Source organism: Sphingomonas sp. Leaf33, from assembly GCF_001421785.1.
Taxonomy (GTDB): Bacteria; Pseudomonadota; Alphaproteobacteria; order Sphingomonadales; family Sphingomonadaceae; genus Sphingomonas.
The window spans coordinates 1,159,962-1,263,617 of record NZ_LMLB01000001.1 but is presented as its reverse complement, the minus strand read 5'-3'; the positions used below and the strand labels follow the sequence as shown (position 1 = coordinate 1,263,617).

The following is a 103,656-nucleotide window of genomic DNA, read 5'->3' as shown; positions in this document are numbered from 1 at the left end:
GGGGGGGGGGGGGGGGCGGGCCGCGACGGATGTCGCAAGAGGAGAGCCCCCTCCGTCAGCGCTTCGCGCTGCCACCTCCCCGTGCCGGGGAGGATGTTGAGACCGCTCATCAGAAATACCCCTCCGCCTTCTTCTTCTCCATGCTCGCCGCCTGATCGTGGTCGATCGCGCGCCCCTGCCGCTCGGAGGTCGTCGTCAGCAGCATTTCCTGGATGACCTCAAACAATGTCGTCGCTTCGCTCTCGACCGCGCCGGTCAGCGGATAGCAGCCGAGCGTGCGGAAGCGGATCGAGCGGTCGACCGGCACCTCGCCCGGCGCCAGCCGGAAGCGATCGTCGTCGACCATCAGCAGCATCCCGTCACGCTCCACGGTCAGGCGCGGAGCGGCGAAATAGAGGGGCACGATCTCGATCCCCTCGCGCAGGATGTACTGCCAGATGTCGAGTTCGGTCCAGTTGCTGATCGGGAAGACGCGGATGCTTTCCCCCTTGGCCTTGCGCGCATTGTACAGCCGCCAGAGCTCCGGCCGCTGCGCCTTGGGGTCCCAGCGGTGCGCGGCCGAGCGGAAGCTGAACACGCGTTCCTTCGCGCGGCTCTTCTCCTCGTCGCGCCGCGCGCCGCCGAATGCCGCGTCGAACCCGTGGAGCGTCAGCGCCTGCTTCAGCCCCTCGGTCTTCCACAGGTCGGTGTGCACGCTGCCGTGGTCGAACGGATTGATCCCGCGCGCCTCCGCCTCCGGATTGCGGTGGACCAGCAGTCGCATTCCCGCCGCAGCGGCCGCGCGATCGCGCAGTTCGTACATCGCGCGGAATTTCCAGGTCGTATCGACATGGAGCAGCGGAAACGGCGGCGGCGCGGGGTAAAAGGCCTTGCGCGCCAGATGCAGCATCACCGCCGAATCCTTGCCGATCGAATAGAGCATCACCGGATTTTCGGCCTCGGCGACGACTTCGCGCAGGATGTGGATCGATTCGGCTTCGAGCGCGTCGAGATGGGTCAGGCGGGACATGGTGGCGCCTATCTAGCCACGGCGAGCGGCCTTGCCGCAAACAATTGCTTGGGGGCGGCGAACGTCACCCGCGAGAAGTCGCTTGTCCGGTGGCCCGCCATGAGGGATCAAGCGTGCCCAAGGGTGACGGGCAGGACGGACATGAAAGCGGCTTTCGAACGGGCGCGGGCGGCACTCGATTTCCTGGAGCGACACCAGATCGATCCGTCGCCGGTGCATTTCGACCTGGCGCTGCGTTATCGCACCGATCCCGGTGGAGCGCTCGGGCGGCAGATCGCCGTACTGACCGATGGCGGCCTGCGGCTGACCAGCGAACAGGTCGCAGGGCTGGTCGAGCGGCATCTGGACGGGGATGCCGATGCGTCGATCGGCGCGCGGGCGCTCGCGGTATCCGAACAGAGCGCGCAGCTCAGCACGCTTGCTTCCGATGCGCATGACCTGACCGCGGCGCTCGGCCGCGACGTCGGCGATTTCGCGGCTGACCGGGCCGGCTGGCCGGACACCGCCGATATCTTTTCCAGCCGTCTGACCCAGGCCGAGCGCGACCTGGCCGACATGCGCGGCGAAATCTCGGCTCTGCGCCAGCGGGTCGCGGCGGCACGCGACGACGCCGATGGCTCGCACGGCGGCGCGTCCGACCGGCTGGCCGACCCGGTTATCGACACGATGACCGATGCGCTGACCCGTCGCGGCGCGGAAGCGATGCTGGCGCAGTTGGCCGACGACGACCGCGGCGTCGCGCTGGTCCTGATCCAGCTCGACGACCTGATCGCGATCAACGACCGTTATGGACAGTCGGTCGGCAACAATGTGCTGAGCGCGCTCGTCTCGACACTTCGCCAGACCTTTGCCGGGCAAGAGCTGATCCGGTGGAGCGGCAACGAATTCGTGATCGTCGTGCGCGACACCGCGGTGTCGGTCGTCCGCGACCGGGTGCGCGAGGCCCTCGATGCGCTGTCCGCCCGGCGCCTGCGGTTGCGCGACAGCGGCGAATTCATCGGCACGGTGACCGCTTCGGCCGCAGTGCTGGCGGGCCGCGCCGAATCGGGCGTCACCCTGCTCGGCCGCGCGCGCCAGTGCCTGGCCGAAACGGCGGACCTCGGCGGCAACCGCATCGAAGGCTGAGCGGGGGCGCCGGTCTGTAGCCTGACAATGTAATTCTCCGCCACTCCCTCTCGTCGGGGTGGGTGCCGACCGGGGTTGAATGACATCTAAGTTTTCCGGCAAACCTGCCCCCTGAATGCGCATCCGCGATCCGCACCGCAGAAGGTTAGCGCCTGCGACAATAGAGACTTCCGTGGGAAGCTCGTCAACGCCGCCCATACCGTGCGGAGAGCAGGCCCTCCAGCAGGAGATGGTGGAGCGGCGGACTGACATGCTCGCCGGTGAGCAGCGTCGCGAGCCATCCCTGCTCGCATCGACCGTCGCGCCTCAGTCGCGGCCATAGGTCGAGCGATTCACCCCAGCGTCCGTCCATTGCCTTGGCGATGCCGGGCAGGTTCGCCTCACCGATCCTGTTCAGCAGCCCCAGCCCGTCCAAGCCCTGAAGGTAGGCCTCCCGCCTGTCGTCGGGATGCGTCTCCCCGCAATCGTTCAGCACCGACTCGCTCTGCCGCGCGAGATCGAGAAGGGTTGCCATGACCCATGGCTCCCGGCCCTCGACCACCTGCGCGCCGTCGGGTGGGCAAGTGCCGGGTATGGCCGCCACGTAGCGCTTGCGACGGTCCGCTGGTTCGACCGTGGAGAAGCGCAGCGGCACCGCATGGTCCGGGCACACCATCACGGATGGCAGCTGATGGACGCGGCGCCACCACAAATCATCATGACGACCCAGCATCGCGGCGCAACAGGCGGAGCAGAAGCGCAGCCGACCAGGCGGTGGAGCCGCCGACCACCGGCTGCCCAACACCGCGTGCGGACGACGACCCTCCCCCGCCATGGCGCGGGCAGCGACACGCGCGAGGGCGGGCTCCGTATAGTGCGCGTAGTATTGGATCAGCGTCCACTCGCGGCCCGCGCCGCCGTCGTCGCACGGGCCGAACACGCCGGATGCCATCACGCGATCAAGGCCTGCCGGCAGGTCGTCGAACAACGCGAGATCAGCACCGAAGAGCGCCTCATGCAGCAGGCGCGGACGCGGCGTGCCCAGATAGCGGGAAGCGCGGGCCATCGCCGAGTAGAGCGTCTCGTCGGCACGCGGCCTAGTGATCACCTCTGCCGGTATCACGCGGCAACCCTGCCACGGTCCCGCAGCGACGAGATCGCATCACGCACCGCCGGCAACCAACCCATCGGCAGACCTGCCGCCCGCAGCACCTCGCAGGCACGCAGGTCACCCGTCCTCACCGCCTCGGCCACCTGCCAGTCGAGCCGTCGACGCCGGAAAGCGTCGGTCCCTTCCACCGCACCGCGGAGAACCTCGACCGTCTGGGGCAGCTTCGCCCTGCGCTTGGCCACCCAGTCGCGCTTCGAGATGCGCCGTTCCATCTCGGCGAAGGTGACACGCACGGGCGGCATCTCGGCGGCGACCACGTGCGCCGCCTGACGGGCCGACCGCGCCAGACGCGTGTCGATCGAGAACCAGTTCCGCTTCGCGCGCGCCCGCCCCCTGACGCGTCGCGCTTTGACCGTCACGGCGGCGACATTCTTCTGAGCCGGCACGACGCCGGACGGCATGGCGTTCCACGGCACCACGACACCAGCCATCGCCGCTTCCCGCATCAAGGTCTTCGGGTCGAGCCCCAAGGCACGCGCCGTGCCACGCAACGTGCCGCCCCGCTTGAGGGCACCGCACAGGGCGGGCGCGAGCAGCGGACCGAAGCGGCGAAACCTGGGTTCGCCGACCGTTCCGTCCGGTCGTCGGGCGATCGTGTAGAGGTAGCCGCACGCGCATGCGAAGTCGCCGTAGAGGGTTCCCCGGTCGCTGCGGACGACGACGTCGCGGATCACCTCGCAGCCATGGTGGTCGGCGGCAGGGTTGCGGCACGGCCACGGGCCGGTGCCGAAGGGACGATCCGCACGCCTGGATCCCTGCCCGTCCAACATCGCCGACAGCATCAGGTGCTGGTGCGGATGTGCCGCGCGACGGCCGGTCCGAACCATCGCGGCGAGCCAGGAGCGCTCGCGGTCTTCGCCCAGCTCCAGACCCGGGATCAGATCCGGCACCCCGCCCCAGCGGGCCATGAAAGCGTCGAACAGCGCAGGGTGGTCGACCTTTCGCGCGGAGCGCATCAGGCCGGCTTCGGTGAGGCGGGCACGAAACGCCTTGGCGCGATCGGCATGGTCCAACGCAGCGGGCGGTGCGTCCAGCAGCGCCGACGCAAGCGTAGCCAGCTCGAGGAGCCGAGACAGATCCGCATCGGAAGCCGAACCGATGGCGAGGTCGGCATCGCCACGACAGACCACCCGCGACGCGGCCACGAACGAATGCCGGTTGCCATCGCCTGGATCGACATCGCTGATCCGCAGCACCGTGCCATGAACGGAGCAGACCGGGACGCCGGGGAGCTGATGGTCACGCCGCCACCACGCATCGCCGAAGTCGGCCTCCATCGCGTCCAGGCAGTCAGGACAAAACCGCAACCGCTGCGGCGGCCGGACCTTGAACGCGGCGAGACCCAGCTTGGTGTAGATCCCGCTTACATCGCCCCGCATCGCTTCACGGACCTGCGACCTAACCTCGATGGGCATGAACGCCGTGTGGAAGGAGAACAGGGTCGCATCGTCGATCAGCCGGTCGACGGCAGCGTCACGGGCATGGTCGGGCTGGTCGCGCACGAGCGTGGCGAGGTGGCCGGGAAGACCCACCCCCGCGATCGCCCAGCGCCGACCCAGCAGCTCGCGCATGAATGGACCCGCTTCGGGCGCCTGCAGGTAGCGTCCGCATCGCGCCACCACGCTGTAGAGCAGTTCCTGCTCGCGGCGGTCAGGCAGGTGGCACAGCATGGCGCGTCAGGCGGCGGCCGCGATGCCGCTACCGGAGTCAGAGATCGCGCCGGGCACGTTCTCGCGGGCGGCATGCGCCCGTGCCGCCACCTGCCGAAGGTCGCCGTCGACATAGGTGGCCGCGACCTCATCGGGCGTCAGCGGCCTGGACCTCTTCTTCGCGCCGGCCGCCTGCATGCCGGTCAGGATGTCATCGACCTTGGCGAAATAGGCGGGCATGTTGCGGTTGTCCGGCGGCCCCAACGCCTCCGAGGCCTGACGCATGACCTCCGCGATCGTGGCCTCGTCGAGCTTGCGCCACTCGAGGTTCTCGCGGACGATCGCGGCGTTCTGGCCGACGTGCGCCGGACCGCTCCTGCCCGGCGCGTCAGCGTCCGCATCGATCCCGGCCAGCGGACCGTCGGCCTCGCGCAGCGACTTCCAGAACGCGCGCTGCATCGGCACGATGTCCTCGAACTTGGCGATCTCGCCGGGCTTGCCGCCCTTCAGCGCGTCGAGCAGCTTGCGCATGGGGGCCAGGTGCTTCGCCGCCGCCTCGCGGATCACCTTCTCGGTGATGATCTCGGGCTCATCTCCTCCGCTCGCCTTGTTGTCGTCGATGACGCGGACCTGCACCGCGATCCACAGCTTCACGACCAGGTCGACCACACCCTGAGTCTCGTCATGAAGGGCGTCGATCATAGCATCGTCGAGCGGGGTCGGCACGGCCGTCCACTGGTAACCCCACAGCTCGCGCACGAACTTGCGCCACTGGCCGTCTGTCCGTTCGAACCGCGGCCACTCGGCCGACGCCAGGCCGATCGCCCGGCGGCCCATGCGACCGGTCCGCTCGAACCGCTCCGCCGCCGACATGGTGCCCACGAAAAGCACCGGCACGCCGATCTTGTTGATCAGCGTGGTGAGGAACGTCATCAGCAGGTGCTCCTCGTCGCCGGCCTTGCCCAAGTGCTGGATCTCATCAACCACCAGAAGGCCGATCGAGTGGCGGTTCGCCACCACGACCATGTGGCTCATCATCGATTCCTCCGACGCGTTCTCGCCGCCGAAGAGGGTCTTGTAGGTCGTCTGGCCCAGCAGCGCGTCGACCTCCATGAAGAAGTCGGCGCACAACGCCCGAATCGAGCCGCGCGGCGGGCACGCCAGCTTCAGCCAGACGATCTGGACCTCGCCGTCGTCGTGCCGCACGACCTGCGGGTATCGGCCAAGGACGCGGTCCAGCGTCAGCGTCTTGCCCATGCCGGGCAGACCGATCAGGCACGAGCTGTCCGCCTTCCTGATGACGACCGGCGATCCGGGGGAGAGCAGGTCCCCGGCCTCAAGGGCCGCGGCGACATCGTGCTGCCTCGCCTCGTGCGACCGGTTCGACCCGTCGCGTCCGAAATACCCCTCGCGCAGGACGGCGTCCACGCCGCGCGCGAACTCGGCCTGCCTCGCGCCAGCCCGGAAGAACCGGGTCAGGCGGAGGATCTTCAGGTATCGATCCTCATGCGGCAGGGCGCGCTCGTCCTCGTCGCGGCTCGGGAGCGAGTTGAGCGCCAGCACCCAGTCGTGCAGCGACAACGGGCGAGGCAGTGCCTCGATGTAGCGGTTGCCGGCATAGTCGTCGGTCATCGGCTGATCCTCACGGCAGATAGTCGTTCATGCGGTTATCGCGGTCGTTCGACGAGGGTGCCGCGCCGCCGTCCAGCGCCTTGCCCAAGGGCTCGACGTCGTTCGCGGCCACCGACGTCGTCGGCAGCCCGGTGCCGCGGCGGCTCCGCTCGCGATCGCGCTCGTCCACCTTGTTGGGCCTGTGGCCCTGAGCCTGGCTGGCCGTCAGGGGGCGCTTACGCTCGGCCTTAGCGGAGGCGTTGATCCCGCCGATGGTGCTCGACAGGCGTGCCAGCCCGACGAACCGGTCCTGCTGTCGATTGGCCGTGTCGACGTCATCCGCCTTCTTGAGCGCCGTCGCGTCGTCGAACGATACGTCGGCATAGGCGACGGACCTGTCGGTCAGTTCGAGCACGACGAAGTCGGACCCGTCGTCACCGGCCTCGTGCAGGTAGATGTTGGTCGTGCGCAGCGGGTGGTAGGAGACGCGGGCCGCCTTCACGCCATCCTGGCGCGCCCGATCGAAGACCTTCCACTGCTCGCGGCCGGCCGGCTTGTAGTAGAGGTTGCGATACCGGTAGCCCATCGGCGTGACCGTTGCGTTCGCGACGGGCAGCAGCGCGAACTCCACCTTGGACACCGACGCGCGGGTCAGTTCGTCCATGCCCCGGTCGATGCACCAGTCCCACAGCATGACCGGGATGGCGGGAACGCCCTCGGCGATCATCTCGCGCGTGCGCGGATAGTCCACCAGCTTGTTGTGGTTGTTGAGGAAGATCGCGACCTCGATCACGCAGGCCGTGACCTCGTTGAGGTTGAGGATGGCGTCGCGGCGGTAGTCGGCGTCACCCCGCTCCCGCACCTGCTTCTCGATCATGCCGTCGAGCTTCGTGCGCAGCAGCCGGTGGAACTGGTCGAACTTCTTCTCGGTCGAACCCTTCTGGTCACCGCGGTAGGGGGCCGCCACCTCGACGGTGACGGTCGACTTCGACACGAACTCGGTGGCGTCGAAGCCCTCGAATTCGCCCCGATCCGCCATGTACCGCGCGGGGTTCAGACCCTGCACCGGCCATTGGCCCGCCTCGATGTCGACGCCGTAGCGGGCGCAGAACTCGACCTTGTCCTCGACGACGTTGCGAACCGCCAGCCCCGCCGCCAGCCACGAGGCGTTCTCGAAGCCGACGTAGATCCCGCAGATCATCTTCGATAGGACGTCGGTGACCTGGTAGAAAGTCGGCCGGCTGACCGGCACCGTTCGGTTGATCTCCGACACGCAGCCGATGTCGAGCGGCGTCGAGTCGATCTCGAACCTGCTGCCGACGCCCATCAGGCCCGCCACGGCGGTGCCGACGATGCCGCGCATGTCCTTGTCGTATTTCGATCCGCCCGCGCGCTTCCGGCGGATGCCAAGGATGTCGGGATGCTTGTCATACCAGTAGCGGAACTGGCGGAACGAGGGATAGCCCGACTGCGCGAACTCGATCCTGGGGAACCACTGCTTCTTGCCCGTGACGGGATCGACCACCTCGTCGACGAAGAAGTCGGTCATGGTCAGTTCGTATGCGCCCTTCAGGCTGTTCTTCCGGTTGCCGACGTAGAACCGGTCGAGACCCTTCTGGAAAATCTTCTCCATCTGCCTGGTGACGTTCACGCCCAGCGGCTTGCCCTCGCCGGGACGCCGCCCGAGCTTCGTCTCGCCAGGCGTCCGGTCGCCGCGACCGCACCGGGAGAAGGAGGGCGTAAGCGCGTTCTCGCTCATGCCGAACCGCCAATACCGGTCGAACGCGCTGTGCACCGTCTTGGCGGATGCGACGCCCTCGCGTTCCAGATCCGCGATGGCACGGCCCCGGACCCGATCGTCGAAGATGTCCGGCACCCGTTCCAGCAACGGCTGCAGCAAGCCGAACAGCTTGCGACGGCGCTTGATCTGAGCCTCCGTCAGCTTGGCGGGGTTCGGATGGCGGTCGAAGGCATGGTCGAGAAGCAGCTCGGCGCCCGCCCTGATCTCATCCACCACCTCGGCCCGCGGCCTGCGGACGAGCCGCGTGTCGGGCGCGTCCAGGTCGAACAGCACGACGTCGTCGCCCTCGGCCCAGACCACGCGGAAGTGACGGGGCTCCTCACCGCCGTATCGGATCACGTCCCGGCCGACCAACATCACGCTGCCTCCGAATTCGTAGCGGCAACGACGAAGTCCGACGCCGGCCGTGACAGCTCAAACTTGCGATCCATGTCGAACGCCAGCGCGCGACGGGCGCACAGCAGACGCACGCAGGTGGGAAAGTCGCGGCGGGCAAGCGTGCCGTCGGCATCCAACCCGCGTGCGATGGCGTCGAGTGTCCGGCGGCCGCCGCCGGCGATCGCCTCGTGCACGATCCCACACGCCGTGCGCCAGTGGCCGGTCGGTCGATCAGGATCGGGCCGAACGCCGAGCATGAATTCGATGTTGACCTTGCGCACCTTCGACAGATGCTGGTCGGTCAGCAGGAACCAGTCGACGCCCCGCTCGGCCCAGTAGCGACGCTCCAGCTCCAGCTTCTGCAACGTGCGACCGATCTTCACCCGCTCGCGGCGATTGCGCGCTGCGCCCAGGTCGATCGCCGACTTCTCCTTGATGGCACGCGCAAGCCTGACGGCCTTGCCGTCCTCACGCCGGGTCACGACCAGGTCGCTGGTCACGACGATCGGCTCGCGCGGCCTGCCGTCGGCAGGATGGCTGATCCGCATCTCCGCGGCGATCCGCAGCGTGTCCTCGATAGGCAGCGGGTATTGCTCCTGGATGTCCTCGACCGCCGGATCCCACTGGAAATCTCGATACGCGGCGGTCTCCCAGTCGGAGAGCGTGTGGATCACCCGGCCGCCGCTGGCGATACGGCTCGAGCGACCTCGCGACGCGACGTCATGGACGAACAGCCAGGGCGTGTAGCCGACGCCCTCGCCGCGACCACGGCCCTGCCGGGCGCGGTTCTCCATCACGGCACGCGTCTGCGTGCGGTTCCTCTTCTGCATGTCAGGGCCTTCGAATCGGTGGCGACGGGTGCGCGAGTCGCGGACCATCATCGCCGAACGGCGTTAAGGTCCGGTTTTCCACCGGACCCCGCGAGCGATCAGCCGCGTATCGCCGCAGCCGAGCGATGCCACCTTGGTGGCTCGCGCATCGATCTCTCTTCGAAGGACATCCGAACCGCATCGCATAAACCTTGACATTGTGTCAAGGTTTAATGTCGGGGCTAATCGGCGGTGGTCAAGTCCCGCTCTCGCACCACACGCCGGGCAGCTGCCGCGCCTGGGCGCCGACCGTCCCGCTCCGGGCCGACCGTCACGATGGTTGGCCCACGCAGCGGTCCCTCTTCGAGGTTCGCCGTCGGCGCTCCCCAATCCATGTCAGGCCCGTGGGCGTCCAGCCTGGACCGGGCCCTGTCGACGACGGTCCGTATTCGTCCGCGCAGCTCCTGCAACGCCTCGGTCTTTCGGTCGAGCTCGGCCATAGCCTCGGCCTCCGCGTCGGGGTTATCCCGCTGAGCCTGGTCCATCATGGTGACGAGCTGCGCGATGACCGGCGTGGGGAATCCGACGTCCTGGGCCAGCGCGATCGTCCGCATGCGGCGGACATCGGCATCGCCATACGAGCGATAGCCGCTGTCGCGCCGCTCCGGCACGGGGATGAGGCCCTGCTTCTCGAAATACCGGATCATCCGTTCCGAGAGGCCGCTCGCCTTGGCTGCCTGACCGATGTTCACCCGCCTAACATAGTGAAGAAGGTGCAACAGATCAAAGCGGTGTCAGTCGAATGAAGGTGGCCTTGAGGAAAAGGTCGCCATCGCGACGGAGACGAACATGGGCAAGGCGATCACCGAGGCATCCTGGATCGGCAAGGCGGCATACGAGATCATCCAGATCCAGGGCTGGAACGGCCGCCAGGCCAACGCTACCGCACGCGACCTCGCCGACGGCCTGCTCGACTACGGCATCGACATCGGCCGCATCGACCCGCGCGACTACGCGCGGCAGCACTTCGGCGCCGGCAGGGGCACCGCCGCGCTCGACGCCACGCTCGGCGAAGGCAAGGCCGTCGCCACGAGGATCCACGTCAGCCACTACGACGACGATGGCCTCGAACTGCACGTCGACGGCGCGAACGGGTTGTTCGGCGACCGCTCCATCTCGTGGGACTTCGCCAACGGCATCGTCGAGGCCCATAACGGTCGCCACTGGGACAACGGGCGCGGCTACACCGTCCGGCCGGTGCACGGCCACATCGTCGTGACGATGCCCGCGACCGTCGTCCGCCACGCTGTGACCTTCGTCCTGACCCGTGCCCAGGTCGTCGCATTCGGCAACGCCTGCCTGAAGGCCGCGACGGACAAGACGGGTGTCGACGTCGGCAACGTCGACGCCCGCTGGGGCGTCGGGCCGACCAGCCCAGTCGTGCGCGCGCGCATCGCGGAGCGGCTGCGCATGGCCGCATAAGGCGCGGCATACTCACGCCGCCTCGAAGGCGGTCAGTATCGGACACGGTCCGGCAGATCCGGACCCGCACTCATCGGCCAACCGCGCCAACGCCCGACGCGCCGACCTCATCTCCGTAATTCGCGCGTCCAGAGCGGCGATGCGCGAACGCGCCAGATCACGCGCACGGGTCCGATCCTCGGTCGCGTCCAGCGCCAGCAGCTCGCCGATCTCCTCCAACGTGAAGCCGGCCGCCTGCGCCTGACGGATGAACCGCAGACGGTTCACGTCGACGGCACCGTAGCTGCGGAACCCGCTGCCACCGGGGCGCTCCGGCTCGGTCATCAATCCACGCTTCTGATAGTAGCGGACGGTCTCCACTCCCACCCCACCGGCATCCGCCAGCCTCGCGATCGTCATCTTCGACATCGGCCCTTGACTCCGGACTATGCTACGGACCCTATATGGGTCGGGTGCCGGCATCGGCAATTAGGAGCGCACCCGTGTCGAACAGTCCCACCGCCGTCCTCCACCGCATGGTCATGGCCGACCACACCTGTCCCTACGGGCTCAAGGCGCTCGACCTGCTCAAGCGGCGAGGCTTCGACGTCGAGGACCACCACCTCACCACGCGCACCGAGACAGACGCGTTCAAGTCGGAGCACGGCGTCAAGACGACGCCGCAGGTGTCCATCGCGGGCGAGCGGATCGGCGGCTACGACGAACTGCGCCGCCACTTCGGCCTGCGCGTCGCAGAGCCCGGCGCAACCAGCTACCGGCCGGTCGCCGCCCTGTTCGCCATGACCGCGCTGCTGGCGATGGCTGCCAGCCACGCCGTGCTTGGCTCGCCGTTCACCGCCCAGGCGCTCCAGTGGTTCGGTGGCTTCAGCATGGCGACGCTGGCACTGCTCAAGCTGCAGGACGTCGAGAAGTTCTCGACGATGTTTCTCAACTACGACCTGCTGGCGAAGCGATGGGTTCCTTACGGCTACATCTACCCGTTCGCCGAGGGGATCGCCGGCATCCTGATGACCGCCGGCGCGCTGAACTGGCTGTCGATCCCGATCGCGCTATTCATCGGCACGGTCGGTGCCGTCTCCGTCTTCAAGGCCGTCTACGTCGATCGGCGCGAGCTGAAGTGCGCCTGCGTCGGTGGCTCGTCGAACGTGCCACTCGGCTTCGTCTCCCTGACCGAGAATGTCGGGATGGTTGCGATGGCCATTTGGATGCTGGCCGGCACGGGTGCGATGTGACCGGCGCGGTTGTCGATCCAGGGTCGCGGTCCTAGAACGTGGACATGGCGCGCGTCCTGCCCCGATACCTTGCCGACATCCGGCACCTGCTGCTCGCGCTGCTCGCGGTCGGGCTCGTCCTGCGCATGGGCGCGGGCTGCGAGGCGATGGCGGCAACCCCGGCGATGCCGATGGCGATGCAATCGCACTGCGCCGAGATGCCGGCCAAGCCCGGCAAGCCCATCAAGGCCGACGCAGCCGCGTGCGCGCTGTGCATCGCCCTACCCGACGCCGCCGTGACCAAGGCCAACGTGCCCTTGCTGGTGGCGATCGCGCCGATAGCCGGGCTGTACGACGGCCTAGCCGGCCTGTCCGGCGGACCCGCACCGCCCCCTCCGAAGATCGCGTGACGTCGAACACATCCGAACGGCAACGCATCCAAGGAACCCCGAAATGAAGAAGCTCTCGATCCTCGTCGGCGCGCTCGCGCTCGCCATCCCGGCCACCGCCTACGCGGCCGCCGACTGCTGCAAGGGCATGGAGTGCTGCAAGGACGGCGCCGACTGTTGCAAAGACGGCAAGGGCGACTGCTGCAAGGACATGAAGAAGGGCGGCGACCACGCCGGCCACGACATGCCGGCGGCCCCCGCCAAGTAACGACCCCGGGGGAGCGCCTGCGCGTTCCCCCGGCGATCACCCGATCCAGGACGAAGCCGACCGCGCGCGTGCACCGACACGCGATAGCGGTCGCGCGTCCCGATCGCACGCGACTGGAACACGAGATGCTGATCAGAACACTGCTGGCGGCGACGGCGCTATCCGCGCCCGTCGTCGTCCACGCCCAGTCCATGCCGGGCATGGACATGGGACAACACGGGCATCACGCGCCCGCACCCGCCAAGGCCAAGCCGGCCAAGGCGAGAACCGCCAGGCCGACACAGGCACCCGCCACCCGGCCACAGCGCCGTGCCCCTGCGGCGACGATTGGGGCCGCCCGACCGAACACTGCACCAGCGGACCACAGCTCGATGGATCATGGCGCGATGGATCACGGCACGGTGGCACCCACCGCGCCGATCGCATCCGCCGCGCCGCAGAACGAGCCGGCCCCAAGCACGACACCCATGGACCGCAGCACCATGGACCACGGTTCGATGGCGGGCATGGCCCACGCCGGCATGGACATGCACGGCATGAAGGGCATGCTCGGCGGCTACAGCATGATGCGCGACGCCTCGGGCACCGCGTGGCAGCCGGACAGCTCGCCGATGTGGGCGATCATGGGGAAACGCGGCGACTGGTCGACCATGATCCACGGCTACGCGACGCTGGTCTACGACAAGCAGGGCGGCCCGCGCGGCGACGACAAGACGTTCGTCGCATCGATGTTCATGGGCATGGGTCAGCGCCAGCTCGGCGACGGCACCCTGACGCTGAAGGCGATGGGCAGCCTTGATCCACTCATGGGCAAGTCCGGCTATCCGCTGCTGCTCGCCACCGGCGAAACCGCCGACGGCCGCACCGAGCTCGTCGACCGCCAGCATCCGCACGACGCCTTCATGGAGCTGTCGGCCACCTACAGCCACCCGCTGGGGCGCGACCTGTCGGGCTTCATCTACCTCGGCCTTCCGGGCGAGCCGGCGCTCGGGCCCGCCACCTACATGCACCGCTTCTCGGGCGTGGCGAACCCCGAGGCGCCGATCTCGCACCACTGGCTGGACAGCACGCACGTGACGTTCGGCGTTGCCACCGCGGGCCTCGTCTACAAGGGCCTGAAGCTCGAAGGCTCCATCTTCACCGGCCGCGAGCCTGACGAGAACCGCTGGAACATCGAGCGGCCGCGAATGGACAGCTGGTCGGTCCGGGCGACCGTCAACCCGACCGCCAACCTGTCGGCGCAAGTGAGCCATGGTTTCCTGAAGAGCCCCGAGGGGCTGCACCCCGATGAGAATGTGCGCCGGACGTCCGCATCCGTGACATGGAACCTGCCGCTCGGCGACGACCGCAACTGGCAGTCCACGTTCGCCTGGGGTCGGAACGACCCATCGGGCGGCGACCACGGTCACACGACAGACGCCTTCCTGCTCGACAGCGCGGTGCAGCTCGGCCGCTGGACGGTGTTCGGCCGCGCGGAGAACGTGGACAAGGACGAGCTGTTCGGTGACGAGGGCGGCGATCCGCTGGCGGGCCGCGTCTTCAACGTCGGCAAGATCAGCCTGGGCGGCTATCACTCGATCCCGATCGGAAAGGTGGCGCTCGATCTGGGCGGACTGGCGAGCAAGTACGACCTGCCCCGAGACATCCAGCCGCGCTACGGTTCGGACCCGACCAGCTTCATGCTGTTCACCCGTCTGCGAATCGTGGGCTAGCGGCAACCGGCCCGGGGGCGGCGTCCAGCGCGCCGGTGCCAGCCCCCGGCACGGTTGCTGATCGAACATGAATATGGTGAGCTGCGGGAAAAGCGGGAGCCGAAGATGACCGATCATGCGACGCCGAACCTGCCATCCCGCGACCTCGATGCGACGTCGCGCTTCTATGCCGGCCTCGGCTTCGTCGAGGGTTGGCGGGACGACGGCTGGATGATCCTGACCCGCGGCACACTCACGCTCGAGTTCTTCCCGCACCCCGATCTCGATCCGGTGACGTCGTGGTTCAGCTGCTGCCTGCGGCTCGACGACGTTCACGCCTTCTACGCGGCGTGCCTGTCAGCCGGCGTGCCCGAGGCCTGCCACGGCGCACCGCGCGTGCACGCGCCCAAGACCGAGGATTGGGGCGGGCGCGTCGGTGCCCTCGTCGATCCCGACGGCACGCTCCTGCGGATCATCCAGAACGAGTCATAGGCCCGTCGGACCGGCGGAAAGCGCGTCGAGGATCGGGCAGCCCGGACCCACGCCGCCTGCCTCGCACTGGCCTGAGATGGTCACCAGCGTCCTCTCCAATCTGGCCAGGTCGCGCAGCTTCGCACGGACGTCGGCAAGATGCCGCTGGGTGAGCGCGTTGGCCTCGCCGCAGGCCGCCGGGTCGGAACCGCCAAGGCTAAGCAGTCCGCGCAGTTCCTCGACCGAGAAGCCGAGCTGGCGGCCCCGCAGGATGAACGCGAGCCGCGCCTCGTCATCGGCCGAGTAGAGCCGGTGGCCCGACGCCGTCCGTCCGGGGGCCTCGAGCAGGCCGATGTTCTCGTAGTGCCGCACCGTCTCGATGTTGCACCCGAACCGCCGAGCCACGTCACCGCGCTTCCTCGATCGCCCCGTCGTCATGAAAATAGCCCTTGAACCTGTAGTGACTACAGGTCCTATACCGATCCCATGCCCGCATCGGAACCAGCAATGATCCAGCCAACGACGCCCAGCGACCGCCGCGCCGGATGGCTGGCCGCAGGCGGCATCGCCGGCGCACTGTTGGCCTCGTCGTGCTGCGTCCTTCCACTCGCCCTAGTCCTGCTCGGCGTGAGTGGCGCATGGATCGGCCAGCTGACCGCGCTCGAGCCCTACACCCCGGTATTCGCGGTCCTGACGCTGGGGCTAATCGCTGGGGGCCTGTGGCACGCCTATCGGCAGCCGATCGAGTGTGCCGACGGCACCTGCGCCGATCCCCGCCGCCGAACGGCCACGCGAATCGCGCTCTGGGTCGGCGCCGCGCTCGTCGTCGTCGCTCTCACCACCCGGTGGTGGGCACCCCTCTTCTATTAGGATTCGCCATGAACCGACACCTCATCTCAGCCCTGGCGCTCCTGACGCTGCCGACCGCCGCAGTCGCCGCGCCCGAGCGCAGCACCAGCTTCAAGGTCGGCAATCTCACCTGCCCGACCTGCCCGATCGCCGTGAAGACGGCGATGAGCCGCGTGCCCGGCGTCAGCCGCGTCACCGTCGACTTCACCACCAAGGTCGCGACTGTCACCTACGATCCGGCACGAGCCACCCCGACCGCGATCGCGGCGGCCTCGACCAAGGTCGGCTACCCGGCGCGGATCGCCGCGCGATGAGCGATGCCGCCATCGCCACGACGGCGATCGAGCCGAGGTCGACGATCACCTGCCCGGAGTGTGGGCACGTCGAGACCGAGACGATGCCAACCAACGCGTGCCAGTTCTTCTACGACTGCAAGGGCTGCAGCGCAGTGCTGCGGCCGAATGCCGGCGACTGCTGCGTCTACTGCTCGTTCGCCGACGTGCCGTGCCCGCCGATCCAGGAGGCGCGGGCGACGGGCGGCACGGCGAGCTGCTGCACCGGCTAGCGGATCAAAGCACCGACGGGCCCATCATCGAAGTCGGACCCGGGCAAGGCTTCATGCTTGTTCACACGACTTCGGATCGCGGGCTGACACCGCCGCGCAGGTGCCCAACTGAACGGAAGTCTTCGTTGTCACTCTCTCACGGCGACGGAGATTTCTAATGCCTCACGGAAAAGTCGATTGTTCGCCCACACGGTCGAGCACCCCCGCCCCGCCTCTCATTCGACGGTGACGGACTTCGCCAGGTTGCGCGGCTGGTCAACGTCGGTGCCCTTGGCGACCGCGACATGGTACGCCAGCAACTGCACCGGCACCGCATAGACGATCGGCGCGATCAGCGGGTGGACCTCGGGCATCTCGATCGTCGCGATGGTGTTTTCGCCGGCCTGGGCGATGCCGGCGGCGTCACTGATCAGCACGACCTGCGCACCGCGCGCCTGCGCCTCCTGCATGTTGCTGACGGTCTTGTCGAACAGCGAGCCCGAGGGGGCAAGCACGATCAGCGGCACCGAATCGTCGATCAGCGCGATCGGCCCATGCTTCATCTCGCCCGACGCATAACCCTCGGCGTGGATGTAGCTGATTTCCTTCAGCTTCAGCGCACCTTCCAGTGCCAGCGGATAGTCGGGACCGCGGCCTAGGTACAGCACGTCGCGGGCCACCGCGATCTTGCCCGCCATCGCCTTGATCTCGTCGTCATGCGCCAGCGCCGCGTTAATCGCCGCAGGGCTCTCGGTCAGGTGGGTGACGATGTCGGCTTCTTCCTCGCGGGTCAGCTTGCCCTTGGCGCGGGCAAGGTTGACGCTCAAGGCGGCCATCACCGCCAGCTGGCACGTGAACGCCTTGGTCGAGGCGACGCCGATTTCAGGGCCGGCATGGGTCGACAGCAGCAGATCGACTTCGCGCGCCATGCTCGACGTCGGCACGTTGATGATGCCCGCAGTGGTGACGCCGTTCGCCTTCATGTGGCGCAGCGCGGCCAGCGTGTCGGCCGTCTCGCCCGACTGGCTGACGACCACGCCCAGCGTGTTCGGCGGCAGCACGGGGTCGCGGTAACGATATTCGGACGCGACATCGACCTCCACGGGCAAGCGGGCGAAGCGCTCGATCCAGTATTTGCCGATCATCCCGACATAGCTCGCCGTCCCGCAGGCGATGATGACGACGCGCTCGATGGTGCCCAGGTCGAAGTCCATCTGCGGCATCGCCACCATCTGCTCGACCGGGCGGATGTAGCTCTGCAGCGTCTGCGCGACGACGACCGGCTGCTCGTAGATTTCCTTGAGCATGAAATGGGCGTGGTTGCCCTTTTCGATCGCGGCCGGCGACACGCCCGACGCGACGATCGCGCGCTCGACGGGATTATTGTCGCGGTCGAAAATCTCGATGCTCTCGCGCGTCAGCACCGCCCAATCGCCTTCGTCGAGGTAGGCGATCCGCTGGGTCAGGCCGGCCAGCGCGTGCGCGTCCGACCCCAGGTAGTTCTCGCCCTCGCCGTAACCGACCGTCAACGGCGCACCCAGGCGCGCGGCGATCAGCAGGTTGGGCTCACCCGCAAACATCGCCGCCAGAGCGAAGGCGCCGTGCAGGCGCGGCAGGACCGCGGCGACCGCATCGCGCGGGCTCCTGCCGGCCTGCCGCTCGCGATCGACCAAATGCGCGACGACTTCGGTGTCGGTCTGCGACTTGAACTCGCGGCCTTGCGCGATCAGCTCGTCACGCAGCGGCTTGAAGTTCTCGATGATGCCGTTGTGGACGATCGTCACATCGCCGACGATGTGCGGATGCGCGTTGTCCTCGGTCGGCGCGCCGTGGGTCGCCCAGCGCGTATGGGCGATGCCGATGTCGCCGGGCAGCGGATCGGCGGCGAGCTTCGCGCCCAGGTTCGACAGTTTGCCCTCAGCGCGGCGACGCTCGATCTGCCCGTCGACCAGCGTCGCGATGCCGGCCGAATCATAGCCGCGATATTCGAGGCGCTTCAGCCCTTCGAACAGGCGCTCGGCCACGGGGCGCGTGCCCAGGATACCTACGATGCCGCACATGATGGTCTTCTCCTCGGCCCGGGCGTGTCGCCTCTGCGCCGCCTGTTGGTCGGTTTATCTTGGAAACTTGCTGTCGACGAACGAGTGGGTGAACTGCACCGGATCGGGCTCGTGCCCCTGCGCCGCGACGAACTTCTCGCGCCCCTTTGCCCACATCTCGCGGATCGCGCCTGCCATGCCGGCGGGGAAGCGCATCTGCGCGGCGCACAGTGCGCGCCAGTCGCCGCTCCCGCCCCATTGCCGGCGCAGATCGGGCTCCATCGCGCTCAGCGCCCTCGCCTCGGCCGGGTCGAGATGGCCGATCGCGTCCATCACATAGCCATCGAGCAGGCGCAGCAGCGGTTTGCCGTCGTGTCGCGGGTTCATTTCGCGGCTTTCTTTGCGGCCATGACCTGGCGGAACTTGGCCGCCCAGCCGGGCTTGGCGGTCTGGGGGGCTCGCACGAGCGCCAGCGCGTCTGTGGCCACGTCCTGCGTCACGGTCGATCCCGCGCCGACGATCGCGCCCGCACCGATGGTGACCGGTGCGACCAGCGCCGAATTGGAGCCGATGAACGCCCCCTCGCCGATCGTCGTGCGATATTTAAGGAAGCCGTCGTAGTTGCAGGTGATGGTGCCCGCGCCGATGTTGGCCCGCGCCCCGACATCGGCGTCGCCGATGTAGCTCAGGTGGTTGACCTTCGCGCCCGCGCCCAGCGTCGCCTTCTTCATCTCGACGAAGTTGCCGACCTTGGCCTTTTCGCCCAGCACCGCGCCGGGACGCAGGCGGGCATAGGGGCCGACGTCGGCGTGGCGACCCACGCTCGCCCCTTCGAGATGGCTGAACGCACGGATCGTCGCACCGTCGGCGACGGTCACGCCGGGGCCGAAGACCACGTTCGGCTCGATCGTCACGTCCCGGCCGACGACGGTATCGTGCGTGAACCAGACCGTATCGGGCGCGATCAGCGTGGCGCCGTCGACCATCGCTTGGCGACGCCGCGCAGCCTGCCACTGCGCCTCCAGCGCGGCCAGTTCGCCGCGGCTGTTGACGCCGGTCACTTGTGTCGCGTCGGTTTCGATCACGGCGGAATGGCGGCCGTCCGAACCGGCCAGCATGACGATGTCGGGCAGGTAATATTCGCCCGCGGCATTGGCGTTGCCGACGCGGGCGAGCAGCGCGAACAGGTCCTCGCCGCGCACCGCCATCAGCCCCGAATTGCACAGGTCGACCGCGCGTTCCTCCGCCGAGGCATCCTTGAATTCGACCATCCTGGCGATGCGGCCGTCGCCATCGGCGATGACCCGGCCATAGGCGCCCGGATCGGCCGGGCGGAAGCCGAGCACGACCGCGGCCGGCGCATCGTCGCCGTGCAGCCGCGCGATCATCGCGCGCATCGTGTCGGCGCGGACCAGCGGTACGTCGCCGTAGAGGATCAGCACGTCGCCGGCGAACCCGCCCAGCGCCTGCTCGGCCTGCTGCACGGCGTGGCCGGTGCCCAGTTGCTCGCGCTGTTCGACGATCTCCGCGCCCAAGGGCGTCGCCGCCGCCTCGACCTGTTCGCGCCGCGCGCCGACGACGACCATCGTCCGCGCCGCGTCCAGTTCGCCGACGCTCGCCAGCAGATGCGCGAGCATCGGCCGCCCGGCGATCGGGTGCAGCACCTTGTGCAGGTCGGATTTCATCCGCGTGCCCTGGCCGGCAGCCAGGACGATCGCGGCAAGAGGGCGCATCGACATAGCCGCGCGCCCTGCCACGAAAGCCTTATCAATTCCATAGCCGGTCCGGCTATGGGGCCGACATGAACCAAAATCCCTTCGCCATTGTCGGCTTCGACCTGGACGGTACGCTCATCGACACCAGCGGCGACCTGGCCGCGGCGGTCAATCATGCGCTGGACATCGCCGGTCGTGCCCCGCTGACGCGGGAACAGGTGACGTCGATGATCGGTGGCGGGGCGAAGCATATGCTGGCGCAGGCGCTGGAGGCGACCGGCGGGTGCGGGGCGGAAGAGTTCCGTGCCTACTACAAGGCGCTGCTGGCCTATTACGGCGACCATCTGTCCGTCTACAGCCGCCCCTTCCCCGGTGCGATCGCAGCGCTGGACGCCTTGGCGGCGCGGGGTGTTCGGCTGGCGGTGGTCACCAACAAGTTCGAACGGTTCGCGACGCGCCTGCTGAGCGACCTCGGCCTCGCCGAGCGCTTCGCCTGCGTCATCGGCGGCGACACACTGGGACCGGGCAGCGCCAAGCCCTCCCCCGCCCCGATCCACACGATGATCGACCGGCTGGGTGGCGGGCGCGCGGCGTTCGTCGGGGATTCGATCTACGACGTGCAGGCGGCGCAGGCGGCGGACGTCCCGGCGATCGCGGTGTCGTTCGGCTTCCTGCTCGGCCCCGTCGAGGCGATGGGCGCCGATGCGGTGATCGACGACTATGCGCAGCTCATCCCGACGCTCGATGCCCTTTGCGCCACTTCGTGAGCAGATGCCGCGCCAGCATGGCGGGCGGCATCCGCAGCCAGTGCGAGCGGACAAAGAAAGCAAAACGGGTGACGGGGCGCGTCGCGCGACCCCAGCCGTCTCGGGCCAGCAGGCGACGGCGGTACGGGCGGTCGCTCCACCGCCCGTCATCCCCGCGCAGGCGGGGATCCATCTCCCGGACGTGCGCGGGGCCACCGGTGGAGATGGGTTCCCGCCTGCGCGGGGACGACGTTTCGAACAGGAGGCCCGCCAACCGCCACGCCCGCGCCACCGCCGCTTCCAGCCCATGCAACCGCGCCCGCGCCCACAAATCCGGCGTCGCGACCTCCGCGAACAGGCAGTGCAGGTCCCACAGGTTGCGCAGACCGCCAGCCAGGTCGCCGTCCGCCAACAGATGCGCGGCGGAATGGCAGATCATGTCGTCGCCCGACAGCACCGCCATCCCGTCGCGCAGACGCACCGCATCGCGAAGCATCGCGCCGGCATCGGGCGTGATCCGCGCGGTCAACGGCAGCACCGTGTGGTGGACGTCGATCATTCGGTCGCGCTCGCGGTGGATGAGCGGCGGCAGTTCGTGCATCCAGCGCCGGTAATAGGCGTCGTCATACGGATCGGGCTTCACCCATTCCCACCCGGCCGCCAGCAGCGCCGCCTCGACGTCGTCAAGCCGGTCGCGCGGGACCAGGATGTCGAGATCGCCGATCGACCGTCCCTGTCCTGCGGCGAGGCCCGCGGCGACGTACGCCGTGCCCTTCAGCAGCACGACCGGCAGGCCGAGCGGGGCGAGCGCGCGACGCGCCATCTCCGCTTCCCACAGCGCCTGCGTCCGCCCCTGCTCCGCCGAGGCCCGCGCCGCCTCAAGCAGCCGGTCGGCGGCATCGGGCTTCGGCAGGCCCCGCACTCGATTCGCCAACGTGCCGACCAGTTGTTCAGCCCGCGCCAGCGCGATCAGACGTGTCCAGCCTTCGCCATCCAGCCCCGCGGTGCTCGCCGGGTCGCGAAGCGCGCGGACGAGCGGCATCGCATCCCTCACAGCGCCGCCCACAGCCGCTCGACCTGGGCCAGCGCGTCGTCGGTGTCGGGATAATCGATCGCCATCGCCGGCACCTCGCGCACCAGCCGGACGAGCGCGTCGAACCCCGCCTCCCCCAGCGCGGTATAGTTGGTCGAGGCCTGCGTCAGCCGGACGAAGCCCTCCGCCGGCGGGACTTCGCGTTCGGCGGATGCGAAGCCGAAGCGGGGGTAAAGGACTAGCGCCGGTCGCGCCGGCTCGGCCATCCGTGCGATCGCGGTCGCATCGGGGACCAAGTGGCGCAGGTCGCCCTTCGGCGTGCCCGCCAGCAACGGCCCGAACCGCGCTTGGGGCACCGCTCGTGCCATCACGCCGACGCTTTCGTTCTTCAGGCTGACCAGCCGCGGAAAGGCGTGGGCAAGGCCGGTCGCCGGATCGACCAGCGCGAATTCGTCGCCCATCAGCCGCCATCCGCGCGTCGCCAGCAGCGCGGCGAGCGTCGACTTGCCCGCCCCCGACAGCCCGGTCATCAGCAGCGCGCGCCCGTTGCGCTCGACCGCGGAGGCATGGAGCAGCAGATAGCGCCGCTCGCCCAGGGCCAGTTGCAGGTTCATCGCCATTTCCGCGGCCAACACGCCCCAGGCAAGCGGCATCGGCACCGCATCGGGCAGCGTGAAATCACCGCCCAGCGTGATCGCCGGGCGGACGAGCCGCCGCCACGGCCGTGCGGCGAACAGGCGGACGGTATAGTCGCAGACGCCGTCCGCCGGCGCAGGATAGTCGCGGTACAGGTCGGCGATCTGTGCGACGGGCGCGCGCCAGTCGCTGCCGATACGGAACGATGCCGGGCCGATCTGGACGCGGTGGACGTGCCTCACACCCGCGACACCAGCCCCGCGGCTTCCAGCTCGGCCAGCCGCTCGGTCAGGGCGGCGGGATCGGCGTCGGTCAGGTCATAGTCTGTGGCAAGCTGCCCGAGCAGATCGCTCAACGAGCGCGGTTCGCTCAAGGCCTCAAGCAGTTCCGGCACCGGGCTGTCGACGATATGGGTGATGCCCGATGCACGGTGGTAGATCGCAGTCAGCGTGTCGAGCGGCGCAATGCGCAGGGTATCAGCCGCAGCAGCGACATACCGCCCGCCCCCACCCCGTTCGTGCTGAGCCTGTCGAAGCACTGTACTTTCTTCCTCGAAGAAAAGGACAGCCCTTCGACAAGCTCAGGGCCAACGGATTTTGCGACGGGGCTGTCAGCCCCGCGGCATCTGCAGCGAGGCGAAGCAGGTGAAGCCGCTCTGCCCCGACTGCAACCGGCGGATATAGTTCGTGTACGCCTTCGACCGGTCGTAGTCGGTGCCCGGCAGTTGCCCGCCCGCCATCGCACGCTTCACGTCCTCGCCCTTGAACGCGCCGCTGGCCGGCGGAAACGCGCCCGGTGTGCCGGGATCGACCAGCGTGCCGTCGGCGGCGATGTACTTGCCCGCCCGCGCCGGGTCGGGGACGGGGATCTCGCACGTCAGCACCGATCCGGCGGCCTGCGCCAGCGCCGGGCGGATCGAGACGACCGCGGTCGCACCGATCGCGCCCAGTCTCAGGGCGCGGCGGCGGGTGGTGCCGCCGGTGATGTCGCTGTCGTCGCTCATGTCCCGCCCTTTCTGCACCCGCACGCCTTTCACAATCGTAAAGCGTGCGCAAGCGGCCCCTTGGCCAGCCTGTCCCATCTCGGCTATCGCGAGGTCCATGGGGATGGGGCGCCGCTTGCCGATGCTGCTCGCGATGGCGTTGGTCGTGGCCGCCACGGCCGCGATGGCCGTCGTCACGCGCGATGCGTCTGCCAGCGCCATCATGATCGTCTTCGGGATCGCCTCCGTGCTGGTCGCCGCCAGTGCGCCCGCGCCCGCCTATCGCCCGCCGGTCGATGACGGGCGGACGGACGGTCCCGATGCCGACGCCCTGCTCGACGCGCTCGACGATCCGGTCGTGGTCATCGCCGGCACCCGCGTCGTCCGCGCCAACCGCGCCGCGCGCACGCTGCTGGGCGACCACATCACCGGCGAGGACGTGCGGCTCGCCATCCGCCACCCGGCCGCGGCCGAGCGCCTGCTCCAGCTTTCGCCCGACGACGGGATGATCGAGCTGGTGGGCCTGGGCGCGCGCGACCAGCATTGGGCGATGCGGGTCAAGACCGCGGCCGAGCACCGGCTGATCCACCTGTCCGATCGCACCGCGAGTGCCGCCGCCGACCGCATCCGCGTCGATTTTGTCGCCAACGCCAGCCACGAACTGCGCACGCCCCTCACGTCACTGCTGGGCTTCATCGAGACGCTGCGCGATGGCGCGGGCGAAGACCCCGCGACACGCGACCGGTTCCTGCAGGTCATGGACGACGAGGCGCGGCGGATGGAGCGGCTGGTCGGCGACCTGATGAGCCTCAGCCGGATCGAGGCGGAGAAATTCCGCCTGCCCGAGACGCCGGTCGATCTGGCCGCCCTCGGTCGCGACGTGTGCCGCGAACTGTCGGCCAGCGGCAGCCCGCGCGGGGGCGACCTGATGCTGGACGTGTCCGAGCCCGCCGACGTGCTCGGCGACCGGGTGCAGCTGTCGCAGCTGCTCCACAATCTGGTCGGCAATGCGATGAAGTACGGCCGCGCCGGCACGCCGGTCGCGATCACCATCGCGCCGGACGGCGATTCGATGGTGCGCGTCGCCGTGGCCGACCAGGGCGACGGCATCGCACCCGAGCACCTGCCGCGCCTGACCGAACGCTTCTACCGCGTCGATCCCGGCCGCAGCCGTGCGGTCGGCGGAACGGGCCTGGGCCTTGCCATCGTGAAGCATATCGTCGAGCGCCACCGCGGGCGGCTGCGCATCGACAGTGCGGTGGGCAAGGGCACGACGGTGACCGCGCTGCTACCGGCGGCGGTGCGCTGAGGGGGACTCCCCCGGACCTTGATCCAGGGCAAGCCGGTGTCATCACCACGTAACGAAACCGCAACAGGGGTCCTGTGAGCGCACGGTGAGTCGCGCTGGGGGCCTTGGGGACAGTGGGATCACGGGTGCGATCTTTGGCGGTTACGGGGGCGGTTACGGGAGCGGCGCTCCTTGCACTGGCCGGCTGTGACGGCGGCACGACGCGCGACCAGATCCGCATCGTCGGATCGTCGACCGTCTATCCCTTCACCACCGCGGTCGCCGAGAATTTCGTCAACAGCCGCGGCCTGAAGCCGCCGGTAATCGAATCGACCGGCACCGGCTCCGGCGTCAAACTGTTCTGCAGCGGGATCGGTCCCGCGCACCCCGACGTACTGAACGCCAGCCGCCGGTTGAAGCCCGCCGAGTTCGAGACCTGCCGCCGCAACGGCGTGACCGACATCCTGGAAATCCGCATCGGCACGGACGGCATTGCGCTTGCCGAATCGAACACGGGCCCGAAGCTGACGCTGACTCGCGCCGACGTCTACCACGCGCTCGCCGCAGCGCCGGACGGCAAGCCCAACACCAGTCGCACCTGGGCCGATGTGAACTCCGCCCTGCCCGCGATCCCCATCCAGTTCTACGGCCCGCCCGCGACCAGCGGCACGCGCGACGCCTTTGCCGAACTGGTGCTGGTGCCGGCGTGCGAGGCGGAGAACCCACGAGCCAAGGCGCTGAAGGACGCCGACCCGGATGCCTTCGCCAATCTGTGCACCAAGCTGCGCGACGACGGCGTATATGTCGACAAGGGCGAGAACGACAATCTGATCGTTCAGAACCTGACGACCAATCCGAACGCGATCGGCATCTTCGGCTACAGCTATCTCGAGGAAAACGCCGATCGCCTCCACGGCGTGCCGCTCGACGGCGTGGCGCCGAGCTACGACACGATTTCCAACGGCAGCTATCCCGGCGCCCGCCCGCTGTTCATCTATGTCAAGAAAGCGCATCTGCGCGCCGTGCCCGGCCTGCGTGAGTTCATCACCGATTATGCCAAGGCGTGGGGCTCCGGCGGACCGCTCACGCGACGCGGGCTGATCGCCGCCTCGCCCGACGTGCGCGCGGCATCGGCACGGATCATCGCCGAGGGCTCCATCCTGTCAGCAGGCGACCTGAAATGACGCCGCTCGCGCTCCTGTTCGTCATCGTCGGGCTGGGCCTGATCGGCTGGCTGACCGCCCGGACGCGCGCGCTGGCACAGGCAGCGACGAGCCCGGTGCAGCCCAACTCGCTGCCCAGCCAGCATGGCTTCTACGTCGCGCTGTGGACGGTGCTGCCGGCGCTGGCGTTCCTGGGCGTCTGGGCCGCGGTCAGTCCGTCGCTCGTCACCGCATCGGCGTTGGCCGATCCCGCCGCCAGCGTGCTGCCGGCAAGCGGGTACGAGCGCGAGATGATCCTGAACGAAGCGCGGAGTCTCGCCGGCGGCAGCGCGTACGGCGCGTTCTTCACCCAGTCCGAAACGCTCGCCCCCGCCTTTGCCGCAGCGATGGCCAAGTTCCGCTGGATCGGCGCCATCGTTGCCCTCCTGCTCGCCTTCGCCGGCGGCGCTTTCGCCTACAGTCGCGTGTCCCCTGCCTTGCGCGCCCGCACGCGGGTCGAACGCGGCGTCATGCTGATCCTGCTCGTCGCCTCGCTGATCGCGATCCTGACGACGCTCGGCATCTTCCTGAGCCTGGTCTTCGAAAGCGTGCGCTTCTTCCGCATCGTGCCGATCACCGACTTCCTGTTCGGCACGCACTGGAGCCCGCAGATCATCAGCGCGAAGGACCCCGGCGAATCGCTCGGCGCGGTGCCGCTGTTCTGGGGCACCTTCTTCATCGGCGCGGTGATCGCGATGATCGTTGCCATCCCGTTCGGGCTAATGAGCGCGATCTACCTGACGCAATATGCCAAGCCGGGTTTCCGCCGCTGGATGAAGCCCGCGCTGGAGATGCTCGCGGGAGTGCCGACCGTCGTCTACGGCTATTTCGCGGCGCTGACCGTGGGTCCGGCGATCCGGCAGGTCGCGGTGATGCTGGGAATGCCCTACGCCAGTTCCGAAAGCGCGCTGTCGGCGGGCCTCGTGATGGGCGTGATGATCATCCCGTTCGTGTCGTCGATGGCCGACGATTCGATCGCCGCCGTCCCCACCGCGATGCGCGACGGCAGCCTGGCGATGGGCGCGACGACCAACGAGACGATCCGCAAGGTGCTGCTGCCCGCAGCCCTGCCCGGCGTCGTGGCCGGTGTTTTGCTGGCGGTCAGCCGCGCGATCGGCGAGACGATGATCGTGGTGATGGCAGCATCGGGCGCCGCGACGATCACGCTCAACCCGTTCGACAGCGCGACGACCGTCACCAAGCAGATCGTCGATCTGCTGACCGGCGAGGCGGAGTTCGACAGCCCGAAGACGCTTGCCGCCTTCGCACTCGGCCTGACGCTGTTCGCCATCACCTTCCTGCTCAACGTCGTCGCGCTGAACGTCGTGAAAAAGTACCGGGAGGCTTATGAATAGCGCCACCATGGTCGCCGGCAGCCCCGCGCAGGGCGTCGAGCCCGCCGCGCGCGCGCCGACCGATTGGCGCGGGCAAGCGATGCAGCGTCGCATCCGCCGTCGCTACGCGGCCGAGCGCCGCTTCCGCCTGATGGGTCTGGCCGCGGTCGTGCTGTCGGGCGCGTTCCTCGCATTCCTGCTCGTGACCATGATGGCGAGCGGGCTGCGCGGGTTTCAGCGGACCGAAGTCACGCTGTCGCTCGATTTTCCGGCGATGGCGCTGGCCGTCACGCCCGCGCAACTCGCCGGTCCGGGTGCCGATCTCGCGCTGGCGGGCGCGGAATTGCAGGACAAGGTGTCGGGCGCGGCGGAAGGCGCCTTCGGTCCCGGCGGATCGGACCATATCGCCGACACGGCCTGGCTGAGCGTCCGCGATGCGATCAAGACCGATCCGGCGATCCTGAAAACGCGCGCGGCCATCAAGGTCCCCGCCTCCACGGGTATCGATCTGGCCGCACGCGGTGACGGCAAGGCCGCGGATAAAGCGGTCGTCGCGCGCCTCCGCAGCCTGAACCTCCTCTCGACCGGCTTCAACTGGCCGTTCTTCACCCGCGCGGACGCGACCGACCCCGGTGCCGTCGGCATCTGGGGGGCGCTGAAGGGCTCGCTGATGACGATGGCGATCACCCTGCTGCTCGCCTTCCCGGTCGGCGTGCTGTCGGCGGTCTATCTCGAGGAATATGCGCCGAAGAACCGCTGGACCGACCTGATCGAGGTATCGATCAACAACCTGGCGGCCGTCCCCTCGATCATCTTCGGCCTGCTCGGCCTCGCCGTCTTCCTCGGCACGCTCGGCCTGCCGCGTTCCGCGCCGATCGTCGGCGGCATGACGCTGGCGCTGATGATCATGCCGGTCATCGTCATCGCCGGGCGCAACGCGATCAAGGCGGTGCCGCCCTCGATCCGCGACGCGGCACTCGGCATCGGCGCGAGCCGCATCCAGGTCGTGTTCCACCACGTCCTGCCCCTCGCCCTGCCCGGCATCCTGACTGGCACGATCATCGGCATGGCGCGTGCGCTGGGCGAGACCGCGCCGCTGCTGATGATCGGTATGCGCGCCTTCATCGCCGCGCCCCCGCAAGGCTTCAGCGATCCCGCGACCGTGCTGCCGGTGCAGATCTTCCTCTGGTCGGACGAGGTCGGGCGCGGTTTCGTCGAGAAAACGTCGGCCGCCATCCTGGTGCTGCTCGCCGTCCTGCTGGCAATGAACGCGCTCGCCATCTACCTCCGCAACAAGTTCGAGACCCGCTGGTGAGCCTCACTCCGCCCAAATTGTCCGCACAGAACGTCAGCGTCCATTACGGCGCCAAGCAGGCCGTGCGCGACGTGTCGATCACCATGTCGATGGACGAGGTGACCGCTTTCATCGGCCCCAGCGGCTGCGGCAAGTCGACGTTCCTGCGCACATTGAACCGCATGAACGATACCATCCCGTCGGCGAAGGTGACCGGCGACATCCTGCTCGACGGCGAGGACATCTACGCGCCCGCGATGGACGTGGTGCAGTTGCGCGCGCGGGTCGGCATGGTGTTCCAGAAGCCCAACCCCTTCCCCAAGTCGATCTTCGAAAACGTCGCCTACGGCCCGCGCATCCACGGCCTCGCCAGCGGTCGCGCCGAGCTTGGCGAGATCGTCGAGCGCTCGCTGAAGCGCGCGGGGCTGTGGGACGAAGTGAAGGATCGCCTCGACGACAGCGGCACCGCCCTGTCGGGCGGGCAGCAGCAGCGCCTGTGCATCGCCCGCGCGATCGCGGTCGATCCCGAAGTCATCCTGATGGACGAGCCCTGCTCCGCGCTCGATCCGATCGCGACGGCGCGGATCGAGGAACTGATCGCCGACCTGCGCGGCAAATATGCGATCGTCATCGTGACGCACAACATGCAGCAGGCCGCGCGCGTGTCGCAGCGCACCGCCTTCTTCCATCTGGGCGAACTGGTCGAATACGGCCTGACCGACGAAATCTTCACCGCCCCGCGCCAGCCGCGGACAAAGGATTATATTACGGGGCGCTACGGCTGAGTCCGTCCCGTTTGGAGTAGACGCACATGGCCACCGGCCAGGAACACACCGTCAAGGCGTTCGACCAGGATATCGGTCATCTGCGCGGGCTCATCAGCCAGATGGGCGGGCTCGCCGAGGAAGCCATCGCCGATGCCATGACCGCCCTGTCGCGCGGCGATGCCGAACTCGCCAAGCAGGTCCGCATGAAGGACAAGGCGATCGACCTGATCGAGGCGGAGGTCGAGAAGCTCGCCGTCCGCGTCATCGCGCTGCGTGCGCCGATGGCCGACGACCTGCGCGACGTCGTCGCCGCGCTGAAGATCGCAGCCGTCATCGAACGGATCGGCGACTATGCCAAGAACATCGCCAAGCGCGTGCCCTCCATCCACACCGGACCCGACCGGATCGAGGCGATATCGATCCTGCCCGCGATGGCGAACCTCGCCAGCGACATGGTGCGCGACGTGCTCGACGCCTTTGCCAGCCGCGATGCCGAGGCTGCGCTGGAGGTCTGCCGCCGCGACCGTGCGCTCGACGATTTCTACAATTCGATCTTTCGGGTACTCCTGACCTTCATGGTCGAGAACCCCAAGACGATCAGTGAAGTCGCGCACCTGCTGTTCGTCGCCAAGAATCTGGAGCGGATCGGCGACCACGCGACCAACGTCGCCGAAATGGTCTATTTCGCCGCGACCGGCAAATATCTTGCCGATCGCGATAGCCTGGAGGGCCGCGCATGAGCCGTGCGACGATGCTGCTGGTCGAGGACGATCCCGCTCTCGCCGAACTGGTATCCTGGAATTTCCGGCGCGAGGATTTTGAGGTCCGCCACACCCCCGACGGCGAGGAAGCGCTGTTGCTCGCGCGCGAGGTTACGCCCGACATCGTCCTGCTCGACTGGATGATCGAGGGGCCGATTTCGGGCCTGGAGGTGTGCCGTCAACTCCGTCGCACAGCCGCGACGCAGAACGTGCCCATCATCATGCTGACCGCGCGCGGGGAGGAAGAGGACCGCGTGCGCGGACTGGAAACCGGTGCCGACGATTATGTGACCAAGCCGTTTTCCCCGCGCGAACTGATCGCCCGCGTCGGCGCCGTCCTGCGCCGGGTACGCCCGGCGCTGGCCGGGGAATCACTCAGCTACGGCGATCTCGAGATGGACACCGTCGGCCACAAGGTGAAGCGTGGCGGCGAGACGATCCAGCTCGGCCCCACCGAATTCCGCCTGCTGAAGCATTTCCTGGAGCATCCCGGCTGGGTCTTTTCGCGCGAGCGGCTGCTGGACGCGGTCTGGGGTCATGATTCGGATATCGAGGCGCGGACGGTCGACGTGCACATCCGTCGCCTGCGCAAGGCGATCAACGTCGGCGACAAACCCGACATCATCCGCACGGTGCGCTCGGCGGGGTACGCCCTGGATTCGAGCGTCTGACAGCGGACCTCTGATAGAGATTAGGGTCGGGAGGGAAACGACTTGGCCGATGCGGCGTTACCCCCCGAGACGCACGCTTTCCTGGTGCGCCCCATTTGCGAGGACCCTACCATGGCGTTCAAGACGATTTTGCTGGCGAGCGCGCTCGCCTTCGGTGGCACCGCCATCGCGCAGGACACGATGACCACCCCGCCAGCCGACCCCGCCGCGCAGACCCAGACGACCCCGACCCCGCCGCCGGCAGATCCAGCCGCGATGCCGGCGCCGACGCCCGCACCCGAACCGGCGACGCCGATGCAGCCGGCTACCCCGATGCAGCCCGGCGCACCGATGACGCAGACCGCGCCCGCCGATCCGAACGCGCCGATGGCCCCGACGCCGCCGGCCCAGCCGATGGCACCGGGCAACTTCACCGCGCAGGAAAGCGCAGGTGGCTACCAGCCCGCGACTCCGGCCCTATCGGGCATGGCCCAGCCGGGCGTGACGCCGACCTTCATGGCAGCGCCGCCGGTCGCGCAGGCCTATCCGGCCCCCGCCCCCCTGCAGAGCTATCCGATCTGCAAGAAGGGCCAGACCGACAAGTGCCGCCAGCGCGGCGGCTGATCGGCACAGCCTGACCAAAACAGCGGGCGCGCCCTCCAAAACGGAGGTCGCGCCCGTCTTGTTTTTCGTCGCCAGTCCGTCGAGATGCCCGGGTGACGTTTACGAAGAGGATGTACGGCATGACGATCTCGTTCGAGGGCAAGGTGGCGATCGTGACCGGTGCGGGCGGCGAGCTTGGCCGGGCCTATGCGCTTGATCTCGCCCGGCGCGGGGCGAGGGTGCTGGTCAACGATCTGGGCGGATCGCGCGACGGGACGGGCACGTCGGACGCCGCGGCCAAGGTGGTCGCGGAAATCGAGGCGGCGGGCGGCACGGCGCTGGCGAATGGCGGCAGCGTCACCGATTACGCCCAGATGGTCGAGATGGCGGCGCAGGCGAAGCAGGCGTGGGGCCGGATCGACATCCTGATCAACAACGCCGGCGTCCTGCGTGACCGGAGCTTCGCCAAGATGGAGCCCGCAGACTTCGCATTCGTCGTCGACGTCCACCTGAACGGATCAGCCAATTGCACGAAAGCGGTGTGGGACACGATGCGCGAGCAGGCCTATGGCCGCATCCTCATGACCGCATCGTCGACCGGATTGTACGGCAATTTCGGCCAGGCCAACTATGGAGCGGCTAAGCTCGGGCTGGCGGGGCTGACCAAGACACTGGCGATTGAAGGCGCGAAGTACGGCATTCGCGTCAACACGATCGCGCCGACCGCCGGTACGCGGATGACCGAGGACCTGTTCCCCGCCGACGCCTTTGCCCTGTTCACACCGGAAGCGGTGGCGCCCGCCGCCGTCTATCTCGTCAGCGAAGACGCCCCGACCAACGCGATCGTGGGTGCCGGCGCGGGGGTGTTCCAGGCCGCCTACGTGACGCTTACGCCGGGCGTAGCGCTTCGCGGCGACGATTTGTCCGCAGAGGGGATTGCGGCGCACTGGACAGAGATTACCGATCGCACGGGCGAGACCGTGCCGCAGTCGGGCGCTGACCAAGCAATGACGATCCTGCGCACGCTACAAAGCTGATCGCGCGCGCGGCCGCTTAGTCCGTCGCCCGCCGGAGAGCTATCGCCTCGCCCTGCGGCGAGCGGCCCTGCCCTGCGGCGTCGAACATCACCACCGTCCGCCGGTCGGCGGATACCAGTTCGATGCCGTCGGGCGCAGGCCGCCATCCGACGATTCGCGGCGCGATCCCGTCGAGGCACCGCGCTTCGTCCGAAACCCGCCAGGCGTTCGCCGATTCGATCCGGTCGCTCGTAAACGCTAGCGTGCAAATCGTTTTTCCGGCGAAGACCGTCCAACGTCCGGTCAATTCGGATGGCTCGCGCATCATCAAGCTATCCTGATTTGAGCTCGCTTCGCCGCCCATTTTGCGTCCTTCCACTGCACTTGCCGAAATCGGGGTTGCCGAACATGCGCTAGTAATCGAAATCAATCCGGCGATCACCGTTCGGGAAAAACGGTGCAGCATTGGGGGCCGAGCGCGTTGCACTCGGTTGGAGGCGAGCGCTCGGCCGATTGATCGGGAGAGCCTTATGCGTTGGCAAAAATCATTCGCCGCATCTGCGGAAGTCGGCATCGGCGAAGCGCTGTATTTCGATACGGACGCCCTGCGCGCCGTTACCGCTGCGTCGTCACCGGTGTCGTACATCGCATCGCCCTCCGCCGGACTGCCGCCGCTCAATCTCGCCGGCACCCTAACGCAGGACGAGCCGCAAATGTGCCGCTGTCCGTCTTGCCTCGGCAACGCCGGGCCGGACACCACGACGCACAGCGGGGCGCCGATGTTTGCGCTCAACAGCGAGGATCGCGGCGACGCCGGATCGAACGGCAAGACGTCGCTGACCATCGCGGAGGCCGCCGCGCAGCTCGGTCGCGCCAACCAGACGTGGAACGGGTCGACGCTCGGCCAGCCCGCCGAAGTGACCTATGCCTTCCGCGCGAGCGCACCGACGTCGATGCCGAACGGCACCTCGGGCTTCTCGGTGTTCAATGCCGCGCAGATCGAACAGGCGCAGATCGCCCTGCGCGCCTGGTCCGACGTCGCCGGCATCACCTTCACGCGCGTCAGCGGCACCAACGGCTACTCCAATTCGGCGCAGATGCTGTTCGGCAACTATTCGACCGGCGCCAGCGGCGCGGCGGCCTTCGCCTACTATCCCGGCAGCGGCGTCGGGGGTGACAGCTGGTACAACAGCTCGCTCAGCTACAACCGGGCACCCGACAACCTCAACTATGGCGGGCAGGTACTGGTCCACGAGATCGGCCATGCCATCGGCCTGGGGCATCCCGGCGACTACAACGCCGGCAACGGCAGCCCGACCTATGCCAATAGCGCGCAATATTACGAGGATACGCGCCAGTATTCGGTCATGAGCTACTGGTCGGAAACGAACACCGGCGGCAACAACGGCGGCTATTACGCCGCGGCCCCGCTGCTCGACGACATCGCGGCGGCGCAGCGGCTGTACGGTGCGAACATGACGACGCGCACCGGCGACACCACCTATGGCTTCAACTCCAATACCGCGCGGGATTATTACTCGACCGCGTCGTCGTCGACGCCGGTGATCTTCGCGGTGTGGGATGCCGGCGGCAACGATACGCTCGACTTCTCCGGCTACACTCAGTCGCAGCTGATCGACCTGAACGACGGGCATTTCTCGAACGTCGGCGGGCTGACCGGAAACGTCGCGATCGCTGCTGGCGTGGTGGTCGAGAACGCGATCGGCGGGTCGGGTGCCGACACGATCCTGGGCAACGAATTCGCCAACACGATCCGCGGCAATGCCGGCAACGACAGGATCGACGGCGGCGGCGGTGCCGACCTGCTCTATGGCGGGTCGGGGGCCGACACGTTCCTGTTCGATGCGCTGACCGACAGCGCGCCGAATGCGATCGATCGCATCCTCGACTTCACGTCGGGCAGCGACCGTATCGACCTGTCGGCGATCGACGCCAACGCCGGCGTGTCGGGCGACCAGGCGTTTACCCGCGTCAGCGCGTTCTCGGGCGCGGTCGGACAGGCGGTGTTCGCCTATGACAGCGCCACGAACGTCACCAGCGTCAGCCTGGATGCCAACGGCGATCGTATCGCCGACATGGTGTTCCAGGTGAACGGAACGCTCAACCCGACGATCGACGTCATCCTCTGATCGCCACAACGTCGTGGTGTGTTGCAACACCATGACACTAATGATAGTCCTCCCGTAACAGGGAGGACTATCATGTATAGCGAACAGGACCTGCGCAGTGCCGTCGATGCCGGGGCGATCACCCCCGATGCCGCGGCGGCACTACGCAATCACATCGCCGCGCAGCGCCAGTCGCCGACGGTCGACGAAGAACAGTTCCGGCTGCTGACCGGCTTCAACGACATCTTCGTCGCCATCGCCAGCGCCTTGCTGCTGGCCGCGGTCGGCTGGATCGGGGGCTCGATCTGGGCGCCGCTCGCCGGGGCATCGGTGGCGGTCGCGGCGTGGGGGCTCGCCGAATATTTCACCCGCCAGCGTCGCATGGCGCTCCCCAGCATCCTGCTGCTGCTCGCGTTCGTCGGCGGTGTGGCGGGCGCGCTGGCGGGCGTGATCGCCGACAACGGCGAAACACTGGAGCCGTGGCTGAAGAGCTTCGATTCCGAACAGGTCCAGTACGCCATTGTCGGGACCATGGCGGCGGTGATCGCCGCACTGACCGCCGCAGCCGCCTGGCTGCACTGGCGCCGGTTCATGGTGCCGATCACGGTCGCGGCAGGTGCGGTCGCGGTCGTCGCGGTCGTCATGGCGCTGGTCTTCGGCCTGATCCCCGGCGCTAAGGACGCCGTCTTCCCGCTGGTGTTCGTCGCGGGCCTCGGCATGTTCGCCTTTGCCATGCGCTGGGACATGAGCGACCGCGAGCGGCTGACGCGTCGCAGCGATGTCGCCTTCTGGCTCCACCTCGCCGCCGCGCCGATGATCGCGCATTCGGTCTTCAACATGCTCGGCGTGTTCGACGCCGCGATCGGCGTGCCGACCGCGTTGCTGGTCATCGCGCTCTACATCGTGTTCGCCGCGGTGGCGCTGGCGGTCGATCGCCGCGCGCTGCTGGTGTCGAGCCTCGCTTATGTCCTTTACGCGCTCGTCTCGCTGTTCAAGACGGCGGGCGCGGTCGAGCTGTCGGCGGCGTTCACCGGCCTCGTCATCGGCTCCGCGCTGCTGCTGCTCTCGGCATTCTGGCACAAGGCCCGCGCGGTCGTGGTCGGCCTGACCGGTAGCCTGTCCGACCGCCTGCCCCCGGTGAACCAGCCGCGGATGGCGACGGCATAGAGCCCAACCAGCGCGACAAGGGAGCCCGTCGGCCGAGCGGCCGGCGGGCTTCGGCGTTTCTCTATTCCTCGATCAGCTTCATCAGCCGCCGCTCGACCGGCGCCAGTACCGGGCCGAGCTCGTGCCCGCGCTTCAGCACCGCGCCCTGTTCGCCGATCAGCGCCCATTCGCCCTGGCGGTTGCGCAGGGCCGGACGCTTCTCGATGCGATATTCGGGGCGTTCGGCGGCGCGGCGGAAGGCGGCGAAGATCGCCGCATCGCGGCCGAGGTCCATTGCATAGTCGCGCCAATGCCCCGCCGCGACCATCCGCCCGTAGAGGTCGAGGATGCGCATCAGTTCGGCGCGGTCGAAGCCGACCTGGTTCGGCTTGCCGGCCGTCAGCGGAAAGGGCGTGACGGTGCCCATCAGGCGCGGTCGCGCGCCTCGTCGTCACCGCGCAGCGTCGCCATCTCGGCGCGCAAGGCGCCCAGTTCGCGCTCCAGCTGGTCGAACCGTGTCATGCTCGCCTCGCTCATCTCGCGGCACGGCGTGCCGTAGGGCACGAAGTCGCGGCTGTACGTCTCCGCCTCCACCACCACCGGTCGCGCCGGGATGCCGACCATCGTCGCGCCGGGCGGCACGTCGCGCGTCACCACGGCGTTCGCACCGATCCGCGCGCGCGTGCCGACCGTGATCGGGCCCAGCACCTGCGCGCCCGACCCGACGATCGCGCCGTCCGCCAGCGTCGGATGGCGCTTGCCCGCGACGCCGTTGTCGGGACTGGTCCCGCCCAGCGTCACGCATTGATAGATGGTGACGTCGTCGCCGATTTCCGCCGTCTCGCCGATGACGGTAAAGCCGTGGTCGATGAAGAAATTGCGCCCGATCTTCGCACCCGGGTGGATGTCGATCGCGGTCAGCGCACGCGACAGATGGTTCACGAACCGCGCGAGGAAGAACAGGTCCGCCTGGAACAGCCAGTGCGCGATGCGGTGCATCCCGAGCGCGAGGACGCCCGGATAAAGCAGGATTTCCCAGCGCGACCGCGGCGCCGGATCGCGCGCCTTGATCGAATCCAGATAGTCGACGAGCCGTGACATGGCGGTAGGCGCTTCCCCTTTTACGATGCAAATGTAGGGCACTGCCCGCGCCAATTCCAGCGTCCGGCCACAAGGCTTGTCCACGTTAAAGCCTATCTGTCTTGTCGGGTTTCTCCCGTGCCCTATGCTCAGGCGCGAATACGGACAGGGGACGGTAATGTTCGAAGGGTTGGACTGGTCTCAGGTCTGGACGTTCGTCGCGGTGGGTTTCGCGGCGCAGGTCGTCGACGGGGCGCTGGGCATGGCGTTCGGTGTCATCTCCAGCACATTGCTGGTGAGCGTCCTGGGCGTGCCGCCCGCGACCGCGTCGGCGGGCGTGCATCTGGTCGAGTGCTTCACGACCGGCGTGTCGGGCATCAGCCATGCGATCCACCGCAACGTCGACAAGAAGCTGTTCCTGCGCCTGCTGGTCCCGGGTATCGTCGGGGGCGTCGCGGGAGCGTATCTGCTGACCTCGCTCGATGCGTCGGTCACGCGGCCGTTCGTCATGGCCTATCTGGCAGCGATCGGGCTCTATCTGCTCTACCGCGGCATCCGTTTCCCCGGAAACCAGCACCGGGAGCCCCGGATCATCGAGCCGCTGGGCCTGGCCGGGGGTTTCCTGGACGCGGCCGGCGGCGGCGGCTGGGGGCCGGTCGTGACGTCCAACCTGCTGGTGCAGGGCGCCCAGCCGCGCATGACGATCGGCACGGTGAACAGCGTCGAATTCTTCCTGACGCTGACGGTGTCGATCACCTTCATCGCGCACCTGGGCTTTGCCGCGTTCACGACCGCCGTCGTCGGCCTGCTGATCGGCGGCGTCATCGCCGCCCCGTTCGGCGCGATCATCGCCAAGCGCGTGCCGACGCGGACGCTGCTGGTCATGGTCGGCGTCGTGCTGACCGCGACCAGCGCGTTCAGCCTGTACCGCGCGCTGGCCTGAGGCGGCGGAGAGAGCTAGACCCGCAGGCGTGACCACCTACCTGCCCACGCTGAAGCAGCTGCAATATCTGGTTGCGCTCCGCGACATCGGCCATTTCGGCCGCGCCGCGGAGGCGTGTTTCGTGACGCAGTCGACGCTGTCGGCCGGCATCCGCGAGCTGGAGACGCTGATCGGCATCACGCTGGTCGAGCGCACCCGCCGCGTCGTCCGCTTCACGCCGCTGGGCGAACGCATCGCCGAAAAGGCCCGCCGCGTGCTGCGCGAGGCGGAGGAGCTGGGCGACATGGCGCGCGCCGCTGGCCAGCCGCTGTCGGGCGAGATGCGGATGAGCGTCATCCCGACCATCGCGCCGTTCATGCTGCCGCAGATCCTGCCGCGCCTGCGCCGCGACTATCCCGACCTGAAGCTGTACCTGCGCGAGGAGCCGAGCGGCCCGGCGTGCGAAGGGCTCCACCAGGGCCGCACCGACTGCGTGCTGCTGGCCCTCCCCTACGCCTGCGGTGACGTGGAGGCCGCGCGCCTGTTCGAGGACCGGCTGTACCTCGCCTTCCCCAAGGGCGAACTGTCGCCGCCCGCCGCCGGCATCCGGCCGAGCGACATCGACGAGAGCCGACTGCTGCTGCTGGAGGACGGGCATTGCCTGAAGGACCACGCACTCGCCGCCTGCAACCGCCCCGAAATCCGTGCCGAGGCGACGATGCTGGGCACGTCGCTGCACACCGTCGTGCAGATGGTCGACAATGGCCTGGGCATGACGATCCTGCCCGAAATGGCGCTCGACGCCGGCATCCTGGAGCGCACGCACATCGCATCGGCGCCGCTGGCCGCCGACAACCCGTCCCGGCACATCGCGCTGGTCTGGCGCAAGGCGAGCCCGCGGGAAAAGGACTTTCGCTTGCTGGCGGGGGTGCTGGGCGAGCGGTGAACCCCGCCCATCTTTACCGTCACCCCGGACCTGTTCCGGGGTCCACTATGCCGCGACGGAAGTTGCTCGACCCTCTAGCCCTTCCCCAAACCGCCTGGTGGACCCCGGAACTAGTCCGGGGTGACGGGAGGTAGGGAATCACCGCCGCCGCGCCGCCATAGCCTCGTCGCCACCGCGCGCTTTGACCCAGCGGCTGCCCTCGTCGGTCACTTTGCGCTTTCAAAACGGCGCTTGCGTCTTCAGCCGGTCGATCAGGCTCGATTCGACCAGGCGTGGCTAAGGTCACACGAAGGTCACACTATGCCGGTCCCAAATCCCCGTCCGGGCGATCCACTGGCGGAGCGACGCGACACCGCCATGGGCGAAGGAAAACCATCGATGAGAAAGAGCTGCTAGTCGAAGCTATACACAACATTTTCCAACTTTACTTCAACAAACGACTGAACGAGCGTCTGGCATCGCCTCCAGGCGGTTCAGCAGCGACGCTGGAGCTCAAAAAAAGCGGATATTCCGCTTCCGCCCAATAGCAGCCGTTGCAATTCGCTGGTATGTCAGGAAGCGACTGGGAGAGCAGCTTTGAGCCTGATGGTGCTAAACGCGATCGGCCTAGCCGCTATCATCGTGTTCCTGATTATCGACTATCTGTTCTTCCAGGTGGTGCTGCGATCGTTAAATTGGGTCGTGGAACGTGTGCTGCTCGACCGGGCCGGAGGGCGCTACAGATCGCAATCATCACCCAAAAAATATGCTCGGTTTCGCAAGCCGCGTAACGGCAGCTGACGCCCAACACCAGTCGTCCATGCACGGCTTGAGTACCTCCCAAGTCACCGGCATAGATCGATTCATGGGATCAATGGCTTTGATGATCGTGCTTGTTCCGGTGGCTCTGCTTCTCGCAGTCCTGTTTGGACGCAATGCGCTGGTTGGGCTGCGAACAGGAGTGATCTACGCGCAGAGCCACCGCATCGAGCGCAGCGTCCAGCCGATCAACTTCTGGATCGCTTTCGTCTTCACGGCGGCATTTGCGACCGTCAGCGTCGCGATGATCGGGGTAATTGGTTGGGCGATCATCGCCTTTGGATAGCGTCCGCTTACCACCCAAAAGCGGATATTCAACACCCCCGCCGCACGTCGTCGTTTACGGGTTCACGGCCTAAATCGCTATCGCCACCGCGCCGCCGCGTCCTCGTCGCCACCGCGCGCTTCGACCCAGCGGCTGCCCTCGGTCGTCACTTCGCGCTTCCAGAACGGCGCTTCGGTCTTCAGCCGGTCGATCAGGCTCGCGCACGCCTCCAGCGCGGCGCCGCGGTGGCGGGCGGCGGTGGCGACGAAGACGACGCGCTCGCCGGGGCGCATCGGGCCGACGCGGTGGACGATCGTCACGTCGAGCAGGTCCCACCGCGCCGCGGCGCCTTCGGCCAGCGCGGTCAGCGCGGCTTCGGTCATGCCGGGATAATGTTCGAGTTCGAGGATGCTGACCCCGTCGTCGGCGCGGACCAGCCCGGTGAAGCTGGCGATCGCCCCCGCCCCGTCGGCTTCCACAGCGGCAAGCGCGGCGGCGACGTCGATCGGTTCGCGCTGGACGGTGACGCGGATCATCCGCCGGTCACCGGTGGAAAGATCGCCACTTCGCGCGCGCCGGCTATGCCTGCGTCGAGCGGCACGAACGCCTGGTCGACCGCCGCGCGCAGCTTCGCGCGGTCGCCGAATGCCTGTGCGTGCGCCGGGCTGTCCGCGGCGAGCCAGTCGAGCAGGTCGGCGACCGTCGCCACGTCGGCGGGCGGATCGACCCGCTCGCTGCCCCGGCCCACGCCTTCACGGACCCAGGCGAAATAGAGCATCTCGATGGCCATCAGCTGTCCATGTGCTTCAGGCCGACGCGCAGGTAATCCCACCCCGTCAGCAGCGTCAGCGCGGCCGCCCCCCACAGGCTGGCGAGGCCAACGATCTTGACGAAGGCGATGCCGGGCACCGCGCCCGCCAGGATCAGCGCGCCGAGCGACACCAGTTGCAGCGTCGTCTTCCACTTGGCGAGTTTCGAGACCGGGACCGAGACCTGGATGCCGCCCAGGAATTCGCGCAGGCCGCTGACCATGATCTCGCGCAGCAGGATGACCATCGCCGCGATCAGGTGGATGCCGGTGATGATCGCGCGATCCTCGAACCGGGTGCCGACCAGCATCAGGATAACCGCCGCAACCATGATCTTGTCGGCGATCGGATCGAGGAACTGGCCGAGCTTCGACACCGCGCCTTGCGCGCGCGCCAGATAGCCGTCGAAATAATCGGTCACGCCCATCAGGCAGTACAGCACGAAGGCCATGGCATAGCCCGCCTCCCACTGCGGCCACCACAGCAGCGCGACGAGCAGCGGCACCGTGACGATGCGGGACAGGGTCAGGAGGTTGGGGAGCGTAAGCATCTTGACCCGGATGGCTTACGCGGCGGTTGCGCGTGGGGCAACCGGGGATGACCCGGCGCACCACCACGTATCCACCATTGCCGCCCCGCCCCCGTGTCCGCTATTGCACCCGCCAGGGGACAATCGCTCGAAGGCACCGCGTACCATGTTCAATGCCCTCGGGCTTCTCAAGGAGCGGCGGTTCCTGCCGCTCTTCGTCACCCAGTTCCTGGGCGCGTTCAACGACAACCTGTTCAAGACCGCGATGGTCCTGTTCGCGACCTACCAGATCTTCAACGACGCCGAGATGGAGGCGCATTTCAACGCGCTGGCGACGGGCCTGGCGATCCTGCCCTTCTTCCTGCTCTCCGCGCTGTCGGGTCAGTTGGCCGACACCTACGACAAGTCGCGCATCATCCGGCTGGTGAAGACCGCCGAGATCTTCATCATGGTATTCGGCGCCGCCGGTCTGCTGGCGGCCAAGGCCGGCTATACGTCGGTGGGCCTCGGCATGATGCTGGGCGCGGTGCTGATGCTCGGCACGCATTCGACGTTCTTCGGGCCGATCAAATACGCCATCCTGCCGCAGCATCTGAAGGATCACGAAGTCCTGGGCGGCACCGGGCTGGTCGAGGCGGCGACCTATCTGTCGATCCTGCTGGGCACCGTGCTCGCCGGCTGGATCGCGGTGGAGGCCGCCGCGGGCCTCGTCATCATCGTCGCGCTGATCGGCTGGGTGACCGGCCGCATGGTGCCGCCGGCGCCGCGCATGGGGCCGCCGCTCAAGATCAACTACAATCCGATCACCGCGTCGTGGCACCTGATATCGGCGACGATGCACATCCGCCGGCTGTTCCTGGCGATCCTGGCGATCAGCTTCTTCTGGACGATCGGCAGCGTGCTGATCATCATCTTCCCCCCGCTGGTGAAGAATGTGCTGACCGCGGACGAAAAGGTCGCGAGCCTGGCCATCGCGATCTTCTCGGTCGGCGTCGCGATCGGCTCGGTCGCGATCAATGCGATGCTGAAGGGCAAGATTTCCGCGCGCTATTCGCCGATCTCGGTTGTCGCGATGGGCGCGTTCGTCGTCGCCTTCTCGGTCGAGGCGCGGCTGTTCCGCCCGGCGCCGGCCGGGCAGATGTACGATGTCGCGACGTTCCTGACCCATTCGCAGTCGCTGATCATCATGGCCACGCTGCTCGCCATCGCCGTCGCCGGCGGCATGTTCGTCGTGCCGCTCTACGCCTTTCTGACGACGACGGTCACGAAGGACCAGACCGCACGCACGGTGGCGGCGAACAACGTGGTGAATGCCGGCGCCATGACGATCGGCGCGGTCGCGGTGCTGGTCATCACCGGGTTCGGCGTGACACCGCAGGACATGCTGCTGCTGGTCGCAGCGATGTGCCTCGTCTCCGCCTGGCTGGCGCAGAAGCTCCACCGCGCCTGCGACTGACGCCGCCCCCGTTCAGGCGAGGAACGTGTAAAAGCACACGAAGAAGGCCGTGAAGCTCAGCGCGAAGAGCTTCAGGTCATTATCGTCGCTCTTCACCGCGACCACGCGCTGCGGCGGCAGCGACTGGCGGAACGGGTGACGGCGGGCTTCGTCGGTCAGGACCAGATAACGGCGTTTCATAGAGCGAGTTAACGCGCCGTTTACGATTCCGGCCATCCCGAATCTGCGGTTAACGCGCGTCCGATTTCGGCACGGTTGCCGCTGCCCCTGCGCGCCCGCGCCCCTTGGAAACGCTGTCGCTATTTGCGCTTGCCGTTTTGCGACGACCTGAATATGTCTCGTTGTGATACCGGTGTCATCACCGGAACCATGAGCGCCCGTGCAACGACACGGGAGCCCGGCAAGGACGATCCTGGGAGGGGTTTCATGATGTTCTCGACATTCATCCGCCGCATGAACGGCGTCTCGACCACCGCGCTGGCGATCGCTGCGATCGTCGGCACGACCGCGGCCAGCGCCCAGACGGCGCCGCCCCCCGCCCCCAACGCGCCAACGAACCCGGCCAATCAGCAGCCGTCGCCGATCGCGCCGGAAGAGACCACGGCCGACGGTGTCGAGACGTCGGAAATCGTCGTCACCGGCTTTCGCGCCAGCCTGGAAAACGCGCTCGACCTGAAGCGCAGCTCCAACCAGATCATCGATGCGATCACCGCGGAGGACATTGCCGACTTCCCCGACGCCAACCTGGCCGAATCGATCCAGCGCCTGCCCGGCGTCTCGATCGACCGCGACAACGGCGAGGGTCGCACGATCACCGTCCGCGGCCTGGGCGGCGATTTCCAGCAGACCCGGCTGAACGGCGTCGATGCGCAGTCGGCCGCGGGCGGCAGCAATTCGGACAGCGGCGCGAACCGGTCGCGCGGGTTCGACTTCAACACCTTCGCCTCCGAACTGTTCGGCGGGGTGAAGATCACCAAATCGGTCGCGGCGGTGAACGACGAAGGGTCGCTGGGCGCGATCATCGACCTGACCACCGGCCGCCCGCTCGCCTACAAGGGCAGCCGCTATGCGCTTGGCGCGGAGGCCGAGTATCGCGAGAACGGCAAGTCGATCAATCCGCGGCTGACCGCGCTGATCTCGCAGAAGATCGGCAACAATTTCGGCATCCTCGCTTCGGTCGCGTACCAGAAGCAGGAACAGCAGATCGACAGCTATCGCCGCTCGATCGGGTCGTTCGACTACGCCTATCGCAATTCGCAGCTGAACGGCGTGACGCCGAACACCTTCGGCTTCGCGCGCCCGTCGACCGCCGGCACCGGCGCGACCTTTGGTTCCGACCCGGCCGCCTATGCCCTCGTCACGCCGACGACGATCATCCCCGCGCTGCCGTCGATCCAGCGGCAGGAGCTGGCGTACGAACGGCTCGGGGCGACCGCGACCGCACAGTGGCGCCCGACCAGCCGCACCGAAATCATCCTCGACGGCGTCTATTCGCGCTACAAGCAGGACAGCACGAACTTCGGCATCACCACGATCGGCCTGAACCGCAACGGCACCAATGCTCGCGTCGCGCAGAACACGCTGCGTGCGGCGAACACCGCCAACGGCCTGGCCGACCGCCTGGCGCTCTACGCCAACTGCGTGCCGTCGGCGGTCGTCAACTGCGCCGGCACCGAAGGCAGCACGACGCTGCTGCCCGGCACGCAGGCGAGCTACAATCCGAACAACCTGAACACGTACGACTATTACAATTCGACCCGATCGCCGGGCTATATCGCGAACGCGCAGTCGATCGCCTATTATAACGAACTGATCGGTCGCCCGAACTCCAAGATCCGCGCCGCCAACGTCAATGCCGCAGGCCAGGCAGATTATCTCGTGCTGGATGACGTCGACTGGCGCAGCTACGCCGACGCCCAGTTCGGCACGACCGAATTCTACCAGGGGACGCTGAACGCGACGCAGGAGATCACCGACCGGTTCCGCGCCGACCTGACGCTCGGCTATTCGAAGTCCAAGTTCGACGCGACCGGTTTCCTGACCGAATTCAACGCGATCGACCAGGATGGCTATACGTTCGACGAACGCGGCGACGGCAACATGCCGGTGTTCAACCCCGGCTTCAACGTCGCCAACCCGGCCAGCTGGTCGCTGGTGAAGGGCCTGTCGACGATCCGGTACTTCACCAATATCGTCAGCAACGAATATCGCGTCGGCCGCCTGAACTTCGCGCTGGATGCGATCCCCGACCAGCTGACGCTGCGCTTCGGTGCCACCTGGAAGAAGTTCGACTTCGACAGCGACCAGGGCCGTCGCAACCAGTCGATCGAGGCGATCAACCCGACGCTGGCCGAAGCGAAGCTCGCGATCACAGACCTCGGCCAGACGGTCGGTTTCGGCAAGGGGCTGGACGTCAGCACCGGCACCCCGACCAGCTTCTATGCGCCCGATCTCAACAAGTTCATCAACGCGTTCGGCATCGACTGCAACTGCGTCAACAAATGGGGCGATTTCCGCGCGGTCGTCGATGGTCGCCAGCGGGCGGCCGTGACCGAGCAGGACCTGTCAGGCTTCTTCCAGGTCGATTTCAACTTCGACGTGTTCGGTGCGCCCTTGCGCGGCGACGTCGGTATGCGCGTCGCCCGCACGCGGGTGAAGGGCTTCGGCAACGTCGGCGGCAGCGATGGCGTGCAGGGCCTGCCGGTCACCGCGACCAACGAATATTTCGACTGGCTGCCCTCGACCAACCTTACCTGGGAGCCGGTCCGCGACCTGCTGATCCGCTTCGCCGCGGCAAAGGTCATCGCGCGTCCACAGCTCGCCAGCCTGACGCCGGGCACGACCGCCTTCCCGAGCGGCCTGGCGACCAACGGGTCGGCGCCGTCGGTCACGGTCGGCAATCCGTACCTCAACCCGTTCCGCGCGACCAACTTCGACCTCAGCTTCGAGAAATACTTCGGTCGCGGCGGCCTCGTCGGCGTGACCCTCTTCAGCAAGAAGATCGACAGCTTCCCGCAGCAGATCGCGGGCGAAGTGCCGCTGTCGTCGGTGTTCGAACCCGCCGTCTACCAGGCGATCGTCAATTCGATCACGAACCAGCCGCTGAAGGACTATACGGTGGCGGGCGGCGTCTATGCGGTGCGTCAGTTCAACGACGCGCCGGGCGGCACCATCCGCGGCGTCGAGGTGAACGTGCAGTCGAACTTCTTCTTCCTGCCCGCCCCGTTCGACCAGTTCGGCGTGACCGCGAACTACACGCACATCACGTCGAAGCTGAACTACCTGACGGGCACGGTGCTTTCGACCGCGCAAGGGGCAGCGGCGTCGACCGCGGTCAATACGTTCGCCGAAGGGCCGTTCCTCAACACCTCGCCCGATGCGTTCAACGCGACGCTGTATTTCGAGAACAAGGTGTTCTCGGCGCGCGTATCGGGGGCGTACCGCACGCGCTACGTCAACCGCTTCCCGCTCGCCTCGGGCACCTGCTCGGTCGGCACGACGACGAACGCGGGTGCCGCCTGCAACTCGCCGGTGGTCGCGGACTTCGGGTATAACGAGAACCAGCTGAACATCGACTTCGCGCTGGGCCTGAACGTGACCAGCTGGGCGAAGCTCTCGCTCGAGGGGCGCAACCTGACCAACAACGCGCAGTACCGCACGATGTACGCGGCGAACCCGGTGACGCAGACCTACGCCAGCACCGGCCGCATCCTGACGGCCGGGCTGCGGATGTCGTTCTAAGGTAACGCGACCACCTCCACTCCGTTCGTGCTGAGCTTGTCGAAGCACCGCCCTTCTTCTTCGTGACGCAACGCCAGTGGCACGAAGAAGGACGGCCCTTCGACAGGCTCAGGGCGAACGGGTGAAGTGGAGGCAAGAGAAAGGACCAGGACGATGCATCTGACGCGGCGAAACGCCTTCGGGCTTCCCCTCGCCGCGGCGGTCGCGTCGCCCGTTCTCGCCGCGGGCAAGCCCGCCCCCGACTGGAAACGCGGCTTCGACAACCAGCGGATCGCCGACCTCGGCGACGGCCGCTTCCTCAATCCGCTGATGGCCGGTGACCATCCCGACCCGACGATCCTGAAGGACGGGGCGGATTACTACATGACCTTTTCGACCTTCGATTCCTATCCGGGTCTGGTCATCTGGCACTCGCGCGACCTCCTCAACTGGGTGCCGATCACCGCGGCGCTGACCACCAACATCGGATCGGTCTGGGCGCCCGAACTCACCAAGCACGACGGGCGCTACTTCCTCTACGTGCCGACCAAAAACCCGACGACCAACTGGGTGATCTGGGCCGACGATATCCGCGGGCCGTGGAGCGAGCCCATCGACCTGAAGCTGCCCGCGCACATCGACCCCGGCCACGCGGTGGGCGAGGACGGCAGCCGCTGGCTGTTCCTGTCGGGCGGCGACCGCGTTCGCCTGTCCGACGACGGCCTCCGCCGCATCGGCGAGCCCGAGCATGTCTACGATCCATGGCGCTACCCCAACGACTGGGATGTCGAGGGCTTCAGCCCCGAAGGGCCCAAGGTGCTGCGCCACGGGGGCTGGTTCTACCTGATCCTGGCGGTCGGCGGCACCGCGGGTCCGCCGACCGGCCACATGGTCATCGCCGCCCGCTCGCGATCGATCCACGGGCCTTGGGAGAATTGCCCGCGCAACCCGATCGTCCGCACCACCGACCCGAGCGAAAAATGGTGGTCGCGCGGCCATGCGACGTTGGTCGAGGGGCCGGCGGGCGACTGGTGGAGCGTCTATCACGGCTACGAAAACGGCTATTGGACGCTCGGCCGCCAGACGCTGCTGGATCCGGTCGAGTGGACCGCCGATGGCTGGTTCCGGATGACGGGCGGCGACCTGTCACGGCCGCTCCGTGCGCCAAGGGGCGGCAGCAGGGTCGGTCCGCACGGCCAGCCGCTCAGCGACGATTTCACGACGCTGGCCATCGGCAGCAAATGGAATTTCTTCAAACCCGCCGCCGACGAGCGCGCCCGTGCGCGCGTCGAGGACGGCGCGCTGGTGCTGACCGCACGCGGGACGGCGCCGTCATCGTCCTCCCCGCTGCTGTTGATCGCGGGCGACCAGGGGTACCAGGTTGACTGCGACATCGAAGTCGCGCCCGGCGGCACCGCGGGGTTGATCCTGTTCTACGACGAGAAGCTCTATTGCGGCCTGGGCTTCGACGAGACGCGGTTCGTCACGCACCAGTACGGCATCGAACGCGGCCGCCCCGCCAATCCGCACGGGCGACGGATGCGGATACGCGTGACCAACAACCGGCACATCGTCAGTTTCCACACCTCCGGCGACGGCGGGCGGACGTGGACGCGGTTCGACCGGGGCATGGAAGTCTCCGGCTACCACCACAATGTCCGCGGCGGCTTCCTGATGCTGCGGCCGGGGCTCTATTCCGCCGGCAAGGGCGAGGCGCGGTTCCGCGATTTCCGGTTTCGGGCGCTGTAGTATCGCCTTGAAATACCGTTCGCACTGAGCTTGTCGAAGTGCTGCCCTTCTTCGAGCCCGGGACCTTCCGCCCCGAAGAAAAAGGACAGTGCTTCGACAAGCTCAGCACGAACGGAGTGGAATCAATGCGCCGACGCGCCGGCCGCGCCGATTCCCGTTTCCTGCCGCACCTGCTGCGCGGCAAAGCCGGCGCGATCGACCGCCGCCCGCCCGCTGCGATCGGTCACCGACACCAGCCAGATGACGACGAAGGCGACCGGCATCGAGAAGATCGCCGGCGATCCATAGGGGAAGATCGCTTCCGGGTAGCCGAGCACCTTCACCCACACCGCCGGCGACAGCACCGTCAGCACGAACGCCAGCACGACGCCCGACAGTCCGCCGGCAACGACGCCGCGGGTCGTGCAACCGCTCCACAGCAGCGACAGCAGCAAAACCGGGAAATTGCCCGACGCCGCCAGCGCGAACGCCAGGCTGACCATGAAGGCGACGTTCTGCTTTTCGAACGCGATGCCCAGCGCGATCGCGACCACGGCGAGCACCAGTACGGTGATCCGCGACACGCGGAGTTCGGACGCGGTGTCGGCAGCCCCCTGCTTGAACACGCTGGCATAGAGGTCGTGGCTGACCGCCGACGCGCCCGAAAGCGTCAGCCCGGCGACCACCGCCAGGATCGTCGCGAACGCGACCGCGGAGATGAAGCCCAGGAACAGGTTGCCGCCGACCGCCTGCGCCAGATGGATCGCCGCCATGTTGGTCCCGCCCCTGAGCGCCCCGTCGGCATCCAGGAACCCCGGATCGGTCGCGACCAGCACGATCGCGCCGAAGCCGATGATGAAGGTCAGGCAGTAGAAATAGCCGATCCAGCCCGTCGCCCAGAGCACCGACGTCCGCGCCGCCTTGGCATCGGGCACGGTGAAGAAACGCATCAGGATGTGCGGCAGGCCGGCCGTGCCGAACATCAGCGCCATCCCGAGCGAGATCGCACTGACCGGATCCTTGATGAACCCGCCCGGCCCCATGATCGCCGAATTGCCCTTCACCTCGACCGCGCGGGCGAACAGTTTCTCAGGCGAGAAGTCGAAGCGCCACAGCACGGCGATCGCGATGAAGCTCGCCGCGCCCAGCAGCAGCGCCGCCTTCACGATCTGCACCCACGTCGTCGCGGTCATGCCGCCGAACAGGACGTAGCAGGTCATCAACACGCCGACGATGCCGACCGCATACGGATATGGCAGGCCAAACAGCAGCTTGATGAGCTGCCCCGCCCCCACCATCTGCGCGATCAGGTAGAAGAGGACGACCGCCAACGTCGAGATCGCAGCAAAGGTCCGGACCGGCGTCTGCGCGAAGCGGAACGAGGCGACGTCGGCAAAGGTGAAGCGTCCCAGGTTGCGCAACCGCTCCGCCATCAGGAACAGCAGGATCGGCCAGCCGACGAGGAAGCCGATCGAATAGATCAGGCCGTCGTAGCCATCGGTATAGATCTGCGCCGAAATACCCAGGAACGACGCTGCCGACATATAGTCGCCCGCAATCGCCAAGCCGTTCTGGAAGCCGGTGATGCCGCCGCCCGCGGTATAGAAATCGGCCGCGGTCTTGGTCTTGCCTGCCGCCCAGCGGGTGATACCCAATGTCGCGAGGACGAACAGTGCGAACATGCCGATCGCCGTCCAGTTGGTGGCCTGTTGCACGGCCGGCGCAACGGCGTGCGCGGAGGCGGCGGTGCCGGCGCAGATGAGCGCGGCAGCGATCAGCCAGCGCGGGATCATGCGTCATGCTCCGCACGGATCGCGGCCAGCACGGCGTCGAACTCGCCGTTGGCGCGGCGGACGTAGAGGCCGGTCAGCACGATCGAGAGGATGATGATGCCAAGCCCGACCGGGATGCCGATCGACGTCGCCCCGCCCGACAGCGAAGCGCCCAGCAAAGGCTTGTCGAACGCGACCAGGCCGACGAACCCGAAATAGACGATGAGGATGATCGCGGTCAGGATCGCGGCGAACCTGCCGCGGCGCTTGAGTAACGCCCGGTACCGCGGATCATCCGCAATTCCCTGATGCCTGTCCATCGCCCGTCCCCTCCGCTCGCTGTCCGAACGATAGCGCGCCGCGCCCGGGAGGGAAGCAAATTCACCACATGATGGACTGCGGTTCCATTAGAGCGGTTTCTGACCAATCTGCGCCACCGTGATTGTGTCAGGAAGGTTGCTGGCGAGGAGCGGCGCGAAGCAGGGGCTGGCCTGCCCCTGCAAGCGTCGCGACGATGTCCAGCGGCTTTCCTGACACAACCCCTTCGGGGCGGGCGGAGCAGCCCGAGGTTCCGACGATGCGTAGCATCGGTGGAATGGCTGCGGAGGGCGATTTTGCTCCGTGGAGTCGTCCCTCGTCAGTCACGGGGGCAAAGCCCCGCTCCTTCCTCGATCCTAGCCACAAACCGAAATCGGCTCCGTCACGATGGTGCAGATTGATCGGAAACCGCTCTAAACGGCGCGACGTCCGAAGCCGCCGGCGGGACGGCGTTCGACCAGCGGGCTGGTCTCGCGTTCGAGCAGGGTCAGGGTCTGTTCGAACAGGCCGCGCAGGCTGGCGACATGCTCCAGCGCCTCCTGCGGCGAATCATGGGTTTCGACGCAGTCGCGCGCGATCGTCTCGATCGCCTCGGCCCGCGCGGTCAGGAGCTCGGCCCCGAATTGTGCGGATTCGCCTTTCAGCGTGTGCGCCGGGATGACCATTGCCGCGGCGCTGCCGCTGCGCATCGCCGCTTCGATCGCCGCAACCGATTTTTCGCCGTCTTCGCGAAAATAGCCGAGAATGCGGACGAAATTGGCGCCGAGCTCGATTCGCGCTGCCGACAGCACGCCCCAGTCGATCACCGCCGCCTCAGGAATTCCGCTCGTCATGTGCCCACTCCACGGCGCGTCATTGCACCGGCCAGTGGCGTCGTTTTAGGACGATCGGGTAAACAGCCCGTTGATTTCACCGCAATCGCACGACCCGGAAATGATCGGCGGCTATCGGTTCGATCGACCAGCCCGCCGCGGTCGCCACCGCCGCCAGTTCGCGCGGCGCGATGGGATCGTCGGCCATCACCTCCACCGGCCCGTCCGCGGTTCGCAAGGTCTTGGCGAGGCGCAGCGCCGGCCATGGACAGCGCATTCCGCGCGCGTCGATCCGCATCGGGGCCGTTACGACTTGCTGTGGTCGAACGGGTTCTTCGGTGCGCGCAGGGACAGGCGCACGGGCACCGCGCCGAAATCGAATTCCTTGCGCAGGCCGTTGACCAGATAGCGGCGGTAGCTTTCGGGCAGCAGGTCGACGCGGGTGCCGAACAGCACGAAGGCCGGCGGGCGCGTGTTCACCTGTGTCATGTAGCGCGGCTTGATCCGCTTGCCGCCGGGTGCGGGCGGCGGGTTCGCCTCGATCGCGCGTTCGAACCAGCGGTTGAGCTGGCCGGTCGACACGCGGCGCGACCAGGCCTCGCGCGTCTCGAACGCGACCTTGAGCAGCACGTCGATGCCCTTGCCGGTCGCGCCCGACACGGTCAGCACGGGCACCCCCTTCGCCTGCGACAGGCCTTCGTCGAGCGCCGCCTTGATCCCGTTGAACAGGCTGGAGGCGTTTTCCGCCACGTCCCATTTGTTGAGGGCAACGACCAGCGCCCGGCCTTCCTGAAGCGCGCGATCGGCGATCTTCAGGTCCTGCACTTCCAGCCCGCGCGTCGCATCGATCATCAGCACGACGACTTCGGCGAAATCGACCGCGCGCAGTGCGTCCATCACCGACAGCTTCTCGAGCTTTTCCTGCACGCGCGCCTTCTTGCGCATGCCCGCAGTGTCGATCAGCCGCACCGGGCGCGGGCCGTCCGGCCCCTGCCACGTCCAGTCGATCGCGATCGAATCGCGAGTGATGCCGGCTTCGGGCCCGGTAATCAGGCGGTCCTGCCCCAAGATGCGGTTGATGAGCGTCGACTTGCCCGCGTTCGGGCGGCCGACGATCGCCAGTTTCAGCGGGGCGTCCGGCGCGTCGGGGTCCTCATCGACGGTGTCGTCGGCGTCCTCGCGCTCGATCAGCGGGCGCAGCGCCTCGAACAGCTCGACCACACCCTCACCGTGCTCGGCCGACAGCTGCACGGGCTCACCGAAGCCCAGCGCCATCGCCTCGATCACGCCCGTCTCGCCCGCACGGCCTTCGGCCTTGTTGGCGACCAGCACGATCGGCGTGTCGGTGCCGCGCAGCCAGCGGGCGATCTCCTCATCGAGAGGCACGATGCCGGCGCGCGCATCGACCATGAACAGCGCGACATCGGCATCCTCGACCGCCGCTTCGGTCTGCAGGCGCATCCGCCCCGGCAGCGTCGCGACGTCCTTGTCCTCGAACCCGGCGGTATCGACGACACGGAAGTCCATGCCGATCAGCGTGGCATCCCCCTCGCGCCGGTCGCGCGTGACGCCGGGCTGGTCATCAACCAGCGCCAGCCGCTTGCCGACCAGGCGGTTGAACAGCGTCGACTTGCCGACATTGGGGCGCCCGATGATGGCGACGGTGGGAAGGGGCATGGGTCTAGCAATCCAACAGCAGGTACGCCCGGCCCCCTACACGATTCGGACCGAACGGAAAAATGGCAGAGCCCCGGTCACCGTGGCGACCGGGGCTCGGAAGGGTTCAAACGGGGTCGACGGTCACCGATAGGCGACCAGCGTCCCTTCGTCCGACAGCAGGTACAGCGTCTGGTTCGCGACGACCGGCGACAGGCTGAACACGGCCTTCTTGTCGGTAAGCGTCGTCTGGACGCTGCCGTCGGTGACCGAGGCCGCGACGATCTCACCCAGCGAATTGGCCAGCCACAGCTTGTTGCCGGCCAGCACCGGGCCGACCCACGACACCGGGTCCTTCTGCGTCTTCTTCTTCTCGACGCGGTACTTCCGCAACTGGCTGATCCAGCGGATCTTGCCCGATGCGCGCGCCAGACAGATCAGACGCGCGTCGTCGGTGACGACGAATATCCATTCGCCCGAAACCCACGGCGTCGCGATGCCGGCGAGGTTCTGTTCCCACAGTCGCTGGCCGCTCAGCACGTCCAGCGCGACCATGCGGCCGCCCTGGCCGATCGCATAGAGCTTGCCCTGGTCGATCACCGGCTCGGCATCGATGTCCGACAGCGCCGACACGCTGGTCGATATGCTGGAGCGCGACAGCGCGTCGGCCCAGAGCGTCCGGCCGTTCTCGTAGCGATAGGCGTTCAGCTCCCCGCTCGAGAAGCCCGCGACTACGGTCCCCTGCGCCGCGGCCGGTGCGGCCACGCCGAACACGCCCTGCGATTCGAGGCTGCCGGAAGAGGTCCAGGCGACCTTGCCATCGGCCTGGTTCAGCGCGAACAGCTGGTTGTCCTGGCTGAGCACATAGACCTGGTCGTTGGCGAGCGTCGGCGCACCGCGCAAGGGGCCGCCGGGCTTCGCCCGCCACAGCTCGGCGCCGGTGTTCGCATCGAACGCGACGACATCGCCCAGGCCGTTGGTGGCAAAGGCCTTGCCGCCCTCGACACTGACGCCGCCGCCGAAGCGGGCGCGGGCGTTTTCGTCGCCCTTCACCGTCTGCGCGGTCCACAGCGTCGCGCCGGTGTCGGCGGCATAGGCGTGGACGGCGCCGGCGGTGTCGGTGATGTACAGCTTGCCGCCGTCGACCACGGGGGCCGCGGCCAGGCGCGTGCGCTTGTCGCCGCCGGGAATTTCGATCGACCAGGCGCGCACCGGCGCGTCGGCCAGGGCGACATGGCCCATCGCCTTGGCGGCGTTACCGCCCGGCTGGTTCCACGCGTCGTTGGCGGCGGCCAGCGGCACGACGACCTCGATGTTGGCGATGGTCCGATCGACGTCGATCGAATTCTCGGTCATCAGGATCGGCACGCGATCGCCGAGCACCGGCGTCTTCTTGGCCCCGCCCTTGAAGATGCCGCAGCCACCCAGGCTGACGATCAGCGCGATCGCCGCGGTGGTCCGAACAAAAGACTTCATCCTGCCTTCTTTTCCTCAGTCTGGTCGACGGCATCGACACCCAGAACACCCGCCATCTGAACCGCGCGTTGACGGATGCTGGCGGGCACGTTTTCGTCGCGTGCGATTTCGCCGAACATCCGTCCGGCCAGGTCGCGGCGGTTCATCCGCAGGTGGGCGACAGCGGTCATTTCCCCCGCGGTGCCGTAATAGGGATTGCCCTTCACCGCCAGCGGCCGCAGCCGGTCGATCACGACCTGCGGCTTCAGCGTATCATATTCAGCGAGCGTCTGGCGGAGAAGCGCCAGGTTACGCAAGGGTTCGGCCGCGCCGCTGTCACCGGCGACTTGCGCGAACAGCGTCGCCGCGCCCTTCAGGTCCTGCTTCTGGAGCAGGATATCGGCCTGGGTGAACTTGGCGAGCGCGGCATAGCCGTCGGTGCCCGTCTTCGCGAGATCGGCGAGCACCGGCGCTGCCTTGTCCGGCTGCTGGTTGCCGAGCGACTCCATCGCCTGGTTAAACTTGACACCCTGCTCGCCCGCCACGCTTGCGCGGTGCGATTGCCACCACAGCCAGCCGGCCAGCGCGACGAGCGCCGCGACGAGTCCGCCGACGATGACCACGCCCCAGCGCTTCCACAGCTTCAGCGCTTCCTCGCGACGCAGTTCTTCGTCGACCTCGCGCAGGAAGGCTTCGTTCGATTGCGGGGTCAACGCCACGTCAGGGACACTCCAAGGGAAACAGCGCGGACGCCTTAGCCGCGATGCGGGGGAAACGGAAGCGGCGGCGAATCAGCTCTTGGGACGATAGAGCTGCGCGTCGCCGGGGAAGCTGCGCGCGCGCACCTCGTCGGCATAGGTCGTGACCGCGGCGGAAATACGGCCGGCGATGTCGTCGTACGTCTTCACGAAGCGCGGGGTGCGCTCGAACAGGCCCAGCATGTCCTCGGTCACCAGCACCTGCCCGTCGCATCCGGCCGACGCGCCGATGCCGATCACCGGACAGGCGACCGCCGCGACGATGTCGTTGGCCAGGCTTTCCATCACGCCTTCGACCACCAGGGCGAAGGCGCCGGCCCCGGCGACGGCCTTCGCGTCCGACAGGATCTTGGCCGCTTCGGCATCGCTGCGCCCGCGCGCGCCGTAGCCGCCCAGCGCATTGACCGCCTGCGGCGTCAGACCGACGTGCCCGCACACCGGGATCCCGCGCTGCGACAGGAACGCGACGGTCGGCGCCATCGCCGCCCCGCCCTCCAGCTTGACCGCCGCCGCGCCGGTCTCCGCCATGATCCGCGACGCGCTGGCAAAGGCCTGTTCGGGCGAGGCCTCATAGCTGCCGAACGGCATGTCGATGACGACGACCGCGTGATAGCTGCCCCGCACCACCGCCGCGCCATGCGCGCACATCATGTCGAGCGTCACCGCCAGCGTCGACGGCAGGCCGTAGATCACCTGCCCCAGGCTGTCGCCGACCAGCAGCATGTCGCAGTGCGGGTCGAGCAACTGCGCCATCCGCGCGGTGTAGGCGGTCAGCATCACGATCGGCTCACCGCCCTTGCGCCGCTGGATCGCGGGCACGGTCAGCCGCTTCATCGGTGCCGGCGTCGGATTGGCGCGGCTGGTCGCGGTGTCGAGCGTGAAGGTCGTGGACATGGGGGTGGCCTACGCCGGGCGCCGGGCCGGGTCCAGCGCGGGGTGCGCGACGCCCAAAAGTTGCGATGCCGCGGTCGATCGGTCAGCCTTCGTCACCTTTGTCACTTTTGCCGGTGAGAAACCGCGCGAGCGATGGGTCTGGTCCATTCGACAGGGTGAAGCAGATTGCGGCCGTGTAGGAAAATGGTTTCCGAGCCAATCCTCCCCTGCAAGGGCAGGTGGCAGACCGCAAGCCTGACGGAGGGGTGTCACCCTCTCGATAGCGCGACACCCCTCCGACCGGCTACGCCGGCCACCTCCCCTTCCAGGGGAGGATTGGCGTTACCCGATCCACCCCCGCCGTATCGCCAAGCCCGCCAGCCAGATCTGAAACACCGCGACCACCACGATGAAGATCGGAAACCCCGCCGCGACGGCGAACCCGCGCACTGCGACCATGTCGGTCGTCGCGAACAGCCAGCCGAACTGAACGATTACCGCGATCAGCGAGACGATGAACAGCAGCTTCGCCAGCCGCGACCGCAGGAACAACGCGACGCTACCGACGAACCCGGCACCCACCGCCACCGCATAGACAATGTTGTACCACGCCGGCAGCCCGGCATAGAGCGCGCGGTAATAGTCGTCCGCCGGTCCCATCGCATCGGCGCCCAGCCGGAATTGCTGGATACAGGCGAACACGCCCATCGCGCCCCACAGCGCCAGGAGCACCGCCACCAGCCAGAACCACGCCGGCGCCTTCGCGCGACCGATTGCCTTCATCTCATCTCTCCCCGAATGTGCCGGCAAGCTATCGGATCGGGCGACGCGCATCCAGCCCGCTGCGAGGTCAGCCGAAAGCGGCCGCGTACATCTCCGGCTTGAACCCGACGAGCAGCGCACCCGCCCCCTCAACCACCGGCCGCTTGATGAGCGACGGCTGCGCGACCATCAGGTCGATCGCCTTGGCCTCGGTCAGATCGGCGCGGTCGGCGTCGGATAGCTTGCGGAACGTCGTGCCGGCGCGGTTGAGGAGGTTTTCCCAGCCGACCTCGCCTGCCCAGGCGGCAAGTTTGTCGCGATCGGCGCCGAGTTTCTTGTAGTCGTGGAATGTGTAGGCGACGCCGTATGCGTCGAGCCACGTGCGGACCTTCTTCACGGTGTCGCAGTTGGGGATGCCGAAGAGGGTGAGGGTCATAAAATCTGACTTCAAAAGTATTGCATGATTAGCGATTGGTCCGAAGCGGTCCGTAATCTGGCGGCAGAATGCCAACCCTTTTCAGCGACGCAATCCCCTCGGCGTTCACGAAGCTATTTCCAAAGTCTAGCCCCTCCTGCCCCCAACCAGCCAATATCAGACCACGGTCACCCTTCTCAGGAATGTTGAGACTACAGATGTCTCGGCTCGACGTGCCTCGCAAAATCTGACCTTGCTTCAGCGATCCGAGAAAGACCCTCCGGACTTTCAACTCCCACACACCGGGAACGTTATTCATGACAATCTGAGCTTCGAAGATCTGACTAAGCCGACGGACCGAAGCGAGCATCGCGTCATCGGCTTCATCCCGTGCAGGTTGCTTGGATGGTGACGCAATGAAGCATGCCGCACTCTCACTGCCAAAAAACGGCAGGAGCAGGCCAATAGAGAGACCGATGGTGCGCAACATGACAATCCATTTATCGTGTGTATGGACGGCATCAAACGCAATAATTACTACAACCTTCTACTCAGACTACCCTGCCGAGAAAACGTCCGAATGTCACGACAGGCTGACGCTTCAGTCCCAGCGCTTCGTAGAAACCCGTCGCTGCCTCGTTCCCCTCACGCACCATCAGCTGTATCTTCGGCGCCTCGCGCGAGATGAGCCACTCTTCCGCCGCTGCCATCAGAGCGCGGCCGAGGCCGGCGCGGCGGGCTTTGGGGTGGACGGCGACGTAATACACCCATCCGCGATGGCCATCGAAGCCGACCATGACCGATCCGGTGACACCTTCGCCGTCTCGCACCACCAGCACCGCGGAGGTCGCGCCGCTGACGGCCTGGAGAAAGTCGCGGTCGGGGTCGTTCCAGGGCCGCGTGAGATCGCAGGTGCGCCAGAGGGCGACGACTGCCTCGCGGTCATACGCCGTCGCGGCCTCGACCTGCGGCGCGGCAGCTGTCGTCGCCGAGTGACGCTGCCGAAACCCTCCCCCGGAGGGTTTCGAGTCAGGCGTTGCGGCAGCTGTTCGCTGCCGAGTGCCCGGGCCGGGCTCGCGCCCCGCGCGATCCCGAGTCCCGGTCACTCCCATTCGATCGTCCCAGGCGGCTTCGACGTATAGTCGTACGTCACGCGATTGACGCCCTTCACCTCGTTGACGATCCGGGTCGCGACGCGGGGCAGGAAGTCGCCGGGGAAGCCGAACACTTCGGCCGTCATGCCATCGGTCGAGGTGACCGCGCGCAGGGCGAGCACGCTGTCGTAAGTGCGACCGTCGCCCATCACGCCGACGCTGCGCACCGGCAGCAGCACCGCGAACGCCTGCCAGATCGCGTCGTACAGGCCCGCGGCGCGGATTTCCTCGAGGTAGATCGCGTCGGCCTTGCGCAGGATGTCGCAGCGTTCGCGGGTCACTTCGCCGGGGATGCGGATGGCCAGGCCGGGTCCGGGGAACGGGTGGCGGCCGACGAAGACGTCGGGCAGGCCCAGTTCGCGGCCGAGGTCGCGGACCTCGTCCTTGAACAGCTCGCGCAACGGCTCGACCAGCTTCATGTCCATGCGTTCGGGCAGGCCGCCGACATTGTGGTGGCTCTTGATCGTGACGCTTGGGCCCCCGGTGAAGCTGACGCTTTCGATCACGTCGGGGTACAGCGTGCCCTGCGCCAGGAATTCGGCGCCGCCGATCTTCTTCGCCTCGGCCTCGAACACGTCGATGAAGGTCTTGCCGATGAACTTGCGCTTGGCCTCCGGGTCGGTGACGCCGGCCAGGCCCGACAGGAACAGCGTGGCGGCATCCACATGGACCAGCGGGATATTGTAGTGCCCGCGAAACAGGCTGACGACCTGGTCGGCCTCGCCCGAGCGCATCAGGCCGTGGTCGACGAAGACGCAGGTCAGCTGCTCGCCGATCGCTTCGTGGATCAGCACGGCGGCCACCGCCGAATCGACGCCGCCCGACAGGCCGCAGATCACCCGGCCCTTGCCGACCTGCGCGCGGATTTCGGCGATCTTGGTCTGGCGGAATTCGGCCATCGTCCAGTCGCCGGTCAGGCCCACGACGTGACGGGCGAAATTGGCGATCAGCTTGCCGCCGTCGGGGGTGTGCACGACCTCCGGGTGGAACTGCATCGCATATATACGGCGCGCGTCGTCGGCGATGATCGCGTACGGCGCGCCGGGGCTGGACGCGACCGCGCGGAAGCCGGGGGCGAGTTCGGTCACCTTGTCGCCGTGGCTCATCCACACCTGATGGGTTTCGCCCTCCGCCCACAGGCCGTCGAACAGGCTGCAGCCGTCGCTGATCTCGACATAGGCCTTGCCGAACTCGCCGCTGTTGCCCTTGTCGACCTGGCCGCCCAGCTGCGCGTTGAGCGCCTGCTGGCCGTAGCAGATGCCGAGCAGCGGGATCCCCGCGTCGAGGATCGCCTGCGGGATGCGCGGGGAGCCTTCATCGACGACCGAGGCCGGGCCGCCCGACAGGATGACGCCCTTCGGCTGCATCCGCGCGAACGCCGCTTCGGCGGAGGTGAAGGGAGCAATCTCGGAATAGACCCCGGCTTCACGCACGCGGCGCGCGATCAGCTGGGTTACCTGGCTGCCGAAATCGACGATGAGGATGGAATCGGGATGGTCGACCATGTGCCCATCTAGCGGGCCGGGCGCGCGGAGCAAGCGCGGGCTACTCGGCGTAGTGATCGTCAGGCCGCAGCCAGACCGATCGGGCGATTCGCATCGGGCAGCGCCGCCGCGAGCGCGGAAGCCCGCCAGACGTCGCCCATCGCCAGATCCAGCGCCGGCGGGTCGAACGGGTCCAGGCCCGATCCTGGGTAAAAGGTGATCTCCCCGAACAGCGGGCGGTCACCGGATTGATAGAAATCGACCCGCGCAAAGACCAACCCGCGCGCCAGTTCCTCGGCTGCCGCCAGCATCGCCGCCAGTGCCGATGGCCGCTCGATGCGCTCGGCGCCGGTCTTAAGTGGTTTCCAGTCGGTGTCGTGCAGCACCCAGCGATGCCGCGTCGCACGGTCCAGATGGACCTGCACATATCGCGCTTCACCGGCAAAGACGTAAATCTTGTAATCGACCGGCAGCTGCTCGGTCGCGCCGATGAACGGCTCGACCAACAGCCCGCGCGGGATGTGCGCGTAGAGCCATTCGTCGAGCCAAGCGCCATAGGCCTTTTTCATCCAGCGCGCACTCGATCGCCGGACGGCAGGCCAGTCGACGGCGGCATCGCGGACGACGGCATACTGGTTGCACCCGTGTCGGGATTTGACCACGACCGGCCCGGACCACAGCGATGCAGACGGAAGCTTGGTCCCCGACCACAAGGTCGGGATGACCCATTCCGGCCCCAGGCGATCGGCGACAATCGATTTGACCGCGACCTTGTCCGCCATGGCCGGCAGGCGCGGGTCGCGATCGTCGAGCTTGCGCGCCTGCACCAACTCGGTGAACCGGCGCGGATCGTCGAGGTTCGGCAGGCGGCCGTGCCGCCACAGATACGTCAGGCTGATCCTGACCCGGGCCGCGAAGTCATGTCGTCCAGCGCTGCCCATGGTCGCTCAAGTGCTTGCGCAGGGCATTGTTCCATTGTTCCAGTTGCGAACCCATCGCGGCCATACAGCGTCGGGCGGGGGCTGACGACCGCGCAAAGCTCTGCCTCACACGGTCGCCAAATGCCTATCGAACCGGCTTGACGTCCATCCCCGTCCACTTCGCCGAGAACGCCCACAAATCGGCGGCTTCCTCGATGATCTTGTCCGTCGGCTTGCCGGAGCCATGGCCGGCGCGGGTTTCGATGCGGACCAGGTGCGGCTTGGGGCCGATGTCGGCATTCTGGATCGCCGCGGTGTATTTGAACGTGTGGCCGGGGACCACGCGGTCGTCGGTGTCGGCGGTCGTCGCCAGGATCGCGGGGTATGCCTTGCCCGATTGGACATTATGGTACGGCGAGTATTTGTAGAGCGCCTTGAAATCGGCCTCCTTCGACGGATAGCCATAGTCATCGACCCAGTAGCGCCCTGCGGTCCAGCGGTCGAAGCGGGTCATGTCCATGACGCCGACCGCCGGCAGCGCGGCGGCGAACAGGTCGGGACGCTGGTTGATGACGGCGCCCACAAGGAGCCCGCCGTTCGAGCCGCCCTGGATGACCGTCTTCTGCGGCGACGAGATGCCCGTCTTGTCGAGATATTCGGCCGCGGCAATCATGTCGTCGAACACATTCTGCTTGTTCTGCAAGCGGCCGGCGTCGTGCCACGCCTTGCCGTACTCGCCGCCGCCGCGCAGGTTCGGCTGGGCGATCACCCCGCCCTGTTCCATCCACGCGATGCGCGTCGCCGAGAAGCTGGGCAGCAGTGACACGTTGAAACCGCCGTAGCCATAGAGGATCGTCGGCGCCGGTCCCTTCAGCCCCTTCTTGTGGACGATGAACATCGGGATCTTCGTGCCGTCCTTCGACGGGTAGAACACCTGCTTGACCTCGTACGCATTCGGATCGAAATCGACCTTCGGCGCGGCCCAGACGGTCGCCTGGTTGGTCCGCACGTCGTAGCGATAGATGGTCGATGGCGTGGCAAAGCTGGTGAAGGCGAAGAACGTCTCCGGATCCTGCGGATCGCCGCCGAAGCCGCCGGCCGAACCGATCCCCGGCAGCGCGACCTTGCCCATCGGCGTGCCGTCCAGGCCGTAGCGGCGGACTTCGCTCTTCACATCGACCATATAGTCGGCCAGCATCACGCCACCGACGATGCTGGCGCCATCGAGCACGGCCGCGTCTTCGGCGATAAGCTGCACCGGCTGCGGATTGGCGCTGGCGATGTCCATCGTCACGACACGATTGCGCGGCGCGTCCTTGTTGGTCTTCACGTACAGCTTGGACCCGGTGCTGCCGATGACCGACCATTCGTTGGTCAATCCGTCGATGAGCTTGCGCGGTTTCCAGTCGGCCGACTGGAGATCGACGACCGACAGCTCGTTGCGATTGTCGGTGCCCTCGCTGGTGTAGATCAGCAGATAGCGCCCGTCGTCGGTCACGCCCGCATAATGCCCGCGCTTGGGCATATCCGGCGTTTCATAGACCAGGCGATCGGCCGACTGCGGCGTGCCGAGCTTGTGGAAATAGACCTTCGAATTGAGCGTCAACGCCTGATACTTCTGCCCCGCCGGCGGTTCGGGATAACGCGTGTAGAAGAAGCCCGAACCGTCCTTCATCCAGTCGCCCAAGCCCCGTACCCATTCGAGCTGGTCGCCGGTGTCCTTGGCCGTAGCGACGTCCATCACCTTCAGCGTGCGCCAGTCGGTGCCGCCATCCTGAATCGAATACAGCAGCTTCGTGCCGTCATGCGACGCTGCGTAGCCGCCCAGCGCGGTCGCGCCGTCCTTGGCCCAGGCGTTCGGGTCGATCAGCACGCGTCCCGCACCGTTCAGGCCGTCGCGGACGTAAAGGACCGACTGGTTCTGCAAGCCGGTGTTGCGCGAATAGAAATACTTGCCGCCCTTCTTGGTCGGCAGGCCAAAGCGCTCGTAATCGTAGAGCGCCTTCATCCGGTCCTTGAAGATCTGGCGGCCCGGCAGCGTCGCCAGATACGCGTCGGTCACGCCGTTCTGGGCGGTCACCCAGGCGCGGACCTTGTCGTCGCTGCGCACATCGGCTTCCAGCCAGCGATAGGGGTCGGCGACCTTCACGCCGAACTGTTCGTCGACGGTGGGCCCACGTTCGGTCTGCGGATAGGTCAGCTTCGGCATGGCATCCTGGGCGATGGCGGGAGAGGTAGCGGCAAGCAGGGCGGCGAGGAACGCGCGACGCATCGGTATCTCCGGATACGAAAAGGGAGGCGACACCGTAGCCGGTGCAGCCTCCCCTTCAAGCGCTTAGACTGCGAAGTGCCGATCCCATTCTACGAACGCCGCGGCAAAGCCGCGTCGTCGGACGGTGCCTGAACACCGCCGGCCGTTCGAAGAGGGTTCGGGCGCCTAGCTACGCTAGGCTCACGCCTCTTCGAATTCCTCGTTCATCACCGGACCCGAATCCTGGCCCTTGGCCGAGACGTCGCGGTCGACGAACTCGATGATGGCCATCGGCGACGCGTCCGATGCGCGGATGCCGGCCTTGATGATGCGGGTATAGCCGCCGTTGCGATCGGCGTAGCGCGACGCCAGCGTATCGAACAGCTTGCCCAGCTGCGCATCGTCGAGCAGGCGAGCGTGCGCGAGACGGCGGTTCGAAAGACCACCCTTCTTCGCCAGCGTGATCAGCTTCTCGACGTAGGGACGCAGTTCCTTCGCCTTGGCGACGGTGGTGGTGATCTGCTCATGCTTGATGAGCGCGGCCGACATGTTGCGGAACAGCGCAATACGATGGGCCGAGGTACGCTGCAGCTTACGGCCGCCAACGCGATGACGCATGGGTCTTTCCTTCGTTCGTTCGGGGGCCGTGTGAGGTACCCCGGACCAGGCGATGAAACGGCACCGCCAAAACCAGCTCTATCGAGAGAGCCGCAGCCACAAGCGGATTTCGCCGCGGCTGTCAAGCGAGCCGACCATGTCCGATGTCTCTCCCCAGGGACACGGCCGGCTCACCGACGCGAGTGTTATCGCGGCGTCGCCACCGACGAGGCGGTCGCTGCGGACGCCACCTGATCGGGGCGAAGTGCCCCCTCGCCTGGCCCCATATCGTCTGCGTCGACCATTTTCAGCTTTGCGTGCTTGCGGAACTCCGCTTCAGTCGCCGGGCGGATATCGGGGCGGCCCGCCATGATCCCCATCTTTATCTTGCAAGCGGCGTACTGCGTTTCGTCCGCTTCGACTTCCAGCGCGAGCGTGTCCTTGGCTTCGCTCTTGACCGAGAATTCATGACGTCCCGGCGGGGCCACCATGATGAAATACTTGCCCGACCCCAGCGAGCTGACCTTCTTTCCGTTTTCGTTGACGGAACACCCCATTGCCATGCCCATGCCACCGGGCCGGAAGAAGACGATCTGCCCCATGCCGGCCGGCGGTGCCGGGATGGCGATCGGCGTCGTCGCCTTGGCGTCGGCGGCAACCGCCGGCGCGACGGTCGATGACAATGCGACGGCAGCCGCAAAAGCGTACTTAACGAACATGGAACATCCCCCTCTTGTGAATTCTAGCCCGCCGGACAGCCGGTGCCTGATGCCGCTCCGCCTTCGACAGGTTGAATCGTGAATGGCTGCGCGGTCTTGGCGACACCCAGCGTGCCTTCCGCCACGTCGACCTCACCGCCGCGGATCAGAAAGGCGGACATGGCGGCTATCGGTCCCAGCGCCGCACTCGCGACGTTGATCGCATTGACCAAATCCGTCTTCGACCGTCCGTTCGGCGCCATATGCAGGCTGCGTAAGCGCAACTGACGCCCGCAGACATCCAGATACCGCGCAGCCAGCACGAGCTCACCGCCCGTACCACTACCGCCGGCCTTCTTGGCATGAACCACTTCGCCGGTTCCGGTCGCGCCCGCCGGCACGACCACCCGGTCGCCGTCCATGATCGGATCGACCAGACGGATGGGAAAGAGATCGCCCGGCTTGCTCAGCTTGCTGCCGAGCGCAGACCGGATTTCCAGCGTCACGACTGTAAGGGCCGGAACGACGAAGCCCGACGCGTCGCCCTTCGCTTCAGCGACTGGTTTGGAAGACTGGGCATCCTGCGCCCGCGCAACGCAAGGTATCGGCGCAATCGCCGCTAGCGCGATCACCCAACGCGCCGGTCGAAAAGACAGCCTCCCCCAAGACATTACCGGAGGCTAACAACAGTTTTCCCGAACCGCAAGCAACCGACCGCGCAATTCTTCGGACAAAAAAAGGGCGCCCGATGAGGGCGCCCCTTTTGTCTTGCCGGTACATCCGTGACAGATCAGCCGAGGATTTCCTGCTCGAGCTTCTTCGCCATCTCTTCGATGTTCTCAGGCGGCCAGCCCGGGATTTCCATGCCCAGGCGCAGGCCCATCGAGGACAGCACTTCCTTGATCTCGTTGAGCGACTTGCGGCCGAAGTTCGGCGTGCGCAGCATCTCGGCTTCGGTCTTCTGGACCAGGTCACCGATGTAGATGATGTTGTCGTTCTTGAGGCAGTTGGCTGAGCGGACCGACAGTTCGAGCTCGTCGACCTTCTTCAGCAGGAAGCGGTTGATGGTCGCGGTGTCGCCGGTTTCCGCCGGAGCCGCCGACGGGGCGGCAACGCCGATCGGCGCAGAGCGGGTAACGCTCGAATCGTCGAAGTGGACGAACAGCGCCAGCTGGTCCTGGAGGATGCGGCCGGCATAGGCCACCGCGTCGTCCGGGGTCACCGTGCCGTCGGTCTCGACCGTCAGCGTCAGCTTGTCGTAATCCAGGTCCTGCCCGACGCGGGTCGGATCGACCTTGTACGACACCTGGCGCACCGGCGAGTAGAGCGCATCGACCGGGATCAGCCCGATCGGCGCATCGGCCGGACGGTTGTTCGCAGCCGGAACGTAGCCCTTGCCGGTGTCGGCGGTCAGTTCCATGTTCAGCGTCGCGCCGTCGTCGAGATGGCAGATGACGAGATCGGGGTTCATCACCTCGATATCGCCCGACACCGCGATGTCGCCGGCCTTCACTTCGCCCGGGCCGGTGGCCGAGAGCTGGAGGCGCTTGGGGCCTTCGCCCTGCATCTTCAGCGCGATCTGCTTCACGTTCAGGACGATGTCCGTCACGTCCTCACGGACGCCGGCCAGCGACGAGAACTCGTGCAGCACGTTCTCGATCTTGATCGAGGTGACGGCGGCACCCTGCAGCGACGACAGCAGCACGCGACGCAGCGCGTTGCCGAGCGTCAGGCCGAAGCCACGCTCCAGCGGCTCGGCGACGAAGGTCGACTTGCGCTTGCCATCGCCGCCCTTCTTCTCGAGGCCGTTGGGCTTCTTGAGTTCCTGCCAGTTCTTGGGATTGACGGACACGGGCTACCCCTTGCTCTTGGGCACCGGCTGATCGGGCCGATGCCTGAAAAAAATTCGGTCCGCGCAGCGCGATCAACCGCGCGCGGACCGACGAACGGTAATTAGACGCGGCGGCGCTTCGACGGACGCACACCGTTGTGCGGGATCGAGGTCACGTCGCGGATCGAGGTGATCTGGAAACCGACCGCCTGCAGCGCACGCAGCGCCGATTCGCGGCCAGAACCCGGACCCTTGACTTCCACTTCCAGGGTGCGGACGCCGTGCTCGGCGGCCTTCTTGCCCGCGTCTTCCGCGGCGACCTGTGCCGCATACGGGGTCGACTTGCGCGAGCCCTTGAAGCCCATCATGCCGGCCGACGACCACGAAATGGCGTTGCCCTGGGCATCGGTGATGGTGATCATGGTGTTGTTGAAGCTGGCGTTCACGTGCGCGACGCCGGCGGTGATGTTCTTGCGTTCGCGACGGCGAATACGCTGCGGTGCTTGTGCCATGTGGTGTTCCTGACCTGATGTCTCAAGTGGATCGGGGAAAATCCGGATGGCGGTGGGCGGTCTGCCTCACACCTGCCGTCCGGCGGAGAAGTAAGCGCCCCGCGCTTACTTCTTCTTGCCCGCGATCGGCTTGGCCTTGCCCTTGCGGGTGCGCGCGTTGGTGTGCGTGCGCTGGCCGCGGACCGGCAGGCCCTTGCGGTGACGCAAGCCGCGGTAGCAGGCCAGGTCCATCAGACGCTTGATGTTCATCGCGGTCTGGCGACGCAGATCGCCTTCCACGGTGTGGTCGGCGTCGATCGCTTCGCGGATCTGCAGCACTTCCTGGTCGGTCAGGTCCTGAACGCGACGTTCCGGCGCGATCGCCAGCTTGTCGGTCAGCTGCTTGGCCTTCGACGGGCCGATACCGTGAATATACTGCAGCGCGATGATCACGCGCTTGTTGGTCGGGATGTTGACGCCCGCAATACGTGCCATGAAATTTGGTCTCCCAGCTCCACACGTCAGCATGGCCGCCGACGCATCTCAACGCGTTGAAATTTTCCCGAAACGCACGAATACCGACGTGCGCCAATGGCGCCGCCGGTCAGCCGGAGGTTCGGAAGTCGCCGCAATTACGCACCGGCACGCGGCAAGTCAACCCGCCTGTCGGCCGCTTCGGCGCAAGCGATGCCATCTGGCGACCGCGACACCCGCCCAGACCAACTCGACGAGGCCGAACGGCCACGCGCCCTGAAGAAAGCCATAGGCCGAACCGCACGCGCAGGCGAGGGCGAACACCAGCGTCCACCAGGGCGAGCGGTCCTCCAGCATATAGCAGACCAGCATTGCGGTAACCGCGAACAGGCCGAAAGTCGTGAGTGCGTCCATGGTTCGGGGCTGACAGGTTACCGGCCGAAGATCAAACCTGCCCGGCCCTCCCGTATGACCGGTCGCTACGTCCGTGGCAGGACCAGCGTCGCCAGCAGCCCCGGCGCGTTGTCGCCCAGCTCCAGGTGTCCGCCGTGCAGCCGCGCGACCGCAGCGACCAGCGTCAGCCCCAGCCCGACCCCCGGCGCGGTGCGGGCGGGGTCGAGGCGGCCGAACCGGCGCAGTGCCGCATCGCGGTCCTCGGGTGCGATGCCGGGGCCGCGGTCGGCGATGGCGATCCGCACGCCCTGCCCGTCCTCGACGACCGACAGCGTGATGCTGCCGCCCGCAGGAGCATGGCGGACGGCATTGTCGATCAGATTGGCCAGCGCCTGCGACAGCAATTCGCGGTGCAGGTCCAGCGGCGCAACCGGCGTGATGGCGGTCGCAAAGGCGATGCCCGCATCCTCGAGCACGGGTTCGTACAGGTCGGCGACCGCCGCGGCGATCCCGGCGGGATCGGCCGCCACGAAGCCGGTGCGGCGCGCGATCCCTTCGAACCGGCTGATGTCGAGCAGGACGCCGAGCATCCGGCCCAGTACGTCCGCCTCGCCGATCAGGCCGTTCAGCGCCGCGTCGCGCTGTCCGGCATCGCGGGCCGCCAGCGCGGCTTCCGCCCTGGCCCGCAGGCGCGCGACCGGCGAGCGCAGGTCGTGGGCCAGGCTGTCGGTGACGACGCGCAGTTCCTCCATCAGCCGCTCGATCCGGTCGAGCATCGCGTTGACGCGCAGGCCGAGCCGGTCGAACGCGTCGTGGCCGGCGGGCGGCAAGGTGACACGGCGGTGCAACTCGCCCGCCGCCACCGCGTCGGCGGTCAGCGCGACGGCATCGACCCGGCGCGTGACATAGCGCGTCAGCAGGACGCCGCCGAGGACGCCCAGCACCAGCGCGGCGATCGCCGACGCCAGCAGCGCCCGCTCGATCCCGCGCTGCGCCTCTTCCCATTCGTCGAGCATCCGCCCGGTCACCAACCATCCGCCGTGCCATCGGCGCAGGGTCACGCCCGCTTCACGCGCGGCCCAATCGCCCGCCGTGCCGATGCGCGCGATACGAAAGCCGGCGGTCGGGGCGAAAGACAATCGATCGGGCCCCAACCCGGCCCGGCGGCGGCCCGCCGCATCGACCAGCGCCAGCACGAGCGAGGGATCGTCGGCAGAGCGGACCTGTGCGATTTCCTGCGCCAGCGCGGTATCGCCACGGCGCGCGACGGCGACGGCCAGTTCGCGGTCGCGCTCGCCGACGTCGCGACGCAGTGTCTCGATCGCGTCATCGTGGGTCGACTGCCACAGCAGCGCGACGGGTATCCAGCCCGCGACCAGCGCCAGCGCGATCGCCAGCAACCCCATCCGAGCGGTCGTCGACAAGCGGGTCACGCGTCGGCCGACAGCATATATCCCGCACCCCGCACCGTATGCAGGATGGGCCCTGCCCCCTCCTCGATCTTGCGGCGCAACCGCGCGATGTGGACGTCGATGACGTTCGACCCGGGGTCGAAATGATAGTTCCAGACCTTCTCGAGCATCATCGTCCGGGTGACGACCTGGCCGGCATGACGCGCGAGATATTCCAGGATGGCGAATTCGCGGGCGCCGACCGCGATCGGGCGGCCGGCGCGCGTGACGCGGCGCGACAGCAGGTCGATGTCGAGGTCGCCGACCCGCAGCGCGGTCGCGGCGGTCGGTTGGGCGCGACGGTCCTGTCGGCGCAGCATCGCCTCCACGCGCGCGCTGAGTTCGGAAAAGGCGAAAGGCTTGGGCAGGTAATCGTCGGCCCCTGCCTTCAGTCCATCGACTCGGTCGTCGACGCTGGCGAGGGCCGATACGATGATCGCCGGAGTCGCGATGCCCGCCGCGCGCAGGGCGCCGATCATCGCCAGGCCATCCAGCCCGGGCAGCATCCGGTCGACGATCAGCAGGTCGAAACTCGCCTCGCTGGCGAGGAACAGCCCGTCGCGACCGTTCGACGCGGTTTCGACCGCAAAGCCATTCTCGGCGAACGCCTTCGCCAGATAGGCGGCGGCCGCGGCGTCGTCTTCCACGATCAGAATCTTGCGGCTCATGACCTGTTCGATAGCATCGTGCGCGCCCCGCACAAACGCGGTGCGGCCGGAGGGGTGGTGGACACCCCTCCGGCCGCTGCCTCGCCTTGGGGGGAGCGAGTTACTTCTTGGCGGCGGTCGTCGTGCGCGTCGTGGTCTTCACGACCTTGTGCTTGGCGGGCGCCGGGTGCGGCTTCTTCGCCTCGGCGATCGTCGGGGCGGCGATCAGGGCCAGGACGGCGGTCGACAGCAGCAGACGGGTCATCGCAAATCTCCTTGTACGGTCATTCCAGGATCGGCGCATCGCCGTTCCGAGGTCCGTTATGGAGTGTGCCACCCGACGGCGTGGTGACGCCCACATGACAAATATGTCATCCGCCCGCGCGATCGGCACGACACCGCATTGCACGCGCCGGCATCCGCGACGCGCGGACATCCGCCAATACTTGCGCAATGTCAGGAACCCGACCGCCGAGTCGACGCGAACCCGGGCGGTCGCCTTACCCTAGTCGGTCGAGGATCGCTTCGATCTCGGTCGTGACGTGGGCGATATCGGCCATGCCGTCGACACGGTGGACGATGCCGCGCGCTTCGTAGATCGGCAGGATCGGCGCGGTCTTCGCGCGATATTCTGCCATGCGCGTACGCACCGTTTCCGCATTGTCGTCCGGGCGGCGCTTGAATTCGGTCGAGCCGCAGACGTCACAGACGCCGTCCTCGCGCGGCTGTTTGTAGGTGTCGTGGTATCCGGCACCGCATTTGGCGCAGGTGAAGCGGCCGGTGATGCGATCGACCAGCGCCTCCTCGTTCACCGCCAGTTCGATCACCGCGTCGAGGCGGCGCCCGCGCTCGCTCAGCAGCAGGTCGAGGGCAGCGGCCTGGGGGGCGGTGCGAGGATAGCCGTCGAAGATCGCGCCCTTGACGGTGTCGGCCATGTCGAGCCGCTCGCCGATCAGCGCCGACACGATCGCGTCGGACACCAGCTCGCCCGCTTCCATCACTGCCTTGGCCTTCAGGCCGACCGGCGTGCCCGCCTTGACCGCGGCACGCAGCATGTCGCCGGTCGACAGCTGGACCATGCCGCGATCGGCCTCGAGCCGGCTCGCCTGGGTGCCTTTACCTGCGCCCGGAGGCCCGAGAAGGATGATATTCACGTCGCGGCTCCCCTTGTCGCGATAGACGGTATCGGTGGACGGCGCGCCTCAGCGCAGCCGCCCGCCCTTCAGCTTGGCCTTCTTGATCAGGTCGCCATACTGGTGCGCCAGCAAATGCGACTGGATCTGCGTCACCGTGTCCATCGTCACGTTGACGACGATCAGCAGCGACGTGCCGCCTAGGTAGAACGGGATGCTGAGCGCCGACACCAGATATTCCGGCAGCAGGCAGATGATCGTCAGATACGCGGCACCGATGACGGTGATGCGGGTCAGGACGTAATCGAAATACTTCTCGGTGTTCTTGCCCGGACGGATGCCCGGAATGAACCCGCCATAGCGCTTCAGATTGTCCGCCGTCTCTTCGGGATTGAAGACGACCGCGGTGTAGAAGAACGAGAAGAAGATGATGCCTGCGCCATACAGCGCCATGTACACCGGCGACCCGTGCGTGAGATACTGGTTCAGCGTGATGACGAAGTCGCCGAACGTGCTCTCGCCTGCAACACGCTGGCCGGCGAACTGCGTGATCGTCAGCGGCAGCAGCAGCAGCGACGAAGCGAAGATCGGCGGGATGACGCCCGCGGTGTTCAGCTTTAGCGGCAAGTGGCTGCGCTCGGCCTGGACGCCGCGCGCGGTCTGGCGCTTGGGATACTGGATCAGGATGCGGCGCTGCGCGCGCTCCATGAAGCAGATGAACAGCACCAGCGCGATAACCGCGACGATGATCGCGGCGACCGACAGCGGATTGAGCGAGCCCGAGCGGCCACCCTCGAACAGCTGGATCAGCGTGCGCGGCAGGTGGGCCACGATGCCCGCCATGATGATGAGCGATATGCCGTTGCCGACGCCGCGGCTGGTGATCTGCTCGCCCAGCCACATCAGGAACATCGTGCCGCCGATCAGCGAGATGATCGCGGTCACGCGGAACACCATGCCCGGCTCGACCACCGCACCGCCGGCTTCGAAGCCGGTCGCGATGAAATAGCCCTGGATCGCGGTCAGCAGCACCGTGCCGTAGCGGGTGTACTGGTTGAGCTTCTTGCGGCCCGATTCGCCTTCCTTCTTGATGGCGGCGAGCTGCGGGCTGAGCGAGGTGGCGAGCTGCACGACGATCGACGCCGTGATGTAGGGCATGACGCCCAGCGCGATCAGCGAGGCACGCTCCAGTGCACCGCCCGAGAAGGTGTTGAAGAAGTCGAGCACGCCGCCGCGCGTGCGGTTGGCGAGCGCGGCCAGACCCGTCGCATCGACGCCCGGCAGGGGCACGTAGCTGAGCAGGCGGAACACGATCAGCGCACCGATGGTGAACCAGAGGCGCTTCTTGAGGTCGGTCGCCTTGCCGAACTTCGACAAATTCAGGCCGGATGCCAGGTTATCGGCTGCGGATGCCATGGGTGATGAGGTTCCCGGAAACAAAGACGGCGGGATGCGTTGTGACCCGCCCCGCCGCTCATATAGGCGCCGACGCGCGCTTGTCTAACCCGCGGCGCCAATCATTGTGAACGCTGAAGCGGGCCGGAACGCTGTCCGGCCCGCCGCCACGATCACTTCTTGAACGACGCCTTCTTCTCGGCCTTGGCCTTCTGCACGACACGGTGCTTGGCCTTTGCCTTGTCGGCGGCGGCCACGATCTCCGGGATCGTCACAGAGCCACCGGCCTTTTCGATCGCTTCGACAGCCGACTTCGACGCACCCGCGACCGTCAGGGTCAGCTTTGCGGTCAGGTCGCCCTTGCCGAGCACGCGCACGCCGTCCTTGCCGCCGCGCGTCAGGCCGGCGGCATTCAGCGCTGCCTGGTCGAGCGCTGCCGATGCATCGAGCTTGCCCGCGTCGATCGCCTTCTGGATCGCGCCGATGTTCACCTCGGCATAGTCCTTGGCGAAGATGTTGTTGAAGCCGCGCTTCGGGATGCGCATGTGGAGCGGCATCTGGCCGCCCTCGAAGCCGTTGATCGAGACGCCTTCGCGGCTCTTCTGACCCTTGACGCCGCGGCCTGCGGTCTTGCCCTTGCCCGAGCCGATACCACGGCCGACCCGCATCCTGCGGTGGCGGGCGCCGGCGTTATCGCGGAGTTCGTTCAGTTTCATGGTTGTGCACTCGCTTTCGCTATGTTCGCGCTTGATAAAAGAGGAAGGGGGCCGTTAGCCCCCTTCCCCGCATTTGTCACCTGGGAAAGGTGGAAGGCTTCAGCCCTCCACGATCTCCACCATGTGCGGCAGCTTGCGGATCATGCCACGAACTTCCGGGCTGTCCTCGAGCTCGCTGACCTTGTGCATCTTGTTGAGGCCCAGGCCGATCAGCGTTGCGCGCTGATCCTTGGTGCGGCGGATCGGCGAACCGATCTGCTTGATCTTGATGGTAGCCATTGCTCGGTTACTCCGCGATCGCAGCTGCGTCCGCCTCGGCGGTCTGAGACCCACCGCGGCCGAGCAGGTCGGCGATCTTCTTGCCGCGACGCTGGGCGACCGACTTCGGCGAAGTCTGCTCGGTCAGCGCCTCGAAGGTGGCACGGATCATGTTGTACGGGTTCGACGTGCCGACCGACTTCGTCACGACGTCATGGACGCCGAGCGATTCGAAGATCGCGCGCATCGGGCCGCCGGCGATGATGCCGGTACCGGCAGGTGCCGTACGGATGGTCACGCGACCGGCACCGAAGTGGCCGTTGCCGTCGTGATGCAGCGTGCGGCCATCCTTCAGCGGCACGCGGACCATGGCCTTCTTCGCAGCGGCAGTCGCCTTGGAGATGGCTTCCGGCACTTCGCGCGCCTTGCCGTGGCCGAAGCCGACCCGGCCCTTGCCGTCACCCACGACGACCAGCGCGGCGAAGCCGAAGCGCTTGCCGCCCTTCACCGTCTTGGAGACGCGGTTGATGTGGACCAGCTTCTCGATCAGCTCTTCGCCGCCGTCGTCCTGGCTGCCGGGGCGACCACCGCGGCCGTCACGACCGCGACCACCGTCACGACCGCCACGATTGCCGCCGGGGCCACCCGGACCGCGACCACGGCCACCGCCGCCGCCGCCCGGACCACCGCGACCGCGGCCACCGCCCTGGTATCCGCCGCCACCCTGCTGGGGCGCGTCGTTGGTTGCAGCCGAAGTCTCGACCGGCGCGCCGGTTTCCGGCGTGTTGTTCTCGTCGGCCATCTTAGAACTCCAATCCGCTTTCACGTGCGGCTTCCGCCAGCGCCTTGACGCGACCGTGGAACAGGAAGCCACCGCGGTCGAACACGACCTGGGTGACGCCCGCGGCCTTCGCCGCTTCGGCCACGCGCTGACCGACCGCCTTGGCAGCGTCGATCGTCGCGCCGGACTTGCCGGCATTGTCCTTGCCCAGCGTCGAGGCGGCCGCGAGGGTCTTGCCCTCCGCGTCGTCGATGACCTGTGCGTAGATGTGCTTGCCCGAGCGATGCACGCTCAGACGGGGGCGAGTGCCCGCACGCGCGCGCAGCGCAGTGCGGTTGCGGCGACGCCGCTTCTCGAAGAGGGAGAGACCCTTGGTCATTACTTCTTCTTCCCTTCCTTGCGGAAGATGAACTCGCCGTCGTACTTGATGCCCTTGCCCTTGTACGGCTCGGGCTTACGCCAGCGACGGATTTCCGCGGCGAACTGGCCGACCGCCTGCTTGTCCGACCCCGAGATCTCGACCGTGGTCTGATCCGGCGTCTTGACCTCGACGCCTTCCGGCACATCGAGATCGACGTCATGCGAATAGCCCAGCTGCAGCTTCAGCTTGCGACCCTGCGCGTTGGCACGATAGCCGACGCCGGTGATGAGCAGCTTCTTCGAGAAGCCCTCGGTCACGCCGGTCACCAGGTTCTGCACCAGCGTCCGCTGCATGCCCCAGAAGGCGCGCGCCGACTTGCTCTCGTTGGCCGGCTGCACCGAAATGCCGCCGTCCTCGAGCGTGTAGCTGATCTCGTCGCGCATCGCGAGGTTCAGGGCGCCCTTCGGGCCCTTCACGGTCAGCGTCTTGCCCTCGATCGAGGTCGTCACGCCTGCCGGTACGGTGACCGGCTTCTTACCGATGCGGCTCATCAGAACACCTCCGCGAGCACTTCGCCACCGACGTTCTGCTCACGCGCTTCGGCGTCGGACAGAACGCCGTTCGGCGTCGAAACGATGGTGATGCCCAGGCCGTTGCGGACGCGCGGCAGTTCGGTCGAACCCGAATAGACGCGGCGGCCCGGCTTCGAGACGCGCGCGACGTGCTTGATCGCCGGCTGGCCCTCGAAATACTTCAGCTCGATGCGGATACCGGCGGCGGGGCCCATCTGCTCTTCGCTGTAGCCACGGATGTAGCCTTCGCGCTGAAGCACATCGAGCACGCGCTGGCGCAGCTTCGAACCCGGGGTCAGCACGCTGTCCTTGCGGGCACGCTGGCCGTTGCGGATGCGGGTGAGCATATCACCCAGGGGATCGGTCAATGCCATCTTGCTACCCTTACCAGCTCGACTTCGTGAGACCCGGGATCTGGCCCTTGTTGGCCAGTTCACGCAGCATCACACGCGCGAGGCGGAACTTGCGGTAATAGGCGCGCGGGCGCCCGGTCAGCTCGCAGCGATTGCGGATGCGCGTCGGGTTACCGTTGCGCGGGATTTCCGCCATCTTCAGACGCGCGATCAGACGCTCGGTCTCGTCGAGACTCTCGTCATTCGCGGTCGCCTTGAGCTTCGCATACTTGCCGGCGTACTTCTTCACCAGCAGCTTGCGCTTCTCGTTCTTGTTGATCGAACTCAGTTTCGCCATTGGACTTAAGCTCTCTTTATGCCGCTTGCTTCTCGGCCTGGTCGCCGACCATGCCGATGAAGGGGAAGCCGAACAGACGGAGCAGCTCGCGCGCTTCCTCGTCGGTCTTCGCGGTGGTGGTCACGATGATGTCCATGCCGCGGATCTTGTCCACGCTGTCATAGCTGATTTCCGGGAAGATCAGCTGTTCCCTCAGACCCATCGCATAATTGCCGCGGCCGTCGAACGACTTGGGGTTCAGCCCGCGGAAATCTCGGATACGCGGCATCGCGATCGTCACGAGACGATCGAGGAATTCGTACATGCGCTCGCGGCGAAGGGTGACCTTCACGCCGATCGGCATGCCTTCGCGCAGACGGAACTGCGCGATCGACTTCTTCGCCTTCGTGATGACAGGCTTCTGGCCGGCGATCTTCTCCATTTCGGAGGCAGCCTGGTCGACCTTCTTCTTGTCCTGGGTCGCCTCGCCGACGCCCATGTTGATCACGATCTTGTCGAGACGCGGAACCTCGAGCACGTTCTTGTACCCGAACTTCTCCTGCATCGCCTTGGCGATGCTCTCGTCATACTGCTTGCGCAGGCGCGGCGTGTAAGCATCAGCCATTGATCGCCTCCCCGGTCTTCACGGCCACGCGGACCTTCTTGCCGTCCTTGGTCTCGAACCGGACGCGCGTCGGCTTGCCGTCGGCGGTCACGTGCGCGACCTTCGAGATGTGCAGCGGCGCTTCCGAACGCTTCAGGCCGCCCTGCGGGTCGCCCTGCGTCGGCTTGGTGTGGCGCACGGCGATGTTCACGCCCGACACGACGACCTTGCCGTCCTTCGGGTGCGACGCGGTGACTTCACCCGTCTTGCCCTTGTCCTTGCCGGACAGGACGATGACGCGGTCACCCTTCTTGATCTTCGCGGTAGCCATTACAGCACCTCCGGAGCAAGCGAGATGATCTTCATGAAACCCTTCGTACGCAGCTCGCGGACGACCGGGCCGAAGATACGGGTGCCGATCGGCTCCTCGTTCTTGTTGACCAGGACGGCGGCGTTGCCGTCGAAACGAATGACCGAGCCATCGGCGCGGCGAACGTCCTTGGCGGTGCGGACGATGACGGCGCGGTGCACGTCACCCTTCTTCACCTTGCCACGGGGAGCGGCTTCCTTGATGCTGACGACGATGACGTCGCCCACGCCGGCGAAGCGACGCTTCGACCCGCCCAGCACCTTGATGCACTGCACCCGCTTCGCGCCGCTGTTGTCAGCGACGTCGAGATTGGACTGCATCTGGATCATCGATCCGTATCCTTCTCTCTATCTGGCACCGGATACCGACCCGGCGCCGCCTTAAAATTTCGCCCAGTCCCTTTGCAGGACCGGGCGAAGTCGAAAGCCCCTGCCCCAACTTGCCGCATCGCACAAGGCAACGCGCAAATCGGGACGGAGCGATTGGCTTACGCCGCTGCGGCCTCTTCGCCCGACAGCTCGACGCGTTCCGGCGTCGCGTGGGTGTTGACCCGCTCGACGACCTTCCACGTCTTCAGCTTCGAGATCGGCGCCGTCTCTTCGATGCGCACGGTCTCGCCCTGCTTGTACTCGTTCGCCTCGTCATGGGCGTGGTACTTCTTCGAACGGCGGATGATCTTGCCGTAGAGCGGGTGCTTGACCTTGCGCTCCACGTTCACAACCACCGTCTTGTCGGTCTTGTCCGAGACGATCACCCCGGTCAGCACGCGCTTCGGCATGTCTTCTCAGTCCTTACTTGGCCGCTGCGGCGCGCTGCGCCTGCAGGGTCTTGATGCGTGCGATGTCGCGACGGACTTCGCGGACGCGGCTGGGCTTCTCGAGCTGGCTGGTGGCCGCCTGGAAGCGCAGGTTGAACTGCTCGCGCTTCAGGTTGCCCAGCTGCTCGTTCAGCTGATCGTCGCTGTTGGCGCGAAGATCGGTTGCCTTCGTCATTGTCTTATCCTTCCAGGTGCGACGTGTCGCCGAGGCGCGCGACGACCTTGGTCTTGATCGGCAGCTTCATGGCCGCACGCTCGAACGCTTCTGCGGCGAGCGGACCCGCGACACCGTCCAGTTCGAACAGAATGCGACCCGGCTTGACGCGCGCGGCCCAATATTCCGGCGCACCCTTGCCCGAGCCCATGCGGACTTCGGCCGGCTTCGACGAAACGGCGACGTCCGGGAAGATGCGGATCCAGAGGCGACCCTGGCGCTTGATGTGGCGCGTGATCGCACGGCGAGCCGCCTCGATCTGGCGTGCGGTGATCCGCTCCGGCTCCATCGCCTTCAGCCCGTACGAGCCGAAGTTCAGGTCCGTGCCGCCCTTGGCCACACCATGGATGCGGCCCTTGAACTGCTTGCGGAACTTGGTCTTTTTCGGTTGCAGCATGATCTAGCCCTTAGTTCCGGCGATCGTCGCGCATCGGGCGGACGCCCGAGGTCTGCGCTTCCATCATCAGCCGCTCCTGCGCGAGCGGGTCGTGACCCAGGATCTCGCCCTTGAAGATCCAGACCTTCACGCCGCAGACGCCGTAGGCGGTGTGCGCCTGCGCTTCTGCATAGTCGAGGTGCGCACGCAGCGTATGCAGCGGCACGCGGCCTTCACGATAGCTCTCGGTCCGCGCGATCTCGGCACCGCCCAGGCGGCCACCGCACATCACCTTGATGCCGTCGGCACCCAGACGCATCGCCGACTGCACCGCACGCTTCATGGCGCGGCGGAAGGCGATACGACGCTCGAGCTGGTCGGCGATGCCCTGCGCGACGAGCTTGGCATCGATTTCCGGCTTGCGGATCTCGACGATGTTCAGCGAGACTTCCGAAGAGGTCATGCCGTTCAGCGTCTTGCGCAGCTTCTCGATGTCGCTGCCCTTCTTGCCGATGATGACACCGGGACGGGCCGCATAGATCGAAATACGCGCCAGCTTTGCCGGACGCTCGATCACCACCTTCGAGATCGCGGCCTGCGGCAGCGTCTTCAGGATATACTGGCGGATTTTGAGATCCTCGAGCAGCAGGCGACCGTAATCGGCGCCCTCTGCGAACCAGCGGCTATCCCAGGTGCGGTTGATCTGCAGACGCAGACCGATGGGGTTGCTCTTGTGACCCATTACGCTTCTTCCTGCTCGCGCACGACGATGCGCAGACGGCTGAACGGCTTCAGGATGCGGGTGGACTTGCCACGGCCGCGCGTCGCGAAGCGCTTCATGGTGATCGACTTGCCGACCGACGCCTCGGCGACGACGAGGGCGTCGACGTCCAGGTTGTGGTTGTTCTCGGCGTTGGCGATCGCGGAGGCGAGCACCTTGCGCGCATCGACAGCCATCGCCTTCTTCGAGAAGGCGAGGATGTTCAGCGCGTCACCGACCTTGCGGCCGCGGATCAGCCCGGCGACCAGGTTCAGCTTCTGCGCCGAACCGCGGATCTGCGTGCCGACCGACAGCGCTTCGTTGTCGGCGACGCGACGGGGAGCCTTATCCTTAGACATCAGCGCTTGCCCTTCTTGTCAGCGGCATGGCCCGGGAAGAACCGGGTCGGCGCAAACTCACCGAGCTTCATGCCAACCATGTCCTCGTTCACCGACACCGGCACGTGCTTGCGGCCGTTGTAGACGCTGAAGGTCAGGCCGACGAACTGCGGCAGGATGGTGGAACGACGCGACCAGGTCTTGATCGCACCGGCACGGGTGCCGGCGTCCTGAGCGGCCTCTGCCTTCTTCAGAAGGTTCAGGTCCACGAACGGACCCTTCCAGACGGAGCGAGCCATTACTTCTTCCTCGCGTGGCGGCTGCGGATGATCATCTTGTCCGTCGCCTTGTTGTGACGGGTGCGCGCACCCTTCGTCGGCTTGCCCCACGGGGTGACCGGATGACGGCCGCCCGAGGTCCGGCCTTCACCACCGCCGTGCGGGTGGTCGACCGGGTTCTTGGCGACGCCGCGGGTCAGCGGGCGCTTGCCCAGCCAGCGATTGCGGCCGGCCTTGCCGAGGTTCTGGTTCTGGTTGTCGGGGTTGGACACCGCACCGATCGTCGCCATGCAGTTGGCGTGGATGTAGCGCTGCTCGCCCGAGTTCAGACGGACGATGACCATGCCGCGATCACGACCGACGACCTGAACGTACGTGCCTGCCGAACGGGCGATCTGGCCGCCCTTGCCCGGCTTCATCTCGACGTTGTGGACGATCGTGCCGACCGGCACCGAGCCCAGCTCCATCGCGTTGCCCGGCTTCACGTCGGTCTTCTTGCCCGCGATCACCTTGTCACCGACGCCGAGGCGCTGGGGAGCGATGATGTAGGCCTGGTCCGCCGCGTCGCCGTACGACACCAGCGCGATGAACGCGGTGCGGTTGGGATCATATTCGATCCGCTCGACGGTGCCTTCGATATCCCACGTACGACGCTTGAAGTCGATGATGCGATAGCGCTGCTTGTGACCGCCGGCGATGCCGCGCGAGGTCACATGGCCCTTGTTGTTGCGGCCACCCGTCTTGGTCTTGCCCTCGGTGAGCGCCTTGACCGGACGGCCCTTCCACAGCGCCGAGCGGTCGACCAGGATCAGGCCGCGGACGCCGGGCGAAGTGGGGTTGTAATTCTTGAGTGCCATGACCCTCAGACCCCCGTGGTGACGTCGATCGAGTCGCCGTCCTTCAGCGTGACAATCGCCTTCTTCATGTCGCTGCGGCTGTAGGGCGTGCCCTTCCAGCGCTTCGTCTTGCCCTTCTGGACCAGCGTGTTCACACCGGTGACGGTGACGTTGAACAGCGCCTCGACGGCAGCTTTGATCTCAGGCTTCGATGCGTCGTTGGCGACCTTGAACACCACCGCATTGGCTTCGCTGATCAGCGTCGACTTCTCGGTGATGTGCGGCGCCAGGATGACGTCGTAGTGGCGGTTCGCGACCGCGGCTTTCTGCGGCTTAGCCATTGAAGCGCGCCTCCAGCTTCTCGACAGCGGCGCGGGTCAGCACCAGCGTGTCATGCTTCAGGATGTCGTAGACGTTGGCGCCCACGGCCGGTAGGATGCTGACTTCGCGCAGGTTGCCCGCGGCCAGAGCGAAGCTCGTCTCGACGGCATCGCCATCGATGACCAGCGCGGTCTTGCCGAAGCCGAGCTTCGCGAGGTCGCCCTTGAGCGTCTTGGTCTTGTTGCCGTCGACGTTCAGCGTGTCCATGACGACCAGCGTGCCCGCCTTGGCATGGCTCGACAGAGCCATCTTCAGGCCGAGTGCGCGAATCTTCTTGTTCAGCGACGGATTGAAGTCGCGAACACGCGCACCGTGCGCCTTACCACCACCGACGAACACCGGAGCGCGGCGATCACCGTGACGGGCGACACCGCCGCCCTTCTGACGACCGAGCTTCTTGCCGGTGCGAGCGACGTCCGAACGCTCGCGAGTGCCACGCGCGGTCGCGCGACGCTTCTCGAGCTGCCAGGTGACGACGCGGTGCAGAATGTCGGCGCGCGGTTCGAGGCCGAAGACCTCGTCGTTCAGCTCGACATCTGCCGCATTCGTACCGGCGAAGGATTGAACCTTGACCTTCACGTTCAGCCCTCCTGGCCGTCGGTCGCGGGCGTTGCCGTAGCAGCGTCAGCGGTATTGGTGTTGGCGGCCTGCTTCAGGCCGGCCGGACGCGGCGCGTCCTGGTTCGGCTTCAGCTTGACCGAGTCCTTGACGAGCAGCCAGCCACCCTTCGAGCCGGGCACCGAGCCCTTCACGAAGATCAGGCCGCGCTCTGCATCCGTCGAGACGATCTCGAGGTTCTGCTGGGTGCGGGTGCGGGCGCCCATGTGGCCGGCCATCTTCTTGTTCTTGAAGACGCGGCCCGGGTCCTGGCGGTTACCGGTCGAACCGTGCGAACGGTGCGAGACCGACACGCCGTGCGTCGCGCGCAGACCGCCGAAGCCCCAGCGCTTCATGGCACCGGCGAAGCCCTTGCCCTGGGTCGTGCCCTGGACGTCGACCATCTGGCCGGCGATGTAATGTTCTGCCGAAATCTCGGCACCGACGTCGAGCAGGTTATCCTCGGTCACGCGGAATTCCGCCAGGATCGCCTTGGGCTCGACCTCGGCCTTGCCGAACATGCCGCGCTGCGGCTTGGCGACATTCTTGGCCTTGGCGCTGCCCGCGCCCAGCTGCACCGCGACATAACCGTCACGGTCGTTTTCCTTGCGTGCGACGACCTGGAGACCATCGAGCTGCAGGACGGTCACGGGCACGTGGCGCCCATCGTCCTGAAACAGCCGGGTCATGCCCAACTTCTTCGCGATCACGCCTGTGCGCATGATGCGTATTCCTTCCAAACAGAGGCTCCCGTTCCCGGGAGCGTGCCAACGAAAAGACCCCCCGACTACGTCGAAGGGCCAGCCCAATTCCAAGTGCCCCCGTCAGGGCCAGCGTTTTCGCTTCGTCATAAAGCGAAAGACGGGGACTCAGGCGCCAGTCGGTGACTGGCCGGTATCCCTGCTTTCGTGAGGATCGCCGAAGCGATTCTCAGCACGCAGCGGGTAAACCCGCGGCGGGAGATGGCCCCTTAGGGGAAGCGACCGCTTCCGTCAACAGGACCACCCCGCTTCACCGCCATGCCCGGGATGGACAAGGCGGCGTGGAATTATGCCAGCTTGATCTCGACGTCGACGCCGGCGGCCAGGTCGAGCTTCATCAGCGCGTCGACCGTGTTGGCGGTCGGCTGCACGATGTCGAGCATACGCTTGTACGTGCGCACCTCGAACTGCTCGCGGCTCTTCTTGTCGATGTGGGGACCACGGTTGACCGTGAACTTCTCGATCTTGGTCGGAAGCGGGATCGGACCACGGATCAGAGCGCCGGTGCGGCGCGCGGTGTCGGCGATCTCGCCGGTCGCGGCATCGAGCACGCGGTGGTCGAACGCCTTCAGACGAATGCGGATATTGTTGTCCATGTACCCTACCGATGCGAAAGAGCGGACCCCGTTGCCGGGGTTCTTGCTGTTGAACCTAACTGAGACGCGGGCCCTTACAGGCGAGTCAGGACGGGATCAACCCCGGGACACGAAAAAGCGACGAGTGCCCGCGCGCATCACCAGCATTTTCCGGTCGCCTGCCCCGCTTCGGGCAGGACGCGCAGGCGGCGCTTGCCCCAGTAGCTCAGGTCCATCGAGAAGCGGACCCGCGCTCCGGCCTTCGTCCAGATTTCCTGGTCGCCCTGGTTTTCCGAACCCGTCCGGCACCGCTGCCAACCCCGGATGCCCAGCGCCTCCACGACAGCGAACAGCGCCGACTGATCGGTATCGTGCCACAGCGTGAGCTGGGAGAAGCCGGCCGCCTGCCGCCTCGCGACATCGACCGCGCCCTGATACGGCCCGGCCCCGAGGATCGTGACGCCACCACGGCGGCACCGCAGTGCGCTGCCGGTATCGATGCACGGCGTGAAGCCGAGCTGCTCGGCAAAGGCTCGGGTGCCGGTGACGGGCAGGCCGTCGAAGCTGACGTTTGCGGGCGGTGGTGGCGGCGGGGCGGGCTGGCACGCCGCAAGGGTCGCGCTCACGATGGCAGACGCCCATCGATGTGCCGTCTTCGCCATGTGCCTTCCCCGTTCGTGCTGAGCCTGTCTAAGCACCGGTCTTCGTGCCGCAAGGCCATAGCAACTGTATCGTAGTACGGTGCTTCGACAAGCTCAGCACGAAAGGAGGGAGTCGCGCCCCACCCCTCCCCCCATCCGTCATCCCGGCGAAGGCCGGGGTCCATCGGGAGGCTCGTGGAAGGACTTGAGCCTCTGCGGAGTCCGTCGCGGCGCGGTGGACCCCGGCCTTCGCCGGGGTGACGGACGGGTGGGGTTACGCCGCGCGCATCGCTTCCCTGCGTCGGCAGGAGAGCACGTCCCTTCCCCGCCCCTAAACGAAGCGTCCGCCCAACCACACGCCCCTTACCCGCCCCAGAACGAAAAAAGCCCGGCCTCCCCTTGGGGAAGCCGGGCTCTTCGAACTCAGCCCTTTCGGGCGAAGCTTACTTCTCGATCGTCGCCACGACGCCTGCACCGACGGTGCGGCCGCCTTCGCGGATCGTGAAGCGCTGGCCCACGTCCATGGCGATCGGCGCGATCAGCTTGATGCCGAGAGCGACGTTGTCGCCCGGCATCACCATCTCGGTGCCTTCCGGCAGCTCGATCGTGCCGGTCACGTCGGTCGTACGGAAGTAGAACTGCGGGCGATAGTTGGCGAAGAACGGCGTGTGACGACCACCCTCGTCCTTCGACAGCACGTACACTTCCGACTTGAAGTCGGTGTGCGGCTTGATCGAACCCGGCTTGGCCAGAACCTGGCCACGCTCGACTTCTTCACGGCCCACGCCGCGGATCAGCGCGCCGATGTTGTCGCCGGCCTGGCCCTGGTCGAGCAGCTTGCGGAACATTTCGACGCCCGTGACAGTGGTCTTGCGGACAGTGTCCTGGATGCCGACGATCTCGACTTCCTCACCGACCTTGACGATGCCGGTCTCGACGCGGCCGGTCACGACGGTGCCGCGGCCCGAGATCGAGAACACGTCTTCGATCGGCATCATGAACGGCTTGTCGAGCGGACGATCCGGCTGCGGGATCGATTCGTCGACGGCGGCCATCAGGGCCAGGACGGCGTCCTTGCCCAGCTTGTCGTCGGTGCCGTTGAGGGCGGCGGTCGCCGAGCCACGGATGATCGGAATGTTGTCGCCGTCGAACTCGCGCTTGCTGAGCTCTTCGCGGACTTCCATTTCGACCAGCTCGAGGATTTCCTCGTCGTCGACCAGGTCGCACTTGTTGAGGAAGACGACCATCGTCGGCACGCCGACCTGACGCGCGAGCAGGATGTGCTCCTTGGTCTGCGGCATCGGACCGTCGGTCGCGGCGACGACCAGGATCGCGCCGTCCATCTGGGCGGCACCGGTGATCATGTTCTTCACATAGTCGGCGTGGCCTGGGCAGTCGACGTGCGCATAGTGACGCGCGTCGGTCTCGTACTCGACGTGCGCGGTCGAGATGGTGATGCCGCGCTCACGCTCTTCCGGCGCCTTGTCGATGTTCGCGAAGTCGACGGCGGCGTTGCCGGCAACGTTCTCTGCCAGGATCTTGGTGATCGCGGCGGTCAGCGACGTCTTGCCATGGTCGACGTGACCGATGGTGCCGATGTTCAGGTGCGGCTTGTTCCGCTCGAATTTTGCCTTGGCCATTGTTTCCTACCTTCTGGTCTGAATTGTCTTGTTCGCGAGCGGTGCCGCGTGCTGGACGCGGCCCCTTAGCGAGGGATTCGATTGATTTCCAGCCCCCTCCCCGATGGAAGGGCCGACAGCGGAGTTAATCCGCTGTCGTCGGACCGTGGCGTCGCCACGGCCGGCCGGCCTTTCGGCGTCTCGGGGCCAAGTCGCCTTGGCCCCGTGCGCCTTAGGCCAGCTTGGCCTTCACCTCGTCGGCGACGTTCTGCGGAACCTCGTCATAGTGCGAGAACTGCATCGAGTAGTTCGCGCGGCCCTGCGTGAACGACCGCAGCGAGTTCACATAGCCGAACATGTTCGCCAGCGGGACCATTGCCGTCACCGCCTGCGCGTTGCCGCGCGTGTCGGTGCCCTGGATCTGGCCACGGCGGCTGTTCATGTCGCCGATGACGTCGCCCAGATAGTCTTCCGGGGTGATGACTTCGACCTTCATCACCGGCTCCAGCAGCGTGATGCCGGCCTTCTGGGCGGCTTCACGCATCGCACCGCGCGCGGTGATTTCGAACGCCAGCGCCGACGAATCGACGTCGTGGTACGCGCCGTCGTACAGGACGATGTCGAAATCGATGATCGGGAAGCCGACCAGCGAACCCGTGGCGGCCGTCTCGCGGAAGCCCTTTTCGATCGCGGGGATATATTCCTTGGGAATATTACCGCCCTTGATCTCGTCCTTGAAAACGATGCCCGCACCGCGCTCGCCCGGCGTCAGCTTCACCTTCACGCGACCGAACTGGCCGGTACCACCCGACTGCTTCTTATGCGTGTAGTCGACGTCGACCGGCTTCTTCAGATATTCGCGATATGCCACCTGCGGCGCACCGACGTTCGCCTCGACCTTGAACTCGCGCTTCATGCGATCGACGAGGATCTCGAGGTGGAGTTCGCCCATCCCCTTGATGATCGTCTGGCCCGATTCGTGATCGGTCGACACGCGGAACGAGGGATCCTCGGCAGCCAGGCGGTTGAGCGCGATGCCCATCTTTTCCTGGTCGGCCTTGGTCTTCGGCTCCACCGACAGCTCGATGACCGGTTCCGGGAACTCCATGCGCTCCAGGATGATCGGATGCGCCGGATCGCACAGCGTGTCGCCGGTCGTCGTTTCCTTCAGGCCCGCGATGGCGACGATGTCACCGGCACGCGCCTCGTCGATGTCCTCACGCGAGTTCGCGTGCATGAGGAGCATACGGCCGATCTTTTCCTTCTTGTCCTTTACCGAGTTCAGGTAGCCACCCTTGGTCAGGGTGCCCGAATAGATGCGGGCGAAGGTGAGCGAGCCGACGAACGGATCGTTCATGATCTTGAACGCGAGCAGCGACAGCGGCGCGTCGTCTGACGCCGGACGCGAATCCGGGGTCTCGCCGTCGAGCTTCACGCCCTGAACGTCCGGGATGTCGAGCGGCGACGGCAGATAGTCGACCACCGCGTCGAGCAGCGGCTGAACGCCCTTGTTCTTGAAGGCCGAGCCGCAGACGATCGGCACGAATTCCATCGCCAGCGTGCCCTTGCGGATCAGCGCCTTCAGCTCGGCCACGGTCGGCTCGGTGCCTTCCAGGTACGATTCCATGGCGGCGTCGTCCTGCTCGACCGCCATTTCGATCAGGTCGCTGCGATACTTCGCGGCCTTCTCGGCGAGGTCCGCCGGGATGTCCTGATATTCGAACTTCGCGCCCAGCGACTCTTCCAGCCAGATGATCGCGCGATTGTTGACCAGATCGACCAGGCCCTTGAAGCCGCCTTCCATGCCGATCGGCAGGTACAGCACGGCCGGGCGGGCACCCAGGCGATCGACGATCGTGTCGACGCAATAGTAGAAATCGGCACCGGTGCGGTCGAGCTTGTTGACGAAGCACATCCGCGGAACCTTGTACTTGTCCGCCTGACGCCACACGGTTTCCGACTGCGGCTCGACACCGGCAACGCCGTCGAAGCACGCGACCGCACCGTCGAGCACGCGCAGCGAACGCTCGACTTCGATCGTGAAGTCGACGTGGCCCGGGGTATCGATGATGTTGATCAGATGCTCTTCGCCCTGACCGTCCTCGGCCTTCCACTTGCAGGTGGTGGCAGCCGACGTGATCGTGATCCCGCGCTCCTGCTCCTGCTCCATCCAGTCCATCGTCGCGGTGCCTTCATGCACTTCGCCGATCTTGTAAGACTTGCCGGTGTAATAAAGGATGCGCTCGGTCGTCGTCGTCTTGCCGGCGTCGATGTGCGCCATGATGCCGATATTGCGGTAACGCTCGAGCGGATGGCTGCGGGCCATGATCGTTCACTCCTGTGCCGACTGTGCGGCGGGCTAAATGCGTATGAGGGCTCCGAGTCCCAACCCGTTCGGGCTGAGCTTGTCGAAGCCCTGTCCTTCCTTCTTCACTTCGGAAGAAGTGCAGCCCTTCGACAAGCTCAGGGCGAACGGTATTGGGTGGAGGCGCCGGAGCGCTTCCACCCATATAGTAACCTAAATTACCAGCGGTAGTGGCTGAACGCGCGGTTCGCTTCCGCCATGCGGTGCGTGTCTTCGCGCTTCTTGACCGCATTGCCGCGGTTGTTCGACGCGTCGAGCAGTTCGCCCGACAGGCGCGCCGACATGGTGTGCTCGCTGCGGTTGCGGGCCGCAGTGATCAGCCAGCGGATGGCCAGCGCCTGGGCGCGCTCGGGGCGCACCTCGACCGGGACCTGGTAAGTCGCGCCGCCGACGCGGCGGCTGCGGACTTCGATGCCGGGCTTGATGTTGTTCAGCGCGTCATGGAACACGCCGAGCGGGTCCTTCTTCGCACGCGTTTCGACGGTTTCCATCGCCGAATACACGATGCCTTCCGCGACGGCCTTCTTGCCGTCCAGCATCACGCTGTTCATGAACTTGGACAGAACCTCATCACCGAACTTGGGGTCCGGCAGAATTTCCCGCTTCTCGGGACGACGACGACGAGCCATTGATTTCTTCCTTCAAACTTCAGCCATGCGAGGGTCGGCTAGCTAGCCGACCGGCTTACTTCGGACGCTTTGCGCCGTACTTCGAACGGCTCTGCTTGCGGTTCTTCACACCCTGCGTATCGAGCACGCCGCGCAGGACGTGGTAACGAACGCCGGGAAGATCGCGCACACGGCCGCCGCGGATGAGCACGACCGAGTGCTCCTGCAGGTTGTGGCCTTCGCCCGGGATGTACGAGATGACTTCGCGCTGGTTGGTCAGACGGACCTTGGCGACCTTGCGGAGCGCCGAGTTCGGCTTCTTCGGAGTCGTCGTGTAGACGCGCGTGCAGACGCCGCGCTTCTGCGGGTTCTGCTCCATCGCAGGGACCTTCGACTTGGCCTTCTGCGGTTCGCGACCCTTGCGGATCAGCTGGTTGATCGTTGGCATGAAGCCCTTCACCTTTGTGTTTACCGGCGAATTCCGGCGGTTACTTTGCTGGAGCCCTTGATGTTTCTCGAAACGCCGTAAAGGGCCGTGGGAAGCACATGCCCCCCGGGCCCCGTCAGTCTCCAGCAACGTTCAGCTCTGTCCCGGTTATGCTCGCACGGGCGGAATCACCCCCGCGGCCATCGACCGGGACGGAGGCGCCTATACGCAGATGGGTGCTTTCGGTCAACCGGGGCGCTCTGCCGGGTCAGGGGCTTAACCGCCTCGAAACGGGTCGCGGGGCATGGAAGCGGCCATGGCCTGTCCGCCCTGCCCCGCCCGCCCGCCCCTGCGCCGCAGCCTGCCTCTGATTCTGCGCGACTGGGCGCGGCGCGCGGCGAACGACAACCTGCCGATCGGAGCCGGCGCATGGATCGCCGTCAGCCGCGAACGGGCGGCACGCTATTACGCGGCAATCGCCCGGTCGGACGCCGAATAGGCCGCACCGGCGTCAAACCACCGCGTCGCGTCGCGGGATGCCGTCAATGGGGCCGGCGGCGGTCGGACGGTTCCGGCTTTGGGACGAAATCCTCACGCGGCACCCCGGACACCGACGACAGGCGTTCGGCCGGAAACTTGACCCGCAACCCGCTGGCGGGCAGCGTGAAATCATAGACCGCGCCGAGCAGTCCCGCCATCCGCGTTCCCATCACTGGAACGCCGATTGCGTCCAGGCCGATCGCCATTCCCTCGCCCATGCTGCCGGTCCATCGGCCCACCCGCGCGGACACGTGGCCGCGCCAGCGCTTGCCGGCGCGCGGCAGGACCTGCTCGATCCACTGGCGAGCGATGCCGGTTTCGCGCTCCTCGACCGGCAGGGTATGCACTTGATAACCGGTCGGCCGGTCGACAAACCATCCCATGACGGCCCGCGCGACGCTAGTATTACCGCCCGACCCCGTATCGGTCAGGTCCAGCACCAGCCGATCCCCCGGCGGCACCGCAGCCATGGCCGTGTCGAAGGCCGCGATCGTCGCTGAATCGCCCAGGCTGTCGTTGAAGCGTAGCGTGCTCGTACGGCCCGTGCGATCGACGATCACCGGAGGACCCGAGCGCGTCCGGGTATAGAGGCTGTCAAGCGTCAGCTCCCGCCGCACGGCATTTCGTTCGACGATCAACCGTCGCGGTCCATCGCGACGTCCCGCCACAAGCACCCGGACAGCATAGTCGGCACGCTGCGGAGTCTCGGTCAGGCCCAAGCGATCCCAGAAGCCGGTGACAGCGTCGGCGACCGGGCGTCCGCCGACCGCGACCAGGCGGTCTCCGGCGTGGATCCCCGCCTCGGCCGCCGGACTGCGATCGCGGACCGCGTCGATGACATAGCCGTCGCCATCGCGCACGACCCATACATCCGTAAAACTCGGCACCAGTGCCCAGCTGTCCCTGAACGACTGGCCCGTGATCGCATGGTGGTCCGCCAGGCTCGCGATCCGATCCTCGGCATAATGCAGCAGCGCCTCGCCACTGCGGACGGCGTCGCGTTCCGCGGCGAGGGCTGGAGAATCAGGCAGACGCCCGCCGGGCAGACGATCGATATAGGCGTAATTCTCGACGATCAGCCGATCCAGCGCGCGGGCATCGGATGCGTGGTCGAGTGGCGGGTCAGCGGCGGCCGTGAGGAGACATACGCAGGCAGCGGCGACGAGGCGGCGGATCATCAGTGAATTGTCCAGTTCGGAGCGATGTGTACCGCGCCACGCCGTATAACGGTGGCGGCTTCGCCACCACCGCTGCGCGCCGCGGCAAGCCTGCGATCGGCCGGAGCACATCGCAGGCCGCCCGCATCAGATATGCAGCGCCCGTCCGTACGCCGCCAACACGCTCTCGTGCATCATCTCGCTGAGCGTCGGGTGCGGGAAGACCGTCTCCATCAGCTCGGCCTCGGTCGTCTCCAGCGTCTTGCCGACGGTGTAGCCTTGGATCAGCTCGGTCACTTCCGCGCCGACCATGTGCGCGCCCAGCAGTTCGCCGGTCTTGGCGTCGAACACCGTCTTGATGAAGCCTTCCGCCTCGCCCAGCGCGATCGCCTTGCCGTTGCCGATGAACGGAAAGGTGCCGACCTTCAGCTCGTAACCGGCTTCCTTCGCCTTAGCTTCGGTCAGGCCGACACTGGCGACCTGCGGATGGCAATAGGTGCAGCCCGGGATGTTTTTCGGGTCCATCGCATGCGGATGGCCGCCGGCGATGGCTTCGGCCGCGATTACGCCTTCGTGGCTGGCCTTGTGCGCGAGCCACGGCGGGGCGGTGATGTCGCCGATCGCCCAGACCCCCTCGACATTGGTCCGGCACATCGCGTCGGTCTTCAGGAAGCCGCGGTCGTCGATTGCGACGCCCAGTTCCTTCAGGCCGATGTCGGCGGTGTTCGGCACGATGCCGATCGCGACGATGACGTGGCTGAACTCCGCCGCGGTTTCCTTGCCCGCCTTGTCCTTCAGCTTGGCGGTGACGCCCGTGTCGGTCGCCTTGAGGTCCGACACGCTAGCGCCGGTCAGGATGGTCATCCCCTGCTTCTTGAGCGCCTTTTCGAGGAAGGCGGACACGTCGGCATCCTCGACCGGCACGATGCGGTCCATCATTTCGACGACCGTCACGTCGGCGCCCATATCGTTATAGAAGCTGGCGAATTCGATCCCGATGGCGCCCGATCCGATGACCAGCAGCTTGGTCGGCATCTCAGGTGGCACCATCGCGTGACGATAGGTCCAGACACGCTTGCCGTCGGCCGGCAGGTTCGGCAGGTCGCGCGCGCGCGCGCCGGTAGCCACGATGATGTTCTTCGCGGTCAGCTCGGTCGTCTTGCCGTCCTTGTCGGTGACGCTGAGCTTCCCCTTCCCCGTCAGCTTGCCGGTGCCCATGTGCACCGCGATCTTGTTCTTCTTCATCAGGTGCGTGACGCCCTGATTGAGCTGCTTCGAGACACCGCGCGAGCGCTTGACCACCGCGTCGAGGTCGGCCGAGATGTTGTCAGCCTTCAGCCCGTAATCCTTGGCATGCTGCATGTAATGCAGGATCTCGGCCGAGCGCAGCAGCGCCTTGGTCGGAATGCAGCCCCAGTTGAGGCAGATGCCGCCAAGCAGTTCGCGCTCGACGATCGCGACCTTCAGCCCCAACTGGCTCCCGCGGATCGCCGCGACATAGCCGCCCGGGCCGGAGCCCAGCACGATCAGGTCATAGGTTTCGGCCATGTCGTTTCAGACTCCCGTTCAGAGATTGGATTTGCCGGGCAACAGGCTGAGCCCGCCGGCGAGAATGAGCATGTCGGCGACCGCCAGCAGCACGACCGCACTGGCAGACACCGGATTGGATCGGCGCCCGAAGGTGCCGCGCTGGCTCCAGACGCAGGCGGCGGCACAGACCACACCCGCGGCCAACACCGCGACGAGCCGTGCGGCCATCGGCGCGACGATGCTCGCGATCTGCCCGACCAGCACGCCGACGACGTTCCCGGCGATCGAGACGAAAAAGATCAGCGGGACCAACAGGAAAACCATCGGCAGGAAGACACTGTCGACGCTGTCATGATCGACCACCGCCGCGCGCAGCATCCAGAGCGCCAGCACGACCAGCGTCGTCGGCACCGCCGCCCCGATCGCGACCGGATACGCGAGCCAGGGGATCATCCCGCGATCGGACGCGGTTTGCGGTCCGCGTCGATCGCGACGAACACGAACTGTGCCTGGGTGACGAGGCAGCTTTCCTCGACATGGCGGCCGCGGCGCCAGGCCTGGACGTCGATCGTCATCGATGTGCGGCCGACCTTTACCAGATCGGCATAGACCGACACTTCGTCACCGACCGCGACCGGCGCGTGGAATTTCATGCCCTCGACCGCGATCGTCACCGCACGGCCGTGCGCGTGGCGCGATGCGACCAGGCCGGCGGCCATGTCCATCTGGCTCATCAGCCAGCCGCCGAAGATATCGCCGTACGGATTGGCATCCGCCGGCATCGTCGTCACGCGGATAGCGGGTTGTTGCGCCGGCGGGGTCTGAAGGGTCCGGATAGGCTCAGCCATGAGTGCGATCCTGTCGCCATGCGCGGCGGATGGGGCCGATACCGATCAACAGGATGATGACCGCGATCACCCAGCCACTGACCTCGATCTCGCGCCGCGCGAGGGGGTAGGCCCAGGCCGCGACGGAGACGATCGCCACCGTCGCGGCCAGCCCGGTCCCGATGAAGAAGAGTTCGATCAGCGTGCGCTTTGGCACCTGTCCGCTCCCTCGGCTCAGGCGATCATGCCGAGCGGTGATTCGACCAGCTCCTTGAACGCCTTCATCAGCTGCGCGCCGTCCGCGCCGTCGATCGCGCGGTGGTCGAAGCTGCCGGTCGCCGACATGACGGTCGCGACGCCCAGCGCGTCGTCAACGATGTACGGCCGCTTTTCGCCTGCGCCGATCGCCATGATCATGCCCTGCGGCGGGTTGATGACGGCTTCGAACTGCTTGATGCCGAACATGCCCATGTTGCTGAGCGACGCGGTGCCGCCCTGATATTCCTCCGGCTTCAGCTTCCCTTCCTTGGCGCGGCCGGCAAGCTCCTTCATCTGCGTCGAGATGCTCGACGGCGAGGCGTTGGCGGCGTCGCGGATGATCGGGGTGATGAGCCCGGTCGGGGTCGACACCGCGACCGAAACGTCGGCGCGCTTGTAGCTGACCAGCGAATCGCCGGTGAAGGTGACGTTGCACTTGGGCGTCGCGTCGAGCGCCACGCCCAGCGCCTTGATCAGCAGGTCGTTGACCGACAGCTTCACGCCGCGCGCGTCGAGCGCCTTGTTCAGGTCGGCGCGCAGCTTCAGCAGCGCATCGAGGCGGATGTCGACCGTCAGATAGATGTGCGGGACGGTCTGTTTCGATTCGGTCAGGCGACGCGCGATGGTCTTGCGGATGTTGGTGAGCTTCTCGACCTCGTGCGGGATGCTCTCGTCCCACCAGACCTTGGCCGGGGCCGCGGGGGCAGCGGCGGCAGGCGCTTCGCTGGCGGTCGGCGCCGGGGTCGGGGCACTTTCGGCGGCCTTCGCCGGAGCGGCGCCGGCCTTCGCGCTCTCTATGTCGGCCTTCACGATCCGCCCGTTCGGACCCGAGCCGGTGACGCCCGACAGCTCGACGCCCTTCTCCGCCGCCATGCGGCGCGCAAGCGGCGATGCCTTTACGCGGTCGCCCGAGGCGGCGGGGGCCTGAGCCGGCGTCGGCGTCGGCGTCGGGCTCGGCGCGGGCGCCGCAGCCTTGGGCGCTTCGGCGGGCGTTTCTTCCGCCTTGGGGGCTTCGGCCTTCGCCGCCGGTGCGGCGGACGCATCCTCGCCCTCGGCGGCGATCGTCGCGATGACAGTGCCGACCTTCACGCCGTCCGTACCCTCGGCGACCAGGATGCTGGCGATGGTACCTTCATCGACCGCCTCGAATTCCATCGTCGCCTTGTCGGTCTCGATCTCGGCGAGCAGGTCGCCCGCCTTTACGACGTCGCCTTCCTTGACCAGCCACTTGGCGAGCGTGCCTTCCTCCATCGTCGGGGAAAGCGCGGGCATTTTCAGATCGATCGCCATGACGGGTCCTGTTTCCGTTAGGGCGCCCTCTCTTGCGAACGCACCGCCTGCGGTCAAGGCCGCTTCTCGGGGCCGGCGCTTGCGTTGCCCCTCCGCAGACGGCACGTAGAGGCCGAAAAGGCGGGGGATGTGTGCAATGCGGACCTATCTGGTCGTGGTCGATGACAGTCCCGAGGCAGAAAATGCCCTGCGCTTCGCGGCGCGGCGCGCGGTGAAGACCGGCGGCGGGGTCGAGATCCTGGCGCTGATCCCGCCGTCCGAATTCGTCCAGTGGGGCGGCGTTCAGGCGACGATCGAGGACGAGGCGCGGCTGCATGCCGAAGCGGTCGTCGCGGGGGCTGCCGGCACGCTACTGGCGGAATCGGGCGTGACGCCGTCGATCGTGGTGCGCCAGGGCGACGGGCCGAAGATCGTCCGCGAGATGATCGACGCCAATCCCGAGATCGCCGCTCTGGTATTGGGTGCTGCGTCTAGCGGCGCGCCGGGGCCGCTGGTCAGCCACTTCGCAGGGACGGACGCAGGCGCGCTGAGCGTGCCGATTATGCTGATCCCGGGATCGCTCAGCCGTGAGGATATCGACCGGGTGAGTTGAGGGGCGCGAGCCCTCCTCCCTCCCCCCGTTCGGGCTGAGCTTGTCGAAGCCCTGCCCTTTCCTTCGTGTCACACTATGCCGCTCGAAGAAGAACAGCCCTTCGACAGGCTTAGGGCGAACGGAGGTTTGCCTAGCTGTCCTATTCCGAAGACCTCGTGAGCGCTGGCCCCAGAGGATGGGGTGGGCCGGGCACCTGCCCGACCCCACCCGATCCGGTCAGCGACTCAGGATCTTCGAACGCTGGAGGATCTTCGTCGGCGCGCGGTAGTGGCGCACCACCGCCCTCGGCTTGCGATAGACGTGTCGCGGGGTCTGGACGTTGTCGTAGTAGGTAATCGTCTCGACCGTTTCGGTGGTCGTCGGCATCACCGTGACGGTCGTCGTGGTACCGCCATAATAGCCGTACCCGCCCGAGCTGTAGACGCGGGTTTCGTACCCGCCGGCATAGCCGCCACCATAATGGACGACCGGCGGCGGGGGCAACATGCCCGGAGGCGGCGGCGGGGGCGGATAGGCGCCCGGCGGGGGCGGGGGCGGGAGGTCGCGGCCCGGATAGCCATAGGGCGTGCCGCGGTCGTCATGGCGCCGCTCATCGTGATAGCGCCGGTCGCGCCCGCGATCCTCGGCCCGATCGATCGCCGCACCGGCGACCGCACCGACGCCTGCGCCGATCACGGTGCCGGCCAGGCGATCGCCACGGCCGGCGATGACGTTGCCGGCCACACCGCCAACGACGCCGCCGATCACCGCGCCGCCGACACCGTTGTCGCGTCCGCGACCGCGCGGGGCGTAGTCATCGTCCACGCCGTCGGCGTAGTAGGCGTCGCCATCGTCATAGGCATAGTCGTCATAGGCGACCGCGCCGTCGTAGCGGTTCCAGTCGATCCCGCTGACACTGTCGAACACGCGCCCGCGCCCGTCGACCAGCACCGCGTCGTCGTAGTAGCGCGACCAGCTGTAGCCGACCGGCGGCGCGCCCAGACCATAGAAGGCAAAGTCGTTGATCGCGTAGCTCGGCGCGTACCAGTAGCTCGGCAGCACCCAGCCGCGGGTCGGACGGCGATACGCGCTCCAGCCGCCCGGCGCCCAGCCGCCGACCGCCCAGCGCCCGTCGATCCGGTTGCCCCAACGCGACCCGCCGGTCCAGCGCTGGCCGGTCCAAGTGCCCCGCGGGCCGCTCCAGCTGCGCGACCAGCTGCCCGAGCGGGCCTGGCTGTTGGCGCCCGACCAGGCGCCGCCGCGCGGACCCGACCAAGTACCGCCGCGGACCTGGACCCCGCTCCAGCCGCCACCGCGCGGCATCGCCATCGGCGGTGCGCTGCGCGCCTGGCTGAAGGCGCCGCCGGCACCGGCCCGCGCACCGGCGAACGTGCCCGGCGCGCTCATTGCGCCGCTGCGGGCGACGGACTGGGCAAAGGCCGCCGCAGGAACCAGTGCGGTCGCGGTCAGCGTGGCAATCCAAAGGCTGCGCATCGTTAAAACTCCCTGTCGGTGCGCCCCCGCACCAAGGTTAAGGCTTAACGAGAGAATAAGCGTCCGGAGCCATGTTTTGAACGCGAAACGATGGTTAATCGAATCCCGATCCGGGGCAGCGACCGGTTAACGCGCGAGCCGCGGCGCAAGGATGCGCATCAGCGCCTCGCATCCCGCGGCATCGCCGGCATCGAACCGGGCGGGCGACGGGCTGTCGAGATCCAGCACGCCGATCAGTTCACCCTGGCTGACGATCGGCACGACCAGTTCCGACCGGCTGGCGGCATCGCAGGCGATGTGGCCCGGAAAGGCATGGACGTCTTCGACCAGTTGCGTCTCGCGCGTCTGCGCCGCCGCACCGCACACGCCCTTGCCGACCGGGATGCGGATGCACGCCGCCTTGCCCTGGAACGGCCCCAGGACGAGTTCGTCGTTCACGTTGCGATAGAAGCCTGCCCAGTTGAGGTCGGGCAGATATTGCCAGATCAGCGCGGACACGTTGGCCATGTTGGCGATCGCGTCGGGCTCGTCGGCGGTCAACGCGTCGAGCGCGGATTCGAGATCGCGGTAGAGGTCTGACTTGGACTCGGCGGTGATGGTGAAATCGTACATGGGCCTGAATATAGCGTGCCTGGTGCCGTCCGGGGAGAGGCGCCGCCGCGCGGTATTCCGCGACGGCGACAAATGCGATGTGGATTAGCTTTTTCTAAGGGTCGGCCGATCTATCGATGGCACATGCCGGCGTTCTCGGCAGGAAGAGCAGCCCCATGTCCCGTCGCCACGATGTCTCACCGGAAACGATCGGCGCAGCCGCCGCCTGGGAGGTCGCGAGTTGCACGGAGCGCAAATGTCTATCCCTGCGGATCCGCGGATTCTTTTCCGAAACGGACGTTCACGCCTTCGCCCGGACGGTCGGCAACCACATTCGGGCGATGCGCCCCCTGCCCCCGACCGGGCACGTCAGCGTGTGCGACGCGAGCGGCATCGTGATCCAGTCGCAGGCCGCGGTCGCCGCGTTCAGCGCGATGTTGCGAAACCCCACGGCACGATCCCGTCGGCTGGCCTTCGTATCGGATTCGGCGCTGGCCAGGATCCAGATCCGCCGCCTGTCCGGTCGCGAGGATATCGCCTTCTTCGACACGGTCGAACAGGCGGAGGCCTGGGCGACGGCGCCCGACACGCCGTGAGCGGCGCCACGCCGGGCAGCCGCGTGACAGACCCGCCCAATCGCCATATCGAAGGCCCATGCCCCGCATTCCGGTCACCCGCTCGATTGCCCTCGACGACGACGAACTGACCTATACCGCGACGCGGGCCAGCGGCGCCGGGGGGCAGCATGTCAACACCACCGACAGCGCCGTCATCCTGCGGTTTGACGTGGCCCAATCCCCCAATCTGCCCGACGCGGTGAAGCGTCGGCTGGCGGCGCTGGCGGGCAGCCGGATGACGCGCGACGGCGTGCTGTCGCTGCGTAGCGAGGGATCGCGGTCGCAGCACATGAACCGCGAGGATGTGCTGACGCGCCTGCTGGAGATGATTCGCGAGGCGACGATCGTCCCGAAGGCGCGACGTCCGACGAAACCCGGCAAGGCGGCGAAGGCGCGGCGGATGGACACCAAGTCCAAACGGTCGTCGGTCAAGGCGCTGCGCGGCAAACCGACCGACTGACAATCGCTAGTTGCCGAAGCCCAGCGTCCCGAAGCGGGCCGGCAGGTCGGCCTCCGCCTCGATCGGCGGCTTGCCGGGGCGGGCGAGGCGCAGGCTGGCGGCGTGGAGCATCATGCCCTCGCCGCCCCCACTGCCATAGACGGGGTCGCCGACGATCGGCAAGCCGAGCCCCGTCGCGGCATGAACGCGCAACTGATGGGTCCGCCCTGTTTCGGGCCGGAATTCGACCAGCGCGCGACCGTCCTGCACCGCGACCAGCGACCAGTGGGTGCGCGCCGCCTTGCCGTCGGCGCGACCGATCATCCGCCAGCCACTCTCGCGCGTGCTGACCTTCGTCAGCGGCAGGTCGATCAGCCCGCCCTCCCCCTCCGGCACGCCGTCGAGGACGGCGAGATAGCGCTTGGCCACTTCGCCCGCCTCGAACGCCTGGCCGAAGCGTTTCATCGCGCCGGGATTGCGGGCCAGAAGCAGGCAACCGCTGGTGTCGCGGTCGATCCGGTGGACCGGCTGCGGCAGGCGGTGGAAGCCGAAGGTCAGGTCGCCCAGCATCGTCTCGACGCTGGGCGACCGGTCGCGCGGGGAATCGACCGGCAGGCCGGCGGGCTTGTCGAGGACGATCGCCTCGCCATCGAGGAAGATGATACGATCTGCGAGCATCACCGCCCTATACACGCTGCGCTGGCCACCGCGAGGGGGTCAGCCGACCAGCTTCGCCGCAACCTCGGCGACGCGGCGCCCCTGGTAGCGAGCGCCATCCAGATCGACGCTGCTCGGCTGGCGGCTGCCGTCGCCGTCCGCGATCGTCGATGCGCCATAGGGGGTGGTGCCGTGGACTTCGCTCACGCCGCTGTGGCCTTCATAGCCATAGTCGAGCCCGACCACGACCATGCCGAAGTGCAGCAGGTTGGTGATGATGCTGAACAGGGTGGTTTCCTGACCGCCATGCTGGGTGGCGGTCGATGTGAAGGCAGCGCCGACCTTGCCGTTCAGGCCGCCCTTGTACCAGAGCCCGCCGGCGGTGTCCCAGAACGCCGCCATCTGGCTCGACATGCGGCCGAAGCGGGTCGGTGACCCTACGATGATCGCGTCGTAGTCGGCCAGCTCGTTCGGGTCGGTCATCACCGGGTGCGCAGTGTCGGTCTTGAATCCGGCGTTCTTGGCAACCTCGTCCGGCGCGGTTTCGCGGACGCGACGGATGTCGACCTCGGCACCGGCGCCGCGTGCGCCTTCGGCGACGGCATCCGCCATCTGCTCGATATGGCCGTAGGACGAATAATAGAGGACGAGGACTTTCGCCATGACATGCGCTCCTGAATCTGGATGGGCCTAAATCTGGATGGGGCGGCCCGAGGTCGCAGGGACAACGCCTCGGGCCGAAAAGGGTTTACTCGCTGTCGACCAGGACGATCTCGGCCTCGTCGGTGGCGGTGATCGTGTAGGTTCGACCGCCGACCAGTGCGGCGCCGTCGCGGGCGGCGATGGTTTCGCCGTCGATGTCGAGCGCTCCCGTCGCGGGGACGAGATAGGCATGACGGCCGGCGCCCAGGTCGTAGGTCAGCGTTTCGCCGGCCTTCAGCGTCGCGCCGAGCACGCGCGCCTCCGCCCGGATCGGCAACGCGCCGGCCGCGATCTCGTCGGTGAAACCGCTGGCGAGCGTCTGGAAGCTACCTGACCGGTCGCCCTTGGGAAACGGCTTCGCGCCCCACGACGGTGCGCCGCCGCTGGTGCGCGGCTCGATCCAGATCTGGAAGATTCGCGTCTCTTCGCCCTCCAGGTTATACTCGGCATGGCGCACGCCGCTGCCCGCCGACATCACCTGCACGTCGCCCGCACCCGTGCGTCCCTGGTTACCCATCGAATCCTGGTGCGTGATCGCGCCTGCGCGCACGTAGGTGATGATTTCCATGTCGCGGTGCGGGTGCGGCGGAAAGCCGCTGTTGGCGGCGATGGCATCGTCGTTCCACACGCGGATCGCGCCCCAGCCCATGCGGGCCGGATCATGGTAATTGGCGAAGCTGAAATGGTGCCGCGCATCGAGCCAGCCGTGGTTGGCATGACCCAGCGTTTCGAAGGGGCGGCGGTCGATCGTCTTACGTGTGTCGAGCATCGGACAACTCCTTGGGTGTCACCAATATCGGCCCACGGGCCGGTCGCGTAAATGGAAACGTTGGAAACAGATTGTTTCGTGGTTATGATGCGGCACCGTTGATATCGACTGGGAAACGAGAGATGCGCCTGCCCGATTTCGAAGCCTGGGCGATGTTCGCCTGCGTCGTCGAGCATCGCTCGTTCACCGCGGCCGCCAACGCGATCGGGGTGAGCAAGGCGACCGTCAGCAAGGGCGTCGCGCGGCTGGAGCAGTCGCTTGGCACGACGCTGTTCCACCGCACCTCGCGTCGGCTGGCGCTGACCGACAGCGGGCAGGCCCTGGCGGAGCGTGCCGCGCGTATCTTGGCCGAGGCACAGGGCGCGGAGGAAGCCGCCCGCGACGCTGCGCGCGCGCCGACCGGGCTTGTCAGGATCGCCGCGCCGATCACCTTCGGCATCCGCTTCGCCGCCGACGCCATCGCCGACCTGATCGCGGCGCATCCGGGGATCGAGATCGACCTGCGGCTATCGGACGCACGGGTCGACATCGTGGCGGACAATTTCGACATCGCGCTGAGGATCGCCGACCTGCCCGACAGTTCGCTGCGCGCGCGCCGGCTGGCCCCGGTCACCGTCCGCGTCGTTGCGTCACCCAGATACCTGGCCGCGCATGGCACGCCGCGCCACCCGGCCGACCTCGCGACCCACGCCTGCTTCGCCTATGCCAACGCCATCGGCGCCTGGCACTTCCGCGGCCCCGGCGGCGAGGAAGCTGCGGTGCGCCCGGCCGGGCCGCTCGTCACCGACAACGGCGACGCGATGCTGCCGGCGCTGTGCGCAGGCCTCGGCATCGCGCGGCTGCCCGATTTCATCGTCGATCCCGAACTCGCCGCCGGCCGCCTGGTCGAAATCCTGCCCGAATGGTCGAGTGCGGGAATCACGCTCCACCTGCTGACGCCGCCCAGCCCCCTGCGCCCGGCGCGAGTGGAGGTGGTGATCGACTTCCTGGCGGCGCGCTTTCGGGAGTTGTGTACCGGGCGGTGAGCCCACATTTGCGTGTCACCCATCACCGTTCTTACTGAGCTTGTCGAAGTGCTGCCCTTCGTCGTCGCGACCGCACGAAGAAAAGGACAACGTCTCGACAGGCTTAGCACGAACGGGGATGATGGAGTGATTAGCCACGCGCCGCGGCAAAGCCGCGTCGTCGGTCGGCGCTTTTAGCGCCGCCGGCCGGTTCGGGCTCAGGCTCGGCGCCAGCTTTCGCTGGCGCCTTGCCGCCCGTCCTTAGAACTTCGCATCCACCCCGATCGTGAACGAGCGCAGCCGCGGGTCGGCGACGCGCGGTTCCCACGACCCGCCGGCACCGGTATTGCCGTCATAGGTGATCGCGAACGGCGGCTTGGTGTCGAACAGGTTGCGGATGCCGGCCGTAATCTTGAAGTCGGGCGACAGGCCCGTGTACGCGACCGACAGGTTGTACACGATGTATTCCTGCACGAACCGGTTGTAGTCCGGCCGCGTCACCGTGCCCGCGGCGATGCCCGGCAGGGCGCCGTTGCGATACCCGTCGCGGTAGATCTGCGTCAGCGTGATACCGAAATCCTGCCGCGTGTAGTTGATGAAGGCGGTGTGCTTCCACTTCAGACCCAGATCGCCGGCGAAGGTGAAGACGCCGATCAGGCTCGGGCCATAGGCCGAGGTCTGGGTCAGCTTCTCGCGCTTCTTCAGCAGGTAGGTCCCCTCCATCCCGAAGTTCACCCGGCCGCCGAGCACGTCCTCGAACCCGCCGCGCGCGGAGAAGTCGAGCGCCTGGGTCCGCCGGGCGCCGGCATTGATGAAGCGGTTGTCCAGGTCGGTGATGACGTTGGTCGCCGGGTCGCGGATGAAGCGTTCCGGGAACAGCGCCGCATTCTGGATCAGCTGCGTCAGCGTCAGGCTGGTGATCGTGTTATCGACCGCGACGCTCCAGAAATCGACCGAGGCCGACCACAGCCGCGACGGGGTGAACACGACACCGCCGGTGAATTGCTTGGTCGTCTCCGGCCCGAGGTTCAGATTGCCGCCGGTCAGGATGTCGGGGCGGATGAAGGCGCAGTTGGGATCGGTCGTGTTCGGCGTGAACGTCGGGCACCGGATCGGATCGACCAGGTCGCTGCCCGAATACGGGCTGTCGGTGACGCCGTTAAAGATCTGGTTGAACGCCGGCACGCGGAAGCCGGTGTTGTACGACCCGCGGAACATCAGCCAGTCGGTCGGCGTGAACTTGGCCGACACCTTCGGATTGAACGTGCTGCCGAAGCCCGTGTAATCGTCGACGCGGCCGGCAAGCGTGATTTCCAGCGGACGGCCGATCGGGATCATCACTTCGCCGAACGCGGCCTTCACGTTGCGGTTCTTCGGCGTCAGCGCATTCACCGCGTCGAAGGCGGCCAGGAAGATGACCGGCCCGGTCGCGGATGCCGGCGTGCCGTTGAACGAATAGGTCTCGCGACGGTAATCGACGCCGAACGCCGCCTTGATCTCGCGACCCCAGATCGGGAACAGGCCGCCCGACACCGATCCGTCGAACTGCTTCACCTCGTACTTGCCGCCGTAGAGCGTCGCACCGAACGCCGATATCGCGGCCAAGCCCGCCTTCGCGGCATCCGACTGCTCGACGCTGAACGGATTGATGATGCCGCTGTTGAGCAGGCCGAGCAGGCCCGGCGCGCTGGCACCGGGCGCCGTCGGCGCCGTGGGATCGACCGCGTTGGTCGCCGTCGTGCCGCGGTAGTAATAGCCGTTGCCGAGCGTCGATTGCGCCGAACTGCGCGCATAGGATGCGCCGGCGCGATAATCCCAGTCGCCGAACAGCGGGCCTTCGAAGCCCAGCGCGGCGCGGAACGTCTTGGTGTTCGTGTTGTATTCGCGGGGCCCGCACTCGATACACCGCCAGCGGTACGCGATCGGTTTCCCGTAGTTGCCGATGTTGTCGTCGGTCCGGTCATTGACCGCGCCGATCGCCGGGAAGATTGCGGCGATCTGGCTGTAGATCGCATTGTAGGTGGTGCGCGTGATGTCGTTCAGCGGGTAGGCGACCTGCAGGTTGCTGGTGTTGCCGCTGACCTGCGCGTTCGAGAAGCGCTTGGCCGACGTCGCGTCGGACCCGGTGATCTCCAGCGAGATGTCGTGCCGCCCGCCGATGCGCAGCACGCCGCGCCCGAAATAGGTCAGCGTCTCGATCGGCTGCTGGAGCACCGCGGCACGGCCCGTATCCCAGGCGCAGGCAAAGCGCGCGCCCGGCGCATTCCACAGCTGCTCGTCATAAGCGAGGCCGCCGTCCATCGTCTGGCAACCTGCCCCGCCCGGCAGGTCGAGCACGTTGATGCCGCCGTTGGCGACGATGTTCGTGCCCGGGATGAACAGGTTGGTCAGCTGCGTCGCGCCGCTCGTCCCGCCCAACAGCGTACCGCGCGGGAAGAACGCGGCGCTGGGGTTGAGCGGAAACGCCGTCGCGATCGGCGTGCCGCGCGTATCGATCGTCAGGCCGCGGTTCGGCTGGTTGCCGTTCACGAAGTCGCGCGCGGCACCCTGCAAGGCGCCGTTCCAGCTCTTCGACACCGAGGCCATGACGTTGAAGCCATTTTCCTTGATGTCGCCATATCCGGCGATCGCACTGAGGCGATAGATCGGCGCGTCGCCGCGCTGGGTGATATCGGTGAAGCCCTGAAGCCCCACGCCCTGATAGTCCTTGCGCGTGATGAAATTGATGACGCCGCCGACCGCGTCGGTGCCGTAGATGGCCGACGCGCCGTCCTTCAGCACCTCGACCCGCTCCAGCGCGGCGAACGGAATCTGGTTCACGTCGACGGCACCGCCGGTCAGCCCGTGCGCCGCGACGCGACGACCGTTCAGCAGGACCAGCGTGCCGGCCGGGCCCTGCCCGCGCAGGTTCGCCGCCGACAGGCCGTTCGTGCCGCGCTGCGCGCCGCTGGTCACGTCGGCGTTCGACGCCAGATTGTCCGCACCCGTTCCGTTGACCGACAGGAAGCCGATCAGCTGCTCGGGGTTGCTGATCCCGTTTTCCTCCAGCTGCTGCGTCGTGATGATCTGCAGCGGCAGCGCCGACTTGTTCGGGTCCTGCTTGATCCGCGATCCGGTGACCAGGATTTCGCCGCTGTCGTCGCGGCCGCTGTTCAGGCCCGCGCCCGTCTGCGGCAGCTCGGCCCCGGTCGGCGTCGCGGCAGGCTGCGTCGTCCCTCCGGTCGATGTCTGCGCGAGCGCGGGGCTGGCGAGGCAGGTGGCGGACAGGAGCAGCGCAGCCGTGAACTTCATGATTTCCCCCAAAGACGTCGTGCGCGGCGGTTTGATTGTGCGAGGCACCCCCGTGCCTTGCTGCCGCGCTATCGATGAAAACGCTATCATGGCGGCGACCGATAGCAATGGGGCTGCCGCTGCGGCGGTCGCTTTCCGTCGCCGAGTGACGCGAAAACGCAACAATCTCTCTTAGAGCGGTTTCCGATCAATCTGCACCATCGTGACGGAGCCGATTTTGGTTT

At 67.0% G+C, this 103,656-nt stretch carries 122 protein-coding genes; 34 read left to right on the top strand and 88 right to left on the bottom strand.

What is annotated here, in order from left to right; genetic code table 11:
- Positions 1–109: 109 nt before the first annotated feature.
- Positions 110–1,009, bottom strand: coding sequence for a sulfate adenylyltransferase subunit CysD (gene cysD, locus ASE86_RS06335; RefSeq protein WP_056423755.1), 900 nt, complete (start codon positions 1,007–1,009; stop codon positions 110–112).
- 141 nt (positions 1,010–1,150) lie between these two features.
- On the opposite strand from cysD, the gene ASE86_RS06330 reads away from it, so the two are divergent.
- Positions 1,151–2,134 carry a diguanylate cyclase domain-containing protein gene (locus tag ASE86_RS06330; RefSeq protein ID WP_056423754.1) on the top strand — a complete coding sequence of 328 codons (984 nt, stop codon included), beginning with the start codon at positions 1,151–1,153 and terminating at the stop codon, positions 2,132–2,134.
- Positions 2,135–2,318: 184 nt separating this feature from the next.
- On the opposite strand, the gene ASE86_RS06325 is transcribed toward ASE86_RS06330, so the two are convergent.
- The 6 genes from ASE86_RS06325 to ASE86_RS06300 all read right to left on the bottom strand — a co-directional run bounded on the left by ASE86_RS06325 (position 2,319) and on the right by ASE86_RS06300 (position 10,284).
- A complete protein-coding gene (locus ASE86_RS06325; RefSeq protein ID WP_156347043.1) occupies positions 2,319–3,221 on the bottom strand; it encodes a TniQ family protein in 903 nt (300 codons plus the stop codon).
- An 11-nt stretch (positions 3,222–3,232) separates the two neighbouring features.
- A complete protein-coding gene (locus tag ASE86_RS06320) occupies positions 3,233–4,954 on the bottom strand; it encodes a TnsD family Tn7-like transposition protein (protein ID WP_056423750.1) in 1,722 nt (573 codons plus the stop codon).
- Positions 4,955–4,960: 6 nt separating this feature from the next.
- On the bottom strand, positions 4,961–6,565 hold the full coding sequence (locus ASE86_RS06315) for an ATP-binding protein (RefSeq protein WP_056423749.1): 1,605 nt from the start codon (positions 6,563–6,565) through the stop codon (positions 4,961–4,963).
- Positions 6,566–6,575: 10 nt separating this feature from the next.
- The gene (locus ASE86_RS06310) at positions 6,576–8,702 is read right to left on the bottom strand and encodes a hypothetical protein (RefSeq protein ID WP_056423747.1); all 2,127 of its coding nucleotides are present in this window, start codon (positions 8,700–8,702) and stop codon (positions 6,576–6,578) included.
- Positions 8,702–9,553, bottom strand: a complete 852-nt coding sequence (locus ASE86_RS06305) for a TnsA endonuclease N-terminal domain-containing protein (RefSeq protein ID WP_162233313.1) — start codon at positions 9,551–9,553, stop codon at positions 8,702–8,704. The genes ASE86_RS06310 and ASE86_RS06305 overlap by 1 nt, the downstream gene beginning before the upstream one ends.
- A 221-nt stretch (positions 9,554–9,774) precedes the next feature.
- On the bottom strand, positions 9,775–10,284 hold the full coding sequence (locus ASE86_RS06300; RefSeq protein WP_056423743.1) for a MerR family transcriptional regulator: 510 nt from the start codon (positions 10,282–10,284) through the stop codon (positions 9,775–9,777).
- Positions 10,285–10,381: 97 nt separating this feature from the next.
- Between ASE86_RS06300 and ASE86_RS06295 the strand changes: the two genes are divergently transcribed.
- Positions 10,382–11,014 (top strand): hypothetical protein, encoded by a 633-nt coding sequence (locus ASE86_RS06295; protein ID WP_056423741.1) that lies wholly within the window; start codon positions 10,382–10,384, stop codon positions 11,012–11,014.
- Between the two features lie 12 nt (positions 11,015–11,026).
- Here ASE86_RS06295 and ASE86_RS06290 read toward each other — a convergent pair whose 3' ends face one another.
- Positions 11,027–11,422 carry a MerR family transcriptional regulator gene (locus ASE86_RS06290; protein ID WP_056423739.1) on the bottom strand — a complete coding sequence of 132 codons (396 nt, stop codon included), beginning with the start codon at positions 11,420–11,422 and terminating at the stop codon, positions 11,027–11,029.
- Between the two features lie 35 nt (positions 11,423–11,457).
- Here ASE86_RS06290 and ASE86_RS06285 point away from each other — a divergent pair, with 35 nt between their 5' ends.
- The 5 genes from ASE86_RS06285 to ASE86_RS06265 all read left to right on the top strand — a co-directional run bounded on the left by ASE86_RS06285 (position 11,458) and on the right by ASE86_RS06265 (position 15,065).
- Positions 11,458–12,246, top strand: coding sequence for a MauE/DoxX family redox-associated membrane protein (locus ASE86_RS06285; protein ID WP_056423737.1), 789 nt, complete (start codon positions 11,458–11,460; stop codon positions 12,244–12,246).
- A gap of 44 nt (positions 12,247–12,290) precedes the next feature.
- Entirely contained in the window at positions 12,291–12,635 is a 345-nt protein-coding gene (locus ASE86_RS06280; protein WP_056423735.1) for a hypothetical protein, read from the top strand.
- A 43-nt stretch (positions 12,636–12,678) separates the two neighbouring features.
- Positions 12,679–12,882: a hypothetical protein gene (locus ASE86_RS06275; protein ID WP_056423733.1), complete on the top strand. Its 204-nt coding sequence runs from the start codon at positions 12,679–12,681 to the stop codon at positions 12,880–12,882.
- Between the two features lie 125 nt (positions 12,883–13,007).
- Positions 13,008–14,594 carry a hypothetical protein gene (locus ASE86_RS06270; protein WP_156347042.1) on the top strand — a complete coding sequence of 529 codons (1,587 nt, stop codon included), beginning with the start codon at positions 13,008–13,010 and terminating at the stop codon, positions 14,592–14,594.
- Between the two features lie 105 nt (positions 14,595–14,699).
- Positions 14,700–15,065, top strand: a complete 366-nt coding sequence (locus ASE86_RS06265; RefSeq protein ID WP_056426709.1) for a bleomycin resistance protein — start codon at positions 14,700–14,702, stop codon at positions 15,063–15,065.
- Here the strand turns inward: ASE86_RS06265 and ASE86_RS06260 are convergent.
- Positions 15,060–15,449, bottom strand: coding sequence for a MerR family transcriptional regulator (locus tag ASE86_RS06260; RefSeq protein WP_235524003.1), 390 nt, complete (start codon positions 15,447–15,449; stop codon positions 15,060–15,062). The genes ASE86_RS06265 and ASE86_RS06260 overlap by 6 nt on opposite strands.
- Positions 15,450–15,551: 102 nt before the next feature.
- Here ASE86_RS06260 and ASE86_RS06255 point away from each other — a divergent pair, with 102 nt between their 5' ends.
- From ASE86_RS06255 to ASE86_RS06245, 3 genes are read left to right on the top strand one after another with little or no spacing between them, the layout of a single operon-like run.
- On the top strand, positions 15,552–15,914 hold the full coding sequence (locus ASE86_RS06255) for a mercuric transporter MerT family protein (RefSeq protein ID WP_200911492.1): 363 nt from the start codon (positions 15,552–15,554) through the stop codon (positions 15,912–15,914).
- An 8-nt stretch (positions 15,915–15,922) separates the two neighbouring features.
- Positions 15,923–16,207 (top strand): heavy-metal-associated domain-containing protein, encoded by a 285-nt coding sequence (locus ASE86_RS06250; protein WP_056423726.1) that lies wholly within the window; start codon positions 15,923–15,925, stop codon positions 16,205–16,207.
- Complete coding sequence (locus ASE86_RS06245; protein WP_200911491.1) at positions 16,204–16,458, top strand: GDCCVxC domain-containing (seleno)protein; 255 nt, start codon at positions 16,204–16,206, stop codon at positions 16,456–16,458. The genes ASE86_RS06250 and ASE86_RS06245 overlap by 4 nt, the downstream gene beginning before the upstream one ends.
- A gap of 215 nt (positions 16,459–16,673) precedes the next feature.
- Here the strand turns inward: ASE86_RS06245 and glmS are convergent, their stop codons facing one another.
- The 3 genes from glmS to glmU are packed head-to-tail and all read right to left on the bottom strand — an operon-like array spanning position 16,674 to position 20,215.
- Positions 16,674–18,497: a glutamine--fructose-6-phosphate transaminase (isomerizing) gene (gene glmS, locus ASE86_RS06240; protein ID WP_056423724.1), complete on the bottom strand. Its 1,824-nt coding sequence runs from the start codon at positions 18,495–18,497 to the stop codon at positions 16,674–16,676.
- 54 nt (positions 18,498–18,551) lie between these two features.
- The gene (locus tag ASE86_RS06235) at positions 18,552–18,863 is read right to left on the bottom strand and encodes a hypothetical protein (protein WP_056423720.1); all 312 of its coding nucleotides are present in this window, start codon (positions 18,861–18,863) and stop codon (positions 18,552–18,554) included.
- Positions 18,860–20,215, bottom strand: coding sequence for a bifunctional UDP-N-acetylglucosamine diphosphorylase/glucosamine-1-phosphate N-acetyltransferase GlmU (gene glmU / locus ASE86_RS06230; RefSeq protein WP_056423718.1), 1,356 nt, complete (start codon positions 20,213–20,215; stop codon positions 18,860–18,862). The genes ASE86_RS06235 and glmU overlap by 4 nt, the downstream gene beginning before the upstream one ends.
- Positions 20,216–20,277: 62 nt before the next feature.
- On the opposite strand from glmU, the gene ASE86_RS06225 reads away from it, so the two are divergent.
- Positions 20,278–20,958, top strand: a complete 681-nt coding sequence (locus tag ASE86_RS06225; RefSeq protein WP_056423716.1) for an HAD-IA family hydrolase — start codon at positions 20,278–20,280, stop codon at positions 20,956–20,958.
- Here ASE86_RS06225 and ASE86_RS06220 read toward each other — a convergent pair.
- The 4 genes from ASE86_RS06220 to ASE86_RS06205 form a co-directional block, all read right to left on the bottom strand.
- Complete coding sequence (locus tag ASE86_RS06220; RefSeq protein WP_056423714.1) at positions 20,921–21,979, bottom strand: nucleotidyltransferase family protein; 1,059 nt, start codon at positions 21,977–21,979, stop codon at positions 20,921–20,923. The genes ASE86_RS06225 and ASE86_RS06220 overlap by 38 nt on opposite strands.
- An 8-nt stretch (positions 21,980–21,987) precedes the next feature.
- Positions 21,988–22,848, bottom strand: coding sequence for an HprK-related kinase A (locus ASE86_RS06215; RefSeq protein WP_056423712.1), 861 nt, complete (start codon positions 22,846–22,848; stop codon positions 21,988–21,990).
- Positions 22,845–23,144: an HPr-rel-A system PqqD family peptide chaperone gene (locus ASE86_RS06210; protein WP_056423707.1), complete on the bottom strand. Its 300-nt coding sequence runs from the start codon at positions 23,142–23,144 to the stop codon at positions 22,845–22,847. The genes ASE86_RS06215 and ASE86_RS06210 overlap by 4 nt, the downstream gene beginning before the upstream one ends.
- Before the next feature lie 72 nt (positions 23,145–23,216).
- Complete coding sequence (locus ASE86_RS06205) at positions 23,217–23,609, bottom strand: hypothetical protein (protein WP_056423704.1); 393 nt, start codon at positions 23,607–23,609, stop codon at positions 23,217–23,219.
- Positions 23,610–23,706: 97 nt separating this feature from the next.
- On the opposite strand from ASE86_RS06205, the gene ASE86_RS06200 reads away from it, so the two are divergent.
- The 9 genes from ASE86_RS06200 to ASE86_RS06160 all read left to right on the top strand — a co-directional run bounded on the left by ASE86_RS06200 (position 23,707) and on the right by ASE86_RS06160 (position 32,524).
- Entirely contained in the window at positions 23,707–24,897 is a 1,191-nt protein-coding gene (locus ASE86_RS06200) for a sensor histidine kinase (RefSeq protein WP_056423702.1), read from the top strand.
- 134 nt (positions 24,898–25,031) lie between these two features.
- Positions 25,032–26,060: a substrate-binding domain-containing protein gene (locus ASE86_RS06195; protein WP_235524002.1), complete on the top strand. Its 1,029-nt coding sequence runs from the start codon at positions 25,032–25,034 to the stop codon at positions 26,058–26,060.
- Positions 26,057–27,433: a phosphate ABC transporter permease subunit PstC gene (pstC, locus tag ASE86_RS06190; protein ID WP_056423698.1), complete on the top strand. Its 1,377-nt coding sequence runs from the start codon at positions 26,057–26,059 to the stop codon at positions 27,431–27,433. The genes ASE86_RS06195 and pstC overlap by 4 nt, the downstream gene beginning before the upstream one ends.
- Positions 27,426–28,727: a phosphate ABC transporter permease PstA gene (pstA, locus tag ASE86_RS06185; protein WP_056423696.1), complete on the top strand. Its 1,302-nt coding sequence runs from the start codon at positions 27,426–27,428 to the stop codon at positions 28,725–28,727. Before pstC ends, pstA begins: the two co-directional genes overlap by 8 nt.
- On the top strand, positions 28,724–29,491 hold the full coding sequence (gene pstB, locus ASE86_RS06180) for a phosphate ABC transporter ATP-binding protein PstB (RefSeq protein ID WP_056423694.1): 768 nt from the start codon (positions 28,724–28,726) through the stop codon (positions 29,489–29,491). The genes pstA and pstB overlap by 4 nt, the downstream gene beginning before the upstream one ends.
- A 26-nt stretch (positions 29,492–29,517) precedes the next feature.
- Positions 29,518–30,213, top strand: a complete 696-nt coding sequence (phoU, locus tag ASE86_RS06175; protein WP_056423688.1) for a phosphate signaling complex protein PhoU — start codon at positions 29,518–29,520, stop codon at positions 30,211–30,213.
- Positions 30,210–30,905, top strand: a complete 696-nt coding sequence (phoB, locus tag ASE86_RS06170; RefSeq protein WP_056423686.1) for a phosphate regulon transcriptional regulator PhoB — start codon at positions 30,210–30,212, stop codon at positions 30,903–30,905. Before phoU ends, phoB begins: the two co-directional genes overlap by 4 nt.
- Before the next feature lie 111 nt (positions 30,906–31,016).
- A complete protein-coding gene (locus ASE86_RS06165) occupies positions 31,017–31,508 on the top strand; it encodes a hypothetical protein (protein ID WP_056423684.1) in 492 nt (163 codons plus the stop codon).
- 119 nt (positions 31,509–31,627) lie between these two features.
- Entirely contained in the window at positions 31,628–32,524 is an 897-nt protein-coding gene (locus ASE86_RS06160) for an SDR family NAD(P)-dependent oxidoreductase (RefSeq protein WP_056426705.1), read from the top strand.
- Between the two features lie 16 nt (positions 32,525–32,540).
- On the opposite strand, the gene ASE86_RS16200 is transcribed toward ASE86_RS06160, so the two are convergent.
- Positions 32,541–32,969 carry an AprI/Inh family metalloprotease inhibitor gene (locus ASE86_RS16200; protein WP_162233312.1) on the bottom strand — a complete coding sequence of 143 codons (429 nt, stop codon included), beginning with the start codon at positions 32,967–32,969 and terminating at the stop codon, positions 32,541–32,543.
- 64 nt (positions 32,970–33,033) lie between these two features.
- Between ASE86_RS16200 and ASE86_RS06150 the strand changes: the two genes are divergently transcribed.
- Both ASE86_RS06150 and ASE86_RS06145 read left to right on the top strand, forming a co-directional pair.
- Positions 33,034–34,653: a serralysin family metalloprotease gene (locus ASE86_RS06150; protein ID WP_156347040.1), complete on the top strand. Its 1,620-nt coding sequence runs from the start codon at positions 33,034–33,036 to the stop codon at positions 34,651–34,653.
- 72 nt (positions 34,654–34,725) lie between these two features.
- A complete protein-coding gene (locus ASE86_RS06145; protein ID WP_056423680.1) occupies positions 34,726–35,799 on the top strand; it encodes a hypothetical protein in 1,074 nt (357 codons plus the stop codon).
- A gap of 61 nt (positions 35,800–35,860) precedes the next feature.
- On the opposite strand, the gene ASE86_RS06140 is transcribed toward ASE86_RS06145, so the two are convergent.
- Both ASE86_RS06140 and epsC read right to left on the bottom strand, forming a co-directional pair.
- Positions 35,861–36,205: a DUF2794 domain-containing protein gene (locus ASE86_RS06140; protein ID WP_056423678.1), complete on the bottom strand. Its 345-nt coding sequence runs from the start codon at positions 36,203–36,205 to the stop codon at positions 35,861–35,863.
- Entirely contained in the window at positions 36,205–36,879 is a 675-nt protein-coding gene (gene epsC / locus ASE86_RS06135; RefSeq protein ID WP_056423676.1) for a serine O-acetyltransferase EpsC, read from the bottom strand. Before epsC ends, ASE86_RS06140 begins: the two co-directional genes overlap by 1 nt.
- Before the next feature lie 157 nt (positions 36,880–37,036).
- Between epsC and ASE86_RS06130 the strand changes: the two genes are divergently transcribed.
- From ASE86_RS06130 to ASE86_RS06115, 4 genes are all read left to right on the top strand, one after another.
- Complete coding sequence (locus tag ASE86_RS06130; RefSeq protein WP_056426700.1) at positions 37,037–37,801, top strand: sulfite exporter TauE/SafE family protein; 765 nt, start codon at positions 37,037–37,039, stop codon at positions 37,799–37,801.
- Between the two features lie 28 nt (positions 37,802–37,829).
- The gene (locus tag ASE86_RS06125) at positions 37,830–38,726 is read left to right on the top strand and encodes a hydrogen peroxide-inducible genes activator (RefSeq protein WP_056423674.1); all 897 of its coding nucleotides are present in this window, start codon (positions 37,830–37,832) and stop codon (positions 38,724–38,726) included.
- A gap of 576 nt (positions 38,727–39,302) precedes the next feature.
- Positions 39,303–39,506, top strand: a complete 204-nt coding sequence (locus tag ASE86_RS06120; RefSeq protein WP_156347039.1) for a hypothetical protein — start codon at positions 39,303–39,305, stop codon at positions 39,504–39,506.
- A gap of 73 nt (positions 39,507–39,579) precedes the next feature.
- Positions 39,580–39,810, top strand: a complete 231-nt coding sequence (locus tag ASE86_RS06115; RefSeq protein WP_156347038.1) for a hypothetical protein — start codon at positions 39,580–39,582, stop codon at positions 39,808–39,810.
- 77 nt (positions 39,811–39,887) lie between these two features.
- Here ASE86_RS06115 and ASE86_RS06110 read toward each other — a convergent pair whose 3' ends face one another.
- From ASE86_RS06110 to pgsA, 3 genes are read right to left on the bottom strand one after another with little or no spacing between them, the layout of a single operon-like run.
- The gene (locus ASE86_RS06110) at positions 39,888–40,325 is read right to left on the bottom strand and encodes a molybdenum cofactor biosynthesis protein MoaE (protein WP_056423668.1); all 438 of its coding nucleotides are present in this window, start codon (positions 40,323–40,325) and stop codon (positions 39,888–39,890) included.
- The gene (gene moaD / locus ASE86_RS06105; RefSeq protein WP_056423666.1) at positions 40,322–40,579 is read right to left on the bottom strand and encodes a molybdopterin converting factor subunit 1; all 258 of its coding nucleotides are present in this window, start codon (positions 40,577–40,579) and stop codon (positions 40,322–40,324) included. The genes ASE86_RS06110 and moaD overlap by 4 nt, the downstream gene beginning before the upstream one ends.
- Complete coding sequence (gene pgsA, locus ASE86_RS06100) at positions 40,579–41,148, bottom strand: CDP-diacylglycerol--glycerol-3-phosphate 3-phosphatidyltransferase (RefSeq protein WP_056423664.1); 570 nt, start codon at positions 41,146–41,148, stop codon at positions 40,579–40,581. The genes moaD and pgsA overlap by 1 nt, the downstream gene beginning before the upstream one ends.
- Before the next feature lie 145 nt (positions 41,149–41,293).
- Between pgsA and ASE86_RS06095 the strand changes: the two genes are divergently transcribed.
- Positions 41,294–42,583, top strand: coding sequence for an MFS transporter (locus ASE86_RS06095; RefSeq protein ID WP_056423662.1), 1,290 nt, complete (start codon positions 41,294–41,296; stop codon positions 42,581–42,583).
- 12 nt (positions 42,584–42,595) lie between these two features.
- Here the strand turns inward: ASE86_RS06095 and ASE86_RS16295 are convergent, their stop codons facing one another.
- Complete coding sequence (locus ASE86_RS16295) at positions 42,596–42,763, bottom strand: hypothetical protein (RefSeq protein WP_200911490.1); 168 nt, start codon at positions 42,761–42,763, stop codon at positions 42,596–42,598.
- Positions 42,764–43,009: 246 nt separating this feature from the next.
- On the opposite strand from ASE86_RS16295, the gene ASE86_RS06090 reads away from it, so the two are divergent.
- Positions 43,010–46,324 carry a TonB-dependent receptor domain-containing protein gene (locus ASE86_RS06090; protein WP_056423661.1) on the top strand — a complete coding sequence of 1,105 codons (3,315 nt, stop codon included), beginning with the start codon at positions 43,010–43,012 and terminating at the stop codon, positions 46,322–46,324.
- Positions 46,325–46,477: 153 nt separating this feature from the next.
- Positions 46,478–48,052 carry a family 43 glycosylhydrolase gene (locus tag ASE86_RS06085; protein ID WP_056423659.1) on the top strand — a complete coding sequence of 525 codons (1,575 nt, stop codon included), beginning with the start codon at positions 46,478–46,480 and terminating at the stop codon, positions 48,050–48,052.
- Positions 48,053–48,174: 122 nt separating this feature from the next.
- Here the strand turns inward: ASE86_RS06085 and ASE86_RS06080 are convergent, their stop codons facing one another.
- The 53 genes from ASE86_RS06080 to rpsL form a co-directional block, all read right to left on the bottom strand.
- Positions 48,175–49,824, bottom strand: coding sequence for a cation acetate symporter (locus ASE86_RS06080; RefSeq protein WP_056423657.1), 1,650 nt, complete (start codon positions 49,822–49,824; stop codon positions 48,175–48,177).
- A complete protein-coding gene (locus ASE86_RS06075) occupies positions 49,821–50,123 on the bottom strand; it encodes a DUF485 domain-containing protein (RefSeq protein WP_056423655.1) in 303 nt (100 codons plus the stop codon). The genes ASE86_RS06080 and ASE86_RS06075 overlap by 4 nt, the downstream gene beginning before the upstream one ends.
- A gap of 411 nt (positions 50,124–50,534) precedes the next feature.
- Positions 50,535–50,954, bottom strand: a complete 420-nt coding sequence (locus tag ASE86_RS06070) for an Hpt domain-containing protein (RefSeq protein ID WP_200911489.1) — start codon at positions 50,952–50,954, stop codon at positions 50,535–50,537.
- Positions 50,955–51,030: 76 nt separating this feature from the next.
- Positions 51,031–51,231 (bottom strand): sulfurtransferase TusA family protein, encoded by a 201-nt coding sequence (locus tag ASE86_RS06065; RefSeq protein ID WP_056423651.1) that lies wholly within the window; start codon positions 51,229–51,231, stop codon positions 51,031–51,033.
- Between the two features lie 8 nt (positions 51,232–51,239).
- Positions 51,240–52,610, bottom strand: coding sequence for a ribosome biogenesis GTPase Der (gene der, locus ASE86_RS06060; RefSeq protein WP_056423648.1), 1,371 nt, complete (start codon positions 52,608–52,610; stop codon positions 51,240–51,242).
- Between the two features lie 123 nt (positions 52,611–52,733).
- Positions 52,734–54,065: a PQQ-binding-like beta-propeller repeat protein gene (locus tag ASE86_RS06055; RefSeq protein WP_056423645.1), complete on the bottom strand. Its 1,332-nt coding sequence runs from the start codon at positions 54,063–54,065 to the stop codon at positions 52,734–52,736.
- A complete protein-coding gene (locus ASE86_RS06050; RefSeq protein ID WP_056423643.1) occupies positions 54,062–54,763 on the bottom strand; it encodes a tetratricopeptide repeat protein in 702 nt (233 codons plus the stop codon). Before ASE86_RS06050 ends, ASE86_RS06055 begins: the two co-directional genes overlap by 4 nt.
- A 72-nt stretch (positions 54,764–54,835) precedes the next feature.
- Positions 54,836–55,696, bottom strand: coding sequence for a 3-methyl-2-oxobutanoate hydroxymethyltransferase (panB, locus tag ASE86_RS06045; protein ID WP_056423641.1), 861 nt, complete (start codon positions 55,694–55,696; stop codon positions 54,836–54,838).
- Between the two features lie 321 nt (positions 55,697–56,017).
- Entirely contained in the window at positions 56,018–56,458 is a 441-nt protein-coding gene (locus ASE86_RS06040; protein WP_056423639.1) for a hypothetical protein, read from the bottom strand.
- Between the two features lie 67 nt (positions 56,459–56,525).
- Positions 56,526–56,873 (bottom strand): arsenate reductase, encoded by a 348-nt coding sequence (locus ASE86_RS06035; RefSeq protein WP_056423637.1) that lies wholly within the window; start codon positions 56,871–56,873, stop codon positions 56,526–56,528.
- 28 nt (positions 56,874–56,901) lie between these two features.
- A complete protein-coding gene (locus ASE86_RS06030; RefSeq protein ID WP_056423633.1) occupies positions 56,902–57,342 on the bottom strand; it encodes a hypothetical protein in 441 nt (146 codons plus the stop codon).
- Positions 57,343–57,403: 61 nt separating this feature from the next.
- Positions 57,404–57,958 (bottom strand): GNAT family acetyltransferase, encoded by a 555-nt coding sequence (locus ASE86_RS06025; RefSeq protein ID WP_321162980.1) that lies wholly within the window; start codon positions 57,956–57,958, stop codon positions 57,404–57,406.
- Positions 57,955–59,511 carry a glutamine-hydrolyzing GMP synthase gene (gene guaA, locus ASE86_RS06020; protein WP_056423631.1) on the bottom strand — a complete coding sequence of 519 codons (1,557 nt, stop codon included), beginning with the start codon at positions 59,509–59,511 and terminating at the stop codon, positions 57,955–57,957. The genes ASE86_RS06025 and guaA overlap by 4 nt, the downstream gene beginning before the upstream one ends.
- 59 nt (positions 59,512–59,570) lie before the next feature.
- Complete coding sequence (locus ASE86_RS06015; protein WP_082441703.1) at positions 59,571–60,431, bottom strand: ATP-grasp fold amidoligase family protein; 861 nt, start codon at positions 60,429–60,431, stop codon at positions 59,571–59,573.
- A gap of 124 nt (positions 60,432–60,555) precedes the next feature.
- Positions 60,556–62,682: a prolyl oligopeptidase family serine peptidase gene (locus ASE86_RS06010; protein ID WP_056423629.1), complete on the bottom strand. Its 2,127-nt coding sequence runs from the start codon at positions 62,680–62,682 to the stop codon at positions 60,556–60,558.
- A 180-nt stretch (positions 62,683–62,862) separates the two neighbouring features.
- Entirely contained in the window at positions 62,863–63,279 is a 417-nt protein-coding gene (gene rplQ, locus ASE86_RS06005; protein WP_056423628.1) for a 50S ribosomal protein L17, read from the bottom strand.
- A 185-nt stretch (positions 63,280–63,464) separates the two neighbouring features.
- Positions 63,465–63,860: a DUF2846 domain-containing protein gene (locus ASE86_RS06000; RefSeq protein ID WP_162233311.1), complete on the bottom strand. Its 396-nt coding sequence runs from the start codon at positions 63,858–63,860 to the stop codon at positions 63,465–63,467.
- Positions 63,861–64,000: 140 nt separating this feature from the next.
- Entirely contained in the window at positions 64,001–64,462 is a 462-nt protein-coding gene (locus tag ASE86_RS05995; RefSeq protein WP_056423624.1) for a hypothetical protein, read from the bottom strand.
- A 284-nt stretch (positions 64,463–64,746) separates the two neighbouring features.
- Positions 64,747–65,808 carry a DNA-directed RNA polymerase subunit alpha gene (locus ASE86_RS05990; RefSeq protein ID WP_056423622.1) on the bottom strand — a complete coding sequence of 354 codons (1,062 nt, stop codon included), beginning with the start codon at positions 65,806–65,808 and terminating at the stop codon, positions 64,747–64,749.
- Between the two features lie 101 nt (positions 65,809–65,909).
- Positions 65,910–66,299 carry a 30S ribosomal protein S11 gene (rpsK, locus tag ASE86_RS05985; RefSeq protein WP_019516037.1) on the bottom strand — a complete coding sequence of 130 codons (390 nt, stop codon included), beginning with the start codon at positions 66,297–66,299 and terminating at the stop codon, positions 65,910–65,912.
- Positions 66,300–66,404: 105 nt separating this feature from the next.
- Complete coding sequence (rpsM, locus tag ASE86_RS05980) at positions 66,405–66,773, bottom strand: 30S ribosomal protein S13 (RefSeq protein WP_056423621.1); 369 nt, start codon at positions 66,771–66,773, stop codon at positions 66,405–66,407.
- Positions 66,774–66,932: 159 nt separating this feature from the next.
- Complete coding sequence (locus ASE86_RS05975; protein ID WP_056423620.1) at positions 66,933–67,166, bottom strand: hypothetical protein; 234 nt, start codon at positions 67,164–67,166, stop codon at positions 66,933–66,935.
- A gap of 65 nt (positions 67,167–67,231) precedes the next feature.
- On the bottom strand, positions 67,232–68,578 hold the full coding sequence (locus ASE86_RS05970; protein WP_056423619.1) for a sensor histidine kinase: 1,347 nt from the start codon (positions 68,576–68,578) through the stop codon (positions 67,232–67,234).
- The gene (locus tag ASE86_RS05965) at positions 68,575–69,264 is read right to left on the bottom strand and encodes a response regulator transcription factor (RefSeq protein WP_056423618.1); all 690 of its coding nucleotides are present in this window, start codon (positions 69,262–69,264) and stop codon (positions 68,575–68,577) included. Before ASE86_RS05965 ends, ASE86_RS05970 begins: the two co-directional genes overlap by 4 nt.
- 100 nt (positions 69,265–69,364) lie before the next feature.
- Entirely contained in the window at positions 69,365–69,508 is a 144-nt protein-coding gene (locus ASE86_RS15925) for a hypothetical protein (protein ID WP_156347036.1), read from the bottom strand.
- A gap of 235 nt (positions 69,509–69,743) precedes the next feature.
- Positions 69,744–70,397, bottom strand: coding sequence for an adenylate kinase (locus ASE86_RS05960; RefSeq protein ID WP_056423617.1), 654 nt, complete (start codon positions 70,395–70,397; stop codon positions 69,744–69,746).
- A gap of 48 nt (positions 70,398–70,445) precedes the next feature.
- A complete protein-coding gene (gene secY, locus ASE86_RS05955; RefSeq protein ID WP_056423615.1) occupies positions 70,446–71,792 on the bottom strand; it encodes a preprotein translocase subunit SecY in 1,347 nt (448 codons plus the stop codon).
- 152 nt (positions 71,793–71,944) lie between these two features.
- Entirely contained in the window at positions 71,945–72,487 is a 543-nt protein-coding gene (rplO, locus tag ASE86_RS05950; RefSeq protein ID WP_056423613.1) for a 50S ribosomal protein L15, read from the bottom strand.
- Between the two features lie 99 nt (positions 72,488–72,586).
- Positions 72,587–72,766: a 50S ribosomal protein L30 gene (rpmD, locus tag ASE86_RS05945; protein WP_056423610.1), complete on the bottom strand. Its 180-nt coding sequence runs from the start codon at positions 72,764–72,766 to the stop codon at positions 72,587–72,589.
- 7 nt (positions 72,767–72,773) lie between these two features.
- Positions 72,774–73,547, bottom strand: coding sequence for a 30S ribosomal protein S5 (rpsE, locus tag ASE86_RS05940; protein WP_082441700.1), 774 nt, complete (start codon positions 73,545–73,547; stop codon positions 72,774–72,776).
- Position 73,548: 1 nt separating this feature from the next.
- Positions 73,549–73,905 (bottom strand): 50S ribosomal protein L18, encoded by a 357-nt coding sequence (rplR, locus tag ASE86_RS05935; RefSeq protein WP_056423608.1) that lies wholly within the window; start codon positions 73,903–73,905, stop codon positions 73,549–73,551.
- Complete coding sequence (gene rplF / locus ASE86_RS05930; protein WP_056423607.1) at positions 73,905–74,438, bottom strand: 50S ribosomal protein L6; 534 nt, start codon at positions 74,436–74,438, stop codon at positions 73,905–73,907. Before rplF ends, rplR begins: the two co-directional genes overlap by 1 nt.
- The gene (rpsH, locus tag ASE86_RS05925; protein WP_056423606.1) at positions 74,438–74,833 is read right to left on the bottom strand and encodes a 30S ribosomal protein S8; all 396 of its coding nucleotides are present in this window, start codon (positions 74,831–74,833) and stop codon (positions 74,438–74,440) included. Before rpsH ends, rplF begins: the two co-directional genes overlap by 1 nt.
- Positions 74,834–74,843: 10 nt before the next feature.
- Positions 74,844–75,149, bottom strand: a complete 306-nt coding sequence (rpsN, locus tag ASE86_RS05920; RefSeq protein ID WP_056423604.1) for a 30S ribosomal protein S14 — start codon at positions 75,147–75,149, stop codon at positions 74,844–74,846.
- Between the two features lie 16 nt (positions 75,150–75,165).
- Positions 75,166–75,753 (bottom strand): 50S ribosomal protein L5, encoded by a 588-nt coding sequence (rplE, locus tag ASE86_RS05915; RefSeq protein ID WP_056423602.1) that lies wholly within the window; start codon positions 75,751–75,753, stop codon positions 75,166–75,168.
- Positions 75,746–76,063 (bottom strand): 50S ribosomal protein L24, encoded by a 318-nt coding sequence (gene rplX, locus ASE86_RS05910; RefSeq protein ID WP_056423600.1) that lies wholly within the window; start codon positions 76,061–76,063, stop codon positions 75,746–75,748. The genes rplE and rplX overlap by 8 nt, the downstream gene beginning before the upstream one ends.
- Positions 76,063–76,431: a 50S ribosomal protein L14 gene (gene rplN / locus ASE86_RS05905; protein WP_056423598.1), complete on the bottom strand. Its 369-nt coding sequence runs from the start codon at positions 76,429–76,431 to the stop codon at positions 76,063–76,065. Before rplN ends, rplX begins: the two co-directional genes overlap by 1 nt.
- 158 nt (positions 76,432–76,589) lie before the next feature.
- Positions 76,590–76,880 carry a 30S ribosomal protein S17 gene (gene rpsQ, locus ASE86_RS05900; RefSeq protein ID WP_056423596.1) on the bottom strand — a complete coding sequence of 97 codons (291 nt, stop codon included), beginning with the start codon at positions 76,878–76,880 and terminating at the stop codon, positions 76,590–76,592.
- A 13-nt stretch (positions 76,881–76,893) separates the two neighbouring features.
- Positions 76,894–77,094 carry a 50S ribosomal protein L29 gene (gene rpmC, locus ASE86_RS05895; protein ID WP_056423594.1) on the bottom strand — a complete coding sequence of 67 codons (201 nt, stop codon included), beginning with the start codon at positions 77,092–77,094 and terminating at the stop codon, positions 76,894–76,896.
- Between the two features lie 4 nt (positions 77,095–77,098).
- Positions 77,099–77,530, bottom strand: coding sequence for a 50S ribosomal protein L16 (gene rplP, locus ASE86_RS05890; protein WP_056423592.1), 432 nt, complete (start codon positions 77,528–77,530; stop codon positions 77,099–77,101).
- Between the two features lie 10 nt (positions 77,531–77,540).
- The gene (gene rpsC / locus ASE86_RS05885; RefSeq protein ID WP_056423589.1) at positions 77,541–78,251 is read right to left on the bottom strand and encodes a 30S ribosomal protein S3; all 711 of its coding nucleotides are present in this window, start codon (positions 78,249–78,251) and stop codon (positions 77,541–77,543) included.
- Complete coding sequence (gene rplV / locus ASE86_RS05880; protein WP_056423587.1) at positions 78,251–78,628, bottom strand: 50S ribosomal protein L22; 378 nt, start codon at positions 78,626–78,628, stop codon at positions 78,251–78,253. The genes rpsC and rplV overlap by 1 nt, the downstream gene beginning before the upstream one ends.
- Positions 78,628–78,906 carry a 30S ribosomal protein S19 gene (gene rpsS / locus ASE86_RS05875; RefSeq protein ID WP_056423586.1) on the bottom strand — a complete coding sequence of 93 codons (279 nt, stop codon included), beginning with the start codon at positions 78,904–78,906 and terminating at the stop codon, positions 78,628–78,630. Before rpsS ends, rplV begins: the two co-directional genes overlap by 1 nt.
- A complete protein-coding gene (gene rplB, locus ASE86_RS05870) occupies positions 78,906–79,742 on the bottom strand; it encodes a 50S ribosomal protein L2 (protein WP_056423584.1) in 837 nt (278 codons plus the stop codon). Before rplB ends, rpsS begins: the two co-directional genes overlap by 1 nt.
- Before the next feature lie 5 nt (positions 79,743–79,747).
- Entirely contained in the window at positions 79,748–80,062 is a 315-nt protein-coding gene (locus ASE86_RS05865) for a 50S ribosomal protein L23 (protein ID WP_056423583.1), read from the bottom strand.
- Positions 80,055–80,681, bottom strand: coding sequence for a 50S ribosomal protein L4 (gene rplD, locus ASE86_RS05860; RefSeq protein ID WP_056423582.1), 627 nt, complete (start codon positions 80,679–80,681; stop codon positions 80,055–80,057). Before rplD ends, ASE86_RS05865 begins: the two co-directional genes overlap by 8 nt.
- Positions 80,682–80,683: 2 nt before the next feature.
- The gene (gene rplC, locus ASE86_RS05855; protein ID WP_056423580.1) at positions 80,684–81,421 is read right to left on the bottom strand and encodes a 50S ribosomal protein L3; all 738 of its coding nucleotides are present in this window, start codon (positions 81,419–81,421) and stop codon (positions 80,684–80,686) included.
- A 326-nt stretch (positions 81,422–81,747) separates the two neighbouring features.
- Positions 81,748–82,056, bottom strand: a complete 309-nt coding sequence (rpsJ, locus tag ASE86_RS05850; protein WP_056423578.1) for a 30S ribosomal protein S10 — start codon at positions 82,054–82,056, stop codon at positions 81,748–81,750.
- Between the two features lie 137 nt (positions 82,057–82,193).
- Positions 82,194–82,661 (bottom strand): hypothetical protein, encoded by a 468-nt coding sequence (locus tag ASE86_RS05845; RefSeq protein WP_235524001.1) that lies wholly within the window; start codon positions 82,659–82,661, stop codon positions 82,194–82,196.
- Positions 82,662–83,119: 458 nt separating this feature from the next.
- A complete protein-coding gene (gene tuf, locus ASE86_RS05840) occupies positions 83,120–84,316 on the bottom strand; it encodes an elongation factor Tu (RefSeq protein WP_056423574.1) in 1,197 nt (398 codons plus the stop codon).
- A 211-nt stretch (positions 84,317–84,527) separates the two neighbouring features.
- A complete protein-coding gene (gene fusA, locus ASE86_RS05835) occupies positions 84,528–86,621 on the bottom strand; it encodes an elongation factor G (RefSeq protein WP_056423572.1) in 2,094 nt (697 codons plus the stop codon).
- Between the two features lie 197 nt (positions 86,622–86,818).
- Complete coding sequence (gene rpsG / locus ASE86_RS05830; protein ID WP_056423570.1) at positions 86,819–87,289, bottom strand: 30S ribosomal protein S7; 471 nt, start codon at positions 87,287–87,289, stop codon at positions 86,819–86,821.
- Between the two features lie 55 nt (positions 87,290–87,344).
- Positions 87,345–87,716 (bottom strand): 30S ribosomal protein S12, encoded by a 372-nt coding sequence (rpsL, locus tag ASE86_RS05825; RefSeq protein ID WP_056426693.1) that lies wholly within the window; start codon positions 87,714–87,716, stop codon positions 87,345–87,347.
- 295 nt (positions 87,717–88,011) lie between these two features.
- Between rpsL and ASE86_RS05820 the strand changes: the two genes are divergently transcribed.
- Positions 88,012–88,194 (top strand): hypothetical protein, encoded by a 183-nt coding sequence (locus tag ASE86_RS05820; RefSeq protein WP_156347035.1) that lies wholly within the window; start codon positions 88,012–88,014, stop codon positions 88,192–88,194.
- A 43-nt stretch (positions 88,195–88,237) separates the two neighbouring features.
- On the opposite strand, the gene ASE86_RS05815 is transcribed toward ASE86_RS05820, so the two are convergent.
- From ASE86_RS05815 to ASE86_RS05790, 6 genes are all read right to left on the bottom strand, one after another.
- Positions 88,238–89,413 carry a S41 family peptidase gene (locus ASE86_RS05815; protein WP_056423566.1) on the bottom strand — a complete coding sequence of 392 codons (1,176 nt, stop codon included), beginning with the start codon at positions 89,411–89,413 and terminating at the stop codon, positions 88,238–88,240.
- A gap of 126 nt (positions 89,414–89,539) precedes the next feature.
- Positions 89,540–90,940 (bottom strand): dihydrolipoyl dehydrogenase, encoded by a 1,401-nt coding sequence (gene lpdA / locus ASE86_RS05810; protein ID WP_056423563.1) that lies wholly within the window; start codon positions 90,938–90,940, stop codon positions 89,540–89,542.
- Positions 90,941–90,958: 18 nt separating this feature from the next.
- Positions 90,959–91,375, bottom strand: a complete 417-nt coding sequence (locus tag ASE86_RS05805; RefSeq protein WP_056423561.1) for a hypothetical protein — start codon at positions 91,373–91,375, stop codon at positions 90,959–90,961.
- Entirely contained in the window at positions 91,372–91,770 is a 399-nt protein-coding gene (locus ASE86_RS05800; protein ID WP_056423559.1) for an acyl-CoA thioesterase, read from the bottom strand. The genes ASE86_RS05805 and ASE86_RS05800 overlap by 4 nt, the downstream gene beginning before the upstream one ends.
- The gene (locus ASE86_RS05795) at positions 91,763–91,966 is read right to left on the bottom strand and encodes a hypothetical protein (RefSeq protein ID WP_056423556.1); all 204 of its coding nucleotides are present in this window, start codon (positions 91,964–91,966) and stop codon (positions 91,763–91,765) included. The genes ASE86_RS05800 and ASE86_RS05795 overlap by 8 nt, the downstream gene beginning before the upstream one ends.
- 17 nt (positions 91,967–91,983) lie before the next feature.
- A complete protein-coding gene (locus ASE86_RS05790) occupies positions 91,984–93,297 on the bottom strand; it encodes a pyruvate dehydrogenase complex dihydrolipoamide acetyltransferase (protein ID WP_056423554.1) in 1,314 nt (437 codons plus the stop codon).
- A 136-nt stretch (positions 93,298–93,433) separates the two neighbouring features.
- Between ASE86_RS05790 and ASE86_RS05785 the strand changes: the two genes are divergently transcribed.
- Positions 93,434–93,889, top strand: coding sequence for a universal stress protein (locus ASE86_RS05785; protein WP_056423552.1), 456 nt, complete (start codon positions 93,434–93,436; stop codon positions 93,887–93,889).
- Between the two features lie 216 nt (positions 93,890–94,105).
- Here the strand turns inward: ASE86_RS05785 and ASE86_RS16290 are convergent, their stop codons facing one another.
- Positions 94,106–95,362, bottom strand: a complete 1,257-nt coding sequence (locus tag ASE86_RS16290) for an RcnB family protein (RefSeq protein ID WP_056423550.1) — start codon at positions 95,360–95,362, stop codon at positions 94,106–94,108.
- 126 nt (positions 95,363–95,488) lie between these two features.
- Entirely contained in the window at positions 95,489–95,974 is a 486-nt protein-coding gene (locus tag ASE86_RS05775; protein WP_056423548.1) for a GAF domain-containing protein, read from the bottom strand.
- A gap of 320 nt (positions 95,975–96,294) precedes the next feature.
- Between ASE86_RS05775 and ASE86_RS05770 the strand changes: the two genes are divergently transcribed.
- Together ASE86_RS05770 and arfB are read left to right on the top strand one after the other, a co-directional pair.
- The gene (locus ASE86_RS05770) at positions 96,295–96,549 is read left to right on the top strand and encodes a hypothetical protein (RefSeq protein ID WP_056423546.1); all 255 of its coding nucleotides are present in this window, start codon (positions 96,295–96,297) and stop codon (positions 96,547–96,549) included.
- Between the two features lie 58 nt (positions 96,550–96,607).
- Positions 96,608–97,030, top strand: coding sequence for an alternative ribosome rescue aminoacyl-tRNA hydrolase ArfB (gene arfB, locus ASE86_RS05765; protein ID WP_056423544.1), 423 nt, complete (start codon positions 96,608–96,610; stop codon positions 97,028–97,030).
- A 6-nt stretch (positions 97,031–97,036) separates the two neighbouring features.
- Here the strand turns inward: arfB and ASE86_RS05760 are convergent, their stop codons facing one another.
- The 3 genes from ASE86_RS05760 to ASE86_RS05750 form a co-directional block, all read right to left on the bottom strand.
- Positions 97,037–97,687 carry an RluA family pseudouridine synthase gene (locus ASE86_RS05760; RefSeq protein ID WP_056423542.1) on the bottom strand — a complete coding sequence of 217 codons (651 nt, stop codon included), beginning with the start codon at positions 97,685–97,687 and terminating at the stop codon, positions 97,037–97,039.
- Positions 97,688–97,726: 39 nt separating this feature from the next.
- The gene (wrbA, locus tag ASE86_RS05755) at positions 97,727–98,329 is read right to left on the bottom strand and encodes an NAD(P)H:quinone oxidoreductase (protein ID WP_056423540.1); all 603 of its coding nucleotides are present in this window, start codon (positions 98,327–98,329) and stop codon (positions 97,727–97,729) included.
- An 85-nt stretch (positions 98,330–98,414) separates the two neighbouring features.
- Positions 98,415–99,137: a pirin family protein gene (locus tag ASE86_RS05750; RefSeq protein WP_056423539.1), complete on the bottom strand. Its 723-nt coding sequence runs from the start codon at positions 99,135–99,137 to the stop codon at positions 98,415–98,417.
- Between the two features lie 122 nt (positions 99,138–99,259).
- Here ASE86_RS05750 and ASE86_RS05745 point away from each other — a divergent pair, with 122 nt between their 5' ends.
- A complete protein-coding gene (locus ASE86_RS05745; RefSeq protein WP_056423537.1) occupies positions 99,260–100,162 on the top strand; it encodes a LysR family transcriptional regulator in 903 nt (300 codons plus the stop codon).
- 240 nt (positions 100,163–100,402) lie between these two features.
- Here ASE86_RS05745 and ASE86_RS05740 read toward each other — a convergent pair whose 3' ends face one another.
- Entirely contained in the window at positions 100,403–103,432 is a 3,030-nt protein-coding gene (locus tag ASE86_RS05740; protein WP_056423535.1) for a TonB-dependent receptor domain-containing protein, read from the bottom strand.
- Positions 103,433–103,656: the final 224 nt, after the last annotated feature.

Excerpts from the sequence above, each read along its gene's own strand:
- cysD (WP_056423755.1), bottom strand. The coding sequence starts at position 1,009 with ATGTCCCGCCTGACCCATCTCGACGCGCTCGAAGCCGAATCGATCCAC.
- ASE86_RS06330 (WP_056423754.1), top strand. The coding sequence starts at position 1,151 with ATGAAAGCGGCTTTCGAACGGGCGCGGGCGGCACTCGATTTCCTGGAG.
- ASE86_RS06320 (WP_056423750.1), bottom strand. The coding sequence starts at position 4,954 with ATGCTGTGCCACCTGCCTGACCGCCGCGAGCAGGAACTGCTCTACAGC.
- ASE86_RS06315 (WP_056423749.1), bottom strand. The coding sequence starts at position 6,565 with ATGACCGACGACTATGCCGGCAACCGCTACATCGAGGCACTGCCTCGC.
- ASE86_RS06310 (WP_056423747.1), bottom strand. The coding sequence starts at position 8,702 with ATGTTGGTCGGCCGGGACGTGATCCGATACGGCGGTGAGGAGCCCCGT.
- ASE86_RS06305 (WP_162233313.1), bottom strand. The coding sequence starts at position 9,553 with ATGCAGAAGAGGAACCGCACGCAGACGCGTGCCGTGATGGAGAACCGC.
- ASE86_RS06295 (WP_056423741.1), top strand. The coding sequence starts at position 10,382 with ATGGGCAAGGCGATCACCGAGGCATCCTGGATCGGCAAGGCGGCATAC.
- ASE86_RS06290 (WP_056423739.1), bottom strand. The coding sequence starts at position 11,422 with ATGTCGAAGATGACGATCGCGAGGCTGGCGGATGCCGGTGGGGTGGGA.
- ASE86_RS06285 (WP_056423737.1), top strand. The coding sequence starts at position 11,458 with ATGGGTCGGGTGCCGGCATCGGCAATTAGGAGCGCACCCGTGTCGAAC.
- ASE86_RS06280 (WP_056423735.1), top strand. The coding sequence starts at position 12,291 with ATGGCGCGCGTCCTGCCCCGATACCTTGCCGACATCCGGCACCTGCTG.
- ASE86_RS06275 (WP_056423733.1), top strand. The coding sequence starts at position 12,679 with ATGAAGAAGCTCTCGATCCTCGTCGGCGCGCTCGCGCTCGCCATCCCG.
- ASE86_RS06270 (WP_156347042.1), top strand. The coding sequence starts at position 13,008 with ATGCTGATCAGAACACTGCTGGCGGCGACGGCGCTATCCGCGCCCGTC.
- ASE86_RS06265 (WP_056426709.1), top strand. The coding sequence starts at position 14,700 with ATGACCGATCATGCGACGCCGAACCTGCCATCCCGCGACCTCGATGCG.
- ASE86_RS06255 (WP_200911492.1), top strand. The coding sequence starts at position 15,552 with ATGATCCAGCCAACGACGCCCAGCGACCGCCGCGCCGGATGGCTGGCC.
- ASE86_RS06250 (WP_056423726.1), top strand. The coding sequence starts at position 15,923 with ATGAACCGACACCTCATCTCAGCCCTGGCGCTCCTGACGCTGCCGACC.
- ASE86_RS06245 (WP_200911491.1), top strand. The coding sequence starts at position 16,204 with ATGAGCGATGCCGCCATCGCCACGACGGCGATCGAGCCGAGGTCGACG.
- glmS (WP_056423724.1), bottom strand. The coding sequence starts at position 18,497 with ATGTGCGGCATCGTAGGTATCCTGGGCACGCGCCCCGTGGCCGAGCGC.
- ASE86_RS06235 (WP_056423720.1), bottom strand. The coding sequence starts at position 18,863 with ATGAACCCGCGACACGACGGCAAACCGCTGCTGCGCCTGCTCGATGGC.
- glmU (WP_056423718.1), bottom strand. The coding sequence starts at position 20,215 with ATGTCGATGCGCCCTCTTGCCGCGATCGTCCTGGCTGCCGGCCAGGGC.
- ASE86_RS06225 (WP_056423716.1), top strand. The coding sequence starts at position 20,278 with ATGAACCAAAATCCCTTCGCCATTGTCGGCTTCGACCTGGACGGTACG.
- ASE86_RS06220 (WP_056423714.1), bottom strand. The coding sequence starts at position 21,979 with ATGCCGCTCGTCCGCGCGCTTCGCGACCCGGCGAGCACCGCGGGGCTG.
- ASE86_RS06205 (WP_056423704.1), bottom strand. The coding sequence starts at position 23,609 with ATGAGCGACGACAGCGACATCACCGGCGGCACCACCCGCCGCCGCGCC.
- ASE86_RS06200 (WP_056423702.1), top strand. The coding sequence starts at position 23,707 with ATGGGGATGGGGCGCCGCTTGCCGATGCTGCTCGCGATGGCGTTGGTC.
- pstC (WP_056423698.1), top strand. The coding sequence starts at position 26,057 with ATGACGCCGCTCGCGCTCCTGTTCGTCATCGTCGGGCTGGGCCTGATC.
- pstA (WP_056423696.1), top strand. The coding sequence starts at position 27,426 with ATGAATAGCGCCACCATGGTCGCCGGCAGCCCCGCGCAGGGCGTCGAG.
- phoU (WP_056423688.1), top strand. The coding sequence starts at position 29,518 with ATGGCCACCGGCCAGGAACACACCGTCAAGGCGTTCGACCAGGATATC.
- phoB (WP_056423686.1), top strand. The coding sequence starts at position 30,210 with ATGAGCCGTGCGACGATGCTGCTGGTCGAGGACGATCCCGCTCTCGCC.
- ASE86_RS06165 (WP_056423684.1), top strand. The coding sequence starts at position 31,017 with ATGGCGTTCAAGACGATTTTGCTGGCGAGCGCGCTCGCCTTCGGTGGC.
- ASE86_RS06160 (WP_056426705.1), top strand. The coding sequence starts at position 31,628 with ATGACGATCTCGTTCGAGGGCAAGGTGGCGATCGTGACCGGTGCGGGC.
- ASE86_RS16200 (WP_162233312.1), bottom strand. The coding sequence starts at position 32,969 with ATGCTGCACCGTTTTTCCCGAACGGTGATCGCCGGATTGATTTCGATT.
- ASE86_RS06150 (WP_156347040.1), top strand. The coding sequence starts at position 33,034 with ATGCGTTGGCAAAAATCATTCGCCGCATCTGCGGAAGTCGGCATCGGC.
- ASE86_RS06145 (WP_056423680.1), top strand. The coding sequence starts at position 34,726 with ATGTATAGCGAACAGGACCTGCGCAGTGCCGTCGATGCCGGGGCGATC.
- ASE86_RS06140 (WP_056423678.1), bottom strand. The coding sequence starts at position 36,205 with ATGGGCACCGTCACGCCCTTTCCGCTGACGGCCGGCAAGCCGAACCAG.
- epsC (WP_056423676.1), bottom strand. The coding sequence starts at position 36,879 with ATGTCACGGCTCGTCGACTATCTGGATTCGATCAAGGCGCGCGATCCG.
- ASE86_RS06130 (WP_056426700.1), top strand. The coding sequence starts at position 37,037 with ATGTTCGAAGGGTTGGACTGGTCTCAGGTCTGGACGTTCGTCGCGGTG.
- ASE86_RS06115 (WP_156347038.1), top strand. The coding sequence starts at position 39,580 with ATGGCTTTGATGATCGTGCTTGTTCCGGTGGCTCTGCTTCTCGCAGTC.
- ASE86_RS06110 (WP_056423668.1), bottom strand. The coding sequence starts at position 40,325 with ATGATCCGCGTCACCGTCCAGCGCGAACCGATCGACGTCGCCGCCGCG.
- moaD (WP_056423666.1), bottom strand. The coding sequence starts at position 40,579 with ATGGCCATCGAGATGCTCTATTTCGCCTGGGTCCGTGAAGGCGTGGGC.
- pgsA (WP_056423664.1), bottom strand. The coding sequence starts at position 41,148 with ATGCTTACGCTCCCCAACCTCCTGACCCTGTCCCGCATCGTCACGGTG.
- ASE86_RS06095 (WP_056423662.1), top strand. The coding sequence starts at position 41,294 with ATGTTCAATGCCCTCGGGCTTCTCAAGGAGCGGCGGTTCCTGCCGCTC.
- ASE86_RS16295 (WP_200911490.1), bottom strand. The coding sequence starts at position 42,763 with ATGAAACGCCGTTATCTGGTCCTGACCGACGAAGCCCGCCGTCACCCG.
- ASE86_RS06090 (WP_056423661.1), top strand. The coding sequence starts at position 43,010 with ATGATGTTCTCGACATTCATCCGCCGCATGAACGGCGTCTCGACCACC.
- ASE86_RS06085 (WP_056423659.1), top strand. The coding sequence starts at position 46,478 with ATGCATCTGACGCGGCGAAACGCCTTCGGGCTTCCCCTCGCCGCGGCG.
- ASE86_RS06080 (WP_056423657.1), bottom strand. The coding sequence starts at position 49,824 with ATGATCCCGCGCTGGCTGATCGCTGCCGCGCTCATCTGCGCCGGCACC.
- ASE86_RS06075 (WP_056423655.1), bottom strand. The coding sequence starts at position 50,123 with ATGGACAGGCATCAGGGAATTGCGGATGATCCGCGGTACCGGGCGTTA.
- ASE86_RS06070 (WP_200911489.1), bottom strand. The coding sequence starts at position 50,954 with ATGACGAGCGGAATTCCTGAGGCGGCGGTGATCGACTGGGGCGTGCTG.
- ASE86_RS06065 (WP_056423651.1), bottom strand. The coding sequence starts at position 51,231 with ATGCGGATCGACGCGCGCGGAATGCGCTGTCCATGGCCGGCGCTGCGC.
- der (WP_056423648.1), bottom strand. The coding sequence starts at position 52,610 with ATGCCCCTTCCCACCGTCGCCATCATCGGGCGCCCCAATGTCGGCAAG.
- ASE86_RS06055 (WP_056423645.1), bottom strand. The coding sequence starts at position 54,065 with ATGAAGTCTTTTGTTCGGACCACCGCGGCGATCGCGCTGATCGTCAGC.
- panB (WP_056423641.1), bottom strand. The coding sequence starts at position 55,696 with ATGTCCACGACCTTCACGCTCGACACCGCGACCAGCCGCGCCAATCCG.
- ASE86_RS06040 (WP_056423639.1), bottom strand. The coding sequence starts at position 56,458 with ATGAAGGCAATCGGTCGCGCGAAGGCGCCGGCGTGGTTCTGGCTGGTG.
- ASE86_RS06035 (WP_056423637.1), bottom strand. The coding sequence starts at position 56,873 with ATGACCCTCACCCTCTTCGGCATCCCCAACTGCGACACCGTGAAGAAG.
- ASE86_RS06030 (WP_056423633.1), bottom strand. The coding sequence starts at position 57,342 with ATGTTGCGCACCATCGGTCTCTCTATTGGCCTGCTCCTGCCGTTTTTT.
- guaA (WP_056423631.1), bottom strand. The coding sequence starts at position 59,511 with ATGGTCGACCATCCCGATTCCATCCTCATCGTCGATTTCGGCAGCCAG.
- ASE86_RS06015 (WP_082441703.1), bottom strand. The coding sequence starts at position 60,431 with ATGGGCAGCGCTGGACGACATGACTTCGCGGCCCGGGTCAGGATCAGC.
- ASE86_RS06010 (WP_056423629.1), bottom strand. The coding sequence starts at position 62,682 with ATGCGTCGCGCGTTCCTCGCCGCCCTGCTTGCCGCTACCTCTCCCGCC.
- rplQ (WP_056423628.1), bottom strand. The coding sequence starts at position 63,279 with ATGCGTCATCGCGTTGGCGGCCGTAAGCTGCAGCGTACCTCGGCCCAT.
- ASE86_RS06000 (WP_162233311.1), bottom strand. The coding sequence starts at position 63,860 with ATGGGGCAGATCGTCTTCTTCCGGCCCGGTGGCATGGGCATGGCAATG.
- rpsK (WP_019516037.1), bottom strand. The coding sequence starts at position 66,299 with ATGGCACAAGCACCGCAGCGTATTCGCCGTCGCGAACGCAAGAACATC.
- rpsM (WP_056423621.1), bottom strand. The coding sequence starts at position 66,773 with ATGGCACGTATTGCGGGCGTCAACATCCCGACCAACAAGCGCGTGATC.
- ASE86_RS05975 (WP_056423620.1), bottom strand. The coding sequence starts at position 67,166 with ATGGACGCACTCACGACTTTCGGCCTGTTCGCGGTTACCGCAATGCTG.
- ASE86_RS05965 (WP_056423618.1), bottom strand. The coding sequence starts at position 69,264 with ATGAGCCGCAAGATTCTGATCGTGGAAGACGACGCCGCGGCCGCCGCC.
- ASE86_RS15925 (WP_156347036.1), bottom strand. The coding sequence starts at position 69,508 with ATGACCCGTCTGCTGCTGTCGACCGCCGTCCTGGCCCTGATCGCCGCC.
- secY (WP_056423615.1), bottom strand. The coding sequence starts at position 71,792 with ATGGCATCCGCAGCCGATAACCTGGCATCCGGCCTGAATTTGTCGAAG.
- rplO (WP_056423613.1), bottom strand. The coding sequence starts at position 72,487 with ATGAAACTGAACGAACTCCGCGATAACGCCGGCGCCCGCCACCGCAGG.
- rpmD (WP_056423610.1), bottom strand. The coding sequence starts at position 72,766 with ATGGCTACCATCAAGATCAAGCAGATCGGTTCGCCGATCCGCCGCACC.
- rpsE (WP_082441700.1), bottom strand. The coding sequence starts at position 73,547 with ATGGCCGACGAGAACAACACGCCGGAAACCGGCGCGCCGGTCGAGACT.
- rplR (WP_056423608.1), bottom strand. The coding sequence starts at position 73,905 with ATGACCAAGGGTCTCTCCCTCTTCGAGAAGCGGCGTCGCCGCAACCGC.
- rplF (WP_056423607.1), bottom strand. The coding sequence starts at position 74,438 with ATGAGCCGCATCGGTAAGAAGCCGGTCACCGTACCGGCAGGCGTGACG.
- rpsH (WP_056423606.1), bottom strand. The coding sequence starts at position 74,833 with ATGGCATTGACCGATCCCCTGGGTGATATGCTCACCCGCATCCGCAAC.
- rpsN (WP_056423604.1), bottom strand. The coding sequence starts at position 75,149 with ATGGCGAAACTGAGTTCGATCAACAAGAACGAGAAGCGCAAGCTGCTG.
- rplE (WP_056423602.1), bottom strand. The coding sequence starts at position 75,753 with ATGGCTGATGCTTACACGCCGCGCCTGCGCAAGCAGTATGACGAGAGC.
- rplX (WP_056423600.1), bottom strand. The coding sequence starts at position 76,063 with ATGGCTACCGCGAAGATCAAGAAGGGTGACCGCGTCATCGTCCTGTCC.
- rplN (WP_056423598.1), bottom strand. The coding sequence starts at position 76,431 with ATGATCCAGATGCAGTCCAATCTCGACGTCGCTGACAACAGCGGCGCG.
- rpsQ (WP_056423596.1), bottom strand. The coding sequence starts at position 76,880 with ATGCCGAAGCGCGTGCTGACCGGGGTGATCGTCTCGGACAAGACCGAC.
- rpmC (WP_056423594.1), bottom strand. The coding sequence starts at position 77,094 with ATGACGAAGGCAACCGATCTTCGCGCCAACAGCGACGATCAGCTGAAC.
- rplP (WP_056423592.1), bottom strand. The coding sequence starts at position 77,530 with ATGCTGCAACCGAAAAAGACCAAGTTCCGCAAGCAGTTCAAGGGCCGC.
- rpsC (WP_056423589.1), bottom strand. The coding sequence starts at position 78,251 with ATGGGTCACAAGAGCAACCCCATCGGTCTGCGTCTGCAGATCAACCGC.
- rplV (WP_056423587.1), bottom strand. The coding sequence starts at position 78,628 with ATGTCTAAGGATAAGGCTCCCCGTCGCGTCGCCGACAACGAAGCGCTG.
- rpsS (WP_056423586.1), bottom strand. The coding sequence starts at position 78,906 with ATGGCTCGCTCCGTCTGGAAGGGTCCGTTCGTGGACCTGAACCTTCTG.
- rplB (WP_056423584.1), bottom strand. The coding sequence starts at position 79,742 with ATGGCACTCAAGAATTACAACCCCACTTCGCCCGGCGTCCGCGGCCTG.
- ASE86_RS05865 (WP_056423583.1), bottom strand. The coding sequence starts at position 80,062 with ATGGCTAAGCCGCAGAAAGCCGCGGTCGCGAACCGCCACTACGACGTC.
- rplC (WP_056423580.1), bottom strand. The coding sequence starts at position 81,421 with ATGCGCACAGGCGTGATCGCGAAGAAGTTGGGCATGACCCGGCTGTTT.
- rpsJ (WP_056423578.1), bottom strand. The coding sequence starts at position 82,056 with ATGGACAACAATATCCGCATTCGTCTGAAGGCGTTCGACCACCGCGTG.
- tuf (WP_056423574.1), bottom strand. The coding sequence starts at position 84,316 with ATGGCCAAGGCAAAATTCGAGCGGAACAAGCCGCACCTGAACATCGGC.
- fusA (WP_056423572.1), bottom strand. The coding sequence starts at position 86,621 with ATGGCCCGCAGCCATCCGCTCGAGCGTTACCGCAATATCGGCATCATG.
- rpsG (WP_056423570.1), bottom strand. The coding sequence starts at position 87,289 with ATGGCTCGTCGTCGTCGTCCCGAGAAGCGGGAAATTCTGCCGGACCCC.
- rpsL (WP_056426693.1), bottom strand. The coding sequence starts at position 87,716 with ATGCCAACGATCAACCAGCTGATCCGCAAGGGTCGCGAACCGCAGAAG.
- ASE86_RS05820 (WP_156347035.1), top strand. The coding sequence starts at position 88,012 with ATGGCCTGTCCGCCCTGCCCCGCCCGCCCGCCCCTGCGCCGCAGCCTG.
- ASE86_RS05815 (WP_056423566.1), bottom strand. The coding sequence starts at position 89,413 with ATGATCCGCCGCCTCGTCGCCGCTGCCTGCGTATGTCTCCTCACGGCC.
- lpdA (WP_056423563.1), bottom strand. The coding sequence starts at position 90,940 with ATGGCCGAAACCTATGACCTGATCGTGCTGGGCTCCGGCCCGGGCGGC.
- ASE86_RS05805 (WP_056423561.1), bottom strand. The coding sequence starts at position 91,375 with ATGATCCCCTGGCTCGCGTATCCGGTCGCGATCGGGGCGGCGGTGCCG.
- ASE86_RS05800 (WP_056423559.1), bottom strand. The coding sequence starts at position 91,770 with ATGGCTGAGCCTATCCGGACCCTTCAGACCCCGCCGGCGCAACAACCC.
- ASE86_RS05790 (WP_056423554.1), bottom strand. The coding sequence starts at position 93,297 with ATGGCGATCGATCTGAAAATGCCCGCGCTTTCCCCGACGATGGAGGAA.
- ASE86_RS05785 (WP_056423552.1), top strand. The coding sequence starts at position 93,434 with ATGCGGACCTATCTGGTCGTGGTCGATGACAGTCCCGAGGCAGAAAAT.
- ASE86_RS16290 (WP_056423550.1), bottom strand. The coding sequence starts at position 95,362 with ATGCGCAGCCTTTGGATTGCCACGCTGACCGCGACCGCACTGGTTCCT.
- ASE86_RS05775 (WP_056423548.1), bottom strand. The coding sequence starts at position 95,974 with ATGTACGATTTCACCATCACCGCCGAGTCCAAGTCAGACCTCTACCGC.
- ASE86_RS05770 (WP_056423546.1), top strand. The coding sequence starts at position 96,295 with ATGCGCCCCCTGCCCCCGACCGGGCACGTCAGCGTGTGCGACGCGAGC.
- arfB (WP_056423544.1), top strand. The coding sequence starts at position 96,608 with ATGCCCCGCATTCCGGTCACCCGCTCGATTGCCCTCGACGACGACGAA.
- ASE86_RS05760 (WP_056423542.1), bottom strand. The coding sequence starts at position 97,687 with ATGCTCGCAGATCGTATCATCTTCCTCGATGGCGAGGCGATCGTCCTC.
- wrbA (WP_056423540.1), bottom strand. The coding sequence starts at position 98,329 with ATGGCGAAAGTCCTCGTCCTCTATTATTCGTCCTACGGCCATATCGAG.
- ASE86_RS05750 (WP_056423539.1), bottom strand. The coding sequence starts at position 99,137 with ATGCTCGACACACGTAAGACGATCGACCGCCGCCCCTTCGAAACGCTG.
- ASE86_RS05745 (WP_056423537.1), top strand. The coding sequence starts at position 99,260 with ATGCGCCTGCCCGATTTCGAAGCCTGGGCGATGTTCGCCTGCGTCGTC.
- ASE86_RS05740 (WP_056423535.1), bottom strand. The coding sequence starts at position 103,432 with ATGAAGTTCACGGCTGCGCTGCTCCTGTCCGCCACCTGCCTCGCCAGC.